This window comes from Prevotella intermedia ATCC 25611 = DSM 20706 (assembly GCF_001953955.1).
Taxonomy (GTDB): Bacteria; Bacteroidota; Bacteroidia; order Bacteroidales; family Bacteroidaceae; genus Prevotella; species Prevotella intermedia.
The window spans coordinates 1,038,085-1,153,427 of sequence record NZ_CP019300.1; the positions used below are offsets into that span (position 1 = coordinate 1,038,085).

102 protein-coding genes, 1 tRNA gene and 1 pseudogene (2 of these 104 only partly in view) are annotated in these 115,343 nt (G+C 41.1%); 50 read left to right on the forward strand and 54 right to left on the reverse strand.

All coding sequences use genetic code 11. From position 1 onward, the window contains the following. The 6 genes from BWX39_RS04280 to ftcD all read right to left on the reverse strand — a co-directional run. Positions 1–117, reverse strand: the 5' portion of a protein-coding gene (locus BWX39_RS04280; protein WP_028904776.1) for a tetratricopeptide repeat protein. 750 nt of this gene lie to the left of the window's left edge; the window shows 117 of its 867 coding nt (coding positions 1–117); it begins with the start codon at positions 115–117; its stop codon lies off the left edge, out of view. A gap of 108 nt (positions 118–225) precedes the next feature. Continuing rightward, entirely contained in the window at positions 226–666 is a 441-nt protein-coding gene (locus BWX39_RS04285; protein ID WP_028904775.1) for a DUF1648 domain-containing protein, read from the reverse strand. Between the two features lie 797 nt (positions 667–1,463). Further along, positions 1,464–2,708 carry an imidazolonepropionase gene (gene hutI, locus BWX39_RS04290; protein ID WP_028904774.1) on the reverse strand — a complete coding sequence of 415 codons (1,245 nt, stop codon included), beginning with the start codon at positions 2,706–2,708 and terminating at the stop codon, positions 1,464–1,466. Further along, on the reverse strand, positions 2,705–4,180 hold the full coding sequence (gene hutH / locus BWX39_RS04295) for a histidine ammonia-lyase (RefSeq protein ID WP_028904773.1): 1,476 nt from the start codon (positions 4,178–4,180) through the stop codon (positions 2,705–2,707). The genes hutI and hutH overlap by 4 nt, the downstream gene beginning before the upstream one ends. Before the next feature lie 82 nt (positions 4,181–4,262). Continuing rightward, entirely contained in the window at positions 4,263–6,260 is a 1,998-nt protein-coding gene (locus BWX39_RS04300) for a urocanate hydratase (RefSeq protein ID WP_028904772.1), read from the reverse strand. Positions 6,261–6,273: 13 nt separating this feature from the next. Beyond that, entirely contained in the window at positions 6,274–7,977 is a 1,704-nt protein-coding gene (gene ftcD / locus BWX39_RS04305) for a glutamate formimidoyltransferase (protein WP_028904771.1), read from the reverse strand. Positions 7,978–8,316: 339 nt separating this feature from the next. Between ftcD and BWX39_RS04310 the strand changes: the two genes are divergently transcribed. The 4 genes from BWX39_RS04310 to BWX39_RS04325 all read left to right on the forward strand — a co-directional run bounded on the left by BWX39_RS04310 (position 8,317) and on the right by BWX39_RS04325 (position 12,709). Next, positions 8,317–9,273, forward strand: coding sequence for an aldose epimerase family protein (locus BWX39_RS04310; RefSeq protein ID WP_028904770.1), 957 nt, complete (start codon positions 8,317–8,319; stop codon positions 9,271–9,273). Between the two features lie 70 nt (positions 9,274–9,343). Beyond that, on the forward strand, positions 9,344–10,162 hold the full coding sequence (locus BWX39_RS04315) for a hypothetical protein (RefSeq protein ID WP_028904769.1): 819 nt from the start codon (positions 9,344–9,346) through the stop codon (positions 10,160–10,162). A 905-nt stretch (positions 10,163–11,067) separates the two neighbouring features. Continuing rightward, on the forward strand, positions 11,068–12,024 hold the full coding sequence (locus BWX39_RS04320; protein ID WP_028904768.1) for a helix-turn-helix transcriptional regulator: 957 nt from the start codon (positions 11,068–11,070) through the stop codon (positions 12,022–12,024). Between the two features lie 73 nt (positions 12,025–12,097). Further along, positions 12,098–12,709 (forward strand): response regulator transcription factor, encoded by a 612-nt coding sequence (locus BWX39_RS04325; RefSeq protein ID WP_014710295.1) that lies wholly within the window; start codon positions 12,098–12,100, stop codon positions 12,707–12,709. Between the two features lie 10 nt (positions 12,710–12,719). On the opposite strand, the gene cls is transcribed toward BWX39_RS04325, so the two are convergent. From cls to kdsA, 3 genes are all read right to left on the reverse strand, one after another. Beyond that, positions 12,720–13,964 carry a cardiolipin synthase gene (gene cls / locus BWX39_RS04330; RefSeq protein ID WP_244271449.1) on the reverse strand — a complete coding sequence of 415 codons (1,245 nt, stop codon included), beginning with the start codon at positions 13,962–13,964 and terminating at the stop codon, positions 12,720–12,722. 141 nt (positions 13,965–14,105) lie between these two features. Beyond that, a complete protein-coding gene (locus tag BWX39_RS04335) occupies positions 14,106–15,056 on the reverse strand; it encodes a KpsF/GutQ family sugar-phosphate isomerase (RefSeq protein WP_028904766.1) in 951 nt (316 codons plus the stop codon). Positions 15,057–15,077: 21 nt separating this feature from the next. Beyond that, positions 15,078–15,836, reverse strand: coding sequence for a 3-deoxy-8-phosphooctulonate synthase (gene kdsA / locus BWX39_RS04340; RefSeq protein WP_028904765.1), 759 nt, complete (start codon positions 15,834–15,836; stop codon positions 15,078–15,080). Positions 15,837–16,019: 183 nt separating this feature from the next. Between kdsA and BWX39_RS04345 the strand changes: the two genes are divergently transcribed. From BWX39_RS04345 to BWX39_RS12405, 6 genes are all read left to right on the forward strand, one after another. Next, positions 16,020–16,892 carry an ATPase gene (locus BWX39_RS04345; protein WP_028904764.1) on the forward strand — a complete coding sequence of 291 codons (873 nt, stop codon included), beginning with the start codon at positions 16,020–16,022 and terminating at the stop codon, positions 16,890–16,892. 206 nt (positions 16,893–17,098) lie between these two features. Next, positions 17,099–17,941: a MotA/TolQ/ExbB proton channel family protein gene (locus BWX39_RS04350; RefSeq protein WP_028904763.1), complete on the forward strand. Its 843-nt coding sequence runs from the start codon at positions 17,099–17,101 to the stop codon at positions 17,939–17,941. 3 nt (positions 17,942–17,944) lie between these two features. Next, on the forward strand, positions 17,945–18,454 hold the full coding sequence (locus BWX39_RS04355; protein ID WP_028904762.1) for a hypothetical protein: 510 nt from the start codon (positions 17,945–17,947) through the stop codon (positions 18,452–18,454). Positions 18,455–18,462: 8 nt separating this feature from the next. Further along, on the forward strand, positions 18,463–19,002 hold the full coding sequence (locus BWX39_RS04360; protein ID WP_028904761.1) for an ExbD/TolR family protein: 540 nt from the start codon (positions 18,463–18,465) through the stop codon (positions 19,000–19,002). Next, on the forward strand, positions 18,999–19,475 hold the full coding sequence (locus tag BWX39_RS04365) for an ExbD/TolR family protein (RefSeq protein ID WP_028904760.1): 477 nt from the start codon (positions 18,999–19,001) through the stop codon (positions 19,473–19,475). The genes BWX39_RS04360 and BWX39_RS04365 overlap by 4 nt, the downstream gene beginning before the upstream one ends. A 151-nt stretch (positions 19,476–19,626) precedes the next feature. Further along, positions 19,627–19,818: a hypothetical protein gene (locus BWX39_RS12405; RefSeq protein ID WP_076123233.1), complete on the forward strand. Its 192-nt coding sequence runs from the start codon at positions 19,627–19,629 to the stop codon at positions 19,816–19,818. Between the two features lie 25 nt (positions 19,819–19,843). Here the strand turns inward: BWX39_RS12405 and BWX39_RS04375 are convergent, their stop codons facing one another. Next, the gene (locus BWX39_RS04375) at positions 19,844–20,242 is read right to left on the reverse strand and encodes a hypothetical protein (RefSeq protein ID WP_028904759.1); all 399 of its coding nucleotides are present in this window, start codon (positions 20,240–20,242) and stop codon (positions 19,844–19,846) included. Between the two features lie 134 nt (positions 20,243–20,376). Between BWX39_RS04375 and lepA the strand changes: the two genes are divergently transcribed. The 8 genes from lepA to BWX39_RS04415 all read left to right on the forward strand — a co-directional run bounded on the left by lepA (position 20,377) and on the right by BWX39_RS04415 (position 29,456). Further along, the gene (gene lepA / locus BWX39_RS04380) at positions 20,377–22,158 is read left to right on the forward strand and encodes a translation elongation factor 4 (protein WP_028904758.1); all 1,782 of its coding nucleotides are present in this window, start codon (positions 20,377–20,379) and stop codon (positions 22,156–22,158) included. A gap of 21 nt (positions 22,159–22,179) precedes the next feature. Continuing rightward, positions 22,180–22,773 carry a Crp/Fnr family transcriptional regulator gene (locus BWX39_RS04385; protein WP_014710283.1) on the forward strand — a complete coding sequence of 198 codons (594 nt, stop codon included), beginning with the start codon at positions 22,180–22,182 and terminating at the stop codon, positions 22,771–22,773. 43 nt (positions 22,774–22,816) lie between these two features. Continuing rightward, positions 22,817–24,097: a DUF3078 domain-containing protein gene (locus tag BWX39_RS04390; RefSeq protein WP_172460528.1), complete on the forward strand. Its 1,281-nt coding sequence runs from the start codon at positions 22,817–22,819 to the stop codon at positions 24,095–24,097. A 232-nt stretch (positions 24,098–24,329) separates the two neighbouring features. Then, on the forward strand, positions 24,330–26,099 hold the full coding sequence (gene sppA / locus BWX39_RS04395; protein WP_028904756.1) for a signal peptide peptidase SppA: 1,770 nt from the start codon (positions 24,330–24,332) through the stop codon (positions 26,097–26,099). 50 nt (positions 26,100–26,149) lie between these two features. After that, positions 26,150–27,337: a tetraacyldisaccharide 4'-kinase gene (gene lpxK, locus BWX39_RS04400; protein ID WP_028904755.1), complete on the forward strand. Its 1,188-nt coding sequence runs from the start codon at positions 26,150–26,152 to the stop codon at positions 27,335–27,337. Beyond that, the gene (locus BWX39_RS04405) at positions 27,222–28,031 is read left to right on the forward strand and encodes a purine-nucleoside phosphorylase (protein ID WP_076123235.1); all 810 of its coding nucleotides are present in this window, start codon (positions 27,222–27,224) and stop codon (positions 28,029–28,031) included. Before lpxK ends, BWX39_RS04405 begins: the two co-directional genes overlap by 116 nt. A gap of 31 nt (positions 28,032–28,062) precedes the next feature. Further along, complete coding sequence (locus BWX39_RS04410) at positions 28,063–29,163, forward strand: thiamine-phosphate kinase (protein WP_028904753.1); 1,101 nt, start codon at positions 28,063–28,065, stop codon at positions 29,161–29,163. 220 nt (positions 29,164–29,383) lie between these two features. Next, a tRNA-Phe gene (locus BWX39_RS04415) sits at positions 29,384–29,456 on the forward strand. A gap of 496 nt (positions 29,457–29,952) precedes the next feature. Here BWX39_RS04415 and BWX39_RS04425 read toward each other — a convergent pair. The 5 genes from BWX39_RS04425 to BWX39_RS04445 all read right to left on the reverse strand — a co-directional run bounded on the left by BWX39_RS04425 (position 29,953) and on the right by BWX39_RS04445 (position 34,893). Continuing rightward, positions 29,953–31,014: a relaxase/mobilization nuclease domain-containing protein gene (locus BWX39_RS04425; RefSeq protein WP_028904752.1), complete on the reverse strand. Its 1,062-nt coding sequence runs from the start codon at positions 31,012–31,014 to the stop codon at positions 29,953–29,955. Further along, on the reverse strand, positions 30,998–31,429 hold the full coding sequence (locus BWX39_RS04430) for a plasmid mobilization protein (RefSeq protein WP_009229838.1): 432 nt from the start codon (positions 31,427–31,429) through the stop codon (positions 30,998–31,000). The genes BWX39_RS04425 and BWX39_RS04430 overlap by 17 nt, the downstream gene beginning before the upstream one ends. 382 nt (positions 31,430–31,811) lie before the next feature. Then, positions 31,812–32,282, reverse strand: coding sequence for a DUF3408 domain-containing protein (locus BWX39_RS04435; protein ID WP_009229837.1), 471 nt, complete (start codon positions 32,280–32,282; stop codon positions 31,812–31,814). Positions 32,283–32,284: 2 nt separating this feature from the next. Beyond that, entirely contained in the window at positions 32,285–33,289 is a 1,005-nt protein-coding gene (locus BWX39_RS04440; protein ID WP_028904751.1) for a toprim domain-containing protein, read from the reverse strand. A gap of 236 nt (positions 33,290–33,525) precedes the next feature. After that, a complete protein-coding gene (locus BWX39_RS04445; RefSeq protein WP_028904750.1) occupies positions 33,526–34,893 on the reverse strand; it encodes a virulence-associated E family protein in 1,368 nt (455 codons plus the stop codon). Between the two features lie 354 nt (positions 34,894–35,247). Between BWX39_RS04445 and BWX39_RS04450 the strand changes: the two are divergent. From BWX39_RS04450 to BWX39_RS04460, 3 genes and pseudogenes are all read left to right on the forward strand, one after another. Further along, positions 35,248–35,551 (forward strand): annotated as a pseudogene (locus BWX39_RS04450) (helix-turn-helix domain-containing protein). Positions 35,552–35,562: 11 nt separating this feature from the next. Further along, entirely contained in the window at positions 35,563–35,853 is a 291-nt protein-coding gene (locus BWX39_RS04455) for a helix-turn-helix domain-containing protein (protein ID WP_014710425.1), read from the forward strand. Positions 35,854–35,980: 127 nt separating this feature from the next. Then, a complete protein-coding gene (locus BWX39_RS04460; protein WP_028904748.1) occupies positions 35,981–36,730 on the forward strand; it encodes a ThiF family adenylyltransferase in 750 nt (249 codons plus the stop codon). Positions 36,731–36,753: 23 nt separating this feature from the next. Here the strand turns inward: BWX39_RS04460 and BWX39_RS04465 are convergent, their stop codons facing one another. Then, positions 36,754–37,497, reverse strand: a complete 744-nt coding sequence (locus BWX39_RS04465; protein ID WP_028904747.1) for a response regulator transcription factor — start codon at positions 37,495–37,497, stop codon at positions 36,754–36,756. A gap of 190 nt (positions 37,498–37,687) precedes the next feature. Between BWX39_RS04465 and BWX39_RS04470 the strand changes: the two genes are divergently transcribed. The 6 genes from BWX39_RS04470 to BWX39_RS04495 all read left to right on the forward strand — a co-directional run bounded on the left by BWX39_RS04470 (position 37,688) and on the right by BWX39_RS04495 (position 44,252). Beyond that, positions 37,688–38,317 (forward strand): hypothetical protein, encoded by a 630-nt coding sequence (locus BWX39_RS04470; protein ID WP_014710428.1) that lies wholly within the window; start codon positions 37,688–37,690, stop codon positions 38,315–38,317. 181 nt (positions 38,318–38,498) lie between these two features. After that, positions 38,499–38,630, forward strand: a complete 132-nt coding sequence (locus tag BWX39_RS12705; RefSeq protein ID WP_256595180.1) for a hypothetical protein — start codon at positions 38,499–38,501, stop codon at positions 38,628–38,630. A 170-nt stretch (positions 38,631–38,800) separates the two neighbouring features. Next, entirely contained in the window at positions 38,801–39,409 is a 609-nt protein-coding gene (locus BWX39_RS04475; protein WP_028904746.1) for a hypothetical protein, read from the forward strand. 468 nt (positions 39,410–39,877) lie between these two features. Continuing rightward, positions 39,878–40,942, forward strand: a complete 1,065-nt coding sequence (locus BWX39_RS04485; RefSeq protein ID WP_028904744.1) for a lysophospholipid acyltransferase family protein — start codon at positions 39,878–39,880, stop codon at positions 40,940–40,942. Beyond that, positions 40,939–42,132 (forward strand): arginase family protein, encoded by a 1,194-nt coding sequence (locus tag BWX39_RS04490; protein ID WP_014710432.1) that lies wholly within the window; start codon positions 40,939–40,941, stop codon positions 42,130–42,132. Before BWX39_RS04485 ends, BWX39_RS04490 begins: the two co-directional genes overlap by 4 nt. Then, positions 42,129–44,252, forward strand: coding sequence for an outer membrane beta-barrel family protein (locus BWX39_RS04495; protein ID WP_244271450.1), 2,124 nt, complete (start codon positions 42,129–42,131; stop codon positions 44,250–44,252). The genes BWX39_RS04490 and BWX39_RS04495 overlap by 4 nt, the downstream gene beginning before the upstream one ends. Positions 44,253–44,725: 473 nt before the next feature. On the opposite strand, the gene BWX39_RS04500 is transcribed toward BWX39_RS04495, so the two are convergent. The 3 genes from BWX39_RS04500 to BWX39_RS04510 all read right to left on the reverse strand — a co-directional run bounded on the left by BWX39_RS04500 (position 44,726) and on the right by BWX39_RS04510 (position 47,727). Then, positions 44,726–45,142, reverse strand: a complete 417-nt coding sequence (locus BWX39_RS04500) for a hypothetical protein (protein WP_028904742.1) — start codon at positions 45,140–45,142, stop codon at positions 44,726–44,728. A 39-nt stretch (positions 45,143–45,181) separates the two neighbouring features. Next, positions 45,182–46,432, reverse strand: a complete 1,251-nt coding sequence (locus BWX39_RS04505; RefSeq protein ID WP_036860212.1) for a site-specific integrase — start codon at positions 46,430–46,432, stop codon at positions 45,182–45,184. A 65-nt stretch (positions 46,433–46,497) separates the two neighbouring features. Next, complete coding sequence (locus BWX39_RS04510) at positions 46,498–47,727, reverse strand: site-specific integrase (RefSeq protein ID WP_028904741.1); 1,230 nt, start codon at positions 47,725–47,727, stop codon at positions 46,498–46,500. A gap of 15 nt (positions 47,728–47,742) precedes the next feature. Here BWX39_RS04510 and BWX39_RS12710 point away from each other — a divergent pair, with 15 nt between their 5' ends. Beyond that, a complete protein-coding gene (locus tag BWX39_RS12710) occupies positions 47,743–47,874 on the forward strand; it encodes a hypothetical protein (protein WP_014710436.1) in 132 nt (43 codons plus the stop codon). A 395-nt stretch (positions 47,875–48,269) separates the two neighbouring features. On the opposite strand, the gene ahpF is transcribed toward BWX39_RS12710, so the two are convergent. The 4 genes from ahpF to BWX39_RS04530 form a co-directional block, all read right to left on the reverse strand. Continuing rightward, the gene (ahpF, locus tag BWX39_RS04515; protein WP_028904740.1) at positions 48,270–49,829 is read right to left on the reverse strand and encodes an alkyl hydroperoxide reductase subunit F; all 1,560 of its coding nucleotides are present in this window, start codon (positions 49,827–49,829) and stop codon (positions 48,270–48,272) included. A gap of 193 nt (positions 49,830–50,022) precedes the next feature. Next, positions 50,023–50,589, reverse strand: a complete 567-nt coding sequence (ahpC, locus tag BWX39_RS04520; RefSeq protein WP_028904739.1) for an alkyl hydroperoxide reductase subunit C — start codon at positions 50,587–50,589, stop codon at positions 50,023–50,025. Between the two features lie 348 nt (positions 50,590–50,937). Continuing rightward, entirely contained in the window at positions 50,938–52,245 is a 1,308-nt protein-coding gene (gene eno / locus BWX39_RS04525; RefSeq protein ID WP_028904738.1) for a phosphopyruvate hydratase, read from the reverse strand. A 337-nt stretch (positions 52,246–52,582) separates the two neighbouring features. Continuing rightward, complete coding sequence (locus BWX39_RS04530) at positions 52,583–53,509, reverse strand: hydrogen peroxide-inducible genes activator (RefSeq protein ID WP_028904737.1); 927 nt, start codon at positions 53,507–53,509, stop codon at positions 52,583–52,585. Between the two features lie 119 nt (positions 53,510–53,628). On the opposite strand from BWX39_RS04530, the gene BWX39_RS04535 reads away from it, so the two are divergent. Next, complete coding sequence (locus tag BWX39_RS04535; protein ID WP_028904736.1) at positions 53,629–54,330, forward strand: HAD family hydrolase; 702 nt, start codon at positions 53,629–53,631, stop codon at positions 54,328–54,330. A gap of 125 nt (positions 54,331–54,455) precedes the next feature. Here the strand turns inward: BWX39_RS04535 and BWX39_RS04540 are convergent, their stop codons facing one another. The 5 genes from BWX39_RS04540 to BWX39_RS04560 all read right to left on the reverse strand — a co-directional run bounded on the left by BWX39_RS04540 (position 54,456) and on the right by BWX39_RS04560 (position 62,736). Next, positions 54,456–54,914: a hypothetical protein gene (locus BWX39_RS04540; protein WP_028904735.1), complete on the reverse strand. Its 459-nt coding sequence runs from the start codon at positions 54,912–54,914 to the stop codon at positions 54,456–54,458. Between the two features lie 432 nt (positions 54,915–55,346). Next, on the reverse strand, positions 55,347–56,969 hold the full coding sequence (locus BWX39_RS04545) for an MFS transporter (RefSeq protein WP_014710272.1): 1,623 nt from the start codon (positions 56,967–56,969) through the stop codon (positions 55,347–55,349). Positions 56,970–57,028: 59 nt separating this feature from the next. Then, positions 57,029–59,200: a S9 family peptidase gene (locus tag BWX39_RS04550; RefSeq protein ID WP_028904734.1), complete on the reverse strand. Its 2,172-nt coding sequence runs from the start codon at positions 59,198–59,200 to the stop codon at positions 57,029–57,031. An 8-nt stretch (positions 59,201–59,208) separates the two neighbouring features. Beyond that, positions 59,209–61,125: a membrane protein insertase YidC gene (gene yidC / locus BWX39_RS04555; RefSeq protein WP_028904733.1), complete on the reverse strand. Its 1,917-nt coding sequence runs from the start codon at positions 61,123–61,125 to the stop codon at positions 59,209–59,211. Between the two features lie 3 nt (positions 61,126–61,128). Continuing rightward, positions 61,129–62,736, reverse strand: coding sequence for a CTP synthase (locus BWX39_RS04560; RefSeq protein ID WP_028904732.1), 1,608 nt, complete (start codon positions 62,734–62,736; stop codon positions 61,129–61,131). Positions 62,737–63,434: 698 nt separating this feature from the next. On the opposite strand from BWX39_RS04560, the gene BWX39_RS04565 reads away from it, so the two are divergent. Both BWX39_RS04565 and BWX39_RS04570 read left to right on the forward strand, forming a co-directional pair. Beyond that, positions 63,435–65,024 carry a capsule assembly Wzi family protein gene (locus BWX39_RS04565; protein ID WP_028904731.1) on the forward strand — a complete coding sequence of 530 codons (1,590 nt, stop codon included), beginning with the start codon at positions 63,435–63,437 and terminating at the stop codon, positions 65,022–65,024. A 6-nt stretch (positions 65,025–65,030) separates the two neighbouring features. Beyond that, complete coding sequence (locus BWX39_RS04570; protein WP_028904730.1) at positions 65,031–65,474, forward strand: lipocalin-like domain-containing protein; 444 nt, start codon at positions 65,031–65,033, stop codon at positions 65,472–65,474. A 29-nt stretch (positions 65,475–65,503) separates the two neighbouring features. On the opposite strand, the gene BWX39_RS04575 is transcribed toward BWX39_RS04570, so the two are convergent. Continuing rightward, the gene (locus BWX39_RS04575; RefSeq protein ID WP_028904729.1) at positions 65,504–66,616 is read right to left on the reverse strand and encodes an MraY family glycosyltransferase; all 1,113 of its coding nucleotides are present in this window, start codon (positions 66,614–66,616) and stop codon (positions 65,504–65,506) included. Between the two features lie 146 nt (positions 66,617–66,762). Between BWX39_RS04575 and BWX39_RS04580 the strand changes: the two genes are divergently transcribed. After that, complete coding sequence (locus BWX39_RS04580) at positions 66,763–67,518, forward strand: glycosyltransferase family 2 protein (protein WP_028904728.1); 756 nt, start codon at positions 66,763–66,765, stop codon at positions 67,516–67,518. Between the two features lie 340 nt (positions 67,519–67,858). Here the strand turns inward: BWX39_RS04580 and BWX39_RS04585 are convergent, their stop codons facing one another. The 8 genes from BWX39_RS04585 to BWX39_RS04620 all read right to left on the reverse strand — a co-directional run bounded on the left by BWX39_RS04585 (position 67,859) and on the right by BWX39_RS04620 (position 78,553). Then, positions 67,859–68,920: a glycosyltransferase family protein gene (locus BWX39_RS04585; protein WP_028904727.1), complete on the reverse strand. Its 1,062-nt coding sequence runs from the start codon at positions 68,918–68,920 to the stop codon at positions 67,859–67,861. 12 nt (positions 68,921–68,932) lie between these two features. After that, positions 68,933–70,090 (reverse strand): non-hydrolyzing UDP-N-acetylglucosamine 2-epimerase, encoded by a 1,158-nt coding sequence (gene wecB, locus BWX39_RS04590; RefSeq protein WP_028904726.1) that lies wholly within the window; start codon positions 70,088–70,090, stop codon positions 68,933–68,935. Further along, positions 70,087–71,232: a glycosyltransferase WbsX family protein gene (locus tag BWX39_RS04595; RefSeq protein WP_028904725.1), complete on the reverse strand. Its 1,146-nt coding sequence runs from the start codon at positions 71,230–71,232 to the stop codon at positions 70,087–70,089. The genes wecB and BWX39_RS04595 overlap by 4 nt, the downstream gene beginning before the upstream one ends. After that, on the reverse strand, positions 71,232–72,542 hold the full coding sequence (locus tag BWX39_RS04600; RefSeq protein ID WP_028904724.1) for an O-antigen polymerase: 1,311 nt from the start codon (positions 72,540–72,542) through the stop codon (positions 71,232–71,234). Before BWX39_RS04600 ends, BWX39_RS04595 begins: the two co-directional genes overlap by 1 nt. Then, entirely contained in the window at positions 72,533–74,080 is a 1,548-nt protein-coding gene (locus tag BWX39_RS04605) for an oligosaccharide flippase family protein (RefSeq protein ID WP_028904723.1), read from the reverse strand. The genes BWX39_RS04600 and BWX39_RS04605 overlap by 10 nt, the downstream gene beginning before the upstream one ends. 7 nt (positions 74,081–74,087) lie before the next feature. Further along, entirely contained in the window at positions 74,088–75,125 is a 1,038-nt protein-coding gene (locus tag BWX39_RS04610; protein WP_028904722.1) for a GumC domain-containing protein, read from the reverse strand. A gap of 173 nt (positions 75,126–75,298) precedes the next feature. Continuing rightward, a complete protein-coding gene (locus tag BWX39_RS04615) occupies positions 75,299–77,926 on the reverse strand; it encodes an SLBB domain-containing protein (protein ID WP_028904721.1) in 2,628 nt (875 codons plus the stop codon). A 6-nt stretch (positions 77,927–77,932) separates the two neighbouring features. Continuing rightward, positions 77,933–78,553 carry a sugar transferase gene (locus BWX39_RS04620; protein ID WP_028904720.1) on the reverse strand — a complete coding sequence of 207 codons (621 nt, stop codon included), beginning with the start codon at positions 78,551–78,553 and terminating at the stop codon, positions 77,933–77,935. Between the two features lie 200 nt (positions 78,554–78,753). Here BWX39_RS04620 and dinB point away from each other — a divergent pair, with 200 nt between their 5' ends. Continuing rightward, complete coding sequence (dinB, locus tag BWX39_RS04625) at positions 78,754–79,815, forward strand: DNA polymerase IV (protein WP_028904719.1); 1,062 nt, start codon at positions 78,754–78,756, stop codon at positions 79,813–79,815. A 523-nt stretch (positions 79,816–80,338) separates the two neighbouring features. On the opposite strand, the gene BWX39_RS04630 is transcribed toward dinB, so the two are convergent. Continuing rightward, a complete protein-coding gene (locus BWX39_RS04630) occupies positions 80,339–81,757 on the reverse strand; it encodes a tetratricopeptide repeat protein (protein WP_244271451.1) in 1,419 nt (472 codons plus the stop codon). Positions 81,758–81,917: 160 nt separating this feature from the next. Here BWX39_RS04630 and BWX39_RS04635 point away from each other — a divergent pair, with 160 nt between their 5' ends. Genes BWX39_RS04635 through BWX39_RS04645 form a run of 3 tightly spaced genes read left to right on the forward strand, consistent with a single transcriptional unit; the run spans position 81,918 to position 83,888 of the window. Beyond that, a complete protein-coding gene (locus tag BWX39_RS04635) occupies positions 81,918–82,394 on the forward strand; it encodes a T9SS type A sorting domain-containing protein (protein ID WP_028904717.1) in 477 nt (158 codons plus the stop codon). A 55-nt stretch (positions 82,395–82,449) separates the two neighbouring features. Further along, positions 82,450–83,163: a hypothetical protein gene (locus BWX39_RS04640; protein ID WP_028904716.1), complete on the forward strand. Its 714-nt coding sequence runs from the start codon at positions 82,450–82,452 to the stop codon at positions 83,161–83,163. Positions 83,164–83,174: 11 nt separating this feature from the next. Next, positions 83,175–83,888, forward strand: coding sequence for a fibrobacter succinogenes major paralogous domain-containing protein (locus BWX39_RS04645; protein ID WP_028904715.1), 714 nt, complete (start codon positions 83,175–83,177; stop codon positions 83,886–83,888). Positions 83,889–84,074: 186 nt separating this feature from the next. On the opposite strand, the gene BWX39_RS12410 is transcribed toward BWX39_RS04645, so the two are convergent. From BWX39_RS12410 to BWX39_RS04665, 4 genes are read right to left on the reverse strand one after another with little or no spacing between them, the layout of a single operon-like run. Next, a complete protein-coding gene (locus BWX39_RS12410; RefSeq protein ID WP_076123241.1) occupies positions 84,075–84,272 on the reverse strand; it encodes a hypothetical protein in 198 nt (65 codons plus the stop codon). A 35-nt stretch (positions 84,273–84,307) separates the two neighbouring features. Next, positions 84,308–84,883, reverse strand: a complete 576-nt coding sequence (locus BWX39_RS04655; protein ID WP_028904714.1) for a LutC/YkgG family protein — start codon at positions 84,881–84,883, stop codon at positions 84,308–84,310. Between the two features lie 51 nt (positions 84,884–84,934). Beyond that, a complete protein-coding gene (locus tag BWX39_RS04660) occupies positions 84,935–86,329 on the reverse strand; it encodes an LUD domain-containing protein (protein WP_028904713.1) in 1,395 nt (464 codons plus the stop codon). A gap of 19 nt (positions 86,330–86,348) precedes the next feature. Next, on the reverse strand, positions 86,349–87,080 hold the full coding sequence (locus tag BWX39_RS04665; protein ID WP_028904712.1) for a (Fe-S)-binding protein: 732 nt from the start codon (positions 87,078–87,080) through the stop codon (positions 86,349–86,351). Between the two features lie 292 nt (positions 87,081–87,372). Here BWX39_RS04665 and rfbC point away from each other — a divergent pair, with 292 nt between their 5' ends. The 3 genes from rfbC to serB all read left to right on the forward strand — a co-directional run bounded on the left by rfbC (position 87,373) and on the right by serB (position 90,051). Further along, positions 87,373–87,924 (forward strand): dTDP-4-dehydrorhamnose 3,5-epimerase, encoded by a 552-nt coding sequence (gene rfbC / locus BWX39_RS04670; RefSeq protein WP_028904711.1) that lies wholly within the window; start codon positions 87,373–87,375, stop codon positions 87,922–87,924. 18 nt (positions 87,925–87,942) lie between these two features. Then, positions 87,943–88,731, forward strand: a complete 789-nt coding sequence (locus BWX39_RS04675; RefSeq protein WP_028904710.1) for a DUF4738 domain-containing protein — start codon at positions 87,943–87,945, stop codon at positions 88,729–88,731. A 72-nt stretch (positions 88,732–88,803) separates the two neighbouring features. After that, positions 88,804–90,051 (forward strand): phosphoserine phosphatase SerB, encoded by a 1,248-nt coding sequence (gene serB, locus BWX39_RS04680; RefSeq protein ID WP_028904709.1) that lies wholly within the window; start codon positions 88,804–88,806, stop codon positions 90,049–90,051. Between the two features lie 380 nt (positions 90,052–90,431). Here the strand turns inward: serB and BWX39_RS04690 are convergent, their stop codons facing one another. The 7 genes from BWX39_RS04690 to BWX39_RS04720 form a co-directional block, all read right to left on the reverse strand. Further along, positions 90,432–91,529: a DegT/DnrJ/EryC1/StrS family aminotransferase gene (locus tag BWX39_RS04690; protein WP_028904708.1), complete on the reverse strand. Its 1,098-nt coding sequence runs from the start codon at positions 91,527–91,529 to the stop codon at positions 90,432–90,434. A 5-nt stretch (positions 91,530–91,534) separates the two neighbouring features. Further along, on the reverse strand, positions 91,535–92,479 hold the full coding sequence (locus tag BWX39_RS04695) for a GNAT family N-acetyltransferase (RefSeq protein ID WP_028904707.1): 945 nt from the start codon (positions 92,477–92,479) through the stop codon (positions 91,535–91,537). A 95-nt stretch (positions 92,480–92,574) separates the two neighbouring features. Beyond that, positions 92,575–92,985, reverse strand: a complete 411-nt coding sequence (locus BWX39_RS04700) for a sugar 3,4-ketoisomerase (protein WP_028904706.1) — start codon at positions 92,983–92,985, stop codon at positions 92,575–92,577. A gap of 58 nt (positions 92,986–93,043) precedes the next feature. Continuing rightward, positions 93,044–94,192, reverse strand: a complete 1,149-nt coding sequence (gene rfbB, locus BWX39_RS04705; RefSeq protein ID WP_028904705.1) for a dTDP-glucose 4,6-dehydratase — start codon at positions 94,190–94,192, stop codon at positions 93,044–93,046. A 25-nt stretch (positions 94,193–94,217) separates the two neighbouring features. Beyond that, positions 94,218–94,724, reverse strand: coding sequence for a metallophosphoesterase family protein (locus tag BWX39_RS04710; RefSeq protein WP_028904704.1), 507 nt, complete (start codon positions 94,722–94,724; stop codon positions 94,218–94,220). Positions 94,725–94,731: 7 nt separating this feature from the next. Beyond that, complete coding sequence (locus BWX39_RS04715) at positions 94,732–95,358, reverse strand: cytidylate kinase-like family protein (protein WP_028904703.1); 627 nt, start codon at positions 95,356–95,358, stop codon at positions 94,732–94,734. A gap of 31 nt (positions 95,359–95,389) precedes the next feature. After that, a complete protein-coding gene (locus BWX39_RS04720) occupies positions 95,390–96,739 on the reverse strand; it encodes an MATE family efflux transporter (RefSeq protein ID WP_028904702.1) in 1,350 nt (449 codons plus the stop codon). 155 nt (positions 96,740–96,894) lie between these two features. Here BWX39_RS04720 and BWX39_RS04725 point away from each other — a divergent pair, with 155 nt between their 5' ends. From BWX39_RS04725 to BWX39_RS04760, 8 genes are all read left to right on the forward strand, one after another. After that, positions 96,895–97,497 carry an outer membrane beta-barrel protein gene (locus tag BWX39_RS04725; RefSeq protein ID WP_028904701.1) on the forward strand — a complete coding sequence of 201 codons (603 nt, stop codon included), beginning with the start codon at positions 96,895–96,897 and terminating at the stop codon, positions 97,495–97,497. A gap of 437 nt (positions 97,498–97,934) precedes the next feature. Next, entirely contained in the window at positions 97,935–98,393 is a 459-nt protein-coding gene (locus BWX39_RS04730; protein ID WP_028904700.1) for a hypothetical protein, read from the forward strand. Positions 98,394–98,506: 113 nt separating this feature from the next. Beyond that, complete coding sequence (locus BWX39_RS04735) at positions 98,507–99,103, forward strand: DUF3256 family protein (RefSeq protein ID WP_028904699.1); 597 nt, start codon at positions 98,507–98,509, stop codon at positions 99,101–99,103. Positions 99,104–99,326: 223 nt separating this feature from the next. Continuing rightward, positions 99,327–100,589 carry a nucleoside permease gene (locus BWX39_RS04740; RefSeq protein WP_028904698.1) on the forward strand — a complete coding sequence of 421 codons (1,263 nt, stop codon included), beginning with the start codon at positions 99,327–99,329 and terminating at the stop codon, positions 100,587–100,589. After that, on the forward strand, positions 100,589–101,149 hold the full coding sequence (locus BWX39_RS04745; protein WP_028904697.1) for a bifunctional nuclease domain-containing protein: 561 nt from the start codon (positions 100,589–100,591) through the stop codon (positions 101,147–101,149). Before BWX39_RS04740 ends, BWX39_RS04745 begins: the two co-directional genes overlap by 1 nt. 10 nt (positions 101,150–101,159) lie before the next feature. After that, positions 101,160–101,882, forward strand: a complete 723-nt coding sequence (locus BWX39_RS04750; protein WP_028904696.1) for a 16S rRNA (uracil(1498)-N(3))-methyltransferase — start codon at positions 101,160–101,162, stop codon at positions 101,880–101,882. 115 nt (positions 101,883–101,997) lie between these two features. Then, positions 101,998–105,258 carry a TonB-dependent receptor gene (locus BWX39_RS04755; RefSeq protein WP_028904695.1) on the forward strand — a complete coding sequence of 1,087 codons (3,261 nt, stop codon included), beginning with the start codon at positions 101,998–102,000 and terminating at the stop codon, positions 105,256–105,258. Positions 105,259–105,512: 254 nt separating this feature from the next. After that, entirely contained in the window at positions 105,513–105,845 is a 333-nt protein-coding gene (locus tag BWX39_RS04760; protein WP_028904694.1) for a cupin domain-containing protein, read from the forward strand. Positions 105,846–105,925: 80 nt separating this feature from the next. Here the strand turns inward: BWX39_RS04760 and BWX39_RS04765 are convergent, their stop codons facing one another. From BWX39_RS04765 to BWX39_RS04780, 4 genes are all read right to left on the reverse strand, one after another. Then, the gene (locus BWX39_RS04765) at positions 105,926–106,312 is read right to left on the reverse strand and encodes a DUF1573 domain-containing protein (protein ID WP_014710226.1); all 387 of its coding nucleotides are present in this window, start codon (positions 106,310–106,312) and stop codon (positions 105,926–105,928) included. A gap of 638 nt (positions 106,313–106,950) precedes the next feature. Continuing rightward, positions 106,951–108,480 (reverse strand): peptide MFS transporter, encoded by a 1,530-nt coding sequence (locus tag BWX39_RS04770; RefSeq protein WP_028904693.1) that lies wholly within the window; start codon positions 108,478–108,480, stop codon positions 106,951–106,953. Between the two features lie 34 nt (positions 108,481–108,514). After that, positions 108,515–109,264 (reverse strand): porin family protein, encoded by a 750-nt coding sequence (locus tag BWX39_RS04775; RefSeq protein WP_028904692.1) that lies wholly within the window; start codon positions 109,262–109,264, stop codon positions 108,515–108,517. Between the two features lie 44 nt (positions 109,265–109,308). Next, a complete protein-coding gene (locus BWX39_RS04780; protein ID WP_028904691.1) occupies positions 109,309–110,694 on the reverse strand; it encodes an amino acid ABC transporter substrate-binding protein in 1,386 nt (461 codons plus the stop codon). Positions 110,695–110,797: 103 nt separating this feature from the next. On the opposite strand from BWX39_RS04780, the gene BWX39_RS04785 reads away from it, so the two are divergent. The 3 genes from BWX39_RS04785 to BWX39_RS12420 all read left to right on the forward strand — a co-directional run bounded on the left by BWX39_RS04785 (position 110,798) and on the right by BWX39_RS12420 (position 114,699). Further along, positions 110,798–111,493 carry a gliding motility-associated C-terminal domain-containing protein gene (locus BWX39_RS04785; protein WP_028904690.1) on the forward strand — a complete coding sequence of 232 codons (696 nt, stop codon included), beginning with the start codon at positions 110,798–110,800 and terminating at the stop codon, positions 111,491–111,493. 33 nt (positions 111,494–111,526) lie between these two features. Continuing rightward, the gene (uvrA, locus tag BWX39_RS04790; RefSeq protein ID WP_028904689.1) at positions 111,527–114,367 is read left to right on the forward strand and encodes an excinuclease ABC subunit UvrA; all 2,841 of its coding nucleotides are present in this window, start codon (positions 111,527–111,529) and stop codon (positions 114,365–114,367) included. A 110-nt stretch (positions 114,368–114,477) separates the two neighbouring features. Continuing rightward, entirely contained in the window at positions 114,478–114,699 is a 222-nt protein-coding gene (locus BWX39_RS12420; RefSeq protein ID WP_076123243.1) for a hypothetical protein, read from the forward strand. Here the strand turns inward: BWX39_RS12420 and BWX39_RS04800 are convergent. Next, positions 114,696–115,343, reverse strand: the 3' portion of a protein-coding gene (locus BWX39_RS04800; protein WP_028904688.1) for a TIGR01212 family radical SAM protein. 255 nt of this gene lie beyond the right edge of the window; only the last 648 of its 903 coding nucleotides appear in the window; the start codon falls outside the window, past its right edge; it ends in the stop codon at positions 114,696–114,698. The two genes, BWX39_RS12420 and BWX39_RS04800, sit on opposite strands and share 4 nt — an antisense overlap.

Consider the following 115,343-nt stretch of genomic DNA (forward strand, 5'->3'; position numbering starts at 1 on the left):
CTTCATGGCTCTGACACCGTCGTATTTCAATACATCGAAATCTTTTGCTTCGTTTTGTACTTTTACTTCTTCTTTGGTTTCTTCTTTACTACCAAATAGTTTCTGAAAAAAGTTCATACGTGTTTATGTTTATTAATGTTCAACGAAGGAGCAAACCATCATTTTCAATTCATTCGTTATTTATAATATGCAAACTTACATATTTTTTTCGACATATCAACCTGTTTACAGTACTTTCAATGTGTATTTAATGCAGACATAAAGCAACAGAACAGTGAAGGGTAAAGTTGCCCAAAGTACAAGGTAGGGATTTGTAATCATCAATATTTCTATTAGAACAAATATTAGAACAGTAATTACTTTCAGCCAACTGATAAGTTCTACTCCGATTTTCTCTTGCTCTTTCCGACTGTGTTTCTTTGAGTTTGGAAAGTTGTAGAGTTGAGGATTTCTCTCCAACCACCACGTCAACAGATAAATGAGCAATGCGATAGTAGGGAGTATAAATAGTTCCCATTTAGAGCCATAGTTGTCCACTTCGCCGTGTATGTTAATGTGTAACGGAATGATTTCTACATTACTAAAACCAATAATAATGGCAAAAGCAAAGCCGATGCCTAAAGCCAAGATAGGGAGGCTCTTTTTTACAAGAATATTCAATATCATAAGTTTATGGTTTTATAAAGATATTTTTCTAAGATTATTATCAGCAGTAATACCGTCTTGACCCTTGAAATAGGATATTGCAAAGATACGAACTTTAGTCGTAACGATGGAATAATGATGCTGAAAGTTTTATTTTGTGGGAAGATAGCCGAATAATTATTGGGCGAAAGTTCAGTATGAATCTATTTTTCTGATTGTAAATAAAGTATAATAAATCCGAATCCATTAACATTTGGAAATGAAGTGAAATAGAAACGTGAAACAGTTAAAACTCTGTTTGAAAGTTGAAAAATAGATTCTCGTTTTGCGAAAGAGCCTCTTTTGCGATGCAAAACAGCCGCTTTTAGCTTGCAAAACCTACGCTTTTGCAGTGTGGAAGTGTAGGTTTTGTAGCTTTGTATTGTTCTGTTTTGTATCTTTCTTGTTTGTTCTATTACCATAAAATAGGGCAATGATTGCACATTACTACCCACTTCGTTTGTTAGTAACTGACTGTCTGTGCCTTTTCCGTTGCACGTAAAAAGTGGCATTATTTGAGAGCGAGAAGATATTTGTTTGAAAAAGTGCCCTTCCTGCGAAGTTTCACGCTTTAGAATTTAACAGTTGGTGGTCGTGTTTTTACATTTGATAACGTTTAGAAGTCGTGTAAAAGGCTGGGAGAAAGGTAATGATTGGTAATAGCAAAGCCCAAGAATAAAGTGCTATTGAAAAGGTGTGCTTTTCTTGTTTGCTGAGATAGGATAGGGGAAAAACAAAATCCCACTGCTGCGAGTGCGGGCAGTGGGATTACTGTATGTTTATAGTGCATATTCTTCGCCATTGAGGAATACTCGGCGAATAATAGGTGTGGTGTATGCGTAAGGGATAAAGTCGATTGACGGAATTGGGTCGGTAATGTAGAAGTTGGCTACCTTACCCACGGTGATAGAGCCGTACTCTTCGCTCAGTCCCATAGCATAAGCTGAGTTGATGGTTGCTGCATTGATGGCTTCGGCAGGCATCAGGCGCATCTTGATGCACGCCAATGATACGGCAAACTTCATATCGCCCGATGGTGTAGAACCTGGGTTGTAGTCGGAAGCAATTGCCATTGGGAGTCCTGCGTCAATCATCTTTCTGCCTGGTGCGAATGGCATATTCAGGAAGAACGATGTTCCGGGCAAAGCGGTTGGCATAGTTTCAGTGTCTTTTAGCAGTTCTATATCGTGGTCGTCCATCGCTTCAAGGTGGTCTACGGAGAGGGCGTTGCATTCAACACCTACTTCTACACCGCCTGAAACAGCAAGTTCTTCGCCGTGAATTTTACCACGAAGACCATATTTTGCACCCGCTTGGAGCAGGCGTCGCGTTTCGTCTGGAGTGAAGAAACCTTCGTCGCAGAACACGTCTATGAAGTCGGCAAGACCTTCTTCTGCCACGGCAGGCAACATATCGTTGATGATGTGGTCTACATATTCGGCTTGGCGACCAGCATATTCGCGGCCAACGGCGTGCGCACCGAGGAAGTTGGCAACGACCTTGACAGGAGCAGTCTCCTTTATGCGACGAATAACGCGCAGCATTTTCAGCTCGTCTTTAAGATTCAAGCCGTAGCCACTCTTTATTTCCATCGCACCCGTACCTTTGCGAATAACCTCGTCTACTCGCTTCATCGCCTGTTCGTAGAGTTCGTCTTCCGAAAGTTCGTGCAGGCGGTCGGCAGAATTGAGGATACCGCCACCACGCTTTGCAATTTCTGCATAGCTTAAGCCACGGATTTTATCAACAAATTCGCCTTCTCGGCTGCCAGCATAAACAACGTGTGTGTGGGAATCGCAGAACGAAGGCATAACGGTTCCGCCTTCAGCATCTACAACCAATGTGCTGCGTCCTACTTGCGGCGTGTCAATGCGTGGACCGTAAGAAACGATGCGACCGTTTTCTACATAAAGGTAAGCATTTTCAATGGTGTTTAGTTGGGACATTTCAGCCCCTCGCAGGCATCGTTTACCTTCATGTCCGATGCCTGCCAGTATGCCGATATTTGTTACTAAGAGTTTCATTTGCGGAGGAAATCTACTGACTTAGCAATGTGTGGTGCCATAAATTGGTCGTTTTCAACGAATGGCACATCCTTACGATAAGCCTCGAAGATAGCTTCGATGGCAGGAGAAGACTTCAATGGGTGACGGAATTCGAGTGCCTGTGCCGCATTGAAAAGCTCGATAGCGAGTACACGCTCTGTATTCAGCACTACTTGGTAGAGCTTTGTGGCTGCGTTCGCACCCATGCTGACGTGGTCTTCCTGTCCTTGCGAAGAAGGAATGCTGTCGGCAGAAGCTGGTGTACAGTACATCTTGCTCTGGCTAACGATAGAAGCAGCAGTGTATTGTGGAATCATGAAACCGCTGTTCACGCCTGGTTTAGCTACCAAGAAGCTTGGAAGGTCGCGTGTGCCGGATACGAGTTTGTAGATACGACGTTCTGAAATGTTGCTGAGTTCGCAAAGGGCAATGGCAAGGAAGTCCATTGGTTGTGCGATAGGTTCGCCGTGGAAGTTGCCTGCAGAGATAACGAGGTCTTCGTCTGGACAAACAGTTGGGTTGTCGGTAGCTGCGTTCACTTCAATGTCGATTACAGATTTCACGTAGCGTATGGTGTCTTTTGATGCGCCGTGAACCTGTGGCATACAACGGAAAGAGTAAGGGTCTTGCACGTTTACCTTTGGTTGTTTGATGAGTTCGCTGCCTTCGAGCAACTCACGAATGCGAGCAGCTGTTTCGATTTGTCCTTGGTGAGGACGAACAGCATGTACGGCGTGTGTGAATGGTTCGATACGACCATCGTAAGCTTCGAGCGACATTGCACCAATCTTGTCTGCCCAATCGCTCAATCGCTGTGCTTGGAGCAAGCACCAAACAGCAAATGAGTTCATGTTCTGTGTACCGTTGAGCAATGCCAAACCTTCTTTTGAAACGAGCTGGATAGGTTGCCAGTTCATCTTCTTCAGCATTTCCTCGCCTGAAACAACTTCACCGTTCATTTCTACACTGCCGATACCCAAGAGTGGCAAGCATAGGTGAGCCAATGGAACGAGGTCGCCCGATGCACCGAGTGAGCCTTGCATGTAAACAACGGGGTAAATATCGTTGTTGAAGAAATCAATCAAACGCTCTACAGTTACCAATTGGCAAGCTGAGAAGCCGTAGCTTAGCGACTGAATCTTGAGCAGCAACATAATCTTTACGATTTCGTTTGGCACGCGGTCGCCAACACCACAGGCGTGCGACATCATAAGGTTCTTCTGAAGGTCAGAGAGTTGTTGCTTGTCGATAGAGATTTTGCACAACGAACCAAAGCCAGTTGTTACGCCATAGATAGGTTTGTCTGATGATTCAATCTTCTTGTCCAAGTATTCACGGCAACGAACAATGCGGTTGCGTGCGTCGTCAGAAAGTTCGAGTTTAATGTTGTTTTCAATGATTTCACCAATTCTTTCAATAGAGAGGTGTTCTGCACTTATCTTATGTGTCATAATTGTATTTAAAAGTTAACTTGTTTCTTTAAAATGAATATTCACAGATAAGGATATGCCTTATCTGTGAATACGTTTGTTTTTACTTGTATGCTTCGTTGATAATATCGTCGTCAACAAAGTTTGGAAGCGTTACGGTCAAGCCTGGAGTACGTTCCATTTCGCGCTTGATAGCGTCGATTGAACCCTTGTTGCGTGCCCAACTGCGACGAGAAATACCATTGTTCACGTCCCAAAGGAGCATTTGACGAATGTGGCGGTCTGAATCTTCACCACCATCGATAACCATACCGAAACCGCCGTTGATAACTTCGCCCCAGCCTACGCCGCCACCATTGTGGATTGAAACCCATGTTGCGCCACGGAAAGAGTCGCCGATAACGTTGTGAACAGCCATATCAGCGCAGAACTGTGAACCGTCGTAGATGTTGCTTGTCTCGCGGAACGGAGAGTCGGTACCTGATACGTCGTGGTGGTCGCGACCCAAAACTACTGGGCGGCTGATTTCACCTCGTTTGATAGCTTCGTTGAATGCCAAGGCAATCTTTGTACGACCTTCAGAGTCAGCGTAGAGAATACGAGCCTGAGAGCCTACAACGAGCTTGTTCTTGCCTGCTTCCTTAATCCAGTGGATATTGTCGTCCAATTGTCCGATGATATCAGGAGTTGCGGTCTTGCGCATTTTTTCGAGAACTTCTGTTGCGATACGGTCGGTTGTTTCCAAGTCTTTAGGGTCGCCAGATGAGCAAACCCAGCGGAAAGGACCGAAACCATAGTCGAAGAACATAGGTCCCATGATGTCTTGAACGTATGAAGGATAACGGAATTTACCGTTCTCTCCCATTATATCAGCACCTGCACGGCTTGATTCCAATAGGAAGGCGTTGCCGTAATCGAAGAAGTACATACCATCGGCAGTGAGTTTGTTGATAGCTGCAACTTGACGACGCAAAGACTCTTGTACTTTTTCCTTGAACAATTCAGGCTCTTCTGCCATCATACGGTTGCTTTCTTCCAACGAAACACCTACTGGATAGTAGCCTCCAGCCCAAGGGTTGTGGAGCGAAGTCTGGTCAGAACCAAGGTCTACGTGGATATTTTCTTCTGCCAAACGTTCCCAAAGGTCTACCACATTGCCTACGTATGCCATTGAAACCACACGCTTTTCTTCAACAGCCTTGCGGATTGCAGGAATCAGTTCGTCGAGGTTTTCGTGCAATTCATCTACCCAACCTTGCTCATGACGCTTGTGAGCAGCCAATGGATTGATTTCTGCTGTTACGCTAACAACGCCTGCTATGTTACCAGCTTTAGGCTGTGCACCTGACATACCGCCAAGACCAGCTGTAACAAACAACTTCATGTTGTCGCCGCCAACCTTGCGTGCAGCGTTCAACACAGTAATTGTTGTTCCGTGAACGATACCTTGAGGGCCGATATACATATATGAACCAGCAGTCATCTGACCGTACTGGCTTACGCCGAGTGCGTTGTTGCGTTCCCAATCGTCTGGTTTAGAGTAATTAGGAATAACCATACCATTGGTAACAACCACACGTGGTGCATTCTTGTGCGATGGGAAAAGACCGAGTGGGTGACCAGAATACATAACGAGTGTTTGCTCGTCGGTCATTTCACTCAAGTATTTCATAACCAAACGGTATTGTGCCCAGTTTTGGAAAACAGCACCGTTGCCACCGTATGTAATCAATTCGTGAGGATGTTGAGCCACAGCCTTGTCAAGGTTGTTCTGAATCATCATCATAATAGCAGCAGCCTGATGCGACTTGTGTGGATATTCGTCGATAGGACGAGCGTACATCTCGTATGTAGGACGGAAGCGATACATATAGATGCGTCCGTATGTTTCTAACTCATTGGCAAATTCTGGTGCCAATGTAGCGTGGAACTTCTTTGGGAAGTAGCGCAATGCATTGCGAAGTGCAAGCTTCTTTTCTTCTGCAGTAAGAATATCCTTGCGCTTTGGAGCATGGTTAATAGAAGTGTCGTATGCCTGAGGCTCTGGAAGCGTTTCAGGTATGCCGGCACGAATGTCTGCTATAAATTGTTCCTTAGTCATTTTTGTATAGTTTTTATAGTTTATCTTCTACAATCTTCATTATTTCAGCTTCAAGTTCATTAGCCTTCTTAATGAGCTCGTTAGCTTCGCTTACAAGCTTGTCAGCAGTTTCGCGGTCTTTCAGTCCTGAAGCGTTAATCTTAACGTTCAAGCCTGCACCTAGTACGGCAGCACGGGCTGCGAGTACGCCTACACCAGCGTCAGAAACACTGTTTGGATTACCTTCTTCTGCCATTGCTTTGCAGAGTTCAAATACCTTGAATGATGCTTGCATAGTGTGCAAAGGTACTTGTGTTGCGAACAAAGTTGCAGCTTGGATAGCAGCAGAGCGAGCTTCTTTTTCCTCGTCAGTCTTTTTAGGAAGACCAAATGCCTCCATAATGCGGTTGAAAGCTTCGGTATCTTCGTCTACAAGTACCATAAGCTCAGCCTGAATCTTCTGTCCCTTGTCTGCCCAGTTGCTAAATTCTTCCCAACGGTCGTCCCAACCAGCCTTGTGGCTTGAGAGATTGGCAACCATTGTTCCCAATGCAGCACCTAAAGCACCCATATAAGCAGAGATGGTACCACCACCTGGAGCTGGTGATTCGCGTGATGTTTCGTCAGCAAAACCTTTCACTGTAAGGTCGATGAGCTTCGCTGTCTTATTCTCGTCTTCCAAAAGGTACTCGATAACCTTTTCGCGTGGGTTGAATTCCTTCAAGTCGTCCAATCCCATTGATTTGATAGCAATCTGCAAGATGTCTTCTTCAGGAATACCTGTAGAACGGTTTTGTTTTCTCAAGAAATACTTACCTGCTTCTACCAATGTGCGCTTTGGTATCAAACCAACGATTTCTGTACCTGTAACACGAACGCCACGGTTTTGTGCGCAACGGCAAACCTCGTCGAATGCAACGTGCAATGGAGTAACGTTAATATCGGTAATGTTCATTGAAACCTGTGCAATGCCGTATTCGTCGATGAACCAACCTATTGCCTTTGTAGACTTCAATGTACCTGGAATCATAATTGTTTTTCCGTTTTCGTCCTTCATTGGCTTGCCAACAGGTGAGCCTCCTTCGCGTTGTGGACGGCCTTTTTCGCGTACGTCGAATGCAATAGCATTGGCACGACGGGTAGAAGTGGTATTCAAGTTGAAGTTTGTTGCAATCAAGAAGTCGCGGGCACCCACTGCAGTACAGCCTGTACGTGCAACGCCTTCGTCCCATGCACGAGCACCAAAGTCGGGTGCTTCAGCTTCAACGGTCATTCTTTCTGCCAATCCTTCGTACTCGCCCTTACGGCAAATAGCGAGGTTGCGGCGTTCAGGAGTTCTTGCAGCAGCTTCGTAGCAATAGCAAGGCACTTGCAGTTCGTTGGCGATACGTTCTGCCAACTTGCGTGCCAATTCAGCACATTCTTCAAGTGTGATGCCTGCCACTGGGATTAATGGGCAAACATCGGTAGCTCCCATACGTGGGTGTGCACCGTGATGCTGGCGCATATCAATGAGTTGTGCAGCCTTCTTTACGCATTGGAAAGCAGCTTCCAATACAACATCAGGAGCACCAACAAAAGTAATTACTGTACGGTTTGTAGCTTCACCTGGGTCTACATCAAGCAGTTTCACGCCTTTTACGCGTTCAATTTCGTCAGTTACTTGCTTAATAATAGCCTTGTTACGTCCCTCGCTAATGTTAGGAACACATTCAATGATTTGTTTTTCTTGTACCATTTTTTATTTTGTATATTAATTTTTTAGGCATAGTTTCTTTACGGTGTAAAATTAAGAATAAGGTGGCAAACTACAAAATATTTAGCCTTAAACTATTTAAAAAAATGAAGTTTTACATCATTATGTCATAAAAAGCCAAAGTTTTTAACTAAAATAAGCTATTTCTCCTTACGCTGTGTCTAAATCGCTCTTTTGGTTTTTCGTGTCATCTGACCTTGCAAAATGAAGCGTAAAAGAATATTTTTTCTGCAAATACTGTTTCTTTCAAAAAAAAAATCTATATTTGCAATAATAATATAAGGTAGAACACAGAAGTCTGCCCATCTAAAATCGAAAACAATGAAACACCTAAGCTTTGCCATAATAGCTTGTTTTTTCTCTCTTGTGCTATCGGCGCAAGATATACAAACCTTTCAGTTAATAAACGATACGGGTATGAAAGCCTTGGTAAGCAACTACGGCGCACGTCTTATGCAGCTCGAAGCATATAACTGGAATGGAAGATTGGAACCTGTAATAAAAGGCTATAAACATATATCCGACTACAAAGACAACACGATACTTGGTGCAACGATGATGAGTCTTGACGGAAAAGTAAGTCCTGCGTTGGCGGATAAGGTCTGGGAAGTAGTCAGTGCCGACCACCAATCCGTAACTTTTCGTTATATTGCAGACAGCAAAGACGGCGAGTTTGACGGCAAAATGAACTTCTCGGTAACCTATACGCTGTCCGACCAAAACGCACTTGACGTTGATTACAGAATGACTTCCACCGCCCCAACACGCTATAAACTTACCAACGGCATCGTTTTCAACCTGTCGGGCGACCCCAATCGTTCTATTCTAAAGCAGCATTTGTGGATAGATTCACATAAAACAAATGTGTTCGATAAGGATATGCGACTTACGGGCGAGCAGGAAAACGTGCGGTCTACGCCGTTGAACTTCATTCAACCGAGGGAATTGGGCGAGCGCATCAACGATTTGCAAAATGGATACAACCACGCCTTTCAGTTGCGACACCCTGCCAACGTGCAGAAACCTGCTGCCATTCTTTTCGACGAGCAGAGCGGCAGAGTGCTGACGGTTTATACATACGAACCAACTTTGCGCATAAACTCGTATGGTAAAAACAGTACGGGCATTTCTTTCCAACCCCTTCATACGGGTTACAATGATAATAAGGAAAAGATAAGTACAAATATCAATCCGGGACAGGTATTCCACGCCGCAACGGTGTTTATCTTCACCACCGACCCTCCCTTGATAATGAGGAGAGAACGTGCCACTGAATAAAATCATAGAAAAGATTAAATTCTTTTAATTTCTTTGGCTGTTAGGCTCCAATATTCTAAATTTGCATTGTATGAAGAAGATATTTGTCATAGCCATAGCACTGCTTCTTGGTATAAGAATGTATGCGCAAGATGTTTATAATAATGTTGATACGACTGTTGTCGCACCAATAGAATCTTCACGTCTGCAAGGATACAGACAAGCAACAGAGGCTGAAAAGGAATATGCACGCCTTTTGGCAGAAGAACGCGAGCAGCAACAGATAGACAGAAACCTGCCGCTTGTCGATGAAAACGGGCAAGCCATAACCAATAACGATATGTATTATCCTTATTGGGGTTATGGCTGGGGATTCAATACGTGGCGTTTGCACAAGGGATTGAACGTAAACCTCAGTGCATCGGTATTTGCCAACTTGGGCAATGGCTACGGCCACGGTGCTGGTTTCGTTCAAGACGTATCGCTGATGTATGTTACCAACCTATCGAAAAAAGCCACATTGGCGGTAGGGGGCTATATAAATAATGTAACCTATGGCGGTTCCAACTATACCACTGCAGGTGTAAATGCCATTTTTGGCTACCGATTCAACGAACATTGGAGTGCATACGCTTTTGTTCAGAAAGCGTTCAATTCAGGCAACTTCGCTCCTTGGGCAATGGGATATGGCGCATTTGGTGGTTACGGTATGGGCTTTTCGCCAATGTATGCAGGCTGGGGTTACGGAATGGCTGACAGTAGATTTATGGACAGAATAGGTGGCGGTGTTACTTATCAATGGGGAGAACACAATCAGAACTCGCTCTCGATAAACATAGAATACGACCACGTGCCCAATCAGCGTAGCGGATTTTACGATTTCAATAGATACAGCTATCCTACCAGATAGTAGTTTTCAAGGAATGTAACAGTTCGGTAGATACAACGTGGTGGGAGAGTGATTCTCTTTTTGTTGCATAAGGCAAATACTGAAAAATCTCTTTCGTTTTGTAAAGATAATTCGCACGAAAAATGGTAATTTCGGTTTGACGTTGCGAAAGTGTAGGTTTTGCGCTGCAAAACAGCCGCTTTTACCGTGCAAAACCTACGCTTTTGGAATGCAAAACAATAGGTTTTGTAAAGCATTGAAAACGAGTTAGTTAGGTAAAAGATATTCTTATAAAAAATATTTACACTTTTATAAAGTTCTTTTTATCTATAAAGTAAGCGGTTTTCACTGAATTTCTACGCTTGTAAGGCGATGCTTTAAAAGTAAAAACTCTCCGATTATAGGTTAATGCAAAGGCGTTACAGCAAAATCCAAATACTTTTATCGGTGAATTATGGAAGTAGGGTAGTGTGTTGTTGTAAATGCTTGCGAATTGCATAAAAATGGCATTTACGGCTTAATTTGTTGGTTTTTACAGGGTTAATTTCGTATTTTCTTTTAATTTTCTGTTCTGTTTGTCTAAATATTAGTACATTTGCAAAATAAAAAGAGTGCAGATACCTAATTGCTGTCTCGCAGCAGAATAGTGAAGAGAACTAAGTTTGTACCTTGCTGTCTGTAACTATAACCACTGTACGAGAGTTGCAATTATCCCTGCACCCATTTGCTTGCAAAGATACTATCATTATTTCTTTGCTGCAATACTAATTGTTTGGTATTTTAAAATACCTACTTATTGCTATTGCACAGCTCGTAAAAATGTTATTATTTTGCATAGATATTGCAACAGGGGAAAACGAAAGCATACTTTCATATTCACCCAAGTGCAATTTATCTTATACAAAGATATTTAAAATGCGACCTAAATGAAAAATCATAAGATGTATGAGGCTGATGATAAGATGATTTCTCTTATCAGCGATAATTACGACCTACTACAAGCTCTGGGCGGTTTCGGAATTAATTTGGGCTTCGGCGATAAAACTGTTCGGGAGGTTTGCGATAGCCAGAATGTTGATACTTATACGTTTTTGGCTATTGTGAATTTTACAATGAATGGTTATAAGGAATACGACGATGCCGACAGGCTATCTATACCTACCTTGGTGAAGTATCTAAAGGCCTTCCATACTTACTATTTGGATTTTCAGTTGCCGTTCATTCGCAAGAAACTTGTGGATTCGTTGGACGAGAACGACAATCTGGCACGACTCATTTTGAAACTGTACGACGAATATGCACACGATATTCGCAACCACATGAAGTACGAAGAGAAAATGGTTTTCCCATATGTCGATTCTTTATTGTCGGGACAAACAAACAACAATTACGATATAGAAACCTTCTCCAAGCATCATAAACAGACCGATGTAAAGTTGCACGAACTTAAAAACATCATTATTAAGTATCTGCCTTCAGATGCGCATCGCAACAGTCAGCTCACGGCAACACTATACGATATTTACCATTGCGAGGAGTGGCTCGACCAGCATGCCGATGTTGAAGAAGAACTGTTCATACCTGCTATTCGCCATTTGGAACTGAAGAGCAAGCAGAACGATGTGTCGGTGAAGATTTCAAGTATGCTGAGCAAGCAACCCGATACGGGCGAAACGCTGAGCGACCGTGAGAAAGATGTGATTATTTGTGTGGTTCAGGGAATGACGAACAAGGAAATTGCCAACCATTTGTGCATTTCTACAAATACCGTGATTACCCACCGCAGAAACATTGCGCGTAAGTTGCAAATCCATTCTCCTGCGGGGCTCACCATTTACGCTATCGTAAATAACTTGGTAGATATAGGTACGGTAAGCCTGTAACCATAGTTTTTGAATACCAAAAAATAGGTATTCTTGTTTCGTATCTTACAAAATAATTGTACTTTTGCAATCTATGGACATGAGAAAGATAATGAGTGGGCGTCCGCGTATTGCGGTTATCGACCCTAATACGCTTGCCGTACTTGGACTGAAAAGCATTCTTCAAGATGTAGTACCGATGATAGAAATAGAGTCTTTCTCTACTTTCGAGGACTTTTCTGCGGCTAACCCCGATTCATTCTTCCATTTCTTTGCAGCTCAAACCATAGTTTTAGAGAATATAACGTTCTTTACGGAGCGCAGACAGAAGACGATATTGCTGACGATTTCCAAAGATTCTAATTCGCAATTGTCTGGTTTCCATTGCATCTGCGTCAATGTTGGTGAAGATGAATTGGTGCGCAACCTGCTTATGGTGGAGCAGCACGGGCATGCAGGAGGTAAGAATTTCCCTGAAATGCCGCAGGTTTTAAAGAATAAAGTATTGACCAATCGCGAAATAGAAGTACTTTCTTTGGTGGTGCAGGGCTATATAAACAAGGAGATAGCAATCAAACTGAACATTAGTTTGACCACTGTTATAACACACCGAAAAAACATTATGGAGAAGTTGGGTATGAAGAGTGTGTCGGCACTGACGATTTATGCCGTTATGCACGGATATGTGGATATAAATAAAATCTGACCTTAACGGATTACAGGAAAGGAGAGATGAGGAAGCCCAATAAACCTTTCAGCTTCTGCCAAGGAGTTCTCCATTCGTTCCATTTCTTTTCCGTTAGCTTGAAGCAATCTTTCTTTTGATTTTCAAAAAGGGTGTCCAGCTCCTTTGTAGTTTCTTTATCTATAATCACAGCATTTAATTCTCTATCCCATCTTAGGCTGCGAGCATTCAGGTTTGCCGAACCTACGGTGCAGATTTTGCCATCTACAAGTATGATTTTTGTATGGTGGAAGCCTGGCTCGAACAACCAGATTATGCAACCGCTCTTCATCAACTTGTGTGCATTATAGTATCCGCAGTCGGGTGTTAGCGGAATGTCGCTCTTGACACTCAGCATTATTTCTACTTTTATTCCGCGCTTTGCAGCTTTCTTTAATGCCCTTCTTATCTTCGGACCAAGCGTGAAATAGGGGTTTATAATCTTTATGCTGTCTTGCGCATCATCAATTGCTTTCGCATAGAAAGTCCTGATAATGTCTTGCGATACATGAGGCTCTCGGTTGATAATGCCTACCATTTTATGTCCTGCAGCAGCGCAAGTGTCTGGTTTTAATCCTTTCACATAGGTAGCATTGCTTATTCCTCGGTAGTATTTTGCACCATGGACATTTTGCGCTGATACCGTATACCACATTTGCAGGAATATCTTTTGCAGAGTGTTTACGGCATCGCCTTCTATCCTGCAATGCATATCGTGCCATTCTCCAACAACTTCTGTACCTTTAATATAGTAGTCGGCAACATTCATACCGCCTGTATAGGCTATCTTTCCATCAATAATGACAATCTTGCGGTGGTCGCGATTGAACACATCGTGTATCCAAGGAAACTCTATTGGCTTAAATTCATATATTTCAATACCTTGCTTTCTGATTTCTTTTAAATGCCTTTTGCGCATCGGACGATTGTTGCTGGCATTGCCAAATCCATCGAATATCGCTCTGACTTCCACTCCTTCTTTTACCTTCTTCGCAAGACGGGTAATCAATTCTTTGTTAATGGAGTCGTTTCTGAAGTTGAAATACTCTAAATGTATGCTTGAACGAGCTTGTTCAATGGCTTTAAACAGGTCGTCGAATTTCTCTTGACCGTTTGTCAGCAGCGTTACCGAATTGTTGTTGCTGAACTGTATGCCTTTCTTTCTGAGCTGTTGCACAAGTAAAGAATCGGAGCCTGTTGGCAGAGGGTGTTGCTTATCGGTTGCAGGACTTGACATTATGGGTTGCCTAAGTGCAGCAAACCATAGCAAAAGCAAGGTTAGTAAAAGTGATTTTCTTTCTGTATTCTTCACGTTATTCGCTTTTTTTGTTTTCTTTTTATTTGTCTTTCGTGCTCTTCTTTGCTTTGAAACGCACGGTTAAAGCATACAACTGTAATGGTCTACGACACCCAATAGCCTTTGTTCCTTATCGCAAACCAACACCGTGTGTATTTTATATTGGTGCATAATACTTTGAATTTCGGTGATTTTAGTATTAGGAAGAACGGTTTTAGGCGTTCTTGTCATAATGTCTTCTACTGTGTGGTCAAAGAATTTAGCTTGCCATTTTTCCATCGCACGGCGTATGTCGCCATCGGTAATAAGTCCGATAACCTTATCGTTTTCAATAGAAACGCCTAACCCTAACTTGCCGTTGCTGACATGAATGATAGCTTCTCCCAAGTGCATCTCTTTAGGAATGATAGGTAAATCCTCTGAACGCATAACGTCTTGTGCCGTGGTTAGCAAGCGTTTGCCGAGTTCTCCGCCAGGGTGGAACTGTGCAAAGTCTTTCGGACGGAACTTCCTGACTTCCATTAGGGCAATGGCAAGTGCGTCGCCCATTACCAATGCGGCTGTTGTAGAGCTTGTTGGAGCCAGGTTCAGTGGGCAAGCTTCTTTCTCAACCCATACCTTTATATGTGTTGTAGAGTATTTTGCCAACAGCGATTTTGGATTGGCACTCATACCAATGATGGGAATGTTCATATGCAATACCATTGGAATAAAGCGCAGAAGTTCGTCTGTCTGTCCCGAATTAGAGAGTGCTAACACAACGTCGTCTTTCGTCATAGCACCCAAATCGCCGTGAAAAACATCTAAAGGATTAGCAAAGAAGGCAGGAGTGCCTGTCGATGACAATGTTGCAGCTATTTTAGCACCGATGTTTCCGCTTTTACCGACGCCTGTAACGATAACTTTCCCTTTGCAGTGGTACATCAGTTCTACAGCCTTATCGAAGTTATCGTCCAACTGTTCTATCAAAGCTAATGTGGCATTGGCTTCGTCTTTAATGCATTGTATTGCATAATCTCTAACACTTTCCATCTTGCTTTTCTCTCTTTCGCTTTATTGTAGTTGTACGATTAGACTTTCAAGGTTGGCTAATTCCAGCATATTGGCTGCATCGCTGAGCCCTTTGTCTGGGTCGGGGTGTACCTCAAAGAAGTATCCGTTAGCACCAAAAGCTTTGGCAGCCAATGCCATTGAAGGAACAAACTTGCGGTCGCCGACAGTCTTTCCATTGCCTGCGCTTGGACGTTGAACGCTGTGTGTGCAATCCATAATCACGGTTTCGCTAAATTCCTGCATGTCTGGAATGTTTCTGAAATCCACAACAAGGTTGTTATAGCCAAAGCTATTGCCGCGTTCTGTAAGCCAAACCTCTTTCGCACCGCTTTCCTTGCATTTCTCAACTGGGTATTTCATATCCTTTCCGCTAAGGAATTGTGCTTTTTTAATGTTCACAATCTTTCCCGTTTTCGCAGCTGCAACCAACAAATCGGTTTGTCTGCACAGGAAAGCAGGTATCTGAATGACGTCCACAACTTTGCCAACTTCCTCTGCTTGATAGCTTTCGTGAATGTCGGTGAGTAGCTGTAAGCCGTATTTGTCTTTGATTTCCTGCAGCATTTCAAGTCCTTTCACCATTCCTGGTCCACGGAAAGAGTTCAGACTGGTGCGGTTTGCCTTGTCGAAACTGGCTTTAAAGATTATGTCTATGCCATATTTCTCATTCAGGCGCACCAATTCTGCAGCGACTGTGTTCAGGAGTTCTTGGCTTTCAATGACGCAAGGTCCTGCAATATAGATGTTTTTATTATTCATTTGCGGAACGATATGAAATATAGAATGTTGAGAAAGTTGCTTCCCAAAGCTGTTTAATAATGCAAAGGTATATATAATAAGGTGAATATGCAAGCTATCTACATAAGTTTATTAATACTTTATAATACTATGGAAGTATTTTATTTTGAAGTTTTTTGTACTTTTGCAAGCAAAACAAAGCGTATGATACTGATAGCAGATAGTGGCAGTACAAAAACCGATTGGATAGTTTCGGGCAATGAAGGAAATAATGATAAGGTTATTTCAACGCAGGGAATCAATCCTTTTCATCAATCAGACAGCGAGATAGAACTTATTTTAAAGAATGAAGTTCTACCTCAATTAGTATCTGTTTTAGATGATACCGATGCAGCAAATCTGATTAAATCTGTTGCATTCTATGGGGCTGGTTGCACCGAAGGCGTACAACCTAAGATGAAAAAATGTTTGTCTGAAACTTTTGTGGAAGCAACTGTGGAAGTTGCCGGCGACTTGCTTGGCGCAGCCAGAGCCTTGTGTGGCGACACATCGGGCATTGCCTGCATATTGGGAACAGGCTCTAACAGTTGTTTTTACGATGGCAAGACAATCGTAAAGAGTGTTCCTCCGTTGGGTTATATCTTAGGCGATGAAGGCAGTGGGGCGGCATTAGGCAAACTCTTTATGAACGGAATATTTAAAGGCGGACTGCCCGAAGCAATCCGAGAATTATACCTTCGTGAAGAAAATCTCACCTATCAGGAAATCATTGAAAGAGTTTATCGCAAGCCATTGGCGAACAGATTCTTGGCTTCTACTGCACAATTCATAAACCGACACTTGGATTTGCCCGAATTGGAAGCATTGGTACAGCAAAACTTTGAACTTTTCTTTGAACGCAATGTGTGCGAATACGCTTGTTACGGAGTAAAGAAAGTGTCGGCAATAGGCAGTATTGCCTACCATTTCCGCAATGTTTTTGAAAAGGCAACTGCAAAGTTTGGTTTTGAAGTAGATAAGGTAGAGAAGTCGCCCATTCGTGGAATGCTGGCTTATCATCAGGCCAAACAAGCATAGAAGTGTAGCTTTGTAGATAAATATATTCTGCCGAAACGCTGTCATAGAAGATATTCTGCCAATCGTTTGGCGGTTATTCATAAAATTAGTATTTTTGAAATTCAAAAGCATAAGGGCTGCATTGTTGAGTAAAAGAACATAGCTTCGATGCTTCGTACAAGCTCTTTCGGCATTTAATTATAAGATTTTAGAAAAGAAATATCAGTATGAAAAAAATAATTGCTTGTCTTGCAATCTTCGCAACCATCTTGTTTTCTTGTCCGCTTGGCAGTATTGCGCAAAACGCTGATGCAGCACAGCAGAAACCAAACGTGGAGGCAAATGCGAGCGGAGGCGCACAAAGCAGCGATGCACTCGACGCCCTCGGAGTGGAAGAAAATGCTCCGAAGGTGCAAAAAGCATCGACAGAAAGTGTAGGTTTCCACCAATCGTTGAAGCGAAAGTTCATCGACGGCAATGCAGGCTTTATGTCGCTTGTTGCCTTAGCTTTGGTGTTGGGCTTGGCTTTCTGTATAGAACGCATTATCTATCTTAGCCTTTCGGAGATTGATGCAAAGCGTTTTATGGGAAAGCTGACCGACCTGATAGTTGCAAAAGACATTGAAAAGGCGAAAGAACTTAGCAAGAACACCCGTGGCCCTGTAGCTTCTATCTGCTATCAAGGACTTCTCCGCATCGAAGGTTCTATCGAAGACATAGAGCGCAGCGTGGCTTCCTACGGCAGTGTGCAGAGTGCCAATTTGGAGAAAGGCTGTTCGTGGGTAACCCTTTTCATTGCTATGGCACCGTCGTTGGGTTTCCTCGGTACGGTAATAGGTATGGTAATGGCTTTCGACCAAATACAAGTTGCGGGCGACATCAGTCCTACCATTGTGGCTTCGGGTATGAAAGTGGCTCTGATAACCACCATCTTCGGTATCATTGTAGCTTTGGTCTTGCAAGTATTCTACAACTATATACTTTCCAAGATAGAGCATCTGACGGCTCAGATGGAAGAGTCGGCAATCTCTTTGTTAGACGCTATCATGGTGTATAAACTGAACCGATAGGCTATGAACTTAAAGAATAAATTTGCAAAATTGGCAGAAGAACGAATATCGCAGCGCGTCTTGTACCTGCTGATAGGCATTGCTGCCCTTGTTTTTGTCTTGTTCTTTTCAGTTGGTTTCTATGCTCCGTTTGCCGAAAATCCTGCTTTCAATGCGCCCTTGCTTACCGATGCCCTTATTGTCTTTATGTGGATACTTCTCGGTCTGACGGTTCTTGTCATGCTGTTGTCTGTGTTCCATACGGTGAAGACAATCTCCGTGAAACAGCGTGTAGTGAACGGAATTCCAACCTACAAAATAACGATAGCTGTTTTTGGCACTACTTTCCTGTGTCTTGTGTTGTCGTTTCTCTTCGGTTCTTCCGATTCGATGGTCATAAACGGCACAACCTACGCCGATAAGTTTTGGCTGAAAGCTTCCGATATGTTCGTTACCTCATCGCTTATATTGCTGCTTGCAGCCATTGGAGCATCTGTTTTTGGTGCAACGCGCTATTATAGGAAGAGAAAATAGATAAGCCTATGTTTAAACGTGCCAAGCGAAAAGTTCCAGGACTGAACACTTCTTCAACAGCCGATATATCGTTTATGCTGTTGATTCTTTTCCTCGTTACCACCTCAATGGAGGTAGACGAGGGCTTGGAACGCCAGCTTCCGCCTATGGAGAAAGAAAAAACAGAGGTTCCGACAATGGTTGATGCACGCTTGGTGCTGAAGTTTCAGATACTTGCCGACAATGAATTGCAGCTCAATGATAAACCGATGGCTTTGCAAACTGTAAGGCAAACGGTTGAGAACTTTGTAGCATCGAAAGGGAAAAAACACATCATTCAAATTCAGACGGATAGAAAAGCGTCTTACAACACTTATTTTTCGCTCCAAAACGAGATAGTGGCAGCCTACAACAATCTGCGGAATAAGCGTGCCGAACAACTGTATGGCAAGCAATATCAGCTTTGTACCGTTGAACAGCAGATACAGATAGCCGAGGAAATACCGCAGCGCATTTCGGAAGTTTACGAAGTAAAAGCCATCAACGGCGAGGAAGGAGGCACACGATGAGTATCTACCGACGCCACAAACGAAGTATTCCCGAACTGAATACAGCTTCTTTGCCCGACCTTATTTTTACGATTTTGTTTTTCTTTATGCTTGTTACCCACATGCGTAAAACCACTGTCAAGGTAAAGTATCAGGTGCCACAGGGCACGGAACTCACCAAGTTGGTGAAGAAGTCTGCCATATCCTACATATATATAGGTACGCCTATGAATGCTGCGGGCGCAGTTTCGGGCGATAGCTTGTGCGTGCAACTCAACGATAAGATAGTAGACTTGAAAGATGTAAAAGGCTATCTGTCTAAGGAACGCCTTGCTATGTCGGCAGCCGATAAGAAGCAAATGAGCGTCAGTGTGCGTGCCGACAAAGCCACACCGATGGGCACAATAAACGACTTAAAGCAAAGTTTGCGCGAAAGTAATGTGCTGAAAGTAAACTTTGCAGCTACGTTTAAAAAGCAACAAACCTCTTTGTAATCTACAAGCGTATAGGGTTTCTATGATTTGGTATGCTTGTTAAATCGGAAAGAAGTGAAGCATTTTTGTCCAATTCTTGCATCGATTTCACGTTGTTTTATGACCGAAAAGAAGAGGATAAAGGTGTAAATATTTTTCGCAAGCATATCTATTGCTTAACTCTTTAATTATCAATGTGTTACAAAATCTATTGTTTTGCATTCTAAAAGCGGCTGTTTTGCACGGTAAAAGCGTAGGTTTTGCATCGCAAAAGAGCCGCTTTCGCAACGTCAAAGCGCAGTTATCACTTTTTAACAGAATTATCTTTACAAAGCAAAGCGAAAAACTTCGCACTGCTTCATAGGGGAACTTGCTAAAAAATACCTATCCTAATATTCGCCCTTCTTGTAAGTTTGGTCGAATAGAACAGTTTTGGGTGCTTTACCCGAATGGTAAGTGTAGCGGAAGTTGAAGCCAGCTTCCTTATATATCTTTGTGCCCATATCTTTCTTTACCGCAGCAAGCAATGTCTGGCGGAGTTCCTGTTTGTGTGCCGCAATGATTTCTTTGTTGTCGGCTTCGTTGAAAAACGAGTGATAATAGTGTATGGTGCGCGTGTCGGCTTCATACACCATACTGTCCATTCGTGTGTTTTCTACTATTGGTGTAGGGCATTTTTTTTGTGTGTAATCTTTGCATTCCTTCGCTGCACGGTCTTCCAAACTCTCGTGGCAACCCACAAGTGCGACGCAAACAATTGATATGAAAAGGGCTTTGTTTAACTTCATCTTCTTGCCTAATAAATGTGCTATCTTTACCTAAGATGATGCAAAGGTAAGCCTTTTTGAGCAATTTTATGATTGGTTCCTTTGTATTTCTCGCTTTTATTGTTAATTTTGCATATTAAAAGACGAAAATTTTAATGAACCAAATAAGAAATTTCTGCATCATAGCGCATATAGACCACGGTAAGTCTACACTTGCCGACCGCTTATTGGAATACACCAAGACCATTCAAGTTACAGGAGGACAAATGCTTGACGATATGGACTTGGAACGCGAACGTGGCATAACCATTAAGAGCCACGCCATACAGATGGAGTACGAACAAGATGGAGAGAAATATGTTCTTAATCTTATAGATACTCCAGGACACGTAGACTTTTCTTACGAGGTATCAAGAAGCATTGCAGCGTGCGAAGGTGCGCTGCTCATAGTAGACTCTACGCAAGGTGTGCAGGCGCAAACCATATCGAATTTGTATATGGCAATCGACAACAACCTTGAGATTATACCTGTAATCAACAAGATTGATATGCCGAATGCAATGCCCGAAGAGGTGGAAGACGAAATTATCGACCTCATCGGCTGCGAGCGAAGCGACATAATTCGTGCCAGCGGAAAAACAGGCGCAGGCGTTCCAGAAATCCTGCAGGCTATCGTTGAGCGTGTGCCTGCTCCGAAAGGCGACAAGAAAGCACCGCTGCAAGCACTTATTTTTGACTCTATTTTCAATTCGTTCCGTGGCATTATAACCTTGTGTAAAGTAACAAACGGCACCATTCGCAAAGGCGATAAGGTGAAGTTCGTACAGACAGGAATGGAGTACGACGCCGACGAAGTGGGTGTTTTGAAGATGGATATGAAGCCCAAGAATGAGCTATCGACTGGCGAAGTGGGCTATATTATATCGGGAATAAAGAATGCACGCGAGGTGAAGGTGGGCGATACAGTTACCCACATAGACCGTCCCTGCGAGAAAGCCATCGAGGGTTTCCAGCTGGTGAAGCCGATGGTGTTTGCAGGAGTCTATCCAATCGACCCTAACGATTATGAAAACCTGCGTGCATCGCTCGAAAAGTTGCAGCTAAACGATGCTTCGCTCACTTTCTCACCCGAAAGTTCGCAAGCCTTAGGTTTCGGTTTCCGTTGCGGTTTCTTAGGTTTGCTGCATATGGAGATTATCCAAGAGCGACTCGACCGTGAGTTCAATATGGACGTTATCACCACCGTGCCGAACGTTAGCTATATGGTGTACGACAAGTTGGGCGAAAGCAAGGAAGTGCACAACCCGTCTGGCTTGCCCGAACCAACGATGATTGAACATATAGAAGAACCTTATATAAAGGCGTCAATCATTACATCGAGCGACTATATTGGTCCGATAATGACACTTTGCCTTGATAAACGTGGCGAGCTTGTCAGTCAGAACTATGTCAGCGGCAACCGCTTGGAGCTTATCTTTATGATTCCATTGGGCGAAATTGTCATCGATTTCTACGATAAATTGAAGAGCATTTCCAAAGGATATGCCTCTTTCGATTATCATATTGATTCATTCCGCCCGTCTAAATTGGCAAAGTTGGACATTCTTTTGAATGGCGAACCAGTAGACGCACTTTCTACTTTGACGCACGAGAGCAATGCCGTAACATTTGGCAGACGTATGTGCGAAAAACTGAAAGAACTGATACCGCGCCAGCAATTCGATATTGCCATACAGGCAGCCATTGGCGGAAAGATTGTGGCACGCGAAACAGTGAAGCAGGTACGTAAAGATGTTACCGCAAAATGTTACGGTGGCGACGTCAGCCGTAAGCGTAAACTGTTGGAAAAACAGAAGAAAGGCAAGAAGCGTATGAAGCAAGTGGGCAATGTGCAAGTACCACAGAAAGCATTCTTGGCAGTATTAAAATTAGATTAAATCCAATAAGGAGGTATAGATATGAAAGAAACCTTTGACACCAGAGACATTGCACGTGAGTTGGCTCGGAAGTACAGTACAATGACACACGAGGAACTTGATGTGCTTGAAAGTATTCTCGTTCCTATGAAATTTGCAAAGGGCGAGATGATTTTGAGCGAAGGAGAGGTATGCGAGAATATCTATTACATAGAGCGTGGGCTTATTCGTCAGTTCTATTTTAAGAATGGAAAGCAGATAACAGAGCATTTGGGCGAAGACCGAACTATTTTTATGTGTATCGAAAGCTTGTTCCGCGAAGAGCCAACGAAGTTGCAGGTAGAAGCGATAGAGCCTACAACCGTGTATGCATTGCCTAAGCGACGACTTGAGCAAGTGGCATTGCACAATGTAAATATACAGATTCTCTATCGCAAGATATTGGAAGAAAGTCTTATCATTTCACAAGTGCATGCCGACCTTGTGCGCTTTGAAACTGCACAAGACCGTTATAAGAAAATGTGTAAATTAAGTCCACAAGTTATTTTGCGTGCGCCATTGGTTTATATTGCCAGTTATTTGCAAATGACACCAGAGACGTTGAGCCGTGTTCGTGCTGCTACATTGTTGGAATAAACCTGGACTTTGTAAGGAGAAAATAGCAAGGCTATAATTTAGAATGATGCGTAAAATTTACTTGTTTTTATTTGCAATAAGTTTCACGTTGGCTGTTTCTGCCCAAGTGAATGGCTCTTTAGCTGTAAAGCAAATGAATAATGATGGTTCGAATGGTGTGCTTCGGACTTATATGGACTCTTTGTTTTTAGCAAAAAATAAAATCTTTAACGAGGCGAGTAGGAAAGGAGCGGCTTATAAAGGCGATGTTTTCCAGCTTGCTCGTTTGTTTTTGCCTACCACCTATTATAAGAATATTGTAAGCAATGCGTTTGCTTTGAAAGAGAACGATGCTTATAGCAGGCACCTTTTAGACATTTATCTGCATCGCCCATCGTTGGTAAGAACGACCGATGATGAACTTCGGGGAAAGCAAACGGCAACGGTAGATGTGGAAATGCCTATACAGCAGAATGTGGAAATAGTGGATAAGGTTGCACCTTTGCCAGTGGAATCTACCTTTTCTCCTGTTGAAGTGCTCATAACGAAGCCCGATTTTTGGAAATATAAAGGCGATTATGCTTTGCAGTTGTTGCAGAATTATGTTTCTAACAATTGGCATAAAGGCGGCGAAAGCAACTATTCGGTGTTGTCATCAGCACTGTTGGAAGCTAATTATAACAATAAACAGAAGGTGAAATGGGACAACCGCTTGGAACTGAAGTTTGGTATTCAGAGCAGCAAGTCCGATTCGTTGCATAGTTTTAAAACTACGGAGGACTTGATACGCCTTACTTCCAAGTTCGGTTTGCAGGCTACCAAGAGATGGTACTATTCGGTTCAGTTTGTTGGTTATACGCAGTTCACGCATTCTTACCGCTCCAACGACCCTTCGTTGTATTCAGACATTCTCGCCCCATTGAATATTAACCTGTCATTGGGTATGGATTATACCCTTGACTGGTTAGACCATAAGTTGAAAGGAAACGTACACTTAGCTCCTTTGGCTTACAATGTGAAATATACTCGCTTGAAGAATTTGGCGGGCAGATTAGGCATTGAAGAAGGCAAGCACGCACGGCACGATTTCGGTTCTGAACTTACTGTAGACTTTGAGTGGAAGTTGATGGACGCTCTTACTTGGAAAACGCGTCTTTATGCTTATGCCACTTACAAGCGAACAGAGTTCCAATGGGAGAATACAATCAAGCTTCAGTTTAACAGATACATAGGCGCACAGCTGTTTATCTACCCCCGATTTGACGATGGTGTAAAACGAGATGGGCGTCATGGCTATTGGCAACTGAAAGAGTTTGCCTCTATTGGTTTCCAATACAGCTTTTAGTTTGAAGATATTAAGGATTAACAGTTTATCGTATAGTGCGAGATGTTAATCCTTAATATGTTGTTTTGTGAATAAAAGTCGCAAAAAGTAAAGAATTATGCCAAAATTTGGAAAATTAGCTATTTATGCTTATCTTTGCATAGATATAATGTATGTATTGGCGAAATAGTAGAATGTAGATTTTGCCGAGCCTACAATGCTTTAAATAGAAATATATTAAATAATTGTCTTTATGAAGGACTTTTTTAAGAATGTCTTTGCCACCTTTGTTGGCGTATTCCTTTTTGGTTTAGTAACGTTGTTGTTAGGTCTCGTTTGTATATTTGGAATGATATTGTCGAGCGATGAAACAGCAGAAATAAAAGATAATTCTGTATTGGTGGTAGACTTGTCAGGAGTACTGAACGAACGTTCCAAGGAAGATGTTATGGCTAAGTTTACTGGCAGAGTTGCTGCTAATATAAGCTTGGAAGATATTATTTCAGGTTTGAAGAAAGCCAAAAACGACGATAAAATAAAAGGTATCTATCTTGAAGCGGGTGCTTTTGCGCCTGGTTCGTATGCGTCTTTGCAAGAAATAAGAGACGCTTTGGTAGACTTTAAAAAAAGCCGTAAATGGATAGTTGCTTATGGCGACAACTATACACAGAGCGCTTATTATTTGGCTTCGGTGGCTGATAAGATATATTTGAACCCACAAGGTATGTTGGATTGGCACGGTTTGGCATCGCAGCACGTCTATCTGAAAGATATGTTGGCTAAGTTTGGTGTGAAAATGCAAGTATCTAAGGTTGGTAAATACAAGAGTGCTACCGAAACTTTCACAGAAGAAAAGATGAGCGATGCCGACAGATTGCAAACCACTGCGTATTTGAATGGCATTTGGAAACATTTGACAAAAGGGGTCAGCGAGAGTAGAAATGTGTCTGTTGCAAAGCTCAACGAGTATGCCGATAGTATGATAACATTTGCCACACCAGGCGATTATATCAAAATGAAGCTTATAGACCAACTTCTTTATACCGACCAAGTGAAAGGCGAAATAAAGAAACGATTGGGTATTAATGTAGATGACGAAATCCATCAGGTGTCGCTTGCCGACCTAAGTACGATAGATGAGGAAAAGAAGGGCGAAGAAATTGCTGTTTACTATGCGTATGGCGATATCGTTGATGCACAGATAGCAGGGGCTTTTTCTGATAAAGATGTCATTGTAGGAAAGGACGTTTGCAAAGATATAGAGAAACTGATGAAGGACGATAATGTAAAAGCTGTTGTCATTAGGGTTAATTCTGGTGGCGGTTCTGCTTTTGCTTCAGAGCAGATGTGGCATCAAATAATGGAGCTGAAGAAAGTAAAACCTGTTGTCATAAGTATGGGTGGCTATGCTGCATCGGGCGGTTACTATATGTCTGCACCTGCCAATTGGATTGTTGCTGAGCCAACAACGATAACAGGTTCAATAGGTATCTTCGGTATGTTCCCAGACTTTAGTGGATTGGCTTCAGAGAAATTAGGCATTAAGTTCGACGAAGTAAAGACCAATAAGAATGCTGCTTTTGGCTCAACTGTACGCCCTTATAGTGCAGAAGAGTTGAGAATGTTGCAAACCTATATAGACCGTGGCTATGCAACCTTTAAGAACAGAGTTGCTCAAGGTAGAAAACTGACAATGCAACAAGTAGAAACGATAGCTCAAGGACACGTTTATACAGGTGAAGATGCACTGAAAATAAAGTTAGTAGACGAACTTGGAGGATTGGACAAAGCAATCGCAAAGGCAGCAAAGTTGGCTAAGATAGAGAAATATCATCAAGTAAGCTACCCTGCTCCTGTAAGTTGGATAGACCAAATATTGGGCAGTGATGTGCAAGGCAATTATCTTAACGACCAGTTACGCAGTTCGTTGGGTATGCTTTATGAACCATTCTCAATGTTGAGAACCATTAATCAGCAGTCTGCAATCCAAGCAAGAATACCTTATTATATTAATATAAACTAATAAGCAAAACAGTATTGGCAACGCCATGTTACTGTTTGTTGCAAGTAGAAATGGAAGGCGACTTTATAAAAATACACAAAGGACTGTTACCTCTAAGCTGGCTTTATGGGTTAGGGGTAATGGTTCGTAATGAACTTTTTGAACTTGGTGTATTAAAAAGTCGTAGCTTCGATGTACCTGTAATATCGGTTGGCAATATTACAGTTGGTGGTTCAGGAAAGACACCGCACGTGGAATATCTTGTACGTTTGCTGAAAGACGTATCACAGGTGGCAGTACTGTCGCGAGGATATAAACGTAAAAGCACGGGATACGTGCTGGCTGAAGCTGATACACCTGTGGAAATGATTGGCGATGAGCCATTCCAAATGAAGCAGAAGTTTCCAAATGTTTATGTTGCCGTAGATAAAAAGCGTTGCGAAGGTATTGATAAACTAACGCAAGACGAGCAAACAAAAGACACAGATGTGGTATTGCTCGACGATGCTTTCCAACATCGGTATGTGAAGCCAGGCATCAACATCTTGTTGGTAGACTATCACCGCCTTATTATTTATGATAAGCTACTGCCTGCGGGACGCTTGCGCGAACCGCTGTCGGGAAAGAATCGTGCCGATATAGTGATAGTAACAAAGTGCCCCAAGGAGTTGAATCCCATTGACTACCGCGTACTGAACAAGGCAATGAACCTATATCCTTTCCAAGAGTTGTTCTTTACAACGTTGGAATATTGCGACCTTGTGCCAGTATTCGACGATGTGGCTAATGAAAAGACAATCCCACTGACCGATATACACAATAAAAATGTGTTGCTGCTTACAGGTATTGCATTGCCAAAGCAGTTGGAAGTAGATTTAAGTCAGTATGTTGAGGCTTCACGTGTGCAATCGGTGGCATTCCCAGACCACCATTCTTTTAAACCTAAAGATGTGGTGCTCATCAATGAAACCTTTGCAGCGATGGATAATCCAAAGATAATTATTACCACAGAGAAAGACAAAGCGAGGTTATTGAACTTAGAAGGATTGGATGAAGAAGTGCGGAGAAATATCTATGCACTGCCTATACAGGTTAAGTTTATGCTTGATAAGGAAGAAAAGTTTAACGAAAAAATATTATCCTATGTACGAAAAAATTCAAGAAACAGCATCTTGGCTAAAGGAAAGAATGAAAACAAGTCCGAAAACGGCAATCATTCTCGGAACAGGTCTCGGACAATTAGCTTCAGAGATAACTGATAGTTACGAATTCTCATATAAAGATATACCTAATTTTCCTGTATCAACAGTAGAGGGACACGCAGGTTGCCTTATCTTCGGAAAGCTTGGTGGTAAGGACATTATGGCGATGAAGGGTCGCTTCCATTACTACGAAGGCTACCGTATGGAGGAAGTTACGTTCCCAATCCGTGTCATGCACGAGTTAGGCATCGAGACTTTGTTTGTTTCCAACGCTTCGGGTGGTATGAATCCAGAGTTTAAAATTGGTGATTTAATGATTATTACCGACCACATTAACTTCTTCCCAGAGCACCCATTGCATGGTCCTAACTTCCCAACAGGTCCTCGTTTCCCAGATATGCACGAAGCATACGACCATACCCTCATAGCAAAGGCAGACGAAATTGCAAAGGAAAAGGGCATCAGAGTAATGCATGGTGTTTATACAGGTGTGCAAGGCCCTACCTTTGAAACCCCTGCAGAATACAAAATGTACCGTATTTTAGGTGGCGATGCTGTAGGTATGAGTACCGTTCCTGAAGTTATTGTTGCACGCCATTCAGGCATAAAGGTGTTTGGTGTTAGCGTAATTACCGACTTAGGAGGCTTCGACGTACCTGTTGAAGTAAGCCACGAAGAGGTTCAAGAGGCAGCCAACAAGGCGCAACCTTTGATGACTGAAATTATGCGCGAAATGATAAAGCGTGCTTAACATAACTTATGCTTAATCCTATAAAAGCAATATGGAAATAAAAGAATTGGGCGAGTTTAAGCTGATAGAACGCCTGACTAAGGATATTAAACCAACTAATCCTTCAACAATTATGGGAGTTGGCGACGATGCTGCAGTGCTTCGTTATGCCGATAAGGAAACACTTGTGTCTTCTCATCTGTTTATGGAGGGCATACAGTTCGACCTTACCTACATTGATATGGAGCACCTGGCATACAAATGTGCAATGGTTGCAATGAGCAATATATTTGCAATGAATGGGCAACCACGCCAAATAGTTGTTTCAATAGCCTTGGGAAAGCGTATTAATGTAACTAATCTCGACCAATTCTACGTTGGACTGAAAGCTGCTTGCGCTAAATGGAATGTTGATATAGTAGGTGGCGATACCACATCTTCTTATACTGGGCTTGCCATAAACATTACGTGTATAGGCGAAGTTGCCAAAGAAGATATTGTATATAGAAAGGGAGCACAGCCAACCGATATAATATGCGTATCGGGCGACCTTGGTGCAGCCTATATGGGCTTGCAGGTTTTGGAACGCGAAAAGGTGGTTTACTATCAGCAAGTAGAAGAATTCAACAAGAAACTGAAAGAAGCGCAGGCGGATAATAATAAGGTGAAGCTCGAAGCACTGAAAGTTGAACGCGCTGCGATAGAAAGTTTCCAACCCGATTTTGCAGGTAAAGAATACCTCATAGACCGACAGTTGAAACCTGAAGCTCCCGGCGAAGTGTTGCAACAACTTCGCGAAGTAGGCATACGACCTACTGCAATGATTGATATTTCTGATGGTCTTTCGAGCGATTTGAAGCATCTTTGCAAAGAGGGCAATGTAGGTTGCAGGATTTATGAAGATAAAATACCTATCGACTATCAAACTGCTGCAACCTGCGAGGAATTCAATATGAACCTTACAACAGCTGCGCTGAACGGTGGGGAAGACTATGAACTCTTGTTCACCATACCTATCAGCGACCATGCAAAGATAGAATCTATTAAGAATATTCGGCAAATAGGCTATATTACCGAAGCAAAATTGGGAGAATATCTTATTGCAAGAGACGGCAACGAGTTCAAACTAACGGCACAAGGTTGGGTAGAATAGCATTTTACCTGATTTGTGAAGTTTTTAATATTGTGGTGGTAAAACTTAGGAATTATTGAATTTCAGTCGGTTAAGCATAGTGTAGCTGTATTTCCTTAGTGTGAATGAAAGTTAAGCGTTAAAATATATCACAGAATATTTGTGGGAATGGGGAAAAATAACTACCTTTGCACTCGCAAATCAGAAATGATATTAATTCATTCTGAAAACGCAATAGAATGGTACCATAGCTCAGTTGGTAGAGCAAAGGACTGAAAATCCTTGTGTCCCCGGTTCGATTCCTGGTGGTACCACTCCTCCTTTCATTAGAGCGGTTCTCGTTTGGGGCCGCTTTTTTTGTGCCCATTTCTCTTCTATAATCGTCATTCTAAAGTTGAAATAAGTTTTCAAAGAAGAAGTAGAAAGTTTATGGAAACAACCCGTTTTATAGGTGGAAACAAAGAAATTAAACTGTAAATATTTTTCACAAGCATTTCTGTTGTTTAACTATCTCTCTATCAGCGTATTGCAAAACCTGTTGTTTTGCATTCCAAAAGCGTAGGTTTTACACGGTAAGATAATCATCAAAATGTATCTAATTGAAAATAAATAAGTTACCTTGTTGGTATAGCTAAACTGGTAACGATTTGGAAACGAGCGAGCTACTTGGCTCCGCTGTTTTTTGCCTAACAAAGAACGCTTGTCATTCTGTTTGCAAAGATAATACTTTGCTGGCGAATAACAAGCGTTTTTAATGAGATATTCTTCTTTCTGCATTTTTGTAATGCTGTGTTTGTCGTTGGAGTGGGACTATAATCCTCGTCTGCGCTTCTTCTTTCTGCTGGCTTGGTTTCTGAGTTTACGCTGCCACGCTGTTTCTGCATAGTCATCGCCTTGCGCAGTTGGTGTCATCAAATCGCCTAACCCTTCCACAACTTCATCGGCTGCGCTAACAATAGTGTCTGCCACTGCACCCATGGAGTTCTGCACTTGTGGGGTGTCATTGTCTCGTGAGATTGAGGAACGGCTTTTGGGTACAAGTTGATAATCTACATTAGGTTGTTCGTTCTTTTCTGCCGGGTCTTGTATTGTTTGGTGTGGGTTCTTGTATTCTTCTTGGTTAGTTGCTTCAAAGTTCTTCTGCAAGGAACGGTAGCCGAATTCCCTGCCGATTTCGGAAGCCTTGAATGATAGTCCTCCGTATGAGAACTTCAAGCCATATACCTTGCCCTGCTTGTTCTTCATACGCTCTATGGAAATGCCGTTCTTGTGAAGTTCGTAGAGAAACATAGAGTGTCCCGTGATGCCTGTACCTTTGTATTTGTCAAGCAAGGCATAGCAGATTTGCTGTACCTGCTGTTTTGTTTGCTCTCTCGTGGGATTAGCCTTTGTCTTTTGGTGTTTCCTTTCTGCCTTGACCTCTTTTGCAATGGTCAAGCCTTTCTCCCTGCTGATTTCCTCTGCCACCCTTGCAGCCCTGTTGCTCACAAAAGTGGTATCATAGACCTCTCCATATAGGTTGATGCGGTTGGCAATGATATGAATGTGTCTGTTGTCGGTGTCCTTGTGCGTTACTGCCACCCATTGGTGGTTGTCAAGTCCCATTCGCTTGGCAAACAAATGGGCTATCCTCATAAGTTCGGACACAGGCAGCTTTTTCTCGTCCTGAGGTGCGATGCCTATTTCGATACGGAGAAACTTGTTCCTGCAACGGCTGTTGTAGTCGCTGACCACTTTCATTTCCTCATAGATTGCCTTTGGCTCCCTGCTGCAAAGATTGTGGAAGGCAAGCCGATAGCCGAGCTTGCCCTCTCTGAAAATATAGCCCAGAGCCGTGCTGCCGTGCGCTATCGCCTTACATTTTCCTATCATTTCTTGTTAGATTTAAGACCTTATATACCTCATCTTCCACACGAAAATGAGGGTCGTAAAACCGCTTAAATGCTTCTTTTGCACATAGTGATAGGTTCTTTGTGATGAGTACCCACCTTTCGTCCTTGACCTTGATGAGATTGGATACCTGTCCATAGAACTTTCCTGTATGATGGAGAATGGCAATGGCTTCCCTCTCATTGTCTGTCATCTTGGGAACGGCTGTTACTTCTCCGTTAAGGAGTATCTCACGGCAGTAATCTGAGAACTTCCGCCCTGCACTTTCCGCTTTTGACTTGATACGCTGCTTCTCTTCTAAGGTGCATCTTACCTTGATGAACTCCGTTTTGTTCATCCGCTGTTCTTCCTTATCCTGTTGCTGCCATCGGGCAGCTTTTCCATTGTATCTGCTCATATAAGTTTCCTTGAAAGTTTATCATTGTAGATGATTCATTGTTTCTTAATTCCTGAATACTGACCGATGAGAACGGAGTGATTACGGTCTTATCTCCCCGACAATCGAACGAGGGGAGCAAGAGCAGTTTGTGGGTACAAACTGACGTCTTGCAATGCTACCGAACAAATTATTTACGCTTAAAACGTTTTATAGCCTAAAAATGAATTCCGTGCATTCTATGACTAACTGCGTTCGTGGCATTCTCACAGAGAACTAAGCCGAAGAAGAAAAGGTAGACCCTTTTAGCAAAAAAGGTAGACCTATTTGCTTGAAAAGGTAGACCTATTTTGAAGAAAGGGGAGACCTTTTCCCAGAAAACCGTCTACCTTTTCCTTGTGGTTTACAATCTTCTCCATTCCTCTATGTCTTCACCATATTCCTCCAGATGCTGACGAACTATGTTCTCAACGAAGCTTGAAAGGTTGCTGCCTTTGTCGCCTAATCTACGCACAATGAAGTCGGCACGTTCCTGTGTTTCCCTACTCAGATAGACCGCCTTCCGGTTGTTCAACTTGGTCGGCACAAGATAGGCTTGCTTGTAGGCTTCGAGTGTTTTCTTTCTCATCTTGGCACTGATGCGTTTCTGAACGGTTACGTTCTCCGTGTTCCGTGTATGCTCGGATTGCTCAGAAGCGATGTCCGCTTCTCCTTGAGTAATACGGTCCTTCTTCATTTCTACGTCCGTTGTTGTTTCCTCCACAGGAACGGGTTGTACTTCCGTCTGTGAGATTACCTCATTGTCCATTTCATCATCTTGGCATTCCAAGAACCATGAAAGGTCTTTGTCGCTCATCATAGTTTTCTTTTCCATTTCTATTTCATTTTAAGTTTGACTTGTTTTGATTCTTTGTTTTGATTTTGATCTGTAATTGACATGTGTGCCTGTATCTGCCCTTTATGCTTCTGTCGCTCACGGACACGGCTGACATGATATTCGTTGAGATCTTTGAAGTCCTTGTAATATTGGGACATATCTTCCACCTTGAAACCAGCCCTTACAAATTCTTGCACGGTTCTCCGCCCAGCATCGTCATTGTCAAGGAAGGCACGGATATGGGTCAGGTGTCGATCGTTCAGATAGCGGACAGTCCTTGCCACATTGCTCACGGAGTTCATCACAAGACAGTGGTTGGTGATTTCTTCTTTCATTGAAAGAAAGGATAGGAAGTCCATAAATCCCTCAAATACACATACAGGCGGTGTCTTGTCTGCTGCGTGTTCTGCCTGTTTGTCCGTGAATATCGGAGTAATGTCTTTCGGAGCTACCGTTCCCTTGAACGAACCATTATCCCGAAGTTCATACCCTCCCGATGGATTGGCAAAGCCGATGGCTTGATATCGCCTATCCCTTACCTCATAGCTGATACATTTGAGAAACGGCATAGCCCTCTCCAAATCAATGCAGCGTACTTTTGTAAGGTACTCCTGTAAATGTGGCGGCAAGGTGTCTGATATACTTATCAGTTTCCTTGCCTCGCTTGCAGCCATTGCTGGTTGGGAATTGTTTGGTGTGAAGTCATTGTGAGGACTATATGCAGTATCATCGGGAGCAGTCTGTCCCAAACGGCGGATGGCTTCCGATAGCGTGCAGTTCTCCAAACGCATAAAGAGGTCGATGATACTTCCACCCCTGCCTTCGGCATAGTCTATCCAAAGATTCTTTTCTGTGTCTACCTTGAAACTCGGATGCGTTTCCTCTCTGAGTGGTGAGCGGTACAGCGCATAGGAAGGTGTCCTACGTACAGGCTTGATACCTTTCCTTTCAAGATACTCCACGATGGGGTATCGCTTGATTGCTGATAAATCTTCTTCTTTCATTGTGATATGTTTTAATTGAATTGATTAAATAATTTTTGTTTGAATGATAATGATGTGTTTGAATGATATTTGAATGGTAGTTGAATGATTATTGAAAGAAAATCTCTTTTCCCAAGTTTTTCCCCTCCAAACTTTTTCATCTTTCTTCTTACTACATACTATTTTAAGTTAAGTAATTGATTTACAATGTATTTTTGTAGTACCAAGTCATACTACGAACTTACGACATACGGCTACTACATTTGGTTGCTGCAATAACTTGGCAAGGGACAAGGAAGAATCTTCCTTACCTTATATACATAGATGGGACTGCCGCCCTCACGCCTCTTGCTCACTTTCTCAAAGCCTGCTCTTTTCAAGGCTTCGCCCATGTGCTTCAAGGATAAGGGATGATGCGTATAGTAGCCTAAATAGGTAATTATCTCTGTGGTGGTCATGTAGGAGCAATGGGGATTATCATCAGTTGGTTTCTCAAAACAGCACAGCAGCAGTTCCATCTCTGCGGTCTGCACTTGAAAATCCTCGCTCTCCCTGTATAGTTCCGCTATCTCGTCCTCGTCAAACCAATAGCGGAAACCTGATTTTAACAAGGCTTTGGCTTCCGCATAGACGGTATCCATAGAGATAGCCTTTGCCTTGTTGATGTCTATGGACAACACTTCAAAGGGTAGGAACCGTCTACTGCCCGTGGGGTCTGTCAGAAAGTCGTTGCCGTTCACCGATGCAACGAAGCTCGCCAAGTGGGGATGTTCCTCCACATATTTGTCATAGGACATACGATACTTGACCATCGGGCAGGTAATGAGGTTCTTCAGTTCGTTTTCGTCACGCTTGTTGAGGGCTTTGAGTTGGTCGTCAATATTTACGATAAGATTCTGTCCGATATAGGTGAGCGTGTCCTTCTCTTGCGGATATATCTTTCCCGTGTAACTGTAACCATGAAGTGCAGGCGGACAAAGCAGATCAAGGAACGAGGTCTTGAACTTGCCCTGTTCGCCTGTGAGCACGAGGCAGGTATGGTTACGGCACTCACGGTCGTCCATTGCGTTGGCAACCACTGCCACGAGCCATTTGGTGAGGTACGGTAGCCATTTGTCGGAGTTGCGCACGACAACGCAACTTGCCAAGTCGGGAATGGCTTTCAGTGAAAGGGAAACTTTATTTCCACAATCAGGGTTACTGCTGCCTATATCCGTTGCAGACAACTTTTTGAAATACTCCTGTATGGGGTTGATGCGTGGAGAGAAACTACTCTCGATGATGGAATAGAGATTATCGGAAGATGTGATAATCCCGATGTCGTAGTCTATCTCCCTTCGGAGCGTGTTGATTTCATAGCGACCCACTTTTGAGAAATGAGCATCGTTCTTACTTCGATATTCGGTTCTTCCCAACACCGTATTGTATCTGAACTGGTAGTAAGAGGAGAGATAGGTTTCTATCTCACCGTTTTTGGAGGAAGTCTTCCTTTGCTTGGGAATATTGTTTCCGCCCTCCGATTTGCCTTTATCTGCATTCTTTTTCATTATATGCTTGGTTTGGTTTCCAAGAGTGAAGTTATCAAGAGAATGTGAAAGTTCCAAGCATTCGGAGAGTGCTTGCATAATGTTGCGCACATTGGCAATGAATTTCTCACGAATTTTTGACAGGAAACTGTCGGGAAGCATGGATTTAAGCCCCAAACAAGAGGACAAGTGCGTAAAGGATACAAGAAAGGCAGGTGCTTATTTGCTACAATCCGCATCGTATTGCATCGGCTAAAACGGATATGATAAAATGGAGTGAGGAGGCAAAGAAAAAAGGCTAAAATTAAAACCGCCTTTCCTTATTTTTCCCTGAATTTCCCTGCTGTTCCCTCGTGCTTTGAAGTATGGCAAACACTCCCTACTTTTGCAGGTAGAAACGTGCGGTGAAGCGCAAAACAAGAAAAGGAATTACAAACAAACAACAATAGAATTATGGGATATTTTATCATTACGGATTCAAACTGGGCAAGGCTCAGGAATGAGATACTCAGCCTTGCCGAGACCTGCCACAAGGCATTCGGGGAACAGAGCAAGCACACCGATTGGCTGCACAACGGTGATGTGTGCAGGCTGCTCAACATCAGTAAGCGTACCTTGCAGCACTACCGTGATACGGGTGTGTTGCCCTTTGCTCAAATCGGGCATAAGTGCTATTACAAGCGTGAGGACGTAGAGAGGTTGCTCCAAACCAAATCAGAGAAATCAAAAAACGGATAAAACTAAAATCAACAAATAAATAGGAAGAGTATGGAACAGGTAAGAGACTTGAACATGGAGGCTGACGATATGCAGGTGGTGCTGTCCGCTATCAGCGGAGTAAGCAAGAGAATTAAGGAAGTGGCACAGACACACAAGCCGCTGTTTGGCGGTGAGCACTTCCTCACAGGTAAGGAAGTATGCGATCGGCTGTATATCAGCCCACGCACCTTGCAGGACTATCGGGACAGGAGGATTATTCCCTATACGCAGTTCGCAGGGAAGATACTATATAAGGAGTCGGATTTGGAAAGGTTGTTGGAGGATAGCTATAAGGAGTAGCAAACATGTTATCTTCTGAATATGTTATAAAATCTAAAATAATCAACAATGTGATTAATTATTACACTTTTGTGTAGAGTATATATGCTTTATTACATCTACTTTTGCCTAAAATAATTATTTCGTTATGGAAGAAAGATATAGTAGAAACAGGCTCTATGTGAGCGTGAAAGAGCAAAGTGTGATAAAGGATTATAAGATATTCCTTGGTGGTGCAGGTATAGGCAGCATCGTGGCAGAGTGTGCCTTGAGGTTTGGCTTCGAGCATATCACCATTGTTGATGGTGATAAGGTTGAGGAAAGCAACCTGAACAGGCAGAACTATACAGAGAATGATATTGGCAGATACAAGGCAGAATGTTTGGCAGAGCGTTTGCAAAGTATCAATCCTGATGCGCAGATAGATTACCATACAGAGTTCCTTAACCCTGATAACATCGAAGAGATGTTGAATGGGCATAATGTTGCCATCAATGCATTGGACTTTAAGGACGATACGCCTTTTATCTTTGATAGGATTTGCAAAGAAAGAAAAATTCCCGTACTGCACCCATACAACTTTGGTTGGGCTGGCTTTGTTACGGTTGTAGACCCATTGGGGCATTCCTTATCTGAACTGACTGAAGAGCCAAAGGGATTTGAATTAAAGGTGGCTGAGTATGTTACCGGACACTGGGCTTTTTGGAATCAGCCTAAAGAGTGGTTAGACAAAATTGTAACCCAATATAAAAAGGAAAGCGAAATGCTACCACCTCCACAATTATCCATAGCCTCGTGGATTACCGCAGGCTTGTGTACAACGGCAATGTACAATCTTGCTACAGGAAAACCTGTGAACTATTTTCCAAAATTCTATTTCTCTTCACTTTTGCAGTAAAGTAAAATATCGTTTTAGAACAATTAGTTTAAGGTAGCTCTTGAAATAGCTTCGGTGATATTCGCCACGCCTAATTTGTCAAAGGCGTGGCGTTTATAGGTTTTGATAGAATCTAACGAGCGGCACATTCTGTCCGCAATTTCCGTCATGGTAAGCCCTGCTGCCGACAACCGTAGCACCTCAAGTTCTTCTTTTAAAGACATTCCTTCACACTCTTTCCATCGATGCCCCTCGAAAGAGTATTTCCAATAGTTTCTGAGCCCATTCTTGTGGAACTCTACATGCCCCACTGTTTTATGTGAAGATAGTGATACGACACACATACCTATCCATATCTTGCCCTCATCTGTCAATAAAATGGGAGTAAGCTGATGGTTTATCAGATTGCTTTTTGTTCCACTCTTCAGATGAAAGTGATAGGACATAGAACATTGGTATTTATCGACGTTATCGAAAGTATCAAAGAACTTAAACCCACTGCTGTTTAGCTCAACGAGCATTTTTTGTTCGTCCTCTGGGACATGCTCTAAGTAAAAGCTGTACCCTAATTCCTTTACTTCCTTTGCCGTATGCCCACAAAGAAACAAAGGGTTGTCCGACACATAAAGAAATTCCTGCCTGTAATAGTCTATCAAGTAAACACTTTGATAGGTAACACGAGCAAAAGCCTCTACGGTTTGCACCAACGTAGAGAGTACATTAGAATCATAGCCAGGTGCATTACGCACGGTATTTGATGCTATAAAGAAATCTTTTATGTCTGTCATATATGCTAAACGTGCTAAGGTTCTCTGATATATTTCACTACAAAAGTACATTTTTTATGTGAAATACCGCAAAAAGATTACACAAAAGTGTAAAAAACAAAGAGAGAAATGCCAAATTACACAAAAGTGTAATAGATGATATTTGCATAGGAAGTATTTTTGCCGTATAAATCAAGAAACAAAAAGCATTATGGAAAAACAGATTGCAACATTTAAGGACTATGCTATCTTCATGGCAGACAAAACGAGTCTGATGGAAATAGCACAGTTTGTGGTCAGGGAAAATTACTCCCATCACTTATCTTCATTTACAGAGAAAGAAGTAAATGAAGACATCAAATCAGTGCTTGAAGAAGAGGAATATCTGTATGATAACAAATCTCATATCTATATTGCAAGGGATGCCTTTGGGAATATAATTGGCTGCATCAGGAGTTTTCATTGGGATAAACACAAGACTCTTCCTATCGAAAAAATATATGGGATAAACCCACTGAATGCTATTCACCAGGAAAGTAAATATAGTTTTTGGCATATCGGACGCTTTGCCGTTGCAAAGGATTCGGGAATATCAACATTGACATTGTTCAAGCGGTTAATGGCTTTGGCAGTAAAGCCGATAGTTGAGGACAAGTACAGCTATATGATTGCAGAGATTGACAGCAAACTATTGAAAGTAATGAAGGTGTTGGGATTTGGTACACGTCAAATCGGAAAATCCATCGACTACCTGACATCCGAAACCGTTCCTGTATGTTCCAGTAAGAGAGGTATTATGGGCTTCTTTTCCAGATATGGTGAACTTTGCAAGGCTGCATGATTACACTTTTGTGTAATATTTCAGACAACAAATTCAGAATTACACAAAAGTGTAACGATATAATTTGGAGATATAAATATATTTGCAACAGAAATAATCAAGTCGACAAGATTATAAAACAGACCTAACTGTTAAAAGGAGCAATGCCGGAAGCTATAAGATGGCAATAAATAATAAAAATATGAAAAAGAATTTTGATGCAGAAAAGGAGTTCGGTTTCGAAGAACTCGAAGATCGTTTGGAAATGGCTCAAGTAGCCGCAGGGGACGTTGCTCGTTGTGGTGGAACAGTCGAACACGAAAAAGTAGTTTAATTCCAACACACAAAATGTTATAATGAATCCTGCGTGATAAAAATTATGTTTTGGCTGAAATAAAAATCCTTTACTCGATTTAACACGCATTAGTTTATTTAACAAGATGTTCACTAAGGGTTGTGTTGGAGTCTTAAATTTCGACACAACCCTTTAAATATTTAAAGAATATGGATATAAATAACATACATTTATCTGCTTATGGAAATACTTACATTGCCACGATTGCAAGCAAAGCTTACAAAATTAATGCTACTTTTTATAGAGTTCTATGCTGTATAAAGTCTGGGCTTTCCGTGGAAGATGCTATTTATCAGGTTTCTGTTGAAATAGATACAGATTATGATGTGTTGTTTGAGAAATTCTGTTCTTTTATAAAAAGAACTCAAAGGGTTAAACACGAAAGTTATATACGATACAAGCGTGCTGTAATAAAGGAAAAGTTGGTAAATAAAATTGCTTGTTCATTATTATTTTTGTACTCAAAGTATGTGTTCATATTATTGCTTTTTGCATGCATAACAACAAATGCCACCTATCTTTATTTTAATTACGAGCACTTTGGAAGCCCCTCATACTATACTATAGAAATGGGCATTATGGTGTTTATCGGTTATATATTATCACTTATTATACATGAAATTGGCCATGCAACAGCTACAGCATCAATGGGGAAAAGAGCTAAAGAAATAGGTTTTGGATTTTATATAATCTTTCCTGTATTTTATACAGATGTAACATCTGTTTGGAATATGAAAAAAAAGAGCGCATTCTTGTAAGTTTCGGAGGTGTATATTTTCAACTTCTGGTTAACGTTTTTATCATAGGCTTAATCTACTTTTTTCCACTGTGTGCATTGATAAGAGTCATGGACGGTTTGGTTATCTCAAATATATTGGTTGTTATGATCTCTATGACACCATTCTTTAGAAATGACGGCTATTGGATATTATCGGATTTTTGGGATATTCCGAATCTGTTGAAAAAATCTGATGATGCTCTTCTCCATCCTTATTCCCGACAAGAATATGACAACAAAAAAGAAAGATTTAAACTTATAGTGTTTGGTTTTGCCAATAATATGTTTAGGATATATGTATTTATACGTTTAGTACTAAATTTATTTAGCACTCTAATAGCCATGATTGGTATGATGACTCAAAATATAATGCTAAACGTAGTAAACATAATCATATCTATCATTGGTATATATTGGATTCTTACGAGTTACTATAAAATATTTCAATATGGAAATAAGAACAGATATTAAGAAAATCATCTTCCAATATGCTGATATAGAAATAGGCATGGAACATGAGCAACGGGAAAAATATTTGCGTTTTCAGCGCAACGTAGAAAAGATATTTGGCCTGAAAGTAGGCATGGATGAATACAATAAATTATGTGGTGTACTTGCTTTAAATCATACGTGCGAACAAAATCTAATGATGGATAATACTTTTCATGTAACGGAGTATCAACCATCAATGTCTCCCCGTATTTATATTACTCTACACCTTGGATGTTATGAAGAAATCGCTTACTACCTTATCAATAAGGAAGGAAAGATTTGTGTACCAGTGACTGAACGAGTCTATATGCACGAGATAGAGCATTATAATGCAAATTTAGGGAAGAGAGGCATAAAACCCTCTCAGCTGGTTTTTGTAAATATAGAGTCCAACACGGGACTTCGACAGATGATACGATATGCTCAAGCAGGATATAGCCTGCTATGCTACATTGATGGTAATTCTGGCATTGGAGGAATGACAAGAAGTGACTCTAAATTAGAAAGAATCCATTTCTTCAACACAACAATTCACGTCCGTAAAGGTATCGAATACATAGTCAGAATTCTAAATCGGAAAGTTGTCCCTATTTATACCTACATCGAGGATATAAACTATCAACTAAAAATCGTTCTTATGCCTCCCATTGAAAAGATTCCTTGTCATTCCCTTACTGCCAGTTTGTGGCAGTCTTTTCTTCATGTTATATGGAATTATTATTGGCAATGGGAAGCATGGCTCTATGTTGATGAATTTATTGAACAATCTGCCGAAAGGGAATCTGAGCAAAGCCGCTATATGCTCAACACAGACCGATATCTTCCACTCATAAAGTCTAGCATATGTTATTATTATGATAGAAAGACAAACAATTTGGTAAAAGTTGGTAAAAGATTGTTCAGATTGTTAAGTGACTTAGAACAATCATCTATTAGCTCATATTCTGAATTGATAAAGTATATTCCCAACGAAACGCTTGTCAATGACATTCTCACCAAGAAATTAATAATAAGAATATGACGCTTACCACATCAAGAGCTTGGCAGATAGTTCAAAAAGATTCAAGGGTCGTTGTTTCGAACATCTTGACAGGACGTAGTTTGTCAGTCGAATCCCATATAAGGACATTATTGGATTTTTGCAAAACTGCAAAAGCGGAAAAAGATATTGTTACATATCTTAAACAGTTTATACCCTCCGCCTCTATAGATGCAACAATTTCTACTCTTTTAAGAAAGAGAATTCTAGTTTCTGATGAAGATGATATTTTTACTGATACGATTCCTGTTCGTCCAACGTTATGGGGATGTGCTCATTCTGTAAGTTCAAGTACGCAGATTGTCATATTGGGAGCGCCGTTTGGCTTGGGTAATGCCGAGGATATTAGATGCAAGAATTTTCCGTTACATCTTCGCGATTTCGTCCATGGCTATTATTCTTTTAGAAATCAGGTAGATAATCTTGATAGATTAAATCCTATCGTAGTTGGTCCTTGGTTTGATTTCCCTAATTTTAAGGAAACACTCCGAAGTAAATCCATTGCTGATATCGGCGATGTTATTTTCTACTGCGGAGAAACACCTGAGATGTTTTACACCCGTTTGAAAAATATTTCCAAGGACATAGTTCATAATGGATTAATCCCCATATGTATAGGTGGTGACCATTCTATAACTTATCCAATAGTCGCAACTCTTAACGAAATAAACACACCATTTGTCATACTTCATTTTGACGCTCATGCCGATATGAAGAATGGTGTAGTGATGAAATTGCATGAACTATCAGGCTATAAACTTGTAAACCATGCCAATGTTATCAAGCACATTATTGGTTTTGAGAATGTTGAACATATTTATCAGATTGGCATCCGCGAGCCATTCCTTTACGACAACAAAAAAATTACAAGAATTAGCGTTCAAGACATAAACTCTTCAAAAAACACAGACATTTTAAAAGAGATAGAGACGCCTGTGTATATTACTTTCGACGTAGATTTTTTCGATCCTTCACTTGTTCCAGGAACGGCAACGGTATTGCCGAATGGAGGAGATTATAACAACACTTTTCGATTTCTGGCACAGATATTAAAACATAAACGTATCTTAGGCATGGATATAGTGGAAGCTAATCCAGCACTTGATGTACAAAACAAAACAACACTTCTGGTAAATAATTTATTAATGCAAATAATCAGTCAAATAAAATGAAGAAGTATTTAATCAGCTTGCTTGTCATGCAGGTAACATTATACTGCATGGCTCAGAATGTTACGAAAGACAGTACAAGCGCAGAAAAAACGAACAAGTTTGATTCTACACAGGTACTGAAAGAGGTTGTCGTAAAGGCTTACCGCCCTGTCTCGAGAGTAACTCGCGAGGGATTTACCTATTCCGTGAAGGGCACACCGCTTGCACTGTCAGGCTCGCTGACTGATGTTCTTGAACAGATGCCCATGGTCAAGAAAGGTCTGGGCGGCTTTGAGGTTGTGGGCAAAGGCACAGCCGTATTCTATCTAAACGGACGGAGAATGTACGATATATCCGAATTGAATAGCATCGCGGCAAAGGATGTGAAAAATGTGGAGGTCATCACTTCGCCTGGGGCACAGTATGATTCGTCCATCAGTTCTATTATCAAGATTACAACCACGTCAAATGACTTGGAGGGTTTAACCGTGGATGCTCGTAGCACATGGTATCAAAATCGACATAGCAGCTGGATAGGGCAGTTGGACATGCGCTACAGCACAAAGCGTTGGACAATCTACGACAACATCAAGTATCAGACCGACAACGACTTGACGTGGAAAAACCTTACTCAGACTGTGTATGCCGACTCGCTTTGGCATGAGGTCAGTGCTGAGAGTGAGTATCGCAAACAACGTAAACTCAGCAATATTTTCGGCATAGACTATCAGTTCTCTGAAGGTAATTTTATCGGAGGCCGCTATTCTCTGACTTACGGCTTTCGCAACAGCATGTTCCTTGAGTCAACAAACGACATCATGGCCAATGGATCGCATTATGATTTCCTGATGACAACGGGGGAGGAACGGGACCATAAACGTCCGCAGCACCTTTTCAACATCTATTATTCAGGCAAACTAAGCGGTTATATACTGAATGCTGATGTTGATTATCTCACAAACTCAGTTGTGAAGGATAACGTCTACACGGAAACCAGCGAAGCAAATGCGAACCGTATGGTTGACGCACTTAGTAATGTTAGAAATCGTATGCTCTCGCTGCGCACTTCCATCGGCCATAAGCTTTTTGGCGGTGACGCAACCATCGGCATGGAATATCGAGACACCAAACGAAATGACGATTACACGAACTCGGGCGAGTATATCCCTACCTCCATCAGCCTTCTGAAGGAGACTCTATACGCACCATTCGTGGATTATTCTGTTCTTACCAAGACAGGTCTATTCGGATTGGGAGTACGCATGGAGAGCACGAAGTTCAGATATTACGCAAATGGCGAGTATGTGCCTGAACAAAGCCTGTCAATGACAAGGCTTTTCCCCAAATTATCTTGGGGCATCCGTTTTGGCGCATTGCAGGCACAGTTGAAGTATTCTACTGGCATCAATCGTCCAACTTACCGACAGTTGAGCAGCAACATTCTCTACGGAAGCCTCTATACCTATCAGACAGGTAATCCATTACTCCGTCCAGAATACATACACGAACTGACATTGCAAGGCTTATGGCGTTTCATTCAGTTCCAAGCAACCTATTCAGACACTCGCAATGCAATTATCAATTGGGCCACGCAACTCGAATCACAGCCAGCGGTATCGGTCATGTCTTATAAGAATCTTCCGTCTGTCAGGCAGATACGTCTTGCAATGGTATTTTCTCGGACATTTGGCACCTGGAGTCCGCAACTGACACTCGCAATGAATAAGCAGTACCTTCACCTTGACACTCAGTTGGGAACTGTCAGTTTGCATGATCCCATTTGGGTGGTTAAGTTTTCCAACAGCCTGAAGGTGAGCCCGACATTTACGATGTTCCTTACAGCCAACTATCAGAGTACGGGCGATTATCGCAATGTTCACCTCACCCATCATGTATGGTCTGTCAATTTCAATGCTACCAAGCGTTTTTGTCATGACCGCTTCAGCGTGCAGCTCAAGGTCGGCGACATATTCAATACGCAAAAGGATGGCAACAAAATTCATAGCGACCGCATGATTATGAACCTTCTGAATACCTACGACTTCCGCGCAATCTCCTTGACCCTGCGTTATCAATTACATCAAAAGGACTACAAGCATCATCAACACGGCAATGTGGATGAAGAGTTGAGACGACTATAAGTTTGTCAAGCGGAGGATGTTATATAAATTAAGTGACTGGTTGATAGTAACCTAATTTATAGAACTTCTCTAAGAATAACTTAAGAGTTTTCCCCGTTTCATCTATAGATTCAAGCGGGTTATGGGGGAATTCGAAGAGTATCATACGAACCATCTGGGACAAAAGATGCTATAGCTTGCGGCAAATGGGAATGAGTTTATATCACAGATACCTATAAAGGAGTGTAAGTATAAATTATAATGAGCGAGATATCTGTCACTGCTTCTTTGCCTATGAGCCTGAGATTATTCTTCAAAGGAATGTCCAGCAAATAACGATGAAGCAATAAAAGAAGAAAGACAAATGTAGTTACTGCGTAGTATAATTATTTCGAGCACTTTACTACATGCAAATCTTTTCCCTTTCACCGTTTTATCCTTACTGTAGTTATGTAGTAAGATAATATCAATGAAAGAGAAAAGATATCAAATAATCAATTATTCACATTTCCCAATAAGAGAATTGGAGTTATGACGGATACAGATAGATTTAACTTATTATAGACGTACTTCCTGAACAACTGTTCTTCGGTACTGTCTAGCAGAAAGGAGAGGCTGATGATAATTGAAAGAGGATAGATTGGTGCATAGCCTTTGAGTTGTCCGTTGATGATGACTTCCTCTTCACCTGCACCCATCTCTCTGGGAGACAGATTGGAGGATTTCATTATCATTTGCAATCTGTGGTTGAGTTTTCTCCACGTTACACCGAAGAACCTCACGAGTTCGCTCGCCGTCATGGCTATCTCTCCGTTTCCCTTGCGAATGACCTGCATATTGCAGCCCCAATCAAAGAAACTGCGCTGATTGTCCGTGCTGGTCATAGTTCTTGGTTTATAGTTCGTTTTCATGCCGTTTCCTCCATTTTACAGATGGATATATCCAAAGGTTCATAAGCCTCTCTCCGCAGTCCTCTTTCTCTTTGCCGATTGCTTGACAATGAGTCTGTCCATATCCTCAGATATTTTCTTGTCCGTTACCTGTGCGTAAATCTGCGCGCTGGATATGGAGGCGTGTCCCATCATCTTGGCTATGCTCTCAATGGGTATTCCTGCGCTCAGGCTCATCGTACCGAAAGTGTGCCGTGCAACATGGTACGACAATCTCTGTCTGATACCGCAAGCCTTACCCACAATGCACAGGTTCTTGCCCATCACGCTACGGCTGCAATGCGGTTGGAAGACAAGGCTGTCGCCTTTTTCTTTTACAGTCTGCTGTTCTTCGTTTCCTGCCTGCGCATTCCTACAATAGTTGATGATGGCTTCAGCTACGGGATGCAGCGGTACGACAAACTCAACCTTTGTTTTCTGTCTCTCCTTGCGGATATACCTCTGTCCGTCTGCTGCCGTTTGGATATGCCTATATTCCAAAGTCTCCATATCAGCGATAGCCATACCAGTGAAGCAGGAAAAGACAAACATCAGCCGTGCCAACTCTGCTTTCCTGTCATTCATCCTCATTGCCATAAGTTTCATTACATCACTCTTTTGCAGGAAGCGTATCTTCTTTTCCTCCTTCTCATACTTGGCGTTCTCAAAGGGATTGCAGCGGATAATCCTCTTGCTCACCGCACGAAACATAAGTCGGCTCAGCCAACAGAGATTGGTATTGACAGTCGATGCTTTCAGCCCACGCTTTTTCAGGAAGAAACGGTATTCCTCAACCAAACTCTCCGTAATGGTGACTATGGGTATGTCCTTTAGTCCTTTATTTCCGATAAAATCACGGAGGTTTCTATCAGAATAGGATAGGTTCAGAAAAGTCCCCTCTGCCCTTGACTTGCCCACGCTCTCTTGGACGGATTGTAGTTCCGCCTTACTCATATCAAGGAGCGTTGTCGGATTGGTGGCAATACCTTGCAGGTGGTTCTTGATAAGTTCCACGCTTACTACTCCGTCCCTCGTCAATATGTCCCGATAGGTTTTTTCTATCAATTCACTGAACTCGCAGATTCTTTGATTTGTCTTCCTATTGGTTGTCAAGCTTTGCTTGGCGTTCCACTCGGAGGGCTGGCACCCTTCGCCTGTGGTAATGGCTGTGTTCTTTCCGTCTATGGTGATACGGCAGAGAATGGGGGTATTGCCGTCTGACTTTATTTTCTGTCTGTTGATATAGAACAGTATCTTGAATGTACTTCTCATAATGATCTTGATTGAATTGTCCGTGTTTTATTTGACTAAATACAATAGTGTATGAAAGCAAATGGTCAGATAGCCAACTGCATATCTTCGGTGAAAGAAAGGAAGCGGTCAAATTCCTCAAAGAGTTTCTGTGGTGTTACTTTTGCATAGCGCTCGGTCATACTTACGTTGCTATGTCCGAGCATCTTGCTCACCGTTTCAATGGGCACGCCCTGTTCAAGCGTGATGAGCGTTGCAAAAGTGTGCCTTGCGGTATGCGTGGTAAAGGGAAACGATATACCTGCACGAAGCCGCAGGGCTTTCAGGCAGGTCTGGTAGTTCTTGTACTTCATGTATGGAAGCAGCGTTTCCCTTTCATCGCTGTGGAGTTTCTCCATCAGCCTAATAGCTTCGGGCAACAATTTGATGCGGCAGAGTACGCCTGTCTTTTGGCGGTTGAACTTCAGCCACAAACTTCCCTCGTCATCACGGACAAGATGTGTCTTACTTAATTCCATCAAATCACAATACGCAGCACCTGTATAACAGGCAAAGAGAAAAATATCCCTTGCAGTTGCCATGTCCTCCTCTAAGTCCTCAAAGCGGAGAGTCTTTAACTTGTCCAAAGCCTCCCTGTCAAGTGCCTTTGGAACTTTCTTGTCTCCCCTTTCTATGTGAGCTTTGTCAAACATCAGAGTATCGGCTATCCCCTCACGATATGCCAACTTGCAGACTGTTTTCAAATGGGATGCCACTGCGAAGAAAGAACTTTCTTGGAAACCGCATACTACCAAGTAGTATTGGCGAAACTCATAGATAAAACTCTCTGTCAATTGTGAAAAAGCCAAATCCGAAACCCTATATCTCTTCTGAATGAACTCCTGCAAGCGGCTTCTCGTAGAATGATAACTTGACAGGGACTCTTTCTTGATATCCACACCGATATGGCTTTCTTTCTCCTTGATGAGCATATCCAGCCTTTCGATAAGCATACAGCGAGTCTGCACGCTCCCTTGAAACAGCTCTTTCACATCGGTTGCGTCAAACGGGCAACCTTTGGAGAGCAGGGACTGATAAACCGACTGAACTGACAAAAGCAGATTCTCCAACCTGCCGTTTATCTCCACCGCCTCATGACTCTTTCCGTCCATTCTACTTTCACGGGGATTCCACAAATCAGGATTGCAGGAGAGTTTACAACTGAACTGCGCAACATTCCTTCCAAGTGTGATACGCCCCATAATCGGAGCCTTCCCTGACTTGGCAAGACCGCTCTTTTTAAGGTAGAGCAACACCTTCATTTTCTCTTGCTTCATACGCTTTGATGTTTTGTGACAAAATTACCAAATTCAAAGCGTTCCTCACTTATGCAGAAGACTGCCGACCGAAGCAACAGCCACACGAGCGAAAATAATTCAGTTACCGAACATTACTCCATCGTTACCTATCCCAAAATCAGGTAATGCTTTGGTAACTGAACTTCTGCCTAAATCTGCATATTCCTGCCCTTTTTGAAAAGAGTACTTCTATGCAAATCGTTCCGTTTCTCCCACATTATCAGTTAGTTTTCGCCAACTTCGATTTTGCTTCATTTTCTGTGATTAGTTACACGGTAAAAGCGGCTGTTTTGCGACGCAAAATAGCCGCTTTTGCAATGCCAAAGCGCAGTTATCACTTTTTAAGAGAATTATCTTTACAAGATTAGAGATATTTTCAACACTTGCTTTGGGAAGTAGAAAGAAAATCAACATCTCTAATATGTAGTGGTTATCATTATAAAAAGAAGAGGGAATAGCGTATAAAGTACGCTGTTCCCTCTTTCTTATATATTCTTGTTTGACTTTGTTCTAAGTCTTTATTAGATTATTCCACGTAAACGGTCGTCGAATGCCGACAAGGCTGCTTTTGCACCTTCGCCCATAGCAACAATGATTTGTTTGTATGGAACATTAGAAACATCGCCTGCTGCATAGACACCCGAAATGGCAGTACGGCAGAACTCGTCTACTTTTATTTCGTTGCGTGGTGTCAATTCCAATTCTTCTTTGAAAGCATCGCTATTGGCTGCAAGACCTATTTGCACGAAAACGCCGTCAAATTCGTAGTCTTTTTCTTCCTCTGTCAGGCGGTCTTTAACGGTCAGTGCTGTCAGTTTCGTACCGTCGCCCTTCACGTTGGTTGTCTGTGCATTGGTAAAAATGCTCATGTTTTCTATTTGCTTAGCCTTTTCCTGCAATACGGTATCGGCACGAAGGGTATCGCCAAACTCAAATACCGTAACTTTATTGCAAATGCCTGCAAGGTCGATGGCAGCTTCCAAACCAGAGTTTCCGCCACCAATCACGGCAACATTCTTGCCTTTATAGAAAGGTCCGTCGCAGTGTTGGCAGAAGTGTACGCCGTGTCCGATGTACTTAGCTTCGTCGCCGACATTCAGTCTGCGCCAGTTAGCACCTGTTGCGATGATTACGGCAGGAGCCTTGAACACCTCGCCACCTTTCACTTTGATACTCTTTGTCTTTTCTTTCAAACTTACACTTGCAATTTTTCGGTGTTCGAAAAGCTCGATAGGGTAGTCGGAAAGGTGTGCTTTTAGGTCGGCAGCAAGCTGTGTTCCGTTTGTATTGGGCACAGAAATAAGATTCTGAATGCCTGTCGTGTCGTTTACTTGTCCGCCAATTCGCTCTGCCACCAAGCCCACTTTCAAGCCTTTGCGTGCAGAATAAATTGCTGCTGACGCACCAGCAGGACCGCCACCTACGACAATCACATCGTATTCGCGTTCTATTGACTCTTCGTTTTCAAGTGCTTCGCTGCCCACCATATCTTCCAACTCTTGCAAGAGTATGCCAAGGTCGCCTCGTCCGATGTGCAACGACTCGTTGTTGCAGTACACAGCGGGTACTCCTTGTATGTTTAAGTCGCTTACTTCCTGCTGATAGATACCGCCATCTATCATTTCGTGCTTAATGTTGGGATTGATGAGCGACATGAGGTTGAGTGCCTGCACAACGTCAGGACAGTTGGTACAGGTAAGTGAAACGTATGTTTTCAGTGCAATTTCGCCTTTCAGCGATTTTATTCTGCGCTGTATTGCTTCGTCTGGGAAATTCTTGCCCTGTCCGTCGGTGTTGAGAACAGCCAAAAGGAGCGATGTAAATTCGTGTCCGTTTGGTATCCCACGGAATGTTATACCCGTTTCGTTGTTGTCTTTTAGTAGTTTAAAACTGAGTTGTGCGTTTTCTTCTTCAGTGAAACTAACCGACAATTTTTCTGATGTTGAAGCTATATCGTTGAGAAATTCTTGCAATTCGCCTTTTTTCTCGTCGTCTTTTTTGCTTGTTGCAGCAAAGGTTATCTGCGATTTAAGCGATGCAAATACACCTCTTACTTGGTCTAATATATTCTTATCTAACATATTTCTGCTTTTTAAATTAGTCTGTATTGTTTGTTATAGAATGCAATCTTCTTCGTCTTGTCGGCAGGTTAAATAAAAAGTCTCTTACTGTCCTATCCTGCCTTTTTACTTTTTGGGGAAGAAGGCTGATAGGAGAGTGAGAGACTGTCCATAATGTTTTGTATTGTAAAACCCTTTTCAGTCAGTCGGTTGCTTAAATCTTACCTACGAGGTCGATGCTTGGTTTCAAGGTTTCAGCACCTTCGTTCCACTTTGCAGGGCAAACTTCGCCTGGGTGAGAAGCTACGAACTGTGCAGCCTTAACCTTGCGAACAAGCTCGTCAGCGTTACGACCGATAGAGTTGTCTTGCATTTCAGCCAACTTAATCTTGCCTTCTGGGTTTACGAGGAATGTACCACGGTAAGCCATACCTTCTTCTTCAATGTAAACACCGAAGCCCTTTGCCAATACTCCGAGTGGGTCTGCGAGCATGGTGTACTTAATCTTCTTGATGCTGTCTGAAGCATCTGCCCATGCCTTGTGTACGAAATGAGTATCGCAGCTTACTGAGAATACCTCAACACCCATACTCTTCAACTCTTCGTATTTGTCAGCAAGGTCTACAAGTTCAGTAGGACAAACGAATGTGAAGTCAGCTGGATAGAAGAAGAAAATAGCCCACTTGCCTTTGATATCTTCGCTTGATACTGTTTTGAACTCACCGTTTTGGAATGCCTGAACCTTAAATTCAGGAGCTGTTGCATTGATAATTGTTTCCATTTTTCTGTTGTTTTGTTTTCAATGGCTTTCGGTTTGGCACCGTCGGCTCATCGATAATTATTATTGTTAGTTTAAATTTTCAATTCTATTGTCTGTTGTTTTGTTTGACAATGCAAAGGTAGACATATATACAATATTGCACAACAGATAATATCTATCGAGCAATTGAAAATATCTATATAGTACTTTAATTATTTAATTATCAGTGTTTTATATTACTGAAACAATGTTTTCAGTATTCTTTTTTTTGTAAACGATATACTATCTTGCAATTTTCAACTTCTATATATAACGAAAAAAGGGATAGACAGTTGGTCTATCCCTTTATAATTGTTTATCAAAAAGATATTACTTAATCTTCTTGTAACCGTATTTTGCTGTGCAGCAAAGTTCTTCTTCGATACGGATAAGTTGGTTATACTTAGCCATACGGTCTGTACGAGACATTGAACCAGTCTTAATCTGACCAGAATTTGTTGCCACAGCAATGTCTGCAATGGTGGTGTCTTCTGTTTCACCAGAACGGTGAGAAGTAACTGTTGTGTAGCCAGCACGGTGTGCCATCTCTATAGCTTCGAGTGTTTCAGTCAGAGAACCAATCTGATTAACCTTGATAAGGATTGAGTTTGCTGCACCCATCTTGATACCTTTTTCGAGGAACTTAACGTTGGTAACGAACAAGTCGTCGCCTACTAACTGGCAGCGATCACCAATCTTGGCAGTAAGTTTAACCCAGTTTTCCCAGTCGTTTTCGTCGAGACCGTCCTCAATAGAGTCGATAGGGTATTCTGTAATGAGCTCTTCCAAGTATGCAATCTGCTCGTCGGCTGTGAGTTTCTTGCCGTTAGGGTCTTTTGGTATACCGTTCTTGAGCTTGCTGTAGTCGTAGAACCACTTGCCATTCTCTAATGTTGCGAACTCAGAAGCGGCGCAGTCCATTGCAATCTTGACGTCTTTGCCAGGTTCATAGCCTGCATCTTTGATAGCTTGCATAATTGAATCGAGTGCATCTTTGATACCTTCGAACTTGGGAGCGAAGCCACCTTCGTCGCCAACGGCTGTTGAAAGACCACGTTTCTTAAGGTTCTTCTGCAATGTATGGAAGATTTCGGCACCCATTCGCAATGCTTCACGAATGTTGTCAGCACCGACAGGGCGTATCATAAACTCCTGGAATGCGATAGGAGCATCAGAGTGTGCACCGCCATTGATGATGTTCATCATTGGAACAGGCAATGTATAGGCATTGACACCACCGATATAGCGGTACAAAGGCATATCCAAAGCCTTGGCTGCTGTCTGTGCTACTGCCAAAGAAACGCCGAGAATAGCGTTAGCGCCAAGCTTACTCTTGGTAGGAGTACCATCGAGTGCCAACATCATATAGTCGATTGCGCGTTGGTCGGTTACGCGGAAACCTTTCAATTCGGGCGCAATAATATCGTTTACATTCTCTACTGCCTTCAAAACACCCTTACCGCCAAAACGTTTCTTGTCGCCATCGCGAAGTTCGAGTGCCTCGTTCTCACCTGTAGATGCACCTGATGGTACGCTTGCACGACCCATTACACCATTTTCGAGTGTTACTTCAACTTCAACGGTAGGATTGCCACGTGAGTCGATAATCTCACGAGCGTGTACTTTTTCAATCTTCATAATTTTACTTTTGTAAATGTATTATTAAAAAATGTTCTTTATCTCTTTTTCCTTTTTGCTTGCCGCAAGGGTAACCGATTTGTTTTCTCAGATGGCAAACCGAATGTTATCCTTCTTTCAAGACTGCCCTTCCACACTTGTAGGGGTGATTTCTGACGTCTTATTACGTTTTCGACTTCAAAATTATAAAAAAGAAATGAGAGTGGCAAACATTTCACACAAAATAACACGGGTGCAATTCTTGTATGCCTCCTATTGTTTATATTGCTATCTGCACTGAACAATATAAAGGTTCTCGGCTATTCTAAATGTGCAGATAACAGCTATTGGAGGATTTTTATAATGCTTGCTGCATTTTGTTCATTTGGAGCATATCTGCTGGAACAGCTGCACGAATCTTGTCTATGATGAGTTGTCGCAGCGAGGTGCGGAGGAAGTTCTTTTGTGTGAGCAATATGATGTCGCGTGTGGGAATAGGGTGGGCGAAAGAGCGCACCAATTCCTTTTGCACTTCGGTAAGCTGCTCAAGCGCAAGTTCGGGAATGAATGTTACGCCTTTTCCGCTCTCTACAATGCGCATAAAGGTTTCGATACTGCCGAGGTTGTATGCCTTCTTGCTTTTCGCAGCCGACTTTAAGTGGCAGAATTTTACGAGTTGTTCGCGAAAGCAATGCCCCTCGTCGAGCAGCCAAAGATACTCGCCCGTCAAATCAACCGTGCGAATTGCCTTGTTGTTGAACAAGGCATCGCCTTTCGATACATAGACAAAGAACTTCTCAAAGTAGAGATGTTCGCTGTCGAATCCCTCCTGTCCCTCTACCTGTGCAACGATACCAGCGTCTATGTCGCCGTGTTTCAGTGCCTTGTGTATGTCTTCTGTCTTCATTTCCGTAACACGGATATCCAACTCGGGGTACTCGTTCATAAGCTGTGGAAGGAAGCGCGGAATAAGGTAAGGGGCGATAGTGGGCAATACGGCAACGTGGAAAGTTCCCGAAAGCGAATGCCGCTCTTCTTCAACAACTTCTTTCAGTTGCTTTGCCCGTACAAGAATATTCCAAGCCCGCTCTATAATGAGCATTCCTTCGGCAGTTGGTTTGATGGGCTGCTTGCTACGGTCGAATATCTTCACACTTAGTTCTTCTTCCAATTTCTGAATCATCGAGCTTAGCGTAGGTTGGGTAACGTTGCAGTAGTCGGCAGCCTTTGCAAAATGCTTGCATCGGTAAACCGCCATAACATATTCTAATTGTTGAAGTGTCATATATATTAGGAGAGATTAATTCTTTTAGAGATACAAAGGTACTATATTTTTTTAAACAACCTTTAGAGGAAATGCTAAATGTAGAATGTTTTTCGTTTTTTATTTATTAATTTTGCGGAATGATTGGAAAAGACAAAATAAAACTGCTTGCTTTTGACGCTGACGATACCTTGTGGGACTGCCAGTCGCACTTCGATGCTGCAGAAAAGGAATATCAGGATATATTGAGCGATTACGGAACGCCTGCGGAAGTTTCTGCTGCGCTGTTCAAAACCGAAACGGCTAATATGCCCTTGTTGGGCTATGGATGCAAGGCATTCGTGCTTTCGCTTATCGAAAATGCCGTTTCGATGAGCAACGACAACCTGTCGGCTGACAAAATAGCACGGATTTTAGACTTTGGAAAAGACTTGTTGAATATGCCTGCCACTCCCTTGGAAGGTGTTCAGACTGTGCTTAGTACCTTGAGTAGCGCACGAAAAGATTATAAAATGGTGGTTTTTACGAAGGGAGAGCTGTTAGACCAAGAGAACAAACTGAAGCGTTCCGGCTTGGAAACCTTCTTCGATGCCATCGTTGTGGTGTCTGACAAAACGCAGAAGGAATATGAAATGCTTTGCAAACGCTTCGATTGTTCTGTAAACGAACTTGTTATGGTGGGCAATTCGTTCCGTTCCGATATAGCACCAGTCTTGGAATTGGGCGGCTATGCTATCCATATACCGTCTAAAATATTGTGGCAACACGAACACGCTGACGAGTACGAACACAAGCATCTTGTTACCGTAAACGAGATTAGCGGTATCTTGCAATATCTTTAAAACCTCTTTTAAGAGTCATTCTGATAATAGGGGAACGTTCTCGCAATGAGAATGTTCCCCTATTTTATACAACCAAAAAGCAGCTGTAAGGCTGCTTTTAAAATATATAGTAGGCATATTGGGTTCTATAGCTCGGTTTGCTCAACAACGTGAAACATTTTATGACCTGCCAATGTAGGGTTAGAATTAACTGTTTCTGTATAAGCCTTTATTGCTTCTTCTGTTTCTAAAAATATCTTGCATTTTTCAACTTCACAAGCTAACTCCTCCTTCGTTACCTTTTTACGATAAGGGCTAACTAATGTTCCTTCATTCAAACACTCCCAACCATTCAAGGAAAGGTAATTTTTAGCAGCAACACCACTGTTAAACAATACAGCCTTACCATTTTCTGTAACGAGAGCGAACTTGCTATAAGCAACAACTCTAAAAATAGGAGCATAGTATTGACTGAGACTTTTTATTTTAATTGAAGGGTATGAAAATAAGGTATAGATATAATATCCATCATCTGTTTTCTTTGTTTGTGCAGAAACAGACAACGTAAACACTGTTACCAATAAAGCAAGTAATATTCTTTTCATAATAAAATAATATGTATTAATTAATTGTATACAAAGGTAATGAATATGTTAAAGAATTACAAGGCTTTTCTATTTTTTAACTTTGAAAAGTAGAAATCCCCATAAAATGGCTATTTGAAGCAGTATAGAAATGGATTTATAAAGCTTTGGTATTCACGTACTTAGTTCGCTGTTGTAAAAATCTGATAAATTACTTACACGTAAATAAATATTTTTCTACGTGTAAGTAAATATTTTTCTACACGTAAGTAAATTATTATTTACACGTAAATAATTTCACCGAGAAAGATTTTTGCAGTCTGCACGTTTTTGGGTCATATACTTCTAAAAAAGAATTGGTTGCCGTTTTCTAAAGAGTTGTTTGCGTAAGCACAAAAAAAGACCGAACCCCAAGCGAGGGTTCGGTCTTTTCTTTTTATCTTGTATGTTAAATTATTCAGTAATGTTTGGTAATTCCAAACCAAGACCTTTCTTCTTGTCTACAATCTTGAGGATAAATCCAATTACCAATGCTGCTACACCAAGACCTGCCAACATAAGGAGCGGATTGGTGTAGTCGTACTTCGTTGGGTCGGTAATGCCGACGTTCGAGTTATCGAGCACCTTACCGATAACCAATGGGAACAACCACAAGCCGATGTTCTGAATCCAGAAAATAAGTGCGTAAGCTGAACCAATAATCTTTGGGTCTACGAGCTTTGGCACACTTGGCCACAACGAAGCAGGCACAAGCGAGAACGAAGCACCGAGCACAAGAATTGTGAGGTAAGCTACAACAACACCACCAATAGCATTGCCCTTGAATGCAGGGAGAACGAATGCAAATGTGAGGTGGCAGCTAATGAGCAACAAAGCACCCAAGATAAGCATTGTAGCAGCCTTACCCTTGTGGTCTACATAGCTGCCAAGGATAGGTGTGATACCTACTGCGAGCAATGGGAACACGGCAAAGATAGACTCTGCAGACTGACGCATATAGCCCATATAGCAATAGCCGATGAGCGAAAGGATAGAAACGAGCAGCACAGAGAATTTAACGTTCTTCTTCTTCATGAAGTTGAACATAAACGCTGTTACAGCCACTACCAACATAATGCCGTACTGTATAATTGTTACTTCTGTTGAAGCCCAGAACGAATCCTTATCTACAGGAGTGAAGGTGAGGTTACACTGCAACATGTTTACTGCATACTTCTGGAATGGGAAGATAGCAGAGTAGTAGAGCACGCAGAGCAAAGATACCAACCAGAAACCCATACTGCTGAGGATTTGACCGAGGTCGCTGAGTTTGAATGGATCTTCTTGTTCTTCAGCCTCGCCAGTTTGTGAGTCGAGCTTCTTATCCATAAAGAAGTAAGCAACGAACATCATTACGGCAATACAGATAAGAACAACACCAAATGCCACTGAACGAGAAACGTCTATGCTACCGCCAAACTTAGCAAAGAAAGGCGAGAAAATCATACAGGTAGCAACACCTAAACGTGCAAATGCCATTTCTGAACCCATAGCAAGTGCCATTTCCTTACCCTTGAACCATTTTACGATACCACGAGAAACCATGATACCTGCCATTTCGGTACCACAACCGAAAAGCATAAAGCCGATTGCTGCGAGCTTCGCAGAAGCAGGCATACCTTCGTAGAAAGGAGAAACGCCTAACTGTTCGAACAAGGGAACGTAGTTCAAGTTTTCGGTAAACCATGTTTCAAGTCCGCTGCCGATGAAGCTTTCGCTAATGGCATAATACTTGATTAAGGCACCTGTAAGCATCACGGCACCAGAAAGGAGGGCTGTGAAGCGAACACCCATCTTGTCGAGAATGATACCTGCGAAGATAAGGAAGAATACGAATACGTTCAGGAATGTTTCTGAACTTTGCATTGTTCCGAATGCTGTTGAGTCCCAACCTCTTTGTGAGAGCATCAAGTCTTTGATTGGCGACAAGATATCTACAAAGATGTAAGAACAGAACATAGCGAGAGACAAAAGCAAAAGGGCTGTCCAACGTGCGGCAGCAGAGTCTCTAAGTGTTTTGTTTATTTGTTCTGTCATAAAAATATAATTGTTATTATTCTTTCTGTTATCTATTAAAGTTCATTTGAATCTGCCTTTTACTTCTTTAACCAGCGGTCGAGCCAGTTGAAGAATGTGCGTTGCCAGAGTACGCCGTTTTGTGGTTTCAGCACCCAGTGGTTCTCATCAGGGAAGAGCAACAACTCTGCAGGAATACCACGCAAACGGGCAGCGTTGAATGCGCCCATACCTTGTGTCGCATTGATGCGGTAGTCCATTTCGCCATGAATGCAGAGAATAGGGGTGTCCCACTTGTCTACATCAAGGTGCGGACTGTTCTTGTATGTGCGATCGGCTGCTGCTGTGCGGTCTTTGTTCCAGTATGCGTCGTCGTATTCCCAGTTGCTGAACCAAGCTTCTTCGGTGTCGGTGTACATACTTTCGAGGTTGAAAGCACCGTCGTGAGAGATGAATGCCTTGAAGCGTTTGTTGTGGTGGCCTGCCAAATAGTAAACAGAGAAACCGCCAAACGAAGCACCTACTGCACCTAATCTGTCTTTATCTACGTATGGAAGGTTGTTTGCGGCATCGTCAATAGCCGATAAATAGTCTTTCATACATTGTCCTGTCCAGTCGCTGCTGATAGCTTCGTTCCATTCGCTGCCATATCCAGGAAGACCGCGGCGGTTTGGTGCAATCACTACATAGCCGTTAGCTGCCATCATTTGGAAGTTCCAACGGAAGCTCCAGAATTGTGATACAGGGCTTTGTGGACCGCCTTCGCAGTAGAGAAGGGTAGGATACTTCTTGTTTGGGTCGAAGTGAGGAGGAGTGATAATCCATACCTGCATGTCCTTACCATCGGTAGTCTTTACCCAATGTGGCTTCACATCGCCAAGAGCAAGCTGGTCGTAGATGTGCTTGTTCTCGAAACTAAGCTGCGTTTGCTCGCTTTGTTTCTCTTTCTTTGCAGGGGTAATGGCAAATATTTCGTTTGCACTCTTCATACTCTGGCGCAAGCCTAACAGTTTCTTGCCGCTATCGCCCAAAAGCGCAATAGAAGTATAGTTGTGCTGACCGTTGGTTAATTGCTTCACTTCGCCTTTCAAATTAGTTTGATATGCATTGACAGTAGCATGCCAACAGCCAATGAAGTAGAGGTCTTTAGAGTTTGGAGCCCAAACATAATCGTCTACATTAGAGTCGAATTGTTCTGCAACATAAGTCTTTTTGCCTGTGCTGAACTCGTAAACGCAAAGACGGTTGCGGTCGCTTTCGTATCCGTCGTGCTTCATACTCTGCCATGCAATGTACTTTCCGTCGGGAGAGAACTTGGGATTGACATCGTAACCAACATTGAAATCGCCGTCTTGGTGATTTACTTTCTGGTTGCGAAGCGTCTTTGTCATATCAATTTCGGGTTCAACATAGTCTGCAGGCTTGCACAAGTTTACAGTTTTCTTTGTTTCTAAGTTATAAAGGAATATGTCAGAATCGGTTGATACTGCATATTTTACTCCTTCTTTCTTTCTGCAGGTGTAGGCAATTTGCTTAGAGTCTTTGCTCCAATCAAACTGCTCAATGCCACCAAATGGGGCGAGCGGACTTTCGTATGGTTCGCCTTCAATGATGTCTATGTCATTCTTGCTGATACCGTTGGCAGTAACTTCAGCCACAAATGGGTGTGCTATTGTTTCTACATAATGGTCCCAGTGGCGATAGTTCATATCGGTAATGAGGCGACCTGAAGCCTTTGGAAGGTCTGAAGGGTTCTTCTTAATTGTTCCGTGGTATGGTAAACTCTTGATAAGTAGAACCTTCTTGCCGTCAGGTGAGAAGCGGAAACCTTCTATCTCGATGTCGGAAGACGACAATTTCTTGCGGTTGGTTCCGTCTGCATTCATCGTCCAGACTTGTCCTTCGTAAAGGAAAGCGATTGTATTGTTGTCCAACCACGCAGGACTGCTTTCGCTTTTTGCCGATGTTGTGAGCTGACGGGCGTTCTTTCCGTCCGCATTCATCACATAGATAACTTGGTGTCCTTTGTTTTCTTTTACACTGTAGTAGCCTACTTGGTAAACAATCTTGCTGCCATCGGGCGATGCCTGCGCACTGCCGATTCTGCCCATAGCCCACAGTGTTTCCGGAGTCATAACATCTTTGCTAAGTGTTATGTTGTGTTTTCCGATGTTTACTGCTTCTTGGGCATTTGCAACTCCACTGTTCATAACGAGTGCAGTCGCAATAGCAATTGAAACATTTTTGTTCATAATTTTAGTTATTTATTTTTATTTAGGTTCTGTCTTCTGCGTTCTAATTCTGCTTGTTGTTTTTGTTGCATTTCCTGAATAGCCTGCATGCGTGCTGCCAATCCGCTTTTCTTCTTTGGATTTTTCTTGTTTTCTTCGCGTCGAGCTTCCAATATGGCGAGCAATTTCTCTTCATTCGTTGTCTTGCGCAACGTCCACATAATGGCAGCAGAGAAGAATAGCGAAATGAAATAATAGAAGTTCAAGCCTGAAGAGTAGTCATTGAACATAAAGAAGAAGAATACAGGCATGAGGAACATCATGTATTGCATCATCTTCATTTGGTCTGCCTGTTGTCCAACCATCTGGTCTTTCTGCTGTTGCATAGTGAACCAAGAGTAAAGGATATTGGCAGAGCAGAAGAGAATACAAGTTAATGAAAGGTGATCGCCTATCAACCATAAGTTCTGACTCCACGAAACGATGGGGTCGTACGTGCTAAGGTCGTCTATCCATAAGAAACTCTCGCCACGTAGCTGTATGGCATTTGGCACAAAGTTGAACATTGCAATCCAAATCGGTGCCTGAATAAGCATTGGCAAGCAACCAGAAAGCGGACTAACTCCATATTCTGAGTACATCTGCATCATAGCCTGCTGTTTCTGCATTTGGTCTTCAGGCTTATTATATTGTTTTGTTGCTTCCTCGAGTTTCGGCTTCAACACACGCATCTTGGCAGAACTCATATAGCTTTTCTTCACCATTGGGTAAGTGATGAACTTCAAAAGCAATGTAATGAGAATAAGAACAACGCCCATTGGGAAGAATTTGCTCAACCAATCGAACACGTAGATGGTGAACCAACGATTGATAATACGGAACAAAGGCCAGCCAAGGTCTACAAGTCGTTGCATTTCAAGGTCTTTACCGAAATGGCTTTCGCTTTCAATATTTTGTAGTAAGCGGAAGTCGTTAGGCCCGAAGTAGAACTCAAACTCTGATGCTTTGGCTCCTGTTGGGTCGAGTTCGGTGCTTAAACTTGCCTGATATTGCTTCAAATAGTGCGATTCTTTTTCCAATGGAGTGCTCTTCAGCTTTGCACCTGATACAAAACCGTCTTTGGAAATCATTACAGCTGAGAAGAATTGGTTCTTGAAAGCAATCCAATCGAGTGCTTCTTCTATCTTCTTATCGGCTTCTTGTGTTTCGCTCAGGTGGTCTGTGCTACCTTCTTTTTCTTTATAAGTGATGGTAGCGTAACGGTTCTCGAAAGTGTGTCCAAGCTCTTGTTGCTTACATTTCTCTTGCCAATCAACAAGAAGTTGAGTGTCTCCGTGCTTAAACAAACCATTCATTCCTGTAGCCTTTACACTTAAACGCAACATATAAGTATTGGTGAGCTTATAGTCCAATATAATTGTCTTGCCGTCGTTGGCAACGGCTGTCATCATAAGTGTAGAGTCGGTAAGATTAGACGGTGTGAAGTAAAGGTCTTGCGTTTCAATGTTCTGGCTCTTTGTAGCCAAGATAAAGTTCAGGTTTTGGTCTGCTCCGCTGAAGAGTGTAACATCATTTTGGTCGGTGCTACGGTCTTTGCTTGCTACATTGTGTCCCTTGTAACCTTTTATATTGGCTTTCCTAACAACGCCACCTTTCGTGTTGAAAGTAAGTTCTACCTTATTATTCTTTAATACAATATCCTTTGCAGTGCCTTTAGATGCTGCGTAGAATAAGGCTGTAGTGTCTGTACTTGCTTCGTTTGCCTTGTTGGCTGCTTTGGCAGCTGCGTTCTTTTGTTCTGCTATCTTCTGAGCATTTGCGATAGAGTCCTTTACAAACTCTATACGTTGTTGAGCGATTTCTTCGTCAGAAGGTTGTTGCCACCACGCAAAACCAAAGAGAACCAGGGCCATAAGTACAAACCCTGTGATAGTGTTTTTATCCATTTCTTATTTTTTCTTGTTTTCTATTGCAGTCTTAATGAAGTCGAGGAAGAGTGGGTGTGGCTTGAGCACAGTAGATTGATACTCTGGGTGGAACTGCGTTCCGATGAACCACTTCAGCGATGGTATTTCTACAATCTCTACAAGGTCGCTTTCCGGATTGTGTCCAACACACATCATACCGTTTCTTTCAAACTCTTTTTCATAGTTGTTGTTGAATTCGTATCTGTGGCGATGGCGTTCCTGAATGTGCTCCTGTTTGTAGATGTTGAAGGCGTGTGAATTCTGTCGTATCACACATTCGTAAGCACCAAGACGCATTGTACCACCCATATTGGTAATGTTCTTCTGCTCTTCCATAATGTCGATAACATTGTGGTCGGTCTTTTCGTCCATCTCGCGCGAATTGGCATCGCTGTAACCCAACACGTTGCGGGCAAATTCTATAACCATCATCTGCATTCCTAAACAGATACCGAATGTTGGAATATTGTTGATTCGGGTGTGTTTGATAGCTATCAATTTGCCTTCAATTCCACGTTGGCCGAACCCTGGACAAATAACAACACCATCAAGACCTTTCAGTTCTTCGGCTACGTTGTCGTCAGTAAGATGCTCTGAGTTTACAAAGTGAAGAATCGTTTTGTGGTCGTTATAGGTTCCTGCTTGTAAGAGTCCTTCGCGAATACTCTTGTAAGCGTCTTGCAAGTCGTATTTTCCGACAAGTCCGATGTGTACTTCCTTCGTAGCTTTACGCAGTTTGTCAAGGAACTGTTTCCAAGGACCTAATGTAGGAGCGGGCTTAACCTCCTCGCCGCATTTGCGCAAAATAGCTGCATCAAGACCCTGTGCCTGCATATTGACAGGTACTTCGTATATACTTGGCATATTTTCGCTTTGCACAACGCAGTCTAAGTCTACGTTACAGAAAGCAGCCACCTTCTTGCGAATATCATTGTCAAGATGCTTGTCGGTGCGCAATACCAATATATCGGGCTGAATACCTACACTTTGCAATTCCTTTACGCTGTGTTGCGTTGGCTTTGTCTTCACTTCGCCAGCTGCACTAAGATAAGGTACGTATGTAAGGTGTAAGTTTATGGCACGTTTGCCCAGTTCCCACTTCATCTGACGAATGGCTTCGAGGAATGGTGCCGACTCTATATCGCCAATCGTTCCACCAATTTCAGTAATCACAAAGTCGTAGTGATACTTCTGACCTAACTGCTTGATGTTTCGCTTTATTTCGTCAGTAATATGAGGTACTACTTGAATGGTTTTTCCAAGGTAATCTCCACGTCTTTCTTTATCAATGACGCTCTTGTAGATGCGTCCCGTAGTCATGGAGTTTGCTCTTGTAGTCTGAATGCCCGTGAATCTTTCGTAGTGTCCTAAGTCAAGGTCTGTTTCCATACCATCAACCGTAACATAGCATTCGCCGTGTTCATAAGGATTCAGTGTTCCTGGGTCGATGTTGATATAGGGGTCGAACTTTTGAATAGTAATATTGTAACCTCTTGCTTGAAGAAGTTTTCCAATAGACGATGAAATAATTCCTTTACCAAGTGAAGAAACCACACCGCCTGTTACGAAAATGTACTTTGTCTCAGTCACGATTATATCTTTTATATTTACTGTTCTTTGAAAGTATATTAATTTACAACTTGCAAAGATAGTAAAAATCTAATGAATATCCCCTCAATAAACTATTTTTTCTAATAGAATCTAAAATATTTCGCAAATATAAGGTGTAACGGAAGAAATGTTATGGGGTGCTTGCACTGTTGGTGCAGTGTATATAGCGGTGTTTTATATCAAATCAATGACCACTTTGTTGTGTGTTCCATATCCCACCTTTATTGTTGTTCGCTAAAGCTTTAAGAACGGCAATATTTGTTTGTTGTATAGATAGAAAAAGAACAAGAGTGTGTAAATATTTTTCACAAGAATATCTATTATCTAACTATCTTGCTGTCAGTGTATTACAAAACCTATTGTTTTGCATTCCAAAAGCGTAGGTTTTGCACGGTAAAAGCGGCTGTTTTGCCGTCCAAAACAGCCGCTTTCGCAACGCCAAAGCGCAGTTGTCACTTTTTAACGAAATTATCTTTACAAAATCAAGGTGAAATCTGCAGATGTTTTTGTGGAATTAAAGTTTTGTCGGATAGCAATAATTCTCTTTATGAAGTTCTTGTTGGAACTGTTTTTTTTATGTAATTTTGCAGCTACATATATAAAATAGGTGGGATTTAAATAATTACCGCCAGAATTAAACTTATAAATAATGGGTTTGTCAGAACCCGTCTATGGTGATGAAACGAATACTATCAATCCTTTGTGGCGTATTGGCGTGTACGGCTTCTTATGCCCAGTATGTACCGCCAGTAATGAAAGATACAACGAAAGCAAGGGCTTTTAAGAATATTGATTATAAGGTAGAGATGCAAGGTAGCTTCTCTAACACGAAAACACCTTTGTGGCTGAATGCCAATAAGTACGGACTCAGCTCGCTTGAAAATACAAATGGCTACATTCGTACAGCCATTAATCGTCCTTTATCGGTTGATGAAGAACGAAAATGGGGTATAGGTTATGGGCTCGATATAGCCGTTCCTGTAAATTATACCAGTCCTGCCATTGTGCAGCAAGCCTATATTGAGGGGCGTTGGCATCACGGTACGCTTACAATAGGTGCAAAAGAGCAACCTATGGAACTGAAAAACAATAGTTTAAGTTCTGGTTCGCAAACAATGGGCATCAATGCACGGCCTGTTCCACAAGTGCGGTTGGCGTTGCCAGACTATTGGACGCTGCCATTTGCAAATGGGTGGTTGCACTTGAAGGGACATATTGCCTACGGAAAAATGACAGACGACAATTGGCAACACGATTTTACAAAAAAGCAGAACAAGTATGCCGACAATGTGCTTTATCATTCTAAGGCGGGTTATCTTAAACTTGGCAATGAAGAAGTGTTCTGTCCTTGGTCGTTAGAGGTTGGTTTGGAAATGGTATCTACGTTTGGCGGTACCGCCTATCGTCCTACTGCAGATGGGAAAATGGAAGTTTTGAAAGGCGAAACAGGCGTGAAAGCATTTTGGAAAGCATTCATACCGGGTGGAGCAGATATAGGCGAAACAACCTATCAGAATGCTGAAGGCAACCAATTAGGCTCGTGGGTGACTCGTTTAAAATATGCGGGCGAGACGAATAGTTACTCCCTCTATGCTGATAAATATTTTGAAGACCACTCGGGAATGTTCTTTTTAGATTACGATGGTTATGGTACTGGCGACGAATGGCAGCAAAAGAAAAAGCGTAGGTATCTTACTTATGGTATGAAAGACTGGTTGTTGGGCTTTGAGTATCACCATCGTGCAGACAGTTGGTTAAATTCGGTGGTGTTAGAGTATGTCTATTCCAAATATCAGAGTGGTCCAATCTATCACGACCATACCAAATCCATTGCCGACCACATAGGTGGACAAGATAATTACTACAACCATTACATTTATACGGGCTACCAACATTGGGGGCAAACAATGGGAAATCCACTCTATCGTTCGCCCATTTACAATGAAAACGGAAAGATAGAATTTGCGAACAATAGGTTTGTGGCTTATCATCTCGGTTTGGCAGGAAAGCCAAATGCTTTCTTTGATTGGCGATTTCTTGCTTCTTGGCAGGAAGGTTTGGGCACTTACCTTGAGCCATATATAAAGGAACGACATAATGTAAGCCTTTTGGCAGAAGCTACTTATAAGTTACATAGCGTTACATTGCCTTGGTTGAACGGGATAGATGTAAAGGCTGCGTATGGAATGGACTTCGGTTCTATTCTTGGTGGTATTAATTATGGTTTTCAACTTACAATAACCAAGACGGGTTTATTTAATTTATAAAAAGATATGAAGATAAGAAATATACAAATAATCCTGCTTTCTTTAGTGGCTCTGTTCTGCTTTTCAGCTTGTTCGCTCGAAGGAGATGGCACTGCTGCTGGCGATTTAGCGGGTATGTGGAAATGCGTTTATATTGAGAAAGGAGCACAAAGCGTAGAACTGAAAGATAAAAAAGTGTTTTGGTCGTTCCAAGGAAAGCTGTTGTTACTGGAGGATAAGACGGGTGCTCATAGCTGGATTTTGTACCATTTTAATAAAAAAGGTAATACTTTAGAATTGAGAGAACCTTATCGTTACGACCGTGAAAACGGCGACGAACCGCTTACAGAGCCTTCACTTTTAGCTTTTTATGGCATCGACGATATGGCTGTAACATTCACAATTCAGCAGTCGGAAAATATAATGGCACTTGTCAGTAACAAGGTTACGCTTCATTTCAAGAAGTTTTAGCAGCACAAAGGGTAGGTGCGGCTTCTTCTTTAATCTTCTTGGAAGGGTTGTTTGTTGTTGCGTTTGATAAAAGGATTCAATACCAACAAGTTGAAGAGGGTAAAAATTGCGATGTCTATTAGAATGGTAACAGTAAAGTTTAACCAATTAAACAATACTGTGTTGAGGATAATAAAAGCAATGGCGAACGCTAAAATTGCAATTAATGCCTGATGTTGCGTAAGTCCTGCCCGCATAAACTTATGGTGAATGTGGTTTTTATCTGGGTGGAATATGCCATAACCGTGCAACATTCTCACGATGACTACGCGACAAACATCGAAGATGGGTATGATAAGTAAAGTTACCGAAAGGAATATTGAACCTTTGCGATAAGCCATTACGTTAGGATTATCCATACAGAACTTTACAAGTAGCACACCAAGTATATAGCCTAAAGTAAGCGAACCAGAGTCGCCCATAAATATTTTTCGATTCTTTTCTTGCTTTCCGAAAATGTTATAGTAAAGAAAAGGCACTAAAACACCCATCAGTCCTGCGATGAGAATGGCATAAATCCACATCTTTTCTACAAAGAAGCAGTAGAAGAAACCGCCTAATGCAATGAAGGAAAGGGAGGCGGAAAGTCCGTCGATGCCGTCAATTAAGTTGATGGCATTCATAATAAAAACCAGTATGAACACTGTAAGCGGTACACCAACCCAGAACGGAAGTTCGTATATTCCCATAAAACCGTACAGGTTATTAATGAAAAGCCACGATATGGGAAGCAGGCACGAAACAAAAATCTGTATGATGAACTTCTTTTTAGCCTTGACACCGAAGATGTCGTCGATAAGTCCTGTGGTATAGATGACAGCCAAACCAACGGCAAAGAATATTGTCCACGGACTGATTTGTATTTTCTTGCCATTGTATGCATACGACCAAACAAACAGTGCAACTATGGTTGCAGCAAGCATACTGGGAAGGAACGATACACCCCCCAAGCGCGGAATGGCTCGTTTATGTACCTTTCGAGAATCTGGAATATCGTATAGGTTCCTGTTTTTGCAAAAGTTCAGAATGCGGGGAATGAAGATAAAGCCGCACGTGATGCTTAAGCAGAAAGCAATAAGGCTAACAACGATGTATATGTTCATGTTTGTTCAAAGTTTCTTAACAAGTTTAATTACATAACACGTTTCCTTTGCTTTTATTGTGTATAAAGTGAAATAAGTGGTAAAACATTAAAATATTTTTTAAGTTTAAGCGTTAGTAACAATAATATAATTGGAAAACAGCAAGAATGAAAATATCAATCATAACAGCTACATACAACAGCGAGGCAACCATTGCCGATACGATAAACTCTGTATTGAACCAAGAATATTCTGATATAGAGTATTTGGTAATAGATGGTGGCTCGTCCGATGGCACTTTAGATATAGTAAAAGCTAATGCGCCAAGGTTTGATGGCAAGCTCCGTTGGGTATCTGAAAGCGACCGTGGAATATACGATGCAATGAACAAAGGCATAAGAATGGCAACGGGCGATATTATTGGTATTTTAAATTCAGATGACTATTATACAAGCAACGATGTGCTTTCTACATACGCAGAGACCTTTAAAACAAGTAAGGTAGACGCTGTATATGGCGATATTCATTTCATAAGGGAAGGGCAACCGCATAAGATTGCCCGATATTATTCCTCTAAAATATTCCGCCCAGCGTTATTAAGGTTTGGTTTTATGCCCGCTCACCCTTCCTTTTATGTACGGCGTTCTGTTTACGAACAAGCAGGATTTTACAGTCTTGATTACAAGATAGGGGCAGATTTTGAAATGATGGTGCGTCTATTTAAGAAACATCGCATAAGCTATAAATACATTCAGAAAGATATGGTAACGATGCGTATGGGAGGCGCAAGTACGAGTGGGCTAGGTAGCCACAAGCTTTTGCTGAAGGAAGATGCAAGAGCTTGTCGTGAGAATGGTATCTATTCTAATACATTCTTAATAGCTTTAAAGTATTTCTATAAGATATTTGAGTTTAGAATTTAAACACTTTTCTTATAGAGAATAGCTCCTTTGGTAGAATCTTATTGGGAAGACAGAAAGCCAGTCCCTTTAGTGTAATAGAGGAAGAATTTCACTTTGATTTTGTAAGGATATTTCGATAGAAAATCAATAAAAGTTGTTTTGCGTTGCGAAAGCGGCTCTTTTACAACGCAAAACCTACGCTTTTACCGTGCAAAAGAGCCGCTTTTGGAATGCGAAAACATAGGTTTTGTAATGTGTTGATAGATAGTGAATTATACGATACATACGCTTCTAAAAAATATTTACAATTTATTGGCAGATTCGGCTTATATCAAAGCTGCTTGCAAGTATCGAAACGCTATTATTCACAAAAAGCTAAAACCTTTTCTTCAAATAATTCGTAGTCGGAATAGAAGTCTTTAAGAAGTTTCTTTCTGTTTTCTTCATACTCCTCTTTGTCGAAAGTGTTTAAGTACGTCGTTATTTCTTCCGCAAGATTAGTTGTGTCTGTGATTGCTAATCCCAATTTGTAGTTCTTGGTATACTCGCCTTGTATCGTGTCGGCGGTTGTTATCATGGGCTTTCGGAAGAATATGGAATTATAGAAACGGTTTGATAATGCCGTATCGTGTGACAATTTGCGAGGATAGAAAATATTCATCATCGTGCTCTTGTTGATAATTGAAGACTCGTCTTTTTTATCATAATAGCCCGAGAATATTACATTCTTATAGTTTCCTTTCTTTGCAAATTCCTCTAACCGAGGAGCGTCTATACCTCTGCCGACAAAAGATACCAAGAAGTTTTCTCGGTTGCCCAATGCTTCAATAACAGCGGCATTCTGTTCGTAATCCCTGATACCACCTATCGTTAAAACGTTGATTTCCTTGTTATTAATGGTGTATGACAAATCATTATCATTGATAGCTTGCTTCAATATGTTTATATCAAGGTTGTGGCTTAACACGGAATCGCAGACGTTGGGTAAGCATTTTATGAAGCCTGGCGATGAAACAACGTGCAATGCTGCCAACTCCATAAGTTCTCCGTATATACCTTTGAAGTTTTGCTCAATAGATAAATCGCGATAATCCAGTATGAATTTATTCTTGTAATGCTTCTTTAAGAATGATTTTAAGAAGATTGCTACTTGAGGACCAAAGACGATTAGCTTGTCGTATTGCTCTTTTTTGATGGTCTTACGCAAAAACCTTGAATAGTCCCAATAGTATAATAGCTTGGCCATTTTATTTGCCTTGTCGTCTATTTTGCGTGTATATCTGTATGCAGCTTCTTCTTTGAGTCCTCTTTTGTCGGGGTATATGATGTCGTATTGAATATTGTTCTTGTCCAATACGTCAGTATATATCTTGACGTAAGGACAAAAATAAATGTTAGTTGGTAACAGTAGTCCAAGATTCATAATAGATTCTGTTTATAGACTTAACAGGATATTGACGATTCTTTCACAAGCTTTTCCATCTCCATAAGGATTAATAGCCTTTGCCATTTGTTGGTAGTGGTTGTGGTCTGTCAATAGTTTGCTGACGTTGCTGACAATCTTTTCTTTGTCAGTTCCGACAAGAATGACGGTTCCTGCCTCAACGGCTTCTGGGCGTTCGGTAGTACCTCGCATTACCAACACTGGCTTTTTAAGGCTCGGAGCTTCTTCTTGTATTCCGCCACTGTCTGTTAAAACAACGTCTGCCTTCTCCATCATATATATGAAACTAAGGTATTCCAATGGCTCTATGAAGAACATATTGGAGAAGTGGGATAGGTCGTTGCCCAAGACTTCATATATGGACTTGCGCACATTAGGGTTAAGATGCATAGGATATACGAAGTCTACGTCAGGGAATTGAGTTGAAAGTTCTTGAATAGCTTGTGCGATATGAATGAAGCCATCGCCAAGATTTTCGCGTCGATGCCCAGTTATTAAGACCATACGTCTGTTGCCTTGCAGTCTGTCAATGTCGTAACCAAAAGTCTTTATTTCTTCTTTTAGCTTAATGTTCAGCTGTTGGTCAGACTTTATTTTATTAACAACCCAATACAAACTGTCGATGACAGTATTTCCTGTAATATGAATTGAAGTTTCATTTACCCCTTCTTTTATCAAGTTTGTGGAACTTGTTGAAGTAGGGGAGAAGTTATAGTTTGAAATTCTTCCTATCAGTTGTCGGTTTATTTCTTCAGGCCATGGGCTATATATATTATAGGTACGCAACCCTGCCTCAACGTGTCCAACGGGTATCTGCTGGTAGTATGCAGCTAAAGCGGCAGCCATAGAGGTGGTTGTATCGCCGTGAACCAATACTAAATCGGGTCGAGTTTCTTTGAAAATATCTCGTAATCCCAACAGCACCTTACTTGTAATATCATATAGGTCTTGCCCCTTCTTCATGATATTCAAGTCGTAATTGGGTTTTATCTTGAATATAGATAACACTTGGTCAAGCATTTCGCGGTGCTGACCAGTTACACATACGATTGTTTCTACTTTATCGCGGTGTTTGTTTAATTCCAAGATAAGCGGTGCCATCTTTATGGCTTCCGGGCGTGTTCCAAATGTCAAAAGTATTTTTTTCATAATATATTCTCCTTTATAGCATTTAAATAAGCATGGCCATATTTTAAGTCTGGCTCAACATAATTGCCTTCTCCCCATTCATTCCAAGATTTCAAGAATAGAATTTTATGCTCTTGTGGTTTGGAATCTATTATATTTAAAGCTTGTTCGATATGTTTTTTGAAGTTCTCTGGTGTTGAGTTTATATAAATTCCTTCGCTGTTTCCTGCGCGTGGTGTTCTGTCCCAGCCCGGTATAATCATTGGATATACATTATCCCATTTGTCTTCAGGAGCAAAGAAGTTACTTACGACTTTTGAATATTCTAATTTGAGCGAGGGTAAGAATGGCAGCTTCTTGTGTAAAAGTTGTTTAACGATGCGCATCGTTTTGCCTTGATAGCACATTTCGCCTCGCGATTTTCCATAAGAATTGATACCATCAAACCCTAAGGCAAGTATATTGTTATAAACTTCTTTGCTATCCTTTAAATTAGGTATGACACGAGTTAAAGTTCCATCGGCATTGCGTTTGATAGTTGATGTGTTAGCTATCTGTGCAACGAAATAAATTCCAGACAATCCGTTTTCTTCTGCCAACTTTCTCCATATCTCCATAAAGATGCTTACATCTTTAAAGTGATAGGGGTCATAGATTACGAAAACAGGTTTTCCGTCAATCGTAATGTATCTCTTGTCTTTAAAAGCAGGAAGTACATAATTAAAATGTTCGGTGTAGTCTTTCTCTCCACCGTATTCCATTGGAGCTATAACTTTGTTCTTTCCGTCTTTCTGCCACGTTTTTGTTGTCCACTCATGATTTGCCCAGCAAAGGCAGAAAGGAAAGTCAGGCTTACCCGATTCCAATACTTCTTGGAAAGGACGTTGAAGCAGTAGTTTGTCTCTTCCCATCCAATAATGATAATAGCAAAAGCCTTCAATGCCATATTCTCTTGCTAAAGCTGCTTGTTGTTCCCTGATTTCAGGCAAACGTAAATCGTAGAAACCAAGGTCTGCAGGTATATGGGGTTGATAATGTCCTCTGAATTGTGGTTTTGCTTTTGCAACATTTGTCCACTCAGTAAAACCTTTACCCCATGCCTCGTCGTTTTCAGGAATAGGGTGAAACTGTGGTAAATAATATGCTATGACTCTTGCTTTCATTATTTATTTTGTTTTTTAAGAGGAAACTTCTCGAGTAATGCTTCGTGATATTTCAAGTAATAATAAAGTAAAGCGAGCACAATTATGTTTAAGTTTCTTGTGTCTGAGTACGAAAACAGATACATTCCGCCTTGCGCACTTATGCAGACAGTGAAATATAAAAGTAATAGTTGGTGCAGTTTTATCTTATTATTATTTGTCTTGTTTTTCTGAAAAGAATAGATAACGAAGAAGTTGAAAACTATAAATATTATTACTGCGAAGAAGGGACCAAAGTCGATGGTGAAGTCGCCTACAAACGTAGAAAAGACTTCATCGTTTATTTTTAGTTTTGAATAGGTTTCTCGACGTTCAACATAGTTCATTGAAGTCTTGGAATCTACTAACCTTTTAAATAGATTTAAAGTTCTGTCGCCATATCTAAGTCCGTTATCATCTAAAGCATGATTGTTGAAATATATATTTCCTTGTCCAATATACCAGTTGATAAAAGTTGCTACTCCAGCTTTTTCAGAGCCAAAGCGACTGATGGTAATTGCTGCTACGGGCAATGTGATAATGGCTATAAATACGATTCCTATTTTCTTTATAACCTTATTAAGTCTTTTTGAAAGGTATTGCTTGAATAGGAAATATCCACAGATTATAGTTAGAAAAGCTAAGGCAACTCCACTTCTCTGCCCTCGCATAACAGGCATAATTAAGTTAATAACATTCGCAAAGAGTAAGCCATAGATGATTTTATGGTTTTTCTTACTCATTGTCATAAAGTAGAACAACAGAAAAATACCAATGTCAGAGAAAGAGTTAAAGAGGATTGCAGGTATATTGCGAATAGCTCCACCGACGTTCGAGGCATTGTCTATTTGTTCCATATAGGCTTTTTTTCCTGCTTCTGCATCTGTAAAGATAGACATTAACCCATTACGGAAATCAGACACGATGCCTGGTAGGTTCAAAATAGCAACGACAATGATAATGGTTGCTATTATTCGTAAGATGTTTGACTGCGGATATTCTATGCTGTCGGTTGAATTGGTATGGTGGTAGATAGCCGGCGTTAGTGCTATCATCATCATCACGTATAAATATAAATAAGGGAAAAGCGTTAATGGCTCATAGTTTGTAAGCTGTGGAATGGAATCATCGTTAATCGTCATAATCGAAAAGACGGCATAGATGATATACATTACAATGATAAAGCTACCAGCGTCAAAGTTCTTATTTTTGCGTTGATACCAAATCAAGGTTATTACCCATAGTAGTATGAGAAATGCAGATAGTATATAATTACTTTCAATTACCGACATAAGCGTTTTGTTATAAACGAATTAACATAACTATATAGAACCTTCTTCTCTGACTTGTTAGTTCCTAACAATAATGCAAATACAATAAAGAAAGTAGGAGAATACAGGAAAATAAAAAGTATTCGTAGAATATTGCTGTCAATGTTTTTTTGTAGCAAGTAGCTACTTCCAACTCCCAATGTCAATATTATTACTCCAGGAATAATTAAAGTTGTAATATAAGAGCTTATAGAGAACCGATGATAATATTTGCGTAAACAAAATAGTCTTATAATATGTGCAAGTGCTGATACGCCTATCATTGAGATAAGAGCAAAATAAGATGGTAAACGTAGTGTAAAGAAAATCCACGAAATGGGTAAGCACAGAAGTGTCATACTCTCTACTTTTAAGTGGTATTCTTTAACTTTGCCTGTTGCTTGAATAATCGTCGTAATTGGATTATTCATTGATAAGCACACTATATAAATAATAATGAGGCGAGCAAATAAAATGAAGTTGTCATCTGTAATATTCAACCACCAATTCAAAATGTTTGGCATTTCTAAGATAATGGGTGTGCCAATAGCTAAAAGAGCATAGAGTATAAGTTTGTTGCCAACAGAAAAGAGCTTGTTAAGGTAGCTGAAGTTTTCTTCAGCATATGCTTTTATCATTGCTGGGCGCAAAGGAATGATAATACTATTGCACAATGCTCCAAAAGCATTATTAATTTGTAAAGCGACACCAAATGCAGCATTTATTGTTGCACCAAAGAATATATTCAGCAAGATAATATTTCCTTGCTGCATTCCTATATTAGCAACATTGCCAAATAGTGTCCAACCAGAAAAAGAAAGTAACTCTTTATATAGTTTTCGGTCAGTGGTTTTGTGGTAATGACATTCTTTATAGTGTGCTTTTCCATACCACAAATATATCGTGAAAATAATGATACTGCTAATTAACAGGCACATACCATAAAAAGAAAGATTATCTATCATAAACTTTCCAATAAGTATGGCTGCTCCTAATCTAAGTAAACATTCGACAGTAGATACGACAGCATAGACACCTATATCTTCGTGAGCAAAGATAGCTGCAGTATATGGAATTTGAAATAAAGAAAAAATAAATGTGAATATGGTAAATTGATACAACCATATAACAGCAGTCATTCTTGCGGCAGGTATTACTAATTGAGTATTAACGAACCATAAGCCGACAGTTTCAAATATGAAAATAATAAGAAGAGACAGTATTGCAATGATGTTAATGCACGATGAATAAATCTCTGTTTGTTTTTGAGTATCATTTTTCCCAATATAAAAAGAGAAAAATCTTTGGATAGAGAGTGAGAGCACACCTGTTAAAAAAGAAGCAACCGTTACTACACCTGCTATTGTATTGAAAATGCCATAATCTTCAACACCTAATCCTTTTATAATGACACGTACAATATAAAGGTTAAGAAATGTAATAACTAACATACGAACAAACAAAAATAGTGTGTTCGATGCTATGTTTTTTGTTTTTGCTGATTCTTTTATATCGGGCATATTAAAGTTAATGCAGTATGTCCCTTATGACGTAAACTGACAATATGATAAAAGCAGATATAAACATTTCGAGAACGAATAACATCCTTTTAGGATCTGAAGGTTTTACAGGAACTTCTGCGCCTTGGATAGTTGTAAAGACAGGAGTATGCTCTTGCAGTTTCGCATCGGCAGCTTTAAGTTGTGCCATAAGAGTAGTGTAAGTGTTGTATTTCAGCTGCATATCGTTTTCCAAATCGTTTTGCTTTAGTTTTACACTTTCCAACACAACATCTATGTCGGCATCACTTATTTGCCCATATTCCTTACGAACCTTTTCGTATTCTTTCTTAGCTTGATTTACAAGGCTTTGATAATGATTTACATCATTCCTTAGCTTCTTCGTTCTGTATTCAATAATGTATTTTTGTAGTTGTGTTCTTGTAGCATCTGCAAGCATTTTAGCTACCATTGGGTCTTGCGCTACCGTAGCAATGCTTATAATACCTGTTTTTTTATCAGTGCTTATTTTTATATTATCTCTCATTCCTTTTACAAGGTCATTATCAATCTTTGACAACTGGTAAGGGTTGAACTTTTCTGGAGCAAAGTTTGCTGTATTTTTAGGCGATAGTTTTTGTAACGCCCATGTATAAGCTTTCTCCCACCATGTTATTTTTGTGTGGTGTTTTAGATAATCATAATAATTTGTATTGATTCTTTTATCAATAGTTTGTACGTTTACCTTGAATAGTGCAGTCGCAAAGCCATTATCATTCATTAGGTCAGGATAAATCAAAGGAGAAATAGCATCAGCACTTTTTCCTGTTGGCAAATCGAAACCAAATGAAGAGGCAATATCTCCCAAAGCACCAACATCCATAGAAGGACTTGCTTCTGGTGCCATAGCAGTTTCACTTTTGTATGTTCTTGGTACACAAAGAATGATATAAGATGATAATGCAATAACGATTGGGAGTGTTATCAAGAATAGTTTCTTATGTTCTCCGATTCTTTTAAACACCAACCGTAAATCTATTTGTTTTACATTTTCTTCGTTTTCCATTAATTTGATACTTTTAATATGGTAGTATTATTAGTCTTTGAAACTAATCTATCTATTTTATCACGTGCTCTTTTGATAAGGATACTTACATACAAGTACATCTTTAAAAGATATACTTGTATGTAGATACGATTTATTAATATCGTTTTTCCTCTTCATTATACATTTACTTTCTATTTCAAGATGTTGGCAAGTGTAGCCAGCACGGCTGCCATACTTGATGTACTTGAACCGATAGTCATAAGTTCAGCAAGGCTCATCTTTGCGCGCGACTTGCTTGGAACAATGATTTCGCAACCAGGTCGAACCTTCGCATTGTGTCCAACTTTTGCAAGTGTACCATTCATATATAATATATAGGTGCGGCTTTTCTTTGCGTCAGAAGAGAATCCACCTGCTTGGTCAATGTAATAGGCTACGTTTTTACCTTCACGGTAGCTTACTGTGTTTGGATACATTACTGCACCATTGATTTTCACAGTACCATTGTATTGTGGAATGATAATGCGGTCGCCCTCTCGAAGAATAAGGTCGGCATCGCTGCCTGGTGCTGCCAATGCTTTGTCCAATTCAATTCCAACAGGGTAGCTTTCTGGAATTTCAAACTTCTTTAGCAGTGAATCTTGCGTTTGTTGTGAAGCCTGAAGAATGCCTGCTGCATTCGAACTCTTCGCAGCAAGGTCAAGGAAACTTTTGTTTTCCTGTTCCATCTGCATCTTATAAACAGCCTCCATACGCATTTTCTCTACCTTGTTAGGTTTGCGTTCCAATCTTGCTCCTTGTATATAAGCTAAGTCTGTTGCGCCACCTGCAGCTTTGAATATGTCTGTCAAGCGAGTGTTGCGACCTGTAAGCGAGTAGTTTCCTTCAAACAGTACTTCACCTTCAATGCTTACATTCTGTTGCTTTGTTGTACCAGGGCTCTTGCGTACAAATACTTGGTCGAAAGGTGCAAGGATAAATCCTGGTTGTCCATCAATGACAAAGCCATCTTTCAAACTGAATGTGAAACTTTGAGCAATAATAGAGTCAGATACCGTTGCCTGTGGATTCACAAATCTTCTCGAAACATCAACTCTTACCGTAGATGCTGTTTGTTTTAATCCACCTGCCTGCAAAATGAAGTCTTCAAGTGTTTCGTTATCGGCATATTTATACTTGCCAGGATATTGCACTTCTCCATAAATAGTTAGTATCTGCTCTTCTTGTACATCGGTTCGTGTCGGTACAAACAGTACGTCCTCGTTCTGTAAAGGAATGTCAGCAACCTTTCCAAGTAAAATGCCCTCTACATCTACCGAAACGACTTCCAACGTGCGGTCTGCTTTCATACGATGCATTACTGCGTGCGGTCCGAAGGCTACTTCTGTAAGACCTTCTGCTGCTTCTACCAATGCACGTACACTGTTAATCTGTCCGCCTACTTCGTACATACCAGGACGGAATACAGCTCCTTTTATTTCAACCATATTCTCGTAACGTGGAATAACGGAATCAACGCTGATAGAGTCTTCGTCAGAAAGTCTGAAACGGTTCATGTCGAACTCGTTTACATTATATATAGAGTATTGGCGACCCGTTTTTCTTCTTACACGAACAGATTTCGTATAGGCATCGCCAGCAAAGCCACCTGCATAGTTGATGAGCGCACCAAGACTTTCGTTACGCTTCATTTCATAATACATTGGGCGTTTCACCTTGCCACTAACATTTACAAGTACTTCGTAGGCATCAACGGCAATAACGTCATTGTCTGCCAATCGAACGTTACCTGTTAGTTTTCCGCGTTTCAAGAAATCGTAAACATCGACTGTGCTTATGAGACGTCCCTGTCTGTAAACCTTAATGTTACGAAGTGTACCAAGGTCTGTGATTCCTCCTGCCATATACAACGCATTGAATACGGTTGTAAAAGCTGATAACGTGTAAGTACCTGGTGCTTTTACCTCGCCTACTACGTTCACCATTATGGTGTGGGTTTGCCCCACTGAAAGTCTAATCTTGGAATTGCTGTAACGTTTGCCTAATTTTGCCCTGATTCTTTCATTGGCTTGTTTTACGGTGAGTCCACTCACTTGGATAGGTCCGAAGCCGTCTAATGTAACAATTCCATCTGGTGCGACAGTTGTTTCATACGACTTTTGCGATGCTCCATAAATATCGATGAACACAGCATCGCCTGGTCCCAAACGATAGTTTGCAGGAAGTGCCATATTCATATTAGGCTCGAACGACAAGTTCTTATTGTTGAAAATATTGCGTCCCCAAACTTGTTTCTTCTTTTTCTTCATCTGCTTCACAAGGTTCTTATACATTGTGGCAGTGTCTTGTGGCAACCAATCGTTCATTTCCTCTTGTATCAAAAGGAAATCTCCGTCTTCTTCATCGTATGTGTTTGGGTAATCAGATTCAGAATCCAATCGCTTGTTTGAATATTTGTTGGCTTCATTTTCCGAGTCTTCGTAGTCTTGCATTGTCTTTTCTGCAATCTTCTTTTTGTTCATTCCCGGACGTTGCTGCCCATTGTTTTTCCTACTTCGCTCAGTATTGCTTTCCTTACTTGATGCAGCACCTAATGAAGAGTTGCCTTTCTTCATCTTCTCGTATGTATCTCTGACTCTTCTAATTTGAGAAATGTCTACACCGTTTTGCATCAGTTTTGTAACAATCTGTGTCTGCGATGTTCCCTTGTTATGCTCTTTTACAATAAACTCCATAACCTGCGTATCGGTCATACCCGATTGTGCATAAACGCTTAGAGCACTTAGCATAACAAAGAGTAAAAGGACGTATCTTTTCATATTCATTTAAAATTTCTTTCCACTTACGATGTTTATAAATGTTTTAATGATAATTTTGAAATCGAGCCATAGCGAACGTCTTTCAAAGTAGCTTATATCCATTTCGAGACGTCGTAGCATCTTTTCCATTGTATCAGTATATCCGTTATAGAGCGTTGCCTCCGAAGTTAGCCCTGGTCTCATTTTATAAATGACAGGGTAGAGGTCGGTATGCTCCATAATCTTATCTATAAAGTATTTGCGTTCGGGTCGTGGACCAACTAACGACATATCGCCACACAACACATTCCATAATTGGGGCAGTTCGTCGAGATGGTGCCCACGGAGAAATTGCTCGAGCGGTGTAGAGTTCTTGCAATTCGTTTTTGCTACTAATTGCGGCTTTTCTTCTTCCACGATACTGCTCATCGTGCGGAATTTAAGTATGACGAATGGTTCTCCCTTATATCCTATGCGTGTTTGTCGAAAGAATACAGGACCATTTCCTTGGCATTTCATCAAAACAGAAATAATGGCAAAAATAGGCGAAAGCAAGATTAATCCAAGTGCAGCCATAGTAAAATCTGAGGCTCTTTTTATGCCTCGCTGTATGCTACCCATGGCATCGGTATGTGTTGCTTTACTCATTGTCTACTCGGTTCTTATTACTGTCTTGTTTAAAGTCTTTCTGAATGCCTGACCTATGGTCTGAACATCAGAAAGTGGACGGCTATTCCATAGTGCCCACTTGTATATAAACTCCATTTTCTGAAATTTGTTGCAAAGATAATATATTTTTCTTAAATACTTTTGTTTTTGTGTATCTTTGCACCAGAAAAAACTCAGTATTGCGTAAAATAATCCATATAGATATGGACGCCTTCTTTGCTTCTGTTGAACAAAGAGACGCTCCAGAGTTAAAAGGTGTGCCGTTAGTGGTGTGCCACGACCACCCACGTAGTGTTGTTACTACAGCAAGTTACGAGGCACGAAAGTATGGAGTACGTTCGGCAATGCCGTTATCTCAGGCAAAACTGCGTTGCCCACACCTCCTTGTTGTCGAACCGCATTTTCAGAAGTATAAAGAAGTCTCGCAACAGATTCACCGTATTTTCCATAGATATACGGATTTGGTAGAGCCTATTTCGTTAGACGAGGCATTTCTCGATGTAACTCATAATAAGCTGGGAATAGAATTGGCGGTTGATTTGGCTAAAAAGGTGAAGGAAGATATATTCCGCGAAACGCATTTAACAGCCTCTGCAGGTGTAAGTTATAATAAGTTATTGGCAAAAATAGCCTCAGACTACCGTAAACCGAATGGTATTTTCACGGTACACCCCGACAAAGCATTAGATTTTATAGCAGAATTGCCCATAAGAAAGTTTTGGGGAATTGGTCCTAAAACGGCGGCAACTATGCACAAAATGGGCATCTACAAGGGCGAGCAACTGCGTAAAGTTTCGCTTACGCATTTGGTGCAAGTGTTTGGAAAAATGGGTTCTGTGCTTTACGACTTTGCCCGTGGTATAGACAACCGTCCTGTTGAGGCTTATCGTGAACGAAAGTCGGTGGGGTGCGAGCAAACTTTTTTGGAAGACTTAAATACAGAATCGAAAGTTGTAATAGCACTTTATCATATTGTTATAGAGCTGATTGAAAGAATTAGTAAAAGTAATTTTGAAGGTCATACCTTATCTTTAAAGATAAAGTGGAACACTAAAAGTCAGATTACACGAAGCATAACAGTGGGCAAGATATTGAAAACAAAAGACGACATTCTGCCTTTAGCAAAGTATCTTTTGCATCAAACGGAATATCAGCGTCGTACTATCCGTTTACTCGGACTTTCCGTGAGTGGCGATGCTTCGCATAAATGGGAAGAAGGTTTCTTGGATTTCAGAGGATAATTCTTTTACTATCTGTGTTTAACGAAGTTGTTTTGTATTTGGTAAAAGTATTCTTTGAGGTAATAGCTTCTTAGGAATTACAAGCATCAAGTTGGCAATCCGATACAAACTCCAATAAGGTTTGGTAGGCTTTTATTAAGGGAACGGTTTTATCTTTTCTTACTTTCGACAGATGCTAAAAGACTATTGGTTTTGTAAAGATTATTCCGAAGAAAAACGATAATTTCGATTTGGCATTGCGAAAGCGGCTGTTTTGCAACGCAAAACCTACGCTTTTACCGTGCAAAAGAGCCGCTTTTGGAATGCAAAACAATAGGTTTTGTAAAGCGTTGATGTATAAGCTGTTATGTAATAGTTATATTCTTGAAAAATATTTACAGTTTTATAGCTTTCTTTTCACCTCTATATAATAGGACGTATGCAGGAAAAGTGGAGTATAAATCTAAAAGGTTAGCCTAATCAGAAAGATGAGCTTATATGCTTATTCCTATTTCTGAATATTGGTAGAATCTCAGACAACCGTTCATTCCATTTGTTGAATGTATTTCTCTAAATTCTCGTTGTTAAGGTTCAATCGCTTTCTGAGTCGGTAGCGAAGCTTGTAAAGGCCAGCTCCAGAAATATTAAGCACCGACATAATCTCGTGCCCATCAAGTCCTGTCTTTATGAGGCATACCAATCGTTTTTCTGCTTTGGTAATGGTTGGATATTGCTTTTCTAATCGACGACAAAAGTCATTGTCGATAAGTTGGAACTGCTCGTCGAAGAACTGCATTCTTTTCTTCTCCTTCGGGTCGCTGAGCATTGCTAATTGTAACGACATAGATATATTTTCCTGTTGCGATTTAGCTAACTTCTCTTGCTCTGTCTGCATTTTAAGTCTTGACAGTTCTTTCTCTAATTCAGTACGCCTAAGCTTGTCTGATAGTTCCTTCGCTTCAAGTTCCACAATTCGTTTACGCTGCTTGGTTCGATAATAGAGCAGAACAGCAACGCACACTATGAATACAGCAACGACGGCAACAAGTAGTAGCAGTATACGTTGTTCTTTCATTTCTTCGCGCGCTTTGAGCTGTTCGTTTTCTATTTTGGCTTTCTCTTGTATTTGTTCTATTTTAGAAGTAGCCATTGCTCCATTCAATGAATCCCGCATATCGTGGTATTGTGTGAAATGATTGATGAAGGAGCGGTAATCCTGACGCATTGAATCGATGTGAGTCATGGCCTGTAATGCTTCCACCTGAATGTTCAATTGTCCAAAGCGTACACTTTGTTCAAGGCACTTTTGCGCATAAGTATAAATAGAATCGGTATGCCCGCGTTGCTTTGCTATGAGCAAACGACAATACATAAGCTGGGTGTGGAAGAATTCATTGGCTTGTTTATCCAAACTGTCAAGAATCGCTGAAGCTTCTTTCATCTTTCCTTGCTTGATGTATATCTCCGCCAAGTTACTTAGGTCGGTTTGGAGAAAAACCTTGTTGGCTATGCGGTGGTCGTTGGCAATGGCATATTTCATTACTCGTTCTGCTCCTGCATAGTCTTTGCTGTGTTCCAACAGGTACACAGTCTTTGCATAGTAGTACCTATATTGCACCATTGGAGGTAGTTGTGGCACTGTGGCGTGTGCGCTCTCAAGGTACTTCCACGCTTCTTTCCAAAGACCAATTCCTTCGTACAACAGGGCAAGATGAATTTGGCATGTTGCCAGACCTTCTTGATTGTGGGCTTTCTCGTAGATTATCTGTGCTTCAGAAATGCTTTTATAAGCTTTCACAAAAGAATAATTGACAATGTCCAAGTATGATTTATTCAGCAAACTGTCAGCATACTCTCTCCTCTCTTTGTCTGTAAACGAAGAGCAACCAACATTTATAAGCGTGGCAGCCAACAATATCAGAATTGTTATTATACGTATATGATGTGCTTGAAAGATTCTCATGGTAAGCCGTTTTTGCAACAAAGATAATGATTTTCATAGATTATGCCCTTTCTTTTAACACTTATTTGATATATTGTCTATATGATGTCTATATGCTGATTTTGCTTTTTTGCAGGAAAATACATTACTTTGCGAAATCAATGTTTATAAAATTCACATTATGAAAAAGCTAAGGTATTTAATTCTTGCAGCAGCCTTGATGATGACTCTTGGAGTTATGGGTGAGGAAGGAGTGTTATTACAACTGAAAAATGGTTCGATTGTAGGTTTTGCATTCTCAGGTAAACCCACAATGGTAATTGGTGCAACATTGGAAATTCGTGCAACCGAAACAACGGTCAGTTACGATTACAATGAGGTAAAGCGAGTATATTGGGGAGAAGTTCAGCCCAATAGTATATCTTCTACTAAAGATAACATCAACAGCGATGTGGTCTTCCGCATTAACGCCAATGGTCTGAACGTATCTGGTCTTGCCAATGGAGAACGTGTAAGTGTCTATGATACTGCAGGAAAATTGGTAACAACAGCTGTATCTACTCAAGACAATGGTACGTTGAGCTTGCCATTGAAACAGTCTGGTGGCATTTATATCGCACGTACACAGTCGGGTGTTTCTTTTAAGTTTACTCGATAAATGTAACACCATTATTCTATTATAACCTAATTATAAACCAATAAAAATACGCAATATGAAGAAGTCATTATCTATTATCTTTGCTGCAATGCTCGCTTTAGGAGCAAGCGCACAAAACACTCATGACATAGTTGTATGGCACGGAACACAGTCTCAAACAATCCAAGCTGTGGATAGCATCACCTTTGTAGAATCGAAAGTAGAACCAACCTATGTAGATTTGGGGCTCAGTATAAAGTGGGGAACCTGTAATATCGGTGCAAAAAATCCTGAAGACTTTGGAAATTTCTACCAGTGGGGAGATGTAGCAACCAAAGAAAGCTACGATTGGGATACTTACAAGTACGGCACTGACCGCACTAATTTGGAAAAATACAATGTAAAAGATGGCAAAACAGTGCTTGACCCAGAAGACGATGCGGCAATAGTAAATTTGGGTGAAGGCTGGCGTATGCCTACTCCTGCTGAAATTAAAGAGTTAGTAGACAACTGTACATGGGAATGGACAACTGTTAATAATGTAAAAGGTTACAAGGTAACAGCCAAGAATGGTAATTCCATCTTCCTTCCAGCAGCAGGCGTGATGTTTGCCAAGAACCCTTATTATGGTGGACAGTATGGTTACTATTTGTCTAATACGCTTCGCGAAGGAGAGGAATCTTATGTTAAGATGTATGCTCAGGGATTTTCTTTCCAATCAGATAAATACCAGACAGACGACCGTATTGCACGAAACTATGGTATAACAGTTCGTCCTGTACACAAGTAAAACAGCCTATTATGATGAAGAAGTATGTTTTATCTTTCCTTCTCTTAGCAGTGGCATCAATGGCATTGGCACAGGATAAAGTAAGTGTAAAGGTATGGAAAGGTGGAAATGCTACAACCATAGAGCAAATAGACAGTATAACCTTTCCCAATGCTATGCAAGAGCCTGCTTGCGTAGACTTAGGACTGAGTGTGAAGTGGGCTTCTTGCAACCTCGGTGCAGAGACTCCAGAAGCTTATGGCAACTACTATGCTTGGGGCGAAACCAGTACTAAGGAATATTATAATTGGGATAAGTATAAATATTGTACTCCCTTGACAATGGCAATGTCAAAGTATAATTCCACTGACAAGAAGACAATTTTAGAGGCAGAAGACGATGCTGCTACTGTTCTGTTGGGAAATAATTGGCGAATTCCAACAGCAGACGAAATGAAAGAATTAGTGGAAAAATGTACTTGGGAATGGTTGGAAGACGAAAAGAATAGAAACTATGGTTATTGGGTTACAGGACCAAATGGCAATCGTATCTTCCTGCCTGCCGCTGGTTGTATCAATGACAACGTTCCATACGCAGTAGAGTTTTATGGATATTACTGGACGTCAGAAGTTGTTTCTTTTGAAAGCAAGTTGGCAGTTCATTTATTCTTTAAAGACAAATCTACCAATGGAAGTAATGTCAGCCATAGATATTATGGCTTTTCTATAAGACCAGTCAAACCGTAAGAAAGTATTGAAAGCAAAGTTTCCATTTCTGTGCCACTGCTTGAAGCGGGGTGCGGAAATGGAAACTTTGTGTTTAAATACGCATTATGTACTTTCTTTTTGACTTTAATATTCGATTAAATACAATTAGGTAAAAACTACAGATTACGTTCGGTAGAACTTTATTTTAGAGAATTGAACTCCTCTTTATCGTTTAAGGAAAATACAGAAGAATAGAATCTGTTTTGTAAAGATAATTCCCAAGGAAAACGATAATTTCGATTTGGTATTGCGAAAGCGGCTGTTTTGCAACGCAAAACCTACGCTTTTACCGTGCAAAAGAGCCGCTTTTGGAATGCAAAACAATAGGTTTTGCAATACGTTGAAATATAGCGAGTTAGACAACAACTATACTTGTAAAAAATATTTACACTTCTTGCTTAACCGATAAGTATCACCGTAACACCACGAGCAGCTTGCGCACCCATTACCAAAGCCTGCTCAATGTCAGCTGTTTTGCTTGACCCTGAAATGAAAACGCCATAACCGTAGTTGTTCATTTCTACACGTTTATAGGCTTCATGCATATTATTTACGATGTTTTTCTTATCAAGCAAGATAACTAATTCTTCAGAAATGAAATATATAGCCCGCTCTTTCATTGTCTGCGGAACCCATATACAACCATTTTCTGCTACTCCCATTTCACCTTGAATGATACCAACATCAGTTCCATTGAGGTCGGCTGCATTTGCCACAGTGTCGGGGTTTAAGTCTGCCTGAATCCCTTTTACATTCGATGCGAATACCTTTGCATCGGGATAAGCCTTGTGAATTACAGCATTTAAATCGTCGGAAGCCTTAGCTTCTATGACCTTTCCGCCAACAGTCTTGGAAATTTCGATAAACTGTTTTATAATATCTTCGTAAACAATGCCCTTTACTGGTTTGGCTGGCATATCAAATTGCTGTGTAATACCGCCACGCAACTTGTCGAATAATTCTTCTTTCTTCATTATAGTTCGTTTTTATGAAGACGCAAGACTTCCAACTTGCGCCTTTTATAACTATTTTTTCTTCCGCTCTTCTTTCAATTCTTTCATCGCTTGGCGATAAATCTTGTGAAATGGTTTCTTGGGAAATTGCATCATTTCGTGCCCCACACTCCAAGGATTCAACTTGTTGTCAAGCATCTGTTTCGGTATATAGTTCGCCAAATAAGCATACCTTGTTGCAATGTCGTAAATTGTATAGTTGCCATACAACTTAGTCATTGCCTTTGCCATATACTTCTTTTGCTTGTTTTCTGTACCGAACTTTTCGAGTTCCTGACGCCAAGAATAAATCTGACTGCCTGGAGTTACCTTTGTGGGACAAACGTGGTCGCAGCTTAAACAGAGCGAACAAGCCGAAACGTTTCCGCTGTGTTGCTTCGGATTGCGCAACATTCCAAGGTTCACGCCAATAGGTCCAGGAATGAAATAACTGTACGAATAGCCCATAGAACGTCGATAAACAGGGCACGTATTCATACACGCACCACAGCGAATACATTTTGCCGTCTTCCAGTGTAGTGGGTTTGCTATTATATCGCTTCTGCCATTGTCTACCAAAATTACGTGCATTTCGCCGTCAGGACGAGCCTTGCGGAAATGAGAAGTAAAGGCTGTTGTAGGCTGACCTGTTCCACAACGGCATAATAAGCGTTGGAACACAGCCAAGGAATCGTAGTTTGGAATGACTTTGTCGATGCCCATTGCCACGATATGCAGTTTCGGAATAGCCGTACACATATCTGCATTCCCTTCGTTGGTGCAAACTACACAGTCGCCCGTTGCAGCTACACCGAAATTACAACCTGTCATTCCCGCCTCAGCTTCGATAAACTCTTCACGCAAACTGTAACGTGCGCATTGTGTGAGATAGGTTGGGTCGTGGTTGCCAATATCTTTTGATATTCCTTTTTCTTCAAACATATCGCCCACTTCGTCGCGTGTAATGTGTGCAGCAGGTACCACTATGTGCGAAGGTTTCAAGTCCATTAGCTGTAAAATGCGTTCGCCCAAGTCGGTTTCTACAACGTCAATACCTTTTTTAATAAGGTAATCGTTCGTCTCGCATTCTTCGGTGAGCATTGATTTAGACTTCACCAGCTTCTTTACCTTGTGGCATGCCAAAACGCCGTATGCAATTTCGTTAAGTTCTTGCGCATCTTTTGCCCAATGAACAATAACGCCATTGCTTTCCAAATTCTTTGCAAATTGCTCCAAGTAGTCTGCCAAATGGGTTAGCGTATGCTCTTTTATTTGGCTTGCGTGTTCTCTTAAATCTTCCCATTCAGGGAGCATTGCAGCCTGAATATCGCGCTTTTCTCTGATTCCCCAAAAAGTTTGGTCGTGGCGAGTTACTTTATCAGGGTTTGACAGGAATGCTGCTGCCTTCTTAGAATGACTTGTTGCCATGTTTTATCCTCCTTATAAACTATATGCCAGCAGCCAGAATTTCAGCCACATGCTTAAATTGAACATTATATTTCTTCTTCTTTGCCACTCCCTGCATATGCATCAAGCACGAAGAATCGGGGCCCGTAATAAACTCTGCACCTGTTGCCATGTGTCGTTTTACTTTGTCATCGCCCATTCGACTGCTTACACTGGGTTCTTCAATGGCGAACATTCCACCAAAGCCACAACATTCATCGGCACGTTCAGGTTCTTTTATTGTAATACCTTTCTTTAGTTTCAAAAGGTCTATAATCTTATTAAAAGGCGGAACATGTTCCTCGGTAGGCGAACTCAAACCCAACTCACGTACACCGTGGCATGAATTGTGCACCGAAACAATGTGCTCGAATTTCCCCGGTAGTTCTTCCACCTTCAAGACATCGTGTAAGAACTGCACCAACTCCATTGTTTTTTCAGGTGTTGAACATTTATGTTTATGAAGTTGCGGGTGATTCTTCTGTACGAAAGCAGCACACGAAACACTTGGCGTTACTACATAATCATATTCTTTGAAGATATCTTCAAACTTCTCAACCAACTTCCCTGACATGCGCTGGAAGCCTCCATTTGACATTGGTTGCCCACAACACGTTTGACGTTCAGGGTATTCTACATCAAGTTTTAGCTTGCGTAGAAGTCTGTAAGTAGCCACACCGACTTCTGGATACAATGCATCGACATAACATGGAATAAATAATCCTACTCTCATAAAATAGTTATAATCTTGTTAGCTTTTTATTTCACAAAAGTAAAAATAAAATGGCAGAATAAAGAAAAATAACTATATAAAATACACAACTATTCGTTTATTTTACAAATAAGTACACGAATAGTCTGCGATTTTACGTCATTTTCTACCTTTTGCTTCTATTTTTACAACATTCCGATACAACTTTCAACGCATTTTTATGGATTAAAAACTTTAATAAATAGTTATTTTATTTTAGCAATTCAATATATTTTCGTAACTTTGCAATGCATAATACTATTATAAATAAGAGATGGAATACAAGAAAACCGATATTGATGGTGTTTGGATAATAGAGCCAAAAGTGTTTAACGACAACCGCGGCTACTTCTATGAAGTATGGAAACAAGCTGATTTCGACGAATACATAGGGCAGCATATAGAATTTATTCAAGACAACGAATCAAAGTCAAGCTATGGCGTATTGCGCGGACTTCATTACCAAAAAGGCAATTTCTCGCAAGCTAAATTGGTGCGTGTGCTGAAAGGAAAAGTGCTTGATGTGGCTGTAGACCTACGAAAAGACTCACCAACATTAGGCAAATATGTTATGGTAGAGCTGTCGGAGGAGAACAAACGCCAATTCTTTATTCCTCGTGGCTTTGCGCACGGCTTCTTAGTACTATCGGACGAGGCGGTCTTTACATATAAAGTCGACAACGTTTATGCACCACAGAGCGAGGCTAGTCTACGTTGGAACGACGAAACAGTAGGCATTGAATGGCCTATCGACGAAAAAGACATTGTCATTTCCGATAAAGACTTGAACAAAGCCGTAGCTTGGAAAGATGCAGACCTCTTTTAAAAACTTTTAAATGCAGTGATGAAACTAAAGAGTTTCTACATACTCGCTTTCTGTCTGTTCATCATTGGGTGTACCGACAAGACGAAACAAGGCGATTCCCCAGCCGAAGATGCAAAGGCAAAGGAATTGTTTCAAGGGTTGTGGGTGTCTGACGACAATGGAGAACCTGCACTGTTGGCGAAAGGCGACAGCGTTTTCTATCCCGATTCTGCCTGTATGCCTATGCAGTTTTGGATTTATAAGGATTCTCTCTATTTGAAAGGACAAAACCAAAACGAATACAAAATAGCAAAACAGTCGGAGAATGTATTTGTCCTCATTAATGACAACGGCGACGAAGTGCGCCTTGTAAAAAGCAAGAACAAAGACCTGCGCGCATCATTCGACAACCAAGTATATGCGTTGAATACCTTTCTGCATGCGCAAACCGATACGGTGGTAAGAACAAGTATGGGGTATTTTGAAAGCAAAATTACAGTAAAGACAACTTCAGACAGGGTTATAAAATCTACTTACAATGAAAATGGAATCGAAGTAGACAATGCTTATCTTGACAATGTAGCTTCGCTTTCAATATCAAACCAAGGCAAACTCGTTTATATGCACGACTTCAGAAAGCAGGAATTTGCCTCACTTATTGATAAGAAGTTCTTGGAAAAAAGTATTTTGCGTAAGTTCGAGTTTAATCATACCGACGAAAAAGCATTGTATTTCGATGCCATCATAGGTATTCCAGACGCTTCGACAAGCTATGTCATTGCCATTAGAATAACAACAGATGGCAACCTATCAATGAAAATGAGATAAGAAAAGTGCCCTAAAAGCATGAAGAGATATTAAAGATAAAGAACCTATAACAATATAAAAAACAGATGATTTATGAAAAGTAAAAAGATAATTCAGGAAGAACAGATTTTAGTTAGAGTTACAGGACAAGACAGACCAGGACTTACAGCAGCAATTATGGGAATATTGGCAAAGTACGATGCACGTATTCTCGATATTGGTCAGGCAGATATTCACGCAACCCTTTCGCTCGGTGTCCTTATCCGAACAAACGAAGACAATTCGGGTAAGGTAATGAAAGATTTACTTTTCAAAGCTACCGAATTAGGTGTAAACATTGGCTTCTCGCCAATCACAGACGATGAATACGAAGACTGGGTAAACCAACAAGGCAAGAACCGATACATTTTAACCATCATTGGTCGTTCGCTTTCTGCAGAAAACATAGAAGCTACCACTAAGGTAATTGCCAGTCAGGGTATGAACATCGACTCCATTGTGCGTCTCACAGGTCGTCAAAGCATAAAGAAGGCAAACCATAGCGTTCGCGCTTGTATAGAGTTTTCGCTCCGTGGAACGCCTAACGACTATGTTCAAATGCAAGCAGACCTGATGAAAATGAGCCAAGAACAAGGCATCGATTTCTCTTTGCAGAAAGATAATATGTATCGTCGTATGCGTCGTCTTATCTGTTTCGATATGGATTCAACCCTTATCCAAACAGAATGTATCGACGAATTGGCAAAAAAGGCTGGCGTAGGTAGCAAGGTGAAAGAGATAACAGAGCGTGCTATGCGTGGCGAAATAGACTTCAAGGAAAGCTTCACAGAACGTGTTGCACTCTTGAAAGGTCTTGATGCCAACGTAATGCAAGAGATTGCAGACAATTTCCCAATAACAGAAGGTGTAGACCGCCTAATGACGGTGCTGAAAAACTGCGGTTACAAGATTGCTATTCTTAGTGGAGGATTTACTTTCTTTGGTGAGTTCTTGCAGAAAAAATACAACATCGACTATGTCTATGCAAACGAATTGGAGATAGATGAAAACAATAAACTGACAGGAAACTTTGTCGGAGAAATCGTAGACGGTCGTCGAAAAGCCGAATTATTAAAACTTATAGCACAGGTTGAGAAAGTTAATTTGGAACAAACCATTGCTGTCGGCGATGGTGCCAACGACCTGCCAATGCTTGCAGAAGCTGGTTTAGGCATTGCATTCCACGCAAAACCACGTGTAAGAGAGACTGCCGAACAGAACATCAACACCATTGGTCTCGACGGCGTTCTTTACTTCTTAGGCTTCAAAGACAGCTATCTCGGTGAGGCGGGCAAGCTATAAATCGCTTCTAACTTATATATAACATTACAACAACGCCTCTGCATTCTTTAATGTAGAGGCGTTGTTGTAAACTGTAAAAAGCAAGTGGTATATCTTATTTTGTAGGCGAAAAGAAGATAATAAGGTTGTAAATATTTTTCAAGAACTAAACTCTCGCATAACAGCTTGTACATCAACATTTTACAAAACCTATTGTTTTGCATTCCAAAAGCGGCTGTTTTGCGTCGCAAAACAGCCGCTTTCGCAGTGCCAAATCGAAATTACCGTTTTTCTATGAAATTATCTTTACAAAAGCAAAGCTGTTTTAGCACTTTTCTCAAATAGCAAGTTGGTAACTTTTTAGCTTTTGGTGGGTACTGATAATGAATAATATCTTCTGATTAATGGAAGTTGTTCAGCAGCGTTATAATCAGTTCGGCGTCGCCTAACGACATTGTTTGGTTGCAAGGAATGGAAAGTTCTTCCCGATGGATACGTTCTGTTATTGGAAATGAAAGGGCATTCCATTCCTTGTATGCTTTTTGTTTGTGGGGTGGAATGGGATAGTGTATCATCGTCTGCACACCATTCTTCTTTAAATATTCTTGCAGTCTGTCGCGTTCAGTGCAGAGTATTGGGAATATATGATAAACGTTATCGCGGTTTAAAGCTGTAGGAATGGTGATGTACTCGTTCTTTACATGCTGCTCAAAGTAATGGGCAATTTCTTTTCTGCGTGCATTATCTTCATTGAGATACTTTAGTTTTACATCGAGTACAACAGCTTGAATTTCGTCCATACGGCTGTTTTTGCCTTGATAGTCGAATACGTATTTGCGGCTCGAACCATAATTGCCAAGTGTACGGACTGCTTTGGCGAGTTCCAAGTCGTTAGTGGTTACAGCACCTGCGTCGCCCAATGCGCCAAGATTCTTGCCCGGATAGAAACTGTGGGCAGCTGCATCGCCAAGACTTCCTGTAAGTTTGCCGTTGTAAGTACAGCCGTGTGCCTGTGCATTGTCTTCTATTAGCTTGATTCCATGCTGTTTACAAATGTTGCCTATTCTTTTGGTATAAGCACAACGACCATATAAATGCACGAGCATAATCGCACGGGTACGAGGCGTGATAGCTGCTTCTATGCGGTTGTCGTCTATTTCCAACGTTGTAATATCGGGTTCTACGAGTACGGGTGTAAGGTTGTTTTCGGTTATTGCCAATATGGTGGCAATGTAAGTGTTGGCAGGTACAATTATTTCGTCGCCATCGTGGAGTTGCTCAAGTTCTTTGTAGGCACGTAGAATAAGGTGCAATGCGTCAAGTCCGTTACCACAACTGATGCAGTGTTGCGTACCAATGTAGGTGCGGTAATGCTCTTCAAAACGTTGAACAGCAGTGCCGTTAAGATACCAACCTGAAGCCACGACGTCCGAAATCGCCTTGTTTATTTCGTCTTCGTGCATCGCCGTGATGCGTTTGAGTGATAAATATTCTATCATAAGGCTTATATTTTCCATTCGTAAGTGTCGTAACAAACGCCGCGTCCACCAAATCCTTCCTTCTGATGAATAAGCTGTTGGTTCAGAACAGTGCCACTTGCTTCGGTGCTTTTGCCAAAGTCGAAATAGCCGTTTCTACGCTTATACACCTTATTTATTATATAGTCGAACAGCAGGTCTAATGCTCCCATTGCCTTTCCGTCGGGCGATGCCGAGATGTATTGTGTATGAACAACGTTCGGTGTCTCGTAAATGAGCGTACCTCCAAGCGGTTCTCCGTTGGTTGTTGTAGCCATATAAAGTTTTATTTCTTTCGGGAAACGACACATTAAAAGCTGCAATTCTGCTAAAGAATGTACGGGACGAGCATCGTATTTAGCAGTTAAATTGTTGTTGAGGATACTCCAAAATGCTGCTAAATCTTGACTTTCGCTTACGAGAATGCCGTTTCTGGCAGCTTTCCGAATACCGCTTCTACGGCTTTCGGTAAACTTTTGCACATCGTGGAGGCTGAACGATGATGAAATATCGCGGCTGACGAGTTGTGCGTGGCATATATTGGTAAGTGCATAAAGGTCTTCTTCAGCAGGAATACGGTGGTAAATCCACGGAATAGCTTTGTAAACCACTTGCTTTATGCCCATTTCTTTGAGCAAAATGTTCAGTTCCGAGAAGATGTTGCATACCTTTTCAGCTGTTATTCTCTCCGTTGTGAGCAATCCGCCATAGGTAAGTCCCTGATGAGAATATAAGGTGTCGCCTTTCCGATTGGCAGGTAACGCAGCAGAAATGCGCCCTTTCTCCATTACAAGAAACGAACAGTCGGTGAACCTATCGCTATGATAGTCCATATAGTTTCGATTGAAAAGAAACGTACCTTGCCTGGAAATGGTTACAAGTTCGTTCCATTTCGCTGCATCATCAAGGTTATATTGTTTAATTTCAATCATATTATGGTTTTATTTAATACACTCTATTTCAGGCTTTAAAACGATAGCAAGCGACGTTTCAGCTTTCGTTCTGAATCTGTTTTTCATTATGGTTCTTATTTGGTTTTACCGATGAACTTTAAATACTCATCGTATTCTCTGATGTAGTCGTCTTCGTCAAATGGGTCTTCAGCGAGCACCAAACAAACCGAACCAGATGAGAAATCTTCGAGTGTTCGCCACGTATCTGTGTTTACAAGCAGGCCTTGATAGGGGTGATTGAGTAAGAACGACTCTTTTTCAGTGCCGTTATCGAGTGTAACGGTGAAAGAACCGCTTGCTGCAATAATAAGTTCGCGACAATGTTTGTGCGAGTGTCCACCACGATTCTCGCCCCCTGGTACATCGTAGACCCAATAAACGCGCGAAATATTGAAAGGAACGTCTTTCATTTCTTCTGCTACGGTAAGGTTGCCACGGTGGTCTAATCGTTTAGGCAGTTCTATTATCTTCCCTATTTTTGACATATTTGTGCGTTTGAAAACTTCCCCTGACCTGTTTAAAAGGGCAGGGGAAAGGTTTTATTTATCGGTTTCCGTACATATTTTCGTAGTACTTCTGATAGTCGCCGCTGGTTACTTCTTCAATCCAAGATTGATTTTCCAAGTTCCATTTTATGGTTTTCACGATACCTTCGGCAAACATAGTTTCAGGGAACCAACCCAATTCGTTCTTAATCTTTGTAGGATCGATGGCGTAACGTGCGTCATGGCCGAGTCGGTCAGCCACGTGGGTAATCAAATCGTTGTTGATCCACGAGATGTCGATGTCGCCATTCTCGTCTTTAACTTGCTTTTTCAGAACTTTGCGAAGCTCTTTATCTTCAGCCATCATATCGTGAATGGTTTTGATAGTGAGCTTAACAATGTCGATATTCTTCATTTCGTTGTGTCCACCAACGTTGTAAACCTGTCCTATACGACCTTCGCGAACCACCATTTCAATAGCTTTGCAGTGGTCTTCTACGTACAACCAGTCGCGAACGTTTAAGCCTTCGCCATATACAGGAAGTGGTTTGCCAGCAAGAATGTTGTTGATAATTAATGGAATTAACTTCTCTGGGAAGTGGTAAGGTCCATAGTTGTTTGAGCAACGTGTGATGCTGACGGGCATATGATATGTGTCGTGGTATGCCATAACAAACATATCGGCACTGGTTTTACTTGCCGAATAAGGGCTGTGAGGGCATAGAGGAGTTTCTTCAGTGAAGTAACCGTCAGCACCAAGCGAGCCATAAACCTCGTCGGTAGATACCTGATGATAACGTTTTCCTTCCTTCCACGTAGGATAACCTTGTTCGTCTTTGCCCGTAACCCATGCACGGCGAGCAGCGTCCATAAGGTTCTGAGTACCCAATATGTTTACATTCAAGAACAGTTGCGGGTCTTCTATCGAGCGGTCTACGTGACTTTCAGCAGCGAAATTCACAAGATAGTCGATGTCGTTTTCAGCAAACAGCTTATCAACCAATTCTCTATCGCGTATATCTCCTTTCACAAAAACGCATCGTTTATTATCGATGTCGTCTTTAATAGTACCGAGATTGCCAGCGTAAGTTAATGCGTCAAGTACGATAATCTTAATATCTTCGTTCGCATACTTCTTGTGAAGCAGATACTTAATGTAGTTTGCGCCGATGAAACCAGCACCACCAGTTACCAAATAAGTTTTCATAAGTTGCTAATATTTTTATTTTTAATTATTTGTTTCTATTATTTGTCAATGTAATAACTTCGCAATCGCTCATTTTATTGCCCTCAATGGTGAGTCTTACGATGGTTCTTTCTTTGTGAAAACCTTGTAAACCCGCTGCGCCAGGGTTGATATGAAGCAGATTTAATGTTTTGTCGGGCATTATTTTCAATATGTGTGAGTGCCCATCTACAAAAAGATTGGGCGGTGAATAATAGAGTGTGTTGCGCACAGAATAGTCGTACCTGCCTGGGTAACCACCAATATGCTTTAGCAGGACATCTACTTCTTCACACTTGAAACGCAGAATTTCGGGATAGCGGGCACGAATATCGTAGCCATCGCAGTTGCCGTGAACCGCTCGAAAGATAGGTTTCATAGCCTCGAACTTGTCTGCAACCTCCAACGAACCAATGTCGCCAGCGTGCCAAATCTCGTCGCAGTCTTTCAGATAGAACTCGTATTTCTCGTCCCAATAGGCGTGTGTGTCGCTTATAATGCCAATTCTTTTCATACAGAATTTAGTCTATTGACAGCTTTTTACGTATGAAAGAAGCTATAAAGTCTTTTGTTTCTTCAAACCCCAATATGCTTGCGTCCACACAAAGGTCGTAGCTTTCGGCGTGTCCCCATATCTTTCCTGTATAGTAATTGTAATATTTGGCACGTTCGCTTTCTTTATTTTCAATCAGTTTGAGGGCTTCCTCCATTGTGCAACCAAGGCGTTCGCTTACGTGTTTCGCCCTGAAATTGATGTTAGCAGTAATGAAAATGTTGATAGCATCAGGATTTTCGCGCAGCACATAGTCTGCCGTTCTGCCTACAAAAACGCATCGTGGGTTTTCTTCAGCAGCTTTTCGTATCACGTCGCTTTGGAATTGGTAAAGCCCTTCTTGCGAAAAGTCGTTTTTATAGAAGTCGTTATTGCCCAAGAGCGGTAGATGAATATGGAAGTGCGATTTAAGAAATCCTTTCTGTTCGTCGTTCTTTTCAAAGAACTTTTCAGAGAAACCACTTTCTTTTGCCGCAAGGTTCAGAATCTCTTTATCGTAGAATTGACAATTAAACTCCTCTGCAAGAGCTTTTGCTATGCAGCGTCCGCCACTTCCGAGTTGTCGTCCAACGTTGATTATCAGTTTCTTTTCCATAAGCGAGGATATTTGTTTAGATTAATTTGCTTTACATTTCTTTCTTGAATCGTCGTAGATAGACGGTCATTATCGATATTGCCACAATCACAGAGATAAGGTCGCTCGTTGGCATTGAAGCCCAAACGCCATTGATACCATAGAAGTTTGGCAGCAGAACGAGTAGTGGCAGCAAGAACAACAACTGTCTTGAGAGCGACAGGAAGATGCTGATTTTAACTTTCCCAATACATTGGAAGAAGTTGGTGATTACCATCTGGCACCCTATAAATGGGTACATCATCATTATAATCTGTATTGCCTTGATGGAACCTTTAATGAGTTCGGGGTCTTTTGTAAACATTCGGGCGCAATAGTAAGGTGCAAACATAGCCAAAGTCCAGCCCGTCAGCATAATGCAAATTGCTGTAATGATGGACAATTTCACCACTCGCATCATTCTGCCGTATTGCTGCGCACCGTAGTTATAGCCTGCAATGGGCTGCATACCTTGGTTGAGCCCGATGACAAACATTATGAAAATCATTGCTATACTGTTGGCAATACCGTATGCTCCTACTGCTATATCGCCACCAAACTTTACCAACTGATTGTTTATAAAGATGACAATCACGCAGGCACAGGCATTCATCAGGAAAGGAGAGATGCCTATTGAGATAATGTTTCTTACGAGATTGGCTTTCAACTTGTATATACCTCGTTTCAAATGCAATAGTTCGTTTTTGTTGGCAAACAGCTTCATCTGCCAGCAGAGTGCTAAAACCTGCGATATAACGGTAGCGAAAGCTGCGCCCTTAATGCCCCAATGCCACCAAAGAATGAACACTGCGTCGAGTAAAATATTCATCGCGACGGTGAAAATAGTGGCAAACATCGCCATTCGTGGCTTCGATGCTGCCCTCAGTACAGCGTTCATACCGAAATACATGTGCGAAAACACGTTGCCTGCGAGTATTATCTGCATAAAGTCGCGTGCGTAAGGAAGAGTAGTATCGCTTGCACCGAAGAAACGCAAGATAGGGTCGAGAAACAAAAGACAGATACCTCCAAACGCCAAACCTATAATAAGATTAAGGGTGATGGTATTGCCAAGGGTGTTTTCTGCCGACTCGTAGTCTTTCTGTCCTAACTTTACACTAATCGTTGTGGCTGCTCCGACACCTACTGCAGCACCAAATGCAGCTGCAAGAATCATGAATGGGAACGTGATGGCAAGTCCCGAAATCGCCATCGGACCTACTACCTGTCCAATAAATACACGGTCGATAATATTGTAGAGCGACGCTGCCGTCATCGCTATGATAGCAGGCAGGGCATATTGTGCCAGTAGTTTGCCCACTGGTTTTGTTCCAAGCTCTAATGTCGCTTTCTTATTATCCATTCAGAATAGTTGTCTTCTTTCTGCAAAAGTACTAAAAAAAAACGATACAACTAATTATATACAATATCTTTTACTTTGTAAATCAATTTTTCAGGATATTGTTGGGTTAATGAAAAAAAAGGAGTATTTTTGCAAAAAATAAATTAGAAAGAAGTATGAAAAAATTATTTTTATCTCTACTCTTGCTTGTCGGAAGTATGACAACTTATGCACAAGCAACGTTTCCAAACACAGTAGCCCATCACGATGACGAACATGGGGCGCGCACTTTTGTAGGTGGAGCAGTAACATTTTGGTCTGACCCAAAAGATAAAACTGTGAAGTTCGACTTCTCTCCCGAAATCGGCTACTTGTTTAATGATAAATGGGGCGTGGGCTTGATGCTGGGTTATGAATACGAAAAAGAAACTGAAGCTGGAAAGAAAAGCTATTCCAATAGTTTTAAAATTTCGCCTTTCGCACGTTGGTATTATGTGCACAAAGGTCCTTTCAACTTGTTTTTAGATGGCGGAGTTGGGTTCGACTTCGGTAAAGTAAAGGCTAATGGTGAAAAGACCAACCGCCATGGCTTTGAAGTAGGAGTACGTCCGGGTGCTTGTGTAGACCTTACAGAAGGACTTTGCCTATGTTTGCGAATGGGCTTTGTAGGCTATCGACACGACTATTTTGGTGGCGAAGAACCTGAAATAGGAACCAACGGCTTTGGTTTGCGCTTTGCACCAGAAGAGTTGATGATTGGTTTTGAACTTGAATTTTAACAGTTCAATAAAATTTTATAGGAGGAACGATTTTCCTTTTTATTGCTGAAGTCAGATACAGAAAATAAATTTGATATTGTAAAGATAATTCTGTTAAAAAGTAATAATTGCACTTTGGCATTGTAAAAGCGGCTGTTTTGCATCGCAAAACAGCCGCTTTTGGTTGGTAAAAGAACCGCTTTTGCAATGCAAAACAATAGGTTTTGTAATTCGTTGATAATTAGTTTGTTAGGCAACAGTTATGTTTGTGAAAAATATTTACAGCGCTATCTCCTTCTTTTCGTCTATTTAAGAGCAGGAATTAAAAGATTTGTCTATTCGGAAAAGATAAAGTTATATAAAGCAGACTGACAGTTTTGTTTTTCTTTACTACTTATGTGGTAACTCTCATTTTTTTTGTATATCTTTGCAACTCAAATCAAAACAATATAGTATAAATGATGGAAAAAAAATTGGGAGTAGTATTTTTGCTACTTGCTTTCGCGTTGAATCTATCAGCACAAAGACAAGTTAGTGGTGTTGAATTTATGGCGGACAAAGCCAAGACAATGGAAATGCTGGAGAAAAAATTTGGTGCTCCTTATTTATTAGGTGGTGGAAAGGCGACGTATAAGAACGTTGTTTTTGACGGAGAAACCTATAACGAGGCTGAATGTTTCTTCAATGAGGAAGGAAAACTAAACCAGTTGCGTTTAAGAACAAATTTGGGTAATAAGAAAGATGCCATTGTGCGAATGAACAAATTGGCAAAGAAATACGAGCAAAGCTATAATACAACCTATTCGGAAAATTCCGATGATGGAAAATTTGTAGTAGGATATGACACAAAAGGCGGAACAACAATTATGATTTCTACCTTTAAAAACAGTTGTCTGTTAAGTTTTGGTCTTTTCTAATTGATGTGTGTAAAGAGTAACAATAAGCATCTTTTTAGAAAATAAACTTGCTTGTTTGCTAAAAAAAGCGTAATATTGCACTTCAAAAATGCAGTATTACGCTTTTACTTGATATGAAGAAAATATTTTTAATCTTATTGGTAATGTTCAGCTTATTGCCTCTGAATGCGCAGAATATGCGTCAGATATGGCTGGAAATGCCTGACTCGATAGTACCCTATCTTAATAGAAGTTTAAGAACGGAATTGGCAGACTATGTTACTATGGGTATGAAGTCGGAGGTGATGAATGCTTTGCGCGATACAACACGTATAGAAAAACTTACTGACGACTATATCTTGGTTAAGTTAAGCAATGCTACTAAATTGGAAATAAAGAGCTTAGACGCCTCTACGATAGCAATGGTTCAGACGTGGTGTGGTCCTTTAGCCGAGAGTAAACTATCATTGTTTTCAAATAATTGGGAGGTTAAACCGCTCAATATAGATGTTTCTCCAATGTTTGTAAAGCCCGACACAATGTCGCAACAGCGTTACAGCGAGTTGTTGGATATGGCAAACGTTACAATGAACGAAATGCAATTATCGGTGAAAGATAATAGTCTGACAATAAAATATTCCGTTCCTCTGCTCTCTTCTACCGATAAAAAGGAGATGCAAGCGATATTAAGGCAAAGAAAGCTTAATTGGAATGGAACTACGTTTAAATAGTGTTAACACCAAAATGAAAGCATTTGTAAAGTTTGCAATTTTGCGTAAGTATGCCTAACTTTGCAATGTGTTTTTCATGGTATTAGATTATTAAGGTTAATAAAGATTGATTGTCGCGAGACAATCAATTTTTTTGTTCTTATTCCTACATAAATATTCGGCTTTGTTTTGGTAGTTTGTGATAAAATCTGTACTTTTGTTGCCAAACAATAAAATCTAAGAGATGAATTTAAAAATACGTTTAGCACTGATGAACTTTTTGGAGTTTGCAGTGTGGGGAGCATACTTGACGTCTATGGGACGTTATTTAGGTAATGTTGGAATTGGTGAGAACATTGGCTTGTTCTATTCTATGCAAGGCATTGTTTCTATTTTTATGCCTGCATTGATGGGTATTGTTGCTGATAGGTGGATTCCTGCGCAACGATTGTTGGGCTATTGCCATTTGTTAGCAGGCTTATTTATGTTCGGTACAGCATGGTATGGAATAGAAGCAGGCGCAAATGTAGACTTTACCATAATCTTCACCCTTTATTCTTTGTCGGTTGCCTTTTATATGCCAACCATTGCTTTGGCCAACTCCGTTGCTTATTCTGCATTGACACAAGCAGGAATGGATACAGTGAAAGATTTTCCACCTATCCGAGTGTTTGGTACAATAGGTTTTATATTGACAATGTGGTTGGTCGATATATTGGGCTTTCAAAGCAATCAAAACCAATTCGTTACTTCGGGTGTAGTGAGCATTATTCTTTTCCTTTATACCTTTACATTACCGAATTGCGAAATATCGAAGAGCGATGAAAAGAAGAGTTTGGTAGATGCTTTCGGGTTGAAAGCCTTCTCGCTGTTTAAACAAAAGAAAATGGCAATCTTCTTTATCTTCTCAATGTTGTTGGGTGTAAGTTTGCAGATAACAAACAGTTTTGCAAATCCTTTCCTATTTAGCTTTGCAGCACAACCCGAATTTGCCGATGCTTTTGGTGTGCAACATGCCAATATATTAATCAGTCTTTCGCAGATAAGCGAAACTTGCTGTATCTTGCTCATTCCGTTCTTTATGCGCCGTTATGGCATTAAGAATGTAATGCTGATAGCTATGTTTGGGTGGGTTTTGCGATTCGGACTTTTCGGTTTGGGCGACCCAGGTACGCCTGGCGTCTTCCTCTTCGTATTGTCAATGATAGTTTACGGTATTGCATTTGATTTCTTTAATATATCGGGTTCGCTATTTGTAGATAAGAGTACAGACCCCTCGATACGTTCATCGGCACAAGGATTGTTTATGTTGATGACCAATGGTATTGGTGCTACGGTAGGAACGCTTGCAGCTCAAGCTGTTATTAACCATTATACGGAATTGAAACAGTTTGGCAATGATATTCTGACAGTGGGCGATTGGCAAACTTGCTGGTTTATTTTTGCTGGTTATGCTTTGCTTGTTGCAGTTAGCTTTGCTTTAATATTCCGTCCAAAAGAACATTAATGAATAAAGTACAGGTATTTTTTAAAGGATTGACAGAAATAGTTGGTGGTTCCAAGATGGGACTCTTGGTGCTTACCAACCAAATGGAAGATAAGCAAATTGCCATTGTCTGTGATAAGGCAATGGCACATGAGCTGAATATTCGCATAGGCCAGAACTCTCTTCGGCACAAGCTTTTGCCTGAAGTGTTGTGTTGGATAAATCCTGATATGGATACCGAACATTACGAAATCTTATTCAATTCCATAGAAGACGGACAGTATAAAGTGGTGTTGGTAAATAAACTAACGTTTGAAATGACACCTATACGTGCTTCAGACGCAATACTTTTAGCGCAGATAGCCCAGTTGGAGATATTTATGGAAGAAAGACTTTTTATGCGCCAGAGTGTGCCTTACGAGTTGGGGAAAAGTAAAGTAGCACTGCCTCTGAATGCCTTGACTTCCGAAATGCTTGAAGAAGCTTTGCAGAGAGCCATCGAAAATGAAAACTACGAGTTGGCTTCTAACTTGCGCGACGAATTGAATCGACGCAAGGAAAATAAAGATGAAACGGTGTAATGGGTAAGAAATGAAAGAAGCACGTTACTTTTATGTTCCTAATGCAGCTGACAATAACGAATTGCCAACTGAAGAAGCTACGCATGCTGTGCGTGTTTTACGACTGAAAAGTGGCGACGATATTTTCTTAATGGATGGCGAAGGAACGTTTTATCAAGCTGTTGTTACATTGGCAAATCAAAAGCATTGCCTTTACGAAATAAAGCAATCGTTGCCTCAAGATAAAACGTGGAAAGGATATTTACACCTTGCTATTGCTCCCACAAAGGATATAGGGCGTATTGAGTGGTTGGTGGAAAAAGCCACAGAAATAGGTTTTGATGAGATTTCTTTTTTGAATTGTCGCTTCTCTGAACGCAAAGTATTGCGTACAGACCGCATAGAACGTATTGTTGTATCGGCAATGAAGCAAAGTCGGAAGGGGTGGAAACCTGTTGTAAACGAAATGGTTACATTCGAAGAGTTTATGTGTAGAGAGATAAAAGGAGCGAAATTTATCTGTCATTGCTACAATGAAATAGAGAAAGCCGACTTCTTTACAGAATTGAATAGTTCGGATTGTGCCAATGATATAACTGTTTTGGTTGGACCTGAAGGAGATTTTTCTATTGATGAAGTTCGCCAAGCTATCAACAACAACTATCAAAGCGTAACATTAGGAAATAGTCGTTTGCGCACAGAAACAGCGGGATTGTCTGCTGTAATGATGGCTAATTTGGCACATCGGATTTAGTTTTTCTTGTTACAACTTGTTTTTTAACACGGTTGTAACGATGTTTTGGTGAATTTTAGTTATATTTGCACCATAATTATAATATAACGTTATTAAATCTTAACATCAATTTATTATGCAGAAAAGATTGCTTTTCCTTGTTGTAATGCTGTTTGCTTTGACTTCTTCGGTTATGGCACAGATTACTACATCAGGCATTAGCGGTAAGGTTACGTCAGATGGCGAGGAAGTCATCGGTGCTACAGTTACTGCTACCCACCAACCTTCTGGAACTGTCTATCGGGCTTTGACCAATTTGGACGGACGTTTTACCATTCAAGGTATGCGTGTTGGTGGACCTTATAAAGTAGAAATTGCCTATATTGGCCAACAAACAAAAACATTTAGAAATGTAACGCTTCGCTTGGGTGAAGTGGAAGATTTATCATGCAAGCTGCAGACAGACTCAAAAGAGTTGCAGGAGGTTGTTGTGGTAGCTAAAGCAGGAATCAATGGAACAAAGACAGGTGCTGCGCAGAGCCTTAGTGCTAAGCAAATAGCAGAGATGCCAAGTATCACACATGGTATTGCTGATGTGGCAAGATTAAATCCTCAGCTAACAACATCAAGCAATGGCGCAATGTCGTTTGCAGGAACAAACAACCGTTACAATTCGTTTATGATTGACGGTGCAATGAATAATGACGTATTTGGTCTTACTGCCGATGGCTCTAATGGCGGACAGGCAGGTACGCAGCCAGTTTCTATGGAAACCATTGAGCAAATTCAAATCAATGTAGCACCATTCGACGTTCGTCAGAGTGGTTTTACAGGAGGTGCAATCAATGCTATAACAAAGTCGGGAACTAACAAGTTCCACGGAAGTGTGTATGGATTTGGCAATAATCAGAACCTTATCGGCCGCCATTATCCTTATTCTGACGGAACAGGTTATGCACCGAAATATCAGAAACAGCAACAATACCAATGGGGTGTAACGCTTGGTGGTCCTATTATCAAGGATAAACTATTCTTCTTCGTGAACTTTGAAGACGCCAATAAAGAATATCCAAATATCAATGGTTACGGGCAGACTGGCTCACGTATCCTTAAAGAAGAGGCTGACGGTGTACTTGCAAAGGTTAAGGAAATGGCTGCAAAGCAAGGATACGACTATACAGGTGCATTCGGTAACCCTGATATTTATACCAAGAGCAAAAAGTTTGGTGCAAAGATAGACTGGAATATCAACGACTTTAATAAGTTCTCATTCCGTTGGAGTTTGGTAGATGCAAAACAATTAAACAATGTCAGTGGTGCTTCATCGTTGAACGATAATCATTATTATTATCCATTTGAAAGCAAAACAAACTCTTTCACAGCTGAATTGCAAAGCCGTTTGTCGCCTGTATTGAGCAACGAAGCACGTGCAAGTTACGTACGAGTGCGTGACCAGCGTGCTGTGGCATCGGCTTTCCCAATGATTTCTCTTCAAGTAACAGGTGGTACGCTCAATATCGGTAACGAACGTTCATCTATGGCAAACCAACTCGACCAAGATATTTACACTGTTGAAGACAACTTTACTTGGTACAACGGCAGTCATACATTTACTTTTGGTACACACAACGAGTTTTATAGGTTTGCAAATCTTTTCATTCAGGATGCAAACGGTACTTACAACTTTGCTGACTTAGCACATTTCAATAAGTACTACGAAGACTTTATGGCGGACAAACTCGACCCTAACTATGCTTATTTCAAGCAATACCGCTTCGGAATGGCTAATACCGACGTAACGGGCGACCCACGTTGGAAGGCTCCATTCTCTGCAGGACAGTTAGGTTTCTACGTTCAAGATAAGTGGAATGCTACTCCTTCTTTCCAACTTACATACGGTTTACGTATGGAAATACCTCTTTTCTTCGATACTCCTACTGCTAATACAGGGTTCAACGAATATGCTGCACAGCGTGGCTGGGGTGTTCGCACAGACCATAAGTTGTCAAGTTCTCCTTTGTGGAGTCCACGTGTAGGTTTCCGTTGGGATATCAATGATGACCGTCAGTTCATTCTTCGTGGTGGTGTAGGTGTCTTCACAGGACGTATTCCATACGTTTGGATTAGCAACAACTTCACTAACACAGGTATTCAGATGTCTAAATACAGTGTTTATAATCCAAAAGGACTTAATCTAATCTTCGACCCTAACAAGCAATTGGAGAATGCTGAAAAGTTGAAAGTGTCAGCTGGAAGTCAGGAAGTAGATATTTTCTCTGATAACTTCAAGTTTGCCCAAACACTTAAATTCAATCTTGGTTTTGACTTTAAAGCATTGGGAATAGATTGGACAGCAGAGGCTATCTACTCAAAGACATTGAACGACATCTATTATAAGAATCTTGCAATTGAAGCAACGGGCAAAACCTTTGGTCAAGAAACTGGTTATACGTGGGACAACCGTCCAATGTTTACACAGACTACAAAGGGCACTCCATACGCATACGTGTACGGATTGTATAACACCAACAAGGGTTATACCGTAAACTTATCGCTGAAAGGTGAGAAGCATTTCGACTTTGGACTTGATTTGATGGCAAGTTATACATGGACACGTTCTATGAGTGTGAACAGTGGAACTTCTTCTGTGGCAGGTAGTAACTGGATGTTTAATACTACCTATAGAAATCCTAACGACCCAGAACTCGGCTTCAGTGCATATAATGTTCCTCATCGTGTTCAGGCAAGTGCTTACTATCGTTTAGGTTACGGTGCAAGCAAGCAGTGGCAAACCACTATCGGTCTGATTTATCAAGGACGTAGCGGCTCTCCATACGTTATTGAAATGTATGGCGATATGAATGGCGATGGTGCTCGTGGCAACGACCTTATGTTTATTCCTACCGATGCACAAATCGACCAAATGCGCTTTGCACCAACTACCGTAAACAACAGCAATAACACTTATCCGTTGATAACAAAGGTATTGGGTGCAGGATATAAGGGTAATCTTTCCGAAGAACAGCAACGTGCTTTGTTGAAACAATGGATTGCCGACGACTCTTATATGAGCAAGCACCGTGGCGAATACTTCAAGCGTTATGCCGATAATCTTGCTTTCGAGCATCATTTTGATGTTCACTTGGCACAGAAGTATAGCTTTAAAGTAGGTGGACAAGTTAATTCTTTGGAGTTAAGCTTCGATATTATCAATGTCGGAAACTTGCTCAACAAGGATTGGGGACACACCTATGGCGATGGATTCGGCCGCTACTTTAGCCCATTTAACTATGAAGGCGATGGCTTGTTCAAGTTCGATGGTACACACGTAAATCGCGATTACGACAGCTACAATAGCCGTTGGCGTGGTCAGATAGGTTTGCGTTACACATTCTAATTTTCTGAATAATAAGCAAAAAGATTAAGTGGATACTCTGTTTCTAAGGAGTGTCCACTTATTTTATATATGATAATTCTTCTTTAAATACAGTTTTCAAGATTGTAGGATAGTGTCAAAGCCCATGTTTCTCCACTTTATAAAAGATAGAAGATACTTTATTTAATCTCTAAATAGAATGCAAAGAATTTCTATCTTGTCGTTGGAGTTTAGGGAAATATTTGTTATTTTTGTGCAAACTTTAAAATATCATTATGGTAATAGATTTTGAGAAAATAGCAGAGGAACATATACAAGGTTTCAAAGGGGGAGAAGGAAAGTTGGACACCCGTAACTATGTAGATGATAAAGCTCGAATAATGTATTCGACGCTTCGCCCAGGTGCACGAAGTGGAGAGCATGCCCACAGCGGCTCGTTTGAAGTAATGTATGTTATCAGTGGAGAACTAACTGTGCACTACGATGGAGTGGAAGAAGTTGTTAGGGTAGGGCAGGTGCATTATTGTCCTGACGGGCATAAACACTGGTTCGAGAATAAGACCGACCACGATGTGGTATATTTTGCCATTGTTCCTACATTAGGCTAAGATAGAAGTTTGTTTATCTGAAATATAAAAGCGAGAAATCGACCGTAGTTGATTTCTCGCTTTATTCTTATGTATGTCTTTTATTTTCCTTCCATTACGCCTTCTATATATAAGCGTGTCATTTCTGTTTTGGCATTCGACTTTATTGTAATGCTCTTTTTAAAATGTCCAGGGAATTTGCCTTGTCCGTTGTAAGTAATTTCTACTGAGCCTTTCTGCCCAGGAGCAATAGGGCGTTTGTCGTATTTGGGTACTGTACAACCGCAACTTGCTACTACTTGATTGATAACCAAAGGAGCATTACCTACATTGGTAAAGGTATAGACAGCCTTTTTAACTGGTGCACTTTCTGGGAAAGTACCAACATTAATCGTTATTTGGTCAAACTTAATTTCTGCTTGATTTTGTGCAGATGCCATTGTGATACCAATGAACATCAACAATGCTACCATTAAAAACTTTTTCATACTTTATCTTTTTGGTTTTTATTGTAGATGCAAAAATAGCGATAAAGTTTATTCTTTCTTTCTAAATTCACTTAAATTAACAGCTTTTTACTGTTACTTAACGCAACTTGGTGTTTCGTATGCTAACAAATATAAAATAGAATGCTTCATTGAGGAGTATTCATCTTTGTTGGATAAGTAAATAATTACTTCTTTATACCTTGCATCAAACTAAGTATCCATCTATCCATTACAGTCTTTCTGTTTGTGTTTATCTATCCCGTAAGCTTATAAAAGACGGGGATATTGAGTTTGTTAATGAGGAGAAAAGCTGTATAGGTAAATCTGAAAAAGTCATTAAAATTCTTCTTTGCTGAATTATTTACACGTAAAGAAATATTTATTTACGTGTAAGAAAATATTTACATACGTGTAAAGAAGAAATTATTTACATGTAAATAATTTGGCAACTTTTTGCTAAAGCGACTGCAAATCATCGACAAAGGCAAGGGAAAGGATAAGAAAAACGCTGCCAAACCTCATTGTTATATAGGTTTGGCAGCGTTGAAAGTACGTATATATAACCGATATACTGAAAATGAAAAGAGGATATGCCAGCATAGAAGTTTCTGACATACCCTCTTTTATATTTAGTTTTTCTACTTCGCTACTTTTTCAAGTTTGCCCATTACTGCAAACATGAAGATAGCAGAAAGGATACAAAGCACGATGAATACGCTCCATACAACTGTCAATGGAAGGTCGCCCCAAAGGAAACCACCAACACTAACGAGGAGGTTACCTAAGGCTGTTGCTACGAACCAGCCACCCATCATTGCACCCTTGTACTTTGGAGGAGCAACCTTTGATACGAATGAGATACCCATAGGGCTGAGCAACAACTCACCGAAGGTAAGAACAAGGTAAGTACCAATGAGCCAGTTTGGAGATGCAAATGTCTTTGCACCTTCTGCAGCTGCCTTCTGTGCATCAGGAGAGTTGAGTCCCATAGAAGCGAGCAACATCACCAAGAAACCGCAACCGGCAATCAACATACCGTAAGCTATCTTGCGAGGAGCTGTTGGCTCTTTACCCTTGCGAGCAAGCGCACCGAAGATAGCCATGCTGACAGGTGTGAGGGCTACAACATAGAATGGGTTGAACTGCTGGAAGATAGGAGCACTAACAGATACACTGCCTTCCACAACACTGTACTTATAGACTATTACAGCCAATGCAGCAAGCATAACGAGTGCTGAAATTCCTTTAGCTTTGCCTGTCTTAGCACCGAAGAATGAAAATCCTGCATAAACAATGACAATCACCATAAAAAGGTTAATCACATCGAATACCATACTTTGAGCACCTTCTGCTGTAGGTTGTACAAACTCGTCGGCAAAGTAAGTAAGCGTAAGACCGTTCTGGTGGAATGCCATCCAGAAGAAGATAACTACGGCAAATACAAGGCAAAGTGCAATGATGCGCTCTTTTGTTTCTGCTGGAGAAAGCTCTTCTGCTTCAGATGCAGCACCTGATTTTTCGTCTTTTTTCTTTGTATTGCCTTCCAAATGCTTAAATCCTGGGCGGAAAGTATAGTAGATAGCAATAGAAAGAATTAGCGAAACACAAGCTACGGCAAATGCCAAGTGGTAAGCTGCGTTAGGATCCATGTGCAATGAAGTAATACCCCAATCGTGAATTTTCACGGCAGCTGTTGGAGCGAACAACGCACCAATGTTGATAGCCATGTAGAAGATAGAGAAGCCAGAGTCGCGTTTGCTTTCCATTCCAGGAGCATCGTAAAGGTTACCTACCATTACTTGTAGGTTTCCTTTGAATAGACCCGTACCCAGCGAAATTAACAGTAGGGCTGCAAGCATGCTTGAAAAAGCAACTGTGCCAGTTCCCAATGGGATTGCCAAACAGAGATATCCAATGAACATAATCATGATACCTGTAGTAACCATCTTTCCGTAACCGAACTTGTCTGCCATGATACCACCAACAAGTGGCAAGAAGTAGACTAATCCGAGGAAAGTACTGTAAATAGCCCCTGCGGCACCTGGGTCGAGACCAAAGTTTCCTCTGAGGAAAAGGGCAAAAACTGCAATCATGGTGTAGTAACCAAATCGCTCTCCTGTGTTGGCTAATGCCAATGCATAAAGACTTTTAGGTTGTCCTTCGAACATAATTTTAAACTTTTAATTTTGTTATTAATTGATTTTATCTATTGTTTTTACTTTTTGTTATATCGAATAGGTAAGTTGCTTTGACAAGTATATTGCTGTTATTGGATTTCCCGAAGAAATCTTGTTTTGTATTGCCGTATATATTGCCCAAACCGTAGTAATAGCGTGCCTCTATAAGGAAATGTCCTAAGTGGCGAATGCTCCATTCTGCACCTAAACCTGCTGCAATGCCATAGTCGAACTTCTTTTCTACAGGCATAGATTCTTGTTCTACAATGGTATTGCTTCTTCCGCTGCCGTCTTTCGATAGGTTTGGCGTTTCGTAGTTCTTAGCTGTTGTTTCGTTCAGTAAGATGCCAATCTGTGGTCCTGCCTGAACAAAGAAATTGAAACCGCTTTGTTCTCGTCCCCATGCTAAATGTGCAAAAACGGGTATTTGAAGATAGTTTAAGGTGCGTGAGTATTCCTCTGCTGTGCCATTGGCATTGATAACAGGCTCATCTTTCGATGTCCGTATGTTTTGTTTCCACCCCATTGAAGCATAGTTTACTTCTCCATAAATAGAGCAGATGGTGTTGAAATACTTTTCGCACACATATTTAACGCTTAATCCTGCAGTAATTCCACCGTGCATAGATTGCGATACTTTGGGGTCGAAACCTACATTTGAAAGCACATAGCCAGCGTTGCCACCTATCGAAAGGTCGCTGCGATGGTCTCCTACCTGTGCGTATGCACACAGTGGGAGTATCATTAACAGTGCTGTAAGTATCTTTTTATGCATGTTTTATAGTATCTGTTTTCTTCACCTGTTAGGTTATTGGGGAATTAGTAGACTAAGTTTTCCATTGTCTGGTCAACTTTGAAGTGTACCAATTGGAAATGATTATTGATATATCCGCCCTCTCCTATACGTTCAAAGTTGTATCTTGTTTGTAGTGGAGCGTAGCCCACTTCTGCACTCGTGCCTTTAAAGTTCTTGCCTTTATTCCTAATTCCTCTGATGAAGAATTGTGCTTGGTCGTATCCTATTATTGCGAAGCGTGGTATATAGGTGTTTTTCATTGGTTCACCATATTTTTTTATGTATAGTTTTTCCAATGCTTCTGTTTTCTTTGCCACCTTATTATAATAATAGGTAGATGGGATATACACTCCGTATTTAAAGTAATTGGACAGGTTGTAGTCCTGATACATAAACCATTCGTTATAACCGTATATTGAAATAGCTATGCCAGGATTTGTTCTTTTGAGCGAATCCAATTTTGTAAATACTTTATTTAAGTAAGGACTCTTTTCGGAGTTGATAACTATCACATTAGGTTGTGAAGGGCTAAACTGCTTCACAAAATTTATTTGCGGTGTGTTTATGCTTGTTACATTGTAGCGAATGTTTGCAAGTTCGAGTTGTTTTCTCAATCCACTTGTAAAGCTGCCAACTTGACTACTTTCATCGTTGCAATTGATAAAGATTGGGTGATGAGTCTTTTGAAAGCGTTCAAAGAAACAAGCAGTTGCCTTTTTTGCTAAACGATTGTAGTCTTGATAGACTTGGAAAATGTTAGGATTGGTAGCAACTTCTTTTGCTTCAATAGAGAAAGGTATCACCATCTTTATGCCATAGCGTTGGCAAAAGTCGCCCAATGGCTTTACTTGATTAGAATAAAGTGGACCAAAGATAATGTCTAAAGTAGATGCATTCTTATCAATCAAGGTGGTTCTGATGTCAGCATCTTTAGGTACATTCCACGCATGCACATCAGTATTAATGCCTTCTTGCTTCATTTGCTCAAGTGCAAGCAAGATTCCTCTATAATATTCTACCATTCTCAAGCCGTCGCCATCTTCTCTATGAAGTGGAAGCATCACGCCAATGCGAACCGTGTTCGTAACAGGCGTATTGGCTGTTATAGGCTTTTTAGCAGTATTGCTTATTGTGTTGCTTTCCGTGCCAGCTGTATATTTCTTATCACCACCTTTTGCATAAGGCACAAAAATCCAATTACCCTTTTTAAGCTCATATCCTTCTTGCTTCATTTCAGGGTTTGCATTGATAAGCTCCTGTATGCTGACACCGTACTCTTTAGCTATGCCAAAGATTGTTTCCTTCTTTTTCACCTTATGAAGGTCTCTCCATACCGTAGTTTGTGCAACGACGTGGACAGAGAAAACCAAAACAACTAATAAAAGTAAATACTTATAATAATGTTTCATAATTGTACGTTCTGAGTTTAACACCTTGCAAAGATAACAAAAAGTATTCACTATTTGCTTTTTGTCAATAGTTTTTTTGTATTTTTGCAGAAATAAGAAGATTATGCAGACATATTTTAATAAAATATCCTTAATAGTGGTATTATTTTTATTTACCACGAATGTTTTTTCTCAATCGTGCGAGCCATACGGAACGTACATTGGCGAAAATGGAAGTACAGAAACCATTAATTCTGCACAAGGCTTTTCTGGCTCTGCTCCATTGACCGTCGATTTCGTAGCAAACCCTGTTGTTGATTACCCCAATGGAACTCATTTTGAGTGGCATTTCTTTGAGCAGGCTAATCGCAAGAATGCGTTTTTAATACGTTATGAGCAGAATACGCAATACACTTTTACGACAGCAGGCTCGTTTCAAATTTGCTTGTATGAAATATTAGGTAGCGATACAATTAATATTTACGACCCGATAACAGTTTCAATAAGCGAGAGCGAAATCGTTTTCCCCAATGCTTTTTCGCCTAACGGAGATGGTATAAACGATGTCTACAAGGCTAAAAAAGGATTTAAGAGCATTGTAGAGTTTCGTGCAATTATCTTTAACCGATGGGGACAGAAGCTATTTGAATGGACCGACCCTAACGAAGGGTGGGACGGAACTTTCAACGGAAAGCCTGTTGCACAAGGCGTTTACTTTGTAAATGTAAAGGCAAAGGGTGCTGATGGTAGAAAGTTTCATATCAAGAAAGATGTGAATTTATTGCGTGGATACAATGAAACCACTACACAGATGCCTTAACGGTTATGTAAATTAACTAACACAGACTAATTAATGAACGATAAAATAGAAGTATTAGGGGCGCGTGTGCACAATTTGAAAGGTGTAGATGTAACGATGCCACGCAATGCGCTGATTGTTTTTACAGGATTATCGGGTTCAGGCAAAAGTTCTTTGGCGTTCGATACCATATTTGCTGAAGGGCAAAGACGGTATATTGAAACATTTTCTGCCTATGCCCGCAACTTTCTCGGAGGTATGGAACGCCCTGACGTTGATAAGATAACAGGATTGTCGCCTGTTATTTCTATCGAGCAGAAAACAACCAGCAAGAACCCACGTTCAACGGTTGGAACCACTACGGAAATATACGATTATCTTCGTTTGCTGTATGCCCGTGCAGGAACTGCTTATTCTTATATGAGCGGCGAAGCAATGGTGAAGTACACAGAAGAGCGTGTTGTGGAAATGATTCTTCACGATTATACTGATAAGAGCATCTATGTGCTTGCCCCATTGGTGCGAAACCGTAAAGGACATTATCGTGAATTGTTCGAGCAAATGCGTCGCAAAGGCTATCTTTATATTCGTGTTGATGGCGAAATCCTTGAAATTACGCGTGGCATGAAGGTGGATAGATACAAGAACCACAACATAGAAGTTGTAATCGACAGGCTCAAACTCGGTGCTGCCAACGATGAAACGTTTAAAGACCGATTGGCAAAAACAGTGTCGGTTGCGATGAAACAAGGCGATTCGCTTATTATGATAATGGAGAAAGACAGCGGTTCGGCTAAGTATTTTTCCAAGCGTTTGATGGACCCTGTTACGGGAATAGCCTATAAAGACCCCGCTCCGAATATCTTTTCATTTAATTCTCCTGAAGGTGCGTGCCCCCATTGCAAGGGCTTGGGCAAGATTAGCGAGATAGATTTAGGCAAGGTGATTCCCGAAACAGCACTGAGTATTCATGAAGGTGCAATTATTCCTTTAGGCAAATACAAGAACCAAATGATATTCTGGCAGATAGATGCCATTCTTGAAAAGAGCGAATGTACTTTGAAGACCCCTGTCAAGGATATTCCAAAGGAGGTGCTCGACGAGATTCTTTATGGCTCTTTAGATAAGGTTCGTATATCAAAAGAACTTGTCCATACCAATTCCGACTATTTCTCTACCTTCGATGGCGTTATAAAATATTTGCGTTCGGTAATGGAAAACGATGAAACTGCAGCAGGAAAGAAATGGGCTGACCAGTTTATCGCTGAGCGTGAATGCCCCGAATGCAATGGGCAGCGTCTTAATCGTGAAGCTCTCTCTTATCGTATATGGGACAAGAACATTGCCGAACTTTCAGCAATGGATATAACCGACCTTAAAGTATGGATAGAAGAGGTAGAGAAACACATCAGCGAAAAGCAGCAACTCATTGCCAAAGAGATATTAAAAGAAATTCGTAAACGTATAAACTTCCTGCTCGATGTGGGTCTTGACTATCTTTCGCTGAACCGTCAGAGCGCAACTCTTTCGGGTGGAGAAAGCCAGCGTATAAGGTTGGCAACACAGATAGGCTCTCAGCTTGTGAATGTACTTTATATTCTCGACGAACCTTCCATCGGTTTGCACCAGCGCGATAACAATCGTTTGATAAAGTCGTTGCGCGAACTACGCGACCTTGGCAATACTGTCATTGTTGTAGAACACGACGAAGATATGATGCGTGCTGCCGATTGGATTGTCGATATTGGCCCCAAGGCAGGCAGAAAGGGTGGAGAAGTTGTTTTCCAAGGCACATACGAGCAGATGCTCAAGACGCATACACTTACCGCGCAGTATCTTAACGGCGAACAACAAATTGCGCTTCCCGAAGTGCATCGCAAAGGAAATGGCAAGTCGATATGGCTGTATGGCTGTAAAGGAAACAATCTGAAAGATGTAGATATAGAGTTTCCGCTCGGCAAGCTCATTGTTGTTACGGGTGTGTCAGGTTCGGGTAAGAGCACATTAATTAATGAAACCTTGCAGCCAATACTTTCGCAACATTTCTATCGTTCGTTGAAAACTCCTATGGAATATTCGAAGATAGAAGGAATAGACAATGTAGACAAGGTCGTGAATGTAGACCAAAGTCCTATTGGGCGTACCCCACGCAGCAATCCTGCCACCTATACAGGTGTGTTTTCAGATATCCGCAATCTCTTCGTAAACCTTCCCGAAGCCAAGATACGTGGCTATAAGCCTGGGCGTTTCTCGTTTAACGTGAAAGGCGGACGTTGCGAAGGTTGTGGTGGTAATGGCTATCGTACGATAGAAATGAACTTCTTGCCCGATGTAATGGTTCCGTGCGAAGTATGCCACGGAAAACGTTACAACCGCGAAACGCTTGAGGTGCGCTTTAAGGGAAAGTCTATTGCAGATGTTTTGGATATGACGGTTAATATGGCTGTGGAGTTCTTCGAGAACGTCCCGCTTATTCTTCCGAAGATTAAGGCTTTGCAAGATGTAGGTCTGGGCTATATCAAGTTAGGGCAAAGCTCTACAACCTTATCGGGCGGAGAAAGTCAGCGTGTGAAATTGGCAACGGAACTTTCCAAGCGTGATACGGGCAAGACGCTTTATATTCTCGACGAACCTACTACTGGTTTGCACTTTGAAGACATTCGTGTTCTTATGGGTGTGTTGCAGAAACTCGTAGACCGTGGCAATACGGTTGTCATTATCGAGCACAATCTTGACGTAATAAAACAGGCAGATTACATTATTGATATGGGACCTGAAGGCGGACGTGGTGGAGGAAAGGTTGTTGTAACGGGCACTCCGGAAGAGGTTGCGAAGAACCAAGAAAGTTATACTTCGCCATTCATCAGGAAGTTCTTTGAAGGCAATAAAGCTTAATTTTACACCTCAAAGCAAGTAAATCCAGTTACGCTGCTTTGTCTGTACTCTCCGTTTCATAAACGAAAAACAGAAAGGAACGATGTAAATATTTTTTGTAAGAATGTCTATTGCGTAACTGTCTTTCTATCAACACTTTGCAAAACCTATTGTTTTGCATTCCAAAAGCGGCTCTTTTGCACGGTAAAAGCGTAGGTTTTACGTTGCAAAAGAGCCGCTTTCGCAATGTCAAAGCGCAGTTATCACTTTTTAAGAGAATTATCTTTACAAAGCTGTCATTGTTTCCCTATTCTCTTTCAGTAGCAAAAGGGAAATCAAAAGGTGTTCGTTAAGCCCTTTCAATCGCCTTTTTTGCTTTCAGTTTGTTGTTCAGTAAGTTTGTGAACTCGTAGTTTTTCAGTCCCCATTTCGGTGCAATCAGCATCTCGGGAGGGCTTTGTGTAACAAACCTTTCTAATACTAAATCGCTTCTAAGGAGTCCGATGTATTTGGTAATAAGGTCGATATATTCCTCAACAGTATATAAATGGAAAGGCTGTTCTTTGTATATCTTTGCCAACCTTGTACCTTTTATAATCTGCATCTGGTGTATTTTGAGCATCGTCAGCGGTAGCGACGATATGATAGGAGCTTGTCGCAGACTTTCCGCAGCATCTTCACCAGGTAGCCCCATTATAACGTGTCCACCCACATAGATGCCTCTTTTCGCAGTTTCTTCTACTGCTTTGCGTGTGCAGGCAAAGTCGTGCCCACGGTTTATGAATCTTAATGTGTCATCGTTGCAACTTTCAATGCCGTATTCTACTATTAAGAATGTCCGTTTGTTCAGTTCTTCCAAATAGTCCAATAATTCACTGCTGACACAGTCGGGGCGTGTTCCAATCACAATTCCTACCACATCTTCCACTTTCAAAGCTTCTTCGTAAAGCTGTTTTAGCTTATCCACAGTATCGTACGTGTTTGTATATGCTTGGAA

What these genes read in the sequence shown, in the direction of transcription:
- BWX39_RS04545 (WP_014710272.1), bottom strand. Translation starts at nt 56,969, where the DNA reads ATGACAGAACAAATAAACAAAACACTTAGAGACTCTGCTGCCGCACGT.
- BWX39_RS04665 (WP_028904712.1), bottom strand. Translation starts at nt 87,080, where the DNA reads ATGAGAGTAGGATTATTTATTCCATGTTATGTCGATGCATTGTATCCA.
- serB (WP_028904709.1), top strand. Translation starts at nt 88,804, where the DNA reads ATGAAAAGTAAAAAGATAATTCAGGAAGAACAGATTTTAGTTAGAGTT.
- wecB (WP_028904726.1), bottom strand. Translation starts at nt 70,090, where the DNA reads ATGAAAAAAATACTTTTGACATTTGGAACACGCCCGGAAGCCATAAAG.
- BWX39_RS04605 (WP_028904723.1), bottom strand. Translation starts at nt 74,080, where the DNA reads ATGCCCGATATAAAAGAATCAGCAAAAACAAAAAACATAGCATCGAAC.
- lpxK (WP_028904755.1), top strand. Translation starts at nt 26,150, where the DNA reads ATGGAAGGCGACTTTATAAAAATACACAAAGGACTGTTACCTCTAAGC.
- BWX39_RS04710 (WP_028904704.1), bottom strand. Translation starts at nt 94,724, where the DNA reads ATGAAAAGAATTGGCATTATAAGCGACACACACGCCTATTGGGACGAG.
- BWX39_RS04695 (WP_028904707.1), bottom strand. Translation starts at nt 92,479, where the DNA reads ATGATTGAAATTAAACAATATAACCTTGATGATGCAGCGAAATGGAAC.
- BWX39_RS04485 (WP_028904744.1), top strand. Translation starts at nt 39,878, where the DNA reads ATGGAAATAAGAACAGATATTAAGAAAATCATCTTCCAATATGCTGAT.
- BWX39_RS04655 (WP_028904714.1), bottom strand. Translation starts at nt 84,883, where the DNA reads ATGAAGAAAGAAGAATTATTCGACAAGTTGCGTGGCGGTATTACACAG.
- lepA (WP_028904758.1), top strand. Translation starts at nt 20,377, where the DNA reads ATGAACCAAATAAGAAATTTCTGCATCATAGCGCATATAGACCACGGT.
- eno (WP_028904738.1), bottom strand. Translation starts at nt 52,245, where the DNA reads ATGAAGATTGAAAAAGTACACGCTCGTGAGATTATCGACTCACGTGGC.
- BWX39_RS04320 (WP_028904768.1), top strand. Translation starts at nt 11,068, where the DNA reads ATGAAAAATCATAAGATGTATGAGGCTGATGATAAGATGATTTCTCTT.
- BWX39_RS04345 (WP_028904764.1), top strand. Translation starts at nt 16,020, where the DNA reads ATGATACTGATAGCAGATAGTGGCAGTACAAAAACCGATTGGATAGTT.
- BWX39_RS04615 (WP_028904721.1), bottom strand. Translation starts at nt 77,926, where the DNA reads ATGAAAAGATACGTCCTTTTACTCTTTGTTATGCTAAGTGCTCTAAGC.
- hutH (WP_028904773.1), bottom strand. Translation starts at nt 4,180, where the DNA reads ATGACACATAAGATAAGTGCAGAACACCTCTCTATTGAAAGAATTGGT.
- BWX39_RS04445 (WP_028904750.1), bottom strand. Translation starts at nt 34,893, where the DNA reads ATGCAAGCACTCTCCGAATGCTTGGAACTTTCACATTCTCTTGATAAC.
- rfbB (WP_028904705.1), bottom strand. Translation starts at nt 94,192, where the DNA reads ATGAAAACTTATTTGGTAACTGGTGGTGCTGGTTTCATCGGCGCAAAC.
- BWX39_RS04430 (WP_009229838.1), bottom strand. Translation starts at nt 31,429, where the DNA reads ATGAGCAGATACAATGGAAAAGCTGCCCGATGGCAGCAACAGGATAAG.
- BWX39_RS04390 (WP_172460528.1), top strand. Translation starts at nt 22,817, where the DNA reads ATGATGCGTAAAATTTACTTGTTTTTATTTGCAATAAGTTTCACGTTG.
- BWX39_RS04285 (WP_028904775.1), bottom strand. Translation starts at nt 666, where the DNA reads ATGATATTGAATATTCTTGTAAAAAAGAGCCTCCCTATCTTGGCTTTA.
- BWX39_RS04690 (WP_028904708.1), bottom strand. Translation starts at nt 91,529, where the DNA reads ATGATAGAATATTTATCACTCAAACGCATCACGGCGATGCACGAAGAC.
- BWX39_RS04530 (WP_028904737.1), bottom strand. Translation starts at nt 53,509, where the DNA reads ATGACACTTCAACAATTAGAATATGTTATGGCGGTTTACCGATGCAAG.
- BWX39_RS04720 (WP_028904702.1), bottom strand. Translation starts at nt 96,739, where the DNA reads ATGGATAATAAGAAAGCGACATTAGAGCTTGGAACAAAACCAGTGGGC.
- BWX39_RS04540 (WP_028904735.1), bottom strand. Translation starts at nt 54,914, where the DNA reads ATGAAAAGAATATTACTTGCTTTATTGGTAACAGTGTTTACGTTGTCT.
- BWX39_RS04585 (WP_028904727.1), bottom strand. Translation starts at nt 68,920, where the DNA reads ATGAATCTTGGACTACTGTTACCAACTAACATTTATTTTTGTCCTTAC.
- ahpC (WP_028904739.1), bottom strand. Translation starts at nt 50,589, where the DNA reads ATGGAAACAATTATCAATGCAACAGCTCCTGAATTTAAGGTTCAGGCA.
- BWX39_RS04740 (WP_028904698.1), top strand. Translation starts at nt 99,327, where the DNA reads ATGAATTTAAAAATACGTTTAGCACTGATGAACTTTTTGGAGTTTGCA.
- ftcD (WP_028904771.1), bottom strand. Translation starts at nt 7,977, where the DNA reads ATGGTACAAGAAAAACAAATCATTGAATGTGTTCCTAACATTAGCGAG.
- BWX39_RS04600 (WP_028904724.1), bottom strand. Translation starts at nt 72,542, where the DNA reads ATGTCGGTAATTGAAAGTAATTATATACTATCTGCATTTCTCATACTA.
- BWX39_RS04315 (WP_028904769.1), top strand. Translation starts at nt 9,344, where the DNA reads ATGAAGAAGATATTTGTCATAGCCATAGCACTGCTTCTTGGTATAAGA.
- BWX39_RS04760 (WP_028904694.1), top strand. Translation starts at nt 105,513, where the DNA reads ATGGTAATAGATTTTGAGAAAATAGCAGAGGAACATATACAAGGTTTC.
- BWX39_RS04635 (WP_028904717.1), top strand. Translation starts at nt 81,918, where the DNA reads ATGAAAAAGCTAAGGTATTTAATTCTTGCAGCAGCCTTGATGATGACT.
- BWX39_RS04350 (WP_028904763.1), top strand. Translation starts at nt 17,099, where the DNA reads ATGAAAAAAATAATTGCTTGTCTTGCAATCTTCGCAACCATCTTGTTT.
- BWX39_RS12705 (WP_256595180.1), top strand. Translation starts at nt 38,499, where the DNA reads ATGAAAAAGAATTTTGATGCAGAAAAGGAGTTCGGTTTCGAAGAACTC.
- rfbC (WP_028904711.1), top strand. Translation starts at nt 87,373, where the DNA reads ATGGAATACAAGAAAACCGATATTGATGGTGTTTGGATAATAGAGCCA.
- BWX39_RS04490 (WP_014710432.1), top strand. Translation starts at nt 40,939, where the DNA reads ATGACGCTTACCACATCAAGAGCTTGGCAGATAGTTCAAAAAGATTCA.
- kdsA (WP_028904765.1), bottom strand. Translation starts at nt 15,836, where the DNA reads ATGAATAATAAAAACATCTATATTGCAGGACCTTGCGTCATTGAAAGC.
- BWX39_RS04595 (WP_028904725.1), bottom strand. Translation starts at nt 71,232, where the DNA reads ATGAAAGCAAGAGTCATAGCATATTATTTACCACAGTTTCACCCTATT.
- BWX39_RS04375 (WP_028904759.1), bottom strand. Translation starts at nt 20,242, where the DNA reads ATGAAGTTAAACAAAGCCCTTTTCATATCAATTGTTTGCGTCGCACTT.
- uvrA (WP_028904689.1), top strand. Translation starts at nt 111,527, where the DNA reads ATGAACGATAAAATAGAAGTATTAGGGGCGCGTGTGCACAATTTGAAA.
- BWX39_RS04640 (WP_028904716.1), top strand. Translation starts at nt 82,450, where the DNA reads ATGAAGAAGTCATTATCTATTATCTTTGCTGCAATGCTCGCTTTAGGA.
- BWX39_RS04780 (WP_028904691.1), bottom strand. Translation starts at nt 110,694, where the DNA reads ATGAAACATTATTATAAGTATTTACTTTTATTAGTTGTTTTGGTTTTC.
- BWX39_RS04325 (WP_014710295.1), top strand. Translation starts at nt 12,098, where the DNA reads ATGGACATGAGAAAGATAATGAGTGGGCGTCCGCGTATTGCGGTTATC.
- BWX39_RS04460 (WP_028904748.1), top strand. Translation starts at nt 35,981, where the DNA reads ATGGAAGAAAGATATAGTAGAAACAGGCTCTATGTGAGCGTGAAAGAG.
- BWX39_RS04735 (WP_028904699.1), top strand. Translation starts at nt 98,507, where the DNA reads ATGAAGAAAATATTTTTAATCTTATTGGTAATGTTCAGCTTATTGCCT.
- BWX39_RS04575 (WP_028904729.1), bottom strand. Translation starts at nt 66,616, where the DNA reads ATGAACATATACATCGTTGTTAGCCTTATTGCTTTCTGCTTAAGCATC.
- BWX39_RS04500 (WP_028904742.1), bottom strand. Translation starts at nt 45,142, where the DNA reads ATGAAAACGAACTATAAACCAAGAACTATGACCAGCACGGACAATCAG.
- BWX39_RS04580 (WP_028904728.1), top strand. Translation starts at nt 66,763, where the DNA reads ATGAAAATATCAATCATAACAGCTACATACAACAGCGAGGCAACCATT.
- BWX39_RS04425 (WP_028904752.1), bottom strand. Translation starts at nt 31,014, where the DNA reads ATGATAGGAAAATGTAAGGCGATAGCGCACGGCAGCACGGCTCTGGGC.
- BWX39_RS04405 (WP_076123235.1), top strand. Translation starts at nt 27,222, where the DNA reads ATGTACGAAAAAATTCAAGAAACAGCATCTTGGCTAAAGGAAAGAATG.
- BWX39_RS04785 (WP_028904690.1), top strand. Translation starts at nt 110,798, where the DNA reads ATGCAGACATATTTTAATAAAATATCCTTAATAGTGGTATTATTTTTA.
- BWX39_RS04365 (WP_028904760.1), top strand. Translation starts at nt 18,999, where the DNA reads ATGAGTATCTACCGACGCCACAAACGAAGTATTCCCGAACTGAATACA.
- BWX39_RS04565 (WP_028904731.1), top strand. Translation starts at nt 63,435, where the DNA reads ATGAAACGAATACTATCAATCCTTTGTGGCGTATTGGCGTGTACGGCT.
- BWX39_RS04745 (WP_028904697.1), top strand. Translation starts at nt 100,589, where the DNA reads ATGAATAAAGTACAGGTATTTTTTAAAGGATTGACAGAAATAGTTGGT.
- BWX39_RS04455 (WP_014710425.1), top strand. Translation starts at nt 35,563, where the DNA reads ATGGAACAGGTAAGAGACTTGAACATGGAGGCTGACGATATGCAGGTG.
- BWX39_RS04765 (WP_014710226.1), bottom strand. Translation starts at nt 106,312, where the DNA reads ATGAAAAAGTTTTTAATGGTAGCATTGTTGATGTTCATTGGTATCACA.
- BWX39_RS04730 (WP_028904700.1), top strand. Translation starts at nt 97,935, where the DNA reads ATGATGGAAAAAAAATTGGGAGTAGTATTTTTGCTACTTGCTTTCGCG.
- BWX39_RS04440 (WP_028904751.1), bottom strand. Translation starts at nt 33,289, where the DNA reads ATGAAAGAAGAAGATTTATCAGCAATCAAGCGATACCCCATCGTGGAG.
- BWX39_RS04570 (WP_028904730.1), top strand. Translation starts at nt 65,031, where the DNA reads ATGAAGATAAGAAATATACAAATAATCCTGCTTTCTTTAGTGGCTCTG.
- hutI (WP_028904774.1), bottom strand. Translation starts at nt 2,708, where the DNA reads ATGAAACTCTTAGTAACAAATATCGGCATACTGGCAGGCATCGGACAT.
- cls (WP_244271449.1), bottom strand. Translation starts at nt 13,964, where the DNA reads ATGTCAAGTCCTGCAACCGATAAGCAACACCCTCTGCCAACAGGCTCC.
- BWX39_RS04300 (WP_028904772.1), bottom strand. Translation starts at nt 6,260, where the DNA reads ATGACTAAGGAACAATTTATAGCAGACATTCGTGCCGGCATACCTGAA.
- BWX39_RS04755 (WP_028904695.1), top strand. Translation starts at nt 101,998, where the DNA reads ATGCAGAAAAGATTGCTTTTCCTTGTTGTAATGCTGTTTGCTTTGACT.
- BWX39_RS04355 (WP_028904762.1), top strand. Translation starts at nt 17,945, where the DNA reads ATGAACTTAAAGAATAAATTTGCAAAATTGGCAGAAGAACGAATATCG.
- BWX39_RS04435 (WP_009229837.1), bottom strand. Translation starts at nt 32,282, where the DNA reads ATGGAAAAGAAAACTATGATGAGCGACAAAGACCTTTCATGGTTCTTG.
- BWX39_RS04715 (WP_028904703.1), bottom strand. Translation starts at nt 95,358, where the DNA reads ATGGAAAAGAAACTGATAATCAACGTTGGACGACAACTCGGAAGTGGC.
- BWX39_RS04470 (WP_014710428.1), top strand. Translation starts at nt 37,688, where the DNA reads ATGGAAAAACAGATTGCAACATTTAAGGACTATGCTATCTTCATGGCA.
- BWX39_RS04495 (WP_244271450.1), top strand. Translation starts at nt 42,129, where the DNA reads ATGAAGAAGTATTTAATCAGCTTGCTTGTCATGCAGGTAACATTATAC.
- BWX39_RS04770 (WP_028904693.1), bottom strand. Translation starts at nt 108,480, where the DNA reads ATGTTCGAAGGACAACCTAAAAGTCTTTATGCATTGGCATTAGCCAAC.
- yidC (WP_028904733.1), bottom strand. Translation starts at nt 61,125, where the DNA reads ATGGATAAAAACACTATCACAGGGTTTGTACTTATGGCCCTGGTTCTC.
- BWX39_RS04675 (WP_028904710.1), top strand. Translation starts at nt 87,943, where the DNA reads ATGAAACTAAAGAGTTTCTACATACTCGCTTTCTGTCTGTTCATCATT.
- BWX39_RS04310 (WP_028904770.1), top strand. Translation starts at nt 8,317, where the DNA reads ATGAAACACCTAAGCTTTGCCATAATAGCTTGTTTTTTCTCTCTTGTG.
- BWX39_RS04645 (WP_028904715.1), top strand. Translation starts at nt 83,175, where the DNA reads ATGATGAAGAAGTATGTTTTATCTTTCCTTCTCTTAGCAGTGGCATCA.
- BWX39_RS04620 (WP_028904720.1), bottom strand. Translation starts at nt 78,553, where the DNA reads ATGAGTAAAGCAACACATACCGATGCCATGGGTAGCATACAGCGAGGC.
- BWX39_RS04335 (WP_028904766.1), bottom strand. Translation starts at nt 15,056, where the DNA reads ATGGAAAGTGTTAGAGATTATGCAATACAATGCATTAAAGACGAAGCC.
- BWX39_RS04475 (WP_028904746.1), top strand. Translation starts at nt 38,801, where the DNA reads ATGGATATAAATAACATACATTTATCTGCTTATGGAAATACTTACATT.
- BWX39_RS04505 (WP_036860212.1), bottom strand. Translation starts at nt 46,432, where the DNA reads ATGAGAAGTACATTCAAGATACTGTTCTATATCAACAGACAGAAAATA.
- BWX39_RS04610 (WP_028904722.1), bottom strand. Translation starts at nt 75,125, where the DNA reads ATGGAAAACGAAGAAAATGTAAAACAAATAGATTTACGGTTGGTGTTT.
- BWX39_RS04700 (WP_028904706.1), bottom strand. Translation starts at nt 92,985, where the DNA reads ATGTCAAAAATAGGGAAGATAATAGAACTGCCTAAACGATTAGACCAC.
- BWX39_RS04360 (WP_028904761.1), top strand. Translation starts at nt 18,463, where the DNA reads ATGTTTAAACGTGCCAAGCGAAAAGTTCCAGGACTGAACACTTCTTCA.
- BWX39_RS04725 (WP_028904701.1), top strand. Translation starts at nt 96,895, where the DNA reads ATGAAAAAATTATTTTTATCTCTACTCTTGCTTGTCGGAAGTATGACA.
- BWX39_RS04465 (WP_028904747.1), bottom strand. Translation starts at nt 37,497, where the DNA reads ATGACAGACATAAAAGATTTCTTTATAGCATCAAATACCGTGCGTAAT.
- BWX39_RS04775 (WP_028904692.1), bottom strand. Translation starts at nt 109,264, where the DNA reads ATGCATAAAAAGATACTTACAGCACTGTTAATGATACTCCCACTGTGT.
- BWX39_RS04550 (WP_028904734.1), bottom strand. Translation starts at nt 59,200, where the DNA reads ATGAACAAAAATGTTTCAATTGCTATTGCGACTGCACTCGTTATGAAC.
- BWX39_RS04630 (WP_244271451.1), bottom strand. Translation starts at nt 81,757, where the DNA reads ATGAGAATCTTTCAAGCACATCATATACGTATAATAACAATTCTGATA.
- sppA (WP_028904756.1), top strand. Translation starts at nt 24,330, where the DNA reads ATGAAGGACTTTTTTAAGAATGTCTTTGCCACCTTTGTTGGCGTATTC.
- BWX39_RS04510 (WP_028904741.1), bottom strand. Translation starts at nt 47,727, where the DNA reads ATGAAGCAAGAGAAAATGAAGGTGTTGCTCTACCTTAAAAAGAGCGGT.
- BWX39_RS04750 (WP_028904696.1), top strand. Translation starts at nt 101,160, where the DNA reads ATGAAAGAAGCACGTTACTTTTATGTTCCTAATGCAGCTGACAATAAC.
- BWX39_RS04410 (WP_028904753.1), top strand. Translation starts at nt 28,063, where the DNA reads ATGGAAATAAAAGAATTGGGCGAGTTTAAGCTGATAGAACGCCTGACT.
- BWX39_RS04535 (WP_028904736.1), top strand. Translation starts at nt 53,629, where the DNA reads ATGATTGGAAAAGACAAAATAAAACTGCTTGCTTTTGACGCTGACGAT.
- BWX39_RS04385 (WP_014710283.1), top strand. Translation starts at nt 22,180, where the DNA reads ATGAAAGAAACCTTTGACACCAGAGACATTGCACGTGAGTTGGCTCGG.
- ahpF (WP_028904740.1), bottom strand. Translation starts at nt 49,829, where the DNA reads ATGTTAGATAAGAATATATTAGACCAAGTAAGAGGTGTATTTGCATCG.
- BWX39_RS04660 (WP_028904713.1), bottom strand. Translation starts at nt 86,329, where the DNA reads ATGGCAACAAGTCATTCTAAGAAGGCAGCAGCATTCCTGTCAAACCCT.